Below are 114626 nucleotides of genomic sequence, written 5' to 3'. Positions count from 1 at the left end.
GCCAGCCGGTCGCAGAGGAAGGAGACGACTGGCAGGTTGTGCGTCACCATCAAAAAGGTCAGGTTCTGCTCGCGGCGCAGGCGCTTCAGCAGGTTGAGGATTTCCGCCTGCACGGACACGTCGAGCGCCGAGGTCGGCTCGTCGAGCAGGAGAATCTTCGGCTCCAGCACCAGCGCCCGGGCGATCGCGACGCGCTGGCGCTGGCCACCGGAAAGCTGATGCGGAAAGCGGAAGCGGAACTTTCGGTCGAGCCCGACCGAGGCCATCACCGCCTCCACGCGGGCGTTCTGGTTGCCGATGCCGTGGATGCTCAGCGGCTCGCTCAGCGTCGCGTCGATGGTCTTGCGCGGATGCAGCGAGCCGTAAGGGTCCTGGAAGACCATCTGGCAAGCCCGAGCGAAATGGCCGTCAATGCTGTGGCTACGCGGTTTGCCGAAGGCGGTGATGGAACCGGTCCATTGCGGCGCCAGGCCCGCGATGGCCTTCAGCACGGTCGACTTGCCCGAGCCGCTTTCGCCGACAAGCGCGAAGCTCTCGCCTTCGGCGATGTCGAGGCTCACGCCGTGTGTGATGCGCGTTTCGCCATAAGAGATGTCGAGGTTTTTCAGCGAAAGCGCGGTCATTTGCTGGCCCATGCGCTGCGGTCGAGCACGGGAAGCTCGTCGCGGGTTTCATTGAGGCGCGGGATGGAGGCGATCAGCCCGCGCGTATAGGGGTGGGTGGCGTTCTGCAGCTCGCCCGCGCGGCATTCTTCCACCACCTCGCCCGTGTTCATGACCAGGATGCGGTCGCAATAGCTCGACACGAGGTTGAGGTCGTGGCTGATGAAGATCAGCCCCATGCCCTTGCGCTTGATCTGCTCGTCAATGATGTCGAGCACCTGCGACTGCACCGACACGTCGAGCGCGGAAGTCGGTTCGTCGGCGATCAGGAGGTCGGGTTCCGGGATCAGCATCATGGCGATCATCACGCGCTGACCCATGCCGCCCGAAACCTCGTGCGGATAAAGCTTCGCCACCCGTTCCGGGTCAGCGATGCGCACGGATTCCAGCATGGCCAGCACGCGCTCGCCCACCTCGCGGCGCGGCAGGCGCTTGTGGGTCAGCAACGCCTCGGCGATCTGCTCGCCTATGGTCATCACAGGGTTGAGCGAGAATTTCGGGTCCTGCATGACCATGGAGATGCGGGCGCCGCGAATGGCGCGCATCTGCCGTTCCGAGCGATTACGCAGGTCGATGCCGTCGAAGTTCAGCCTGTCGGCGCTGACACGTCCCGGCGCGCGGATGAGTTTCAGGATCGAGCGGCCGGTCATGGATTTGCCCGAGCCGCTTTCGCCGACGATGCCCAGCCGCTCGCGCCCGAGCGTGAAGGACACGCCCCGCACGACATCGATGTCGCCGCGCGGGGTTGGGAAGGTGACGCGCAGGTTTTCGATTTCCAGAAGCGGCGTGCTCAATGCTGTTCTCCGCTCTTGGGGTCGAGGACGTCGCGCAGGCCGTCGCCGAGGAAGCAGAAGCCAAGGCTGACGACGATGATGGCAAAGCCGGGCATGGTCGCCACCCACCACTGATCGAGGATGAAGCTGCGGCCGCGCGCGATCATGGCGCCCCATTCCGGCAGTGGCGGCTGCGCGCCGAGCCCGATGAAGCCGAGGCCGGCCGCCGTCAGGATGATGCCGGCCATGTCGAGGGTCACGCGCACGATCATCGAGGACGTGCAGAGCGGCAGCACATGGCCGAGCACGACCCTGAGCGACGACGCGCCCTGCAGCCGGATTGCCGCGATGAATTCGGAGTTCTTGAAGGTCAGCGTCTCGGCCCGCGCGATGCGTGCATAGCCCGGCCAAGTGGTGATGGCGATGGCGATGACCGCGTTCTCGATGCCGGGTCCGAGCGCAGCAACGAGGGCAAGCGCGAGGATCAGCTTGGGCAGCGACAGGAAGATGTCGGTGATGCCCATCAGGATGCGGTCGGGCCAGCCGCCGAAATAGCCGGCCAGCGCCCCGATGATCAGTCCCGCCGGGGCGGCGAGCACGGCGACCATCGTGACGATTACCAGCGTGATCCGCGCGCCGTAGACGACACGGGACCAGATGTCCCGGCCAAGCTCGTCGGTGCCCATCCAGTTGGCGGCGCTCGGCGCCAGAAGGCGCTGCGTCAGATCCTGCTTCAGCGGATCATGGGTGGCCAGCAGGGGTGCAAAGATCGCCGTAAGCACCAGTGCAAGGATGATCACCGTTCCCACCACGGCGAGCGGGTTGCGCGACAATGCGCCGGCGATGCGCCATGCGCGGCCGAGCCGGGCCTGCAGGCGGGAGGAGGGGCTGTCGTCTACCAGCCAGGCGCGAAGGGATGTGGCCATGAATTCCTCCTACCGCGCGCGCGGGTCGAGGACGCGGTAGAGCACGTCCGAAAGCTTGTTGATACCGATGAACACCGCGCCGATCACCAGCGTGGAACCGAGCACGGCGTTCATGTCGGCGTTGAGCAGGGCGGTGGTCAGGTAGTTGCCGATGCCCGGCCAGGAGAAGATCGTTTCGATCATCACCGAGCCTTCCAGGAGCCCGGCATAGGAGAGGCCGATCACGGTGATCAGCGGCACCAGGATCGGCCGGAAGGCATGGCGCCAGATCACCAGCCGCTCCGGCACGCCCTTGACCCGCGCAGTGGTGACATATTCCTGCGCCAGCTGGTCGAGCATGAAGGAGCGCGTCATGCGCGCGATGTAGGCGAGGCTGAAGAAGCCGAGCACGGAAGCGGGCAGCGCCAGGTGCCAGAGCGCGTTGAAGAAGATGTCGCGCTCGCCGGCAATCAGGCTGTCGATGAGGATCAGTCCGGTCACCGGCTGCACCAGCCCGTCATAGAAGATGTCGACGCGGCCGGGTCCGCCCACCCATTTCAGCCGGGCATAGAACACGGCGAGCCCGACCAGGCCGAGCCAGAAGGCGGGCACTGCATAGCCGAGCAGGCCGACGACGCGGATCGCCTGGTCGACGAGGTTGCCCTGGCGGCTCGCGGCATAGACGCCCATCGGCACGCCGAGCAGAACGCCGACGATGATGCCGATGGTGGCCATTTCGAGCGTGGCGGGGAACACGCGCTTCAGGTCATCGGCGACCAGCTTGCCGGTCGAAACCGATGTGCCAAGATCGCCTGAAAGCACCGAACCGATATAGTTGAAGAACTGCACGATGAGCGGCCTGTCGAGCCCCATCTCGATGCGCGCCGCCTCGTAGACCGCTTTCGGGGCGCGGTCGCCGACCACCGCCAGAACCGGATCGATCGGCACGATACGGCCGATGAAGAAGGTGATGGCCAGAAGCCCGAGAAAGGTGAAGGCCAGCGTCAGGACGAAACCGGCAAGCGCGAGCAGGAAGCGCTTGTGCTTGCCCGAGCCAACTGGTTTTGCCGTGCCGGCGACGACCGACGCGGCCGCGGTATCGGGTTCGAATGCCACGCTTGTCTTTCCGTCCCTTGCATTCCGCCCCCTCGCAGAGGCGAGTGACGGGTCCTCCAATGAAACTCGGCCACTCCCGATGTGGTGGATGGCCGAAAAATCCGCTTGGACTATACAAACATTTTTGCTTAGATCAAAAAAATTTTGATGGAGGGCGGGAGCAAAGTGTCTGGTGCGGCCGGCAAGTCTGCGGCATCTTCGCAGCCGAAGGTGGGAGCGCTGATCCGCGCCCGCCGCAGGCAGCTGCACATGACCTTGCAGGAGCTCTGCGACGCGGCAGGCATATCCGTCGGCTATCTCAGTCAGGTTGAGCGCGACCATGCGACGCCTTCGCTCGGCACGCTGGCGCAGATCGCCAGAAGCCTCGATGTCGGCGTCGATTATTTCATCTCCGCGCCCGGCGTCGATGAAGGGCTGACGCGCGCTGGCGAGCGCAACAAGTTTTCCGTCGACGGTTCCTCGATCGTCTATGAGCGGCTCGGCGCAGATTTCGCTGGCAATGTGCTCTCCTCCTTCCTCCTGACGATTCCGGCCGGCTACCGTTCCGAGACGGTCAGCCACGAGGGCGAGGAGATCGTCTACATGCTGGAAGGCGCCATCACTTTCCGGATCGACGGCGACGAGATCACGCTTTCGGCCGGCGACAGCTTTCATTTTCGCGGCAACAGCCCGCATGCCTGGGCCAACGAGACCGGGGAGGTCGCCCGGCTGTTGTGGACCGGCACCTTGCCGCTGTTCCGCTCATCGCATCCCGCGCGCCCGGCCTTGCGCAGTTCCAAGGCCGAGTCCGGCAAGAAGACAAGCAGGAGGACAACTGACATGAAGGAGAGAATGTCATGAAGCTTTTGAAGACTGCCTTACTGGCGGCAGCGCTGGCAATGCCGCTGGCGCCTGCGGCGACCTATGCCGCCACCCCCGCCGACGCGCTGGTGGTGGCGCAGAACATCGACGACATCGTCAGCATCGACCCCGCCGAGGCCTATGAGTTCTCGTCGGGCGAATATGTGACGCAGACCTACGACCGTCTGGTGCAGTACGATGCGCCCGACGTGAGGACCCTGGCAGCCGGCCTTGCCACCGAATGGGCGGCCGATGACGCCGCCAAGACCATCACGTTTACGCTGCGCGACGGCGTGAAGTTCACTTCCGGCAACCCGCTGCGCGCCGAGGACGTCGTCTACTCCTTCAAGCGCGTCGTGGTGCTCAACAAGGCACCGGCCTTCATCCTCACCCAGCTTGGCTGGACGCCCGAGAACATCGACGAGATGGTCAAGGCCGACGGCAACAAGGTTGTCGTGAAGTATGACGGCGACTTCTCGTCCGCCTTCGTGCTCAACGTGCTGGCCTCGCGTCCGGCCTCGGTGATCGATGCCGTGACCGTGCAGGCCAACGAGGCCCATGGCGACATGGGCAATGCCTGGCTGAAGGCCAATTCCGCCGGCACCGGCCCGTTCGTGCTCAAGGCGTTCCGCCCGGCCGAGATCATCAACCTCGCCGCCAATCCCGACTATTTCGGCGGCGCGCCGGCGATGAAGACTGTGATCATCCGCCACGTCGCGGAAGCGGCGACGCAGCAGCTCATGCTCGACTCGGGCGACGTCGACATGGCCAAGAACCTGACGCCGGACCAGATCGCCAGCCTTGCCGGCAAGGACTCGGTGAAGGTCGAGACCTACCCGCAGGCAGCCGTGCACTTCCTGAGCTTCAACCAGAAGGACGAGGCGCTGCAGCCGGAAGCGATCTGGGAGGCCTCGCGCTATCTGGTCAACTACCAGGGCATGGCCGACAGCTTCCTCAAGGGGCAGATGCAGGTGCACCAGGCCTTCTGGCCGAAGGGTTTTCCGGGCTCGCTCGACGACACGCCCTACAGCTATGATCCCGCCAAGGCCAAGCAGATCCTGGCCGACGCCGGCATCAAGACCCCGCTCAAGGTGACGCTGGACGTGATCAACTCCACGCCGTTCACCGACATGGCGCAGTCGCTGCAGGCCAGCTTCGCCGAGGCCGGCATCAACTTCGAGATCATCCCCGGCACGGGCTCGCAGGTCATCACCAAGTACCGTGCGCGCACGCATGAGGCGATGCTGCTCTATTGGGGCCCGGACTTCATGGATCCGGATTCCAACGCCAAGGCCTTCGCCTACAACGAGGACAATTCGGACGGCAATTATCAGTCGACCACCACCTGGCGTAACGGCTGGGCCGTGCCGGCCGAGATGAATGCCGAGACCAAGGCCGCGCGCGCCGAGGCCGACCCGGCCAAGCGCAACGAGATGTATGTCGACCTGCAGAAGAAGGTGCAGGAGAAGTCGCCCATCGTGGTGATGTTCCAGGCCGCTACCCAGGTTGCGCATGCCAAGAATGTCGAGGGCTACGTCAACGGCGCAACCTCGGACTTCGTCTACTACCGCCTCGTCACCAAGAACTGAGGCAGCATCGAAAGCTCGGGGGCTACCGCAAGGTAGCCCCTTTTCTTCGGCAGCTGCCGCGTCTGGCACGCATGCCTCAAAATTATTCAGGACAAGACCAATGCAGAACCGCGACTATCAGGATTTCATTCGCGCCATGGCCGCCGCCGGCAACCAGCCGGAAGCCGCCTGCGAGGCCCTTTACAAGCTCACGCGCGATCTGGTCGGCGTAAAGCTCTTCACCATCACGGTCAACGACCCGGTCAACGAGGTCGCGCGCCGCATCTATTCCAACATGCCCGACGCCTATCCGGTTTCCGGCACCAAGCCGGCCGACAAGACCGACTGGTCGCGGCAGGTGATCGACGAAAAGCGCACCTTCGTTGCCAACACCATCGACGATATCGCCGCGGTCTTCCCCGACCATGAGCTGATCAAGTCGCTCGGCTGCGAATCCGTCATCAACGTGCCGGTGGTGGTCGAAGGCGAGGTGCTTGCCACCGTCAACTGCCTGCATGAGGCCGGCTTCTATACGCCTGAACGGGTTGCCGCCTCCGAGGCGCTGAAACTGCCCGGCGCGATCTGCGTCATGCTCAACGACCGCAACGGCGGCGTCTGAGACGACAGCCCGCAGAAGCGTCCGTAACCGAACGAAGGAGAGCAGGAATGACCGTCGATACTGCCAAGCGGCTGGCCGCGCTGCGCGAACGCATGCGCGCCACCGACACCGATCTCGTGGCGATTGCGCCCGGCTCGCACATGGACTGGCTGCTGGGCTTCCACCCGCATCCCGACGAGCGGCCCTGTCTGCTTCTGGTGTCGGGCGAGAAGGAAACCTTCCTGATGCCGGTGCTGAACGCGGAAGGTACGCGCGAATGCACCGACATCAGTTTCCACAATTGGGCCGACGCTGACGGGCCCGACGCGGCGTTGACAGCTGCGCTCGCCGATATCGGCGCGGCGCAGGCGAAGAAGGTTGTGCTGGACGAGACGATGCGCGCCGACTTCGCGCTGCTTCTGCTCGGTGCATTGCCGGGCGCGCAGCATGCCTTCACCGCCGACACGATCGGCGCGCTCAGGATGCGCAAGGACGCCGGCGAGTTCGCCAAGCTGAAGATGAATGCCGGCATCGCCGACCGCGCCATGCAGAAGGCTTTCGCCTCGGTGCGCCCAGGCATGACCGAGCGCGAGCTGGCCGAAGTCATCCGCGGCCACTTTTCTTCCGAGGGCGCGGCTCCGGCTTTCTGGATCGTCGGCGCGGGCCAGAACGGCGCCTTCCCGCATCACCAGACCGGCGAGCGCAAGCTGGCCGAGGGTGACGCGGTGGTGATCGACATCGGCGGCCGCAAGAGCGGTTTTCCGAGCGACATCACCCGCATGGCGGTCGTCGGTCGCCCGCCGGAAGGCTACGGCCAGATCCACACCATAGTCGAGCGCGCCGTGCAGGCGGCCCTGAAGGCTGCCCGCCCGGGCGTGAAGGCCAAGGAAGTCGATGCGGCCGCGCGCCGCGTGATCGCCGATGCCGGTTACGGCGAATATTTCGTCCACCGCACCGGCCACGGCATGGGCATCGACGGCCACGAGCCCCCCTACATCACCGCGACGTCCGAAACGGTGCTCGAAGAGGGCATGGTGTTTTCGATCGAGCCCGGCATCTACCTGCCCGGCCGCTTCGGCATCCGCCTCGAGGAAATCGTCATACTTCGCGAAGACGGCCCGGAGATTCTCTCCGAGCTGCCCCGCGAGGTTCATGTGGCGCAGGTCTGAGCGTCGGATACTGATTGTGTCCCTATTTGAAATCGGCGCGGGTCTCCACGCCGATTTCAAATTTCCGCACGGAATGTGGCCGCGGCCCTGCCGACGAAGTTACATTTATTTTGTTCGGTCAGAGGGCGGAGCAGTATTTAAAGATGCGCTGGCGCTTGATCTGGACGGCCACAGGCTGGAAATTGCCGTAGCGATTCCAAAATTCGGGCCGGAGTAGCCATGACGATCCGTTCGCTGGTCTGGCTTCGCGACGACTTGCGACTGGCCGACAACCCGGCGCTCAACGCCGCCCTGGCGCAGGGCGGGCGCGTCGCGGCACTATATGTGCATGAGGATGACCAGACATTGCGGCCTCTCGGTGCCGCGGCGCGGTGGTGGCTCGGCAAAAGTCTGGCTTCACTGGAGCGGAGCCTTGACGGAGTCGGGATACCGATGCTGGTCGAAGCGGGTGACCCCAAGGAGGTCGTCCTCGCCGCAGCCAGGCGGCTCGGTGCTGCTTGTGTGTTCTGGAACCGCAGATATGCGCCGGCCGAACGCGAAATCGACGCTGCCATTAAGGCCGAACTGCGAGCCGGCGGGCGCGCAGTCACCTCCTACCCCGGCAATGTCCTTGTCGAGCCTTGGGAGATCCAGACCGGTGGCGGCGGCCCCTATCAGGTCTACACGCCCTTCGCCAAGGCGGTGCGGCAGCGACCGATCTCCTTTCCCCTGCCGCATCCCCTCGCCGACCAGGCCGCGCGATCGTTGCCAGCCGATGGAGCGGGCGAGCGGCCCGGCCAGCCGAGATGGGCGCTGAAGCTCGAAAGCCACTGGACCGTGGGCGAGACTGCCGCGCGCCAGGCGCTGGAGCGGTTTCTTGACGAAGCGCTGGGGAGCTATGTCCATGGTCGCGATCGCCCGGGCCTCCCGGCAACGTCGGCATTGTCCCCGCATCTGCGGTTCGGCGAGATCAGCGCGAGGCAGATATGGCATGCCGCGTCTGCGGCTTCGGCCGACGATGCGGCGAAGGCGGCAGGAGTGGAGAAATTCCTGTCCGAAATCACCTGGCGCGACTTCAACTATCACCAGCTTTTCCATCGCGATGACATCGCCAGCATTGCGATGCGCGACACGCTGGCCGGGGTGGAATGGCGCAATGATGCCGAGGCTCTTTTGGCCTGGAAGCAGGGGCGCACGGGTTTCCCGATCGTCGATGCCGGCATGCGCCAGCTATGGGAAACCGGATGGATGCATAACCGCGTGCGAATGCTGGTGGCATCGTTGCTGGTCAAGAACCTGCTCATCGACTGGCAGCTGGGCGAACAATGGTTCTGGGATACGCTGGTCGATGCCGATGCGGCGAGCAATCCCGGAAACTGGCAGTGGGTGGCCGGCTGCGGCATGGACGCCGCGCCCTATTTCCGTGTTTTCAATCCCGTGATCCAGGGTGAGCGTTTCGATCCCGATGGCGCCTATGTCCGGCGATGGGTTCCGGAACTGTCCGGCATGCCCAATGCCTGGATACATCGACCGTTTGAAGCGCCAGGCGGTGTCCTGGAGAGTGCGGGCGTAATCCTTGGCGAGACCTATCCGCGTCCGATTGTGGATCTGAAGGCTTCGCAGAAGAGCGCTCGGGAAAGGTTCGCCTCACTCAAGGCATAGCGGAACAGGATCCGGGCGGGGCGGAGATTGTCTATTCGGATGGTGCCCGCTTGAGGCTCTCGACCACGGCCCGCCAAAACTCGTCGACGATCGGGCGTGTCGCAGTTGCGTGACGATAGATGCGAATCTCGACTTCGATGTCCCAGGACGGATCGTCGGTCGCCCGCACGAGCGTGCCGGCGTCCAGTTCCTGCCTGATCAGGCCTTCCGGCAGCCAGGCCACTCCCCAACCGGCGATCGCCATGGTCTTCAGGCCAACCGAAATCGTGTTCTCATGCACCACCCGGCGTTCGAAACGCGGCTTGCTGGCAAACAGCTTCGACAGTGCGACACCGAAAAACGAGAAGTCGCCATAGCCGAGATAGGGCAGCGGAACGCCATTCCGGATGGCGTGATCCAGCATGACGCCCTCGGCTGTCGGGCTGGCGACCGGAAGCAGGCGTTCGGTTCCGAGAACCAGATGGGGAAAGCGCGAGCTGTCCATGAGGAACGGCACCGAGGCATGCGCGTAGGTGAGGAAAAAGTCAGCTTCGCCCTCGACCAACGTGCCGATGTTCTCCTCGATACCCCCCTTGTCCGGGCTCATGCGCGTCCGCAGCTCGCCGAACCTTGACCGCATCTGTTGCAGCCATTGCGGAAAGAACACTACGGTCAGCGTGTTGAGGCCGGAAAAGATCAGGGTCTGGTCGCTCTGCGCCCTGGGCGGCTGCAGGGCGTCGCGCGTGCTGTAGAAATTCTTGATGGCTTCCTGCGCCACCGGCAGGAATGCTTTGCCTTCCTTCGTCAGCTCGGCGGGGAAGGTTACCCGGCTCACGAGCGTCACGCCTAGCCAGGCCTCGAGCTGCTTGATGCGGCGGCTGAAGGCCGGCTGCGTGACGCGCCGTTCCTCGGCCGCGCGGGAAAAGCTCAGCGTATTCGCCAGGCATGCGAAATCCTCGAGCCATTTCAGTTCCATCAAGTCCCCCAGAGGTGCGGACGAGCGCTTTTGCCAAGCCGGCTATTGCGCGGTTCCCTTGACCAAAGACCCTATGCAGAAATTGCATAACTATTAGAAAACAATGCATTGGACGTGGCAAGGGGGAATGCCTAGCGTCCAATGTCTGGAGTTTTCGGGGTACGAATTGAGCAGGACCATCTACATAAACGGAGACTATGTCGCCGAGGCTGAGGCCAAAGTTTCGGTTTTCGACCGAGGCTTCCTCTTTGGCGATGGTATCTACGAAGTATCGGCCGTCATCGGCGGCAGGCTGATCGACAATGATCTTCACCTCAGCCGGCTGGAACGTTCGCTGAAGGAAATTTCAATTCCGCTGCCTCTTTCGAGGGAAGAAATCGTGGACGTGCAGCGCGAGCTGATCGCGCGCAATGCTCTCCAGGAAGGCGTCGTCTACCTGCAGGTTACCCGCGGCGCCGCCGATCGTGACTTCGGCTTTGCCGACGACATGAAGCCTTCCTTCGTCGCATTCAGCCAGGCGAAGAATCTGGTCAACGCCAATTCGGTCAAGAACGGCGTCGCGGTCGACATCGCGCCCGATACGCGCTGGGCCCGCCGCGACATCAAGACAGTGATGCTGCTGGCGCAGGTTCTGGCCAAGAGGGCCGCCAAGGCGAAGGGCTTCCACGAAGCCTGGCTGGTGGAAGACGGTTTTGTCACGGAGGGCGCCTCTTCCACCGCTTTCATCCTGACCAAGGACGACGTGATCGTCACCCGGCCGAACTCGCAGGCTATCCTGCCCGGCTGCACCAGGCGCGCGGTCATGAAGATGGCCGAGGGGCAGAAGCTTCGCATCGAGGAGCGGCTGTTCACGGTCGAGGAAGCACGGGAAGCCAAGGAAGCCTTTTTGACCAGCGCATCGAGCCTCGTCACACCCGTCATCCGGATCGGCGACCACGTCATCGGCGACGGCACGCCCGGCCCCGTCACGAAGCGCCTGCAAACGATCTATCTGGAGCTGGCCCGCAACTAGGCCTGCTTCAGTGGAGCACTGAAGCCACCCAACATTTTTTGAGGAGGGGAAACTATGACGATCTTGAATACCACGGCAAAGCTCGCGCGGCGCGCTTTGCTCGCGACGGCTCTGACCTTCGTCGCCGGGGGAGCAGCGATGGCCACGGAAGGCTACGGCGACTGTCCGCTGACCGGCGAAAAGGGCGCGGCCTCGATCACCCCGGCAGTGTCGGGCCAGTTCACCGTCATCATCAACCTCCCGGCGGTCGGCCAGTTCAACGGCGACACGCCCGAGACGGTCAAGGACGGCTATGAGTTCTGCATGGCGGTCAACATCGCCCACCGCCTCGGCCTCGACAAGGTAAAGCTGGTCAACGCCTCCTTCGACTCCATCGTTGCCGGCCAGAACAAGGACTTTGACATCGCGCTTGCGCTGATCTCGGTCACCGAGCCGCGCAAGAAGGTCGTTGACTTCTCGGCCCCGTATCTCGCCTCTGCCCACGGTGTTGCCGCCAAGGCCGGCTCGACCCTGAACGAGGAGACGATCAAGCAGGCTCACGTCGGCACGCAGGCCGGCACGACGCTGGTTTCCTTCGTGCAGGACACGCTGGGCGTCTCCAATGTTGACGTGTTCGACGACACCGCCTCCATGTTCACGGCCGCTGCCGCCGGCAAGGTCGACGCGGTGATGACCGATCTGGGCATCGTGCTCGGCCAGGTCGCCAATTCCGGCGGCAAGCTGCAGGCTATCGGCAAGTACCCCAGCGACGAACTGACCGCAGGCATCTACCAGAAGGGTTCGCCGAACGCCGAGACGATCGACAAGATCATCGAGGACCTGAAGGCCGACGGCACGCTCAAGAAGCTCGAGACGGCATATCTGCTCGAATCCTTCGGCGGCGTCTCGCCCGACGACGTTCCGACCTGGAAGCCCTGAGCCAAGGCTAGAGAAACCTCATGTCCACATCGGCTCTTGAAGCCAAGGACGAGCGCGCCAGGAGATGGCGCGCTCGCAACCAGGTCCGAACCTACGGCAAGCGCTCCTTCGGCGTTCTGCTCTTTGCTCTCGCCACTCTCGCAGCCGCGGCCTACACGGCCCACTACATCCGCTCCTTCGTGATCGCGGAAGGCTGGGCGGCAACGCCCGTCACGGTGGTCGCCGCTCTCGCCTGCCTGCTGCCTCTGGTCGTTCTGGCGCTGGCAGCGCGCGCCCTGTCCATGTCGTTGCAAGCCGCGAGGTCTTCAGACATCTATCTCGGGCGTGAACTCGGAGCGAAGGCATCCGACGCTTCGTGGAAGGCGCTCGCCTATTCGGCAGCCCTGCTCATCCTCTGCTCGCTCGCGTGGTTCCTCGTCGTCAACGACGCGGCCGTCAGCCGGACCTTCTTCGACCTCGCGCTGATCGTGAAATCAGCCGGCGCCGTGCTCAAGGCCTTCGGCACCAACATCTTCATCTTCACCGTTTCCGCCGTATTGATCCTCGTCTGGGCGCTCATTGTCGCCATGGCGCGCACCCTGCCCGGCGAGGCCGGCAAGCCGATCCGCACACTGGCAATTATCTATGGCGACCTTTTCCGCGGCCTTCCGGCGATCATCACCATCTACCTGATCGGCTTCGGCCTACCGCTGACCGGCCTGCCGATCCTGAAGGATCTGTCCTCCAACGCCTACGCCATCATCGCGCTGACGCTGACCTACGGTGCCTATACCTCCGAGGTCTACCGCGCCGGTATCGAAAGCGTGCATCCGAGCCAGATCGCAGCAGCGCGCTCGCTGGGCCTCTCCTATTTCAAGACCATGCGCTATGTGGTCATCCCGCTGGCAGTGCGCGGCATCGTTCCGCCGCTGATGAACAACTGCATCAGCCTGCAGAAGGACACTGCGCTGGTCGCGATCATCGGCACGATCGACGCCTTCAACCAGTCGAAGATCATTGCCAGCAACAATTTCAACCTCTCCGCCGTCACCACCGTCGCCATCCTCTTCATCGTGCTCACGATCCCGCAGGCCCGTTTCGTCGACAAGCTGATCGAACGCGACCGCAAGAAGATGCGCTCCTGACCCTCGAACGGATGGACTGAAAAGATGGCACTGGTCGAAATCGACAAGGCATACAAGCGCTACGGCGCGGTCGAGGTCCTTTCCGGCATCTCGCTCGACATCGAGGAGCATCAGGTGGTCTGCCTGATCGGCCCGTCGGGCTGCGGAAAGTCCACGCTGCTGCGCTGCATCAACCGGCTGGAGACGATCAACGAGGGCGAGATCCGTCTACATGGCGATCGCGTCACAGGTCCGGGCGTGGACCTGGACGCCCTGCGCCGCGAGATCGGCATCGTCTTCCAGGGCTACAACCTCTTCCCGCATATGAGCGTGATCGAAAACGTCACGCTGGCGCCCACCAAGGTGCTGAACATGTCCAAGGCGGAGGCCGTGGAAAAGGGCAAGGCGCTGCTTGCCCGTATCGGGCTGCAACACAAGGCGGATGAATACCCGGACCGCCTGTCGGGCGGCCAGCAGCAGCGCGTCGCCATTGTCCGCGCGCTGATGATGGATCCGACGCTTCTGCTACTGGACGAGATCACCTCGGCGCTCGACCCGGAGCTGGTTTCGGAAGTGCTGGACATCGTGCGCGATCTGGCCAAGAACGGCATGACGATGGTGCTCGCCACGCACGAAATGGGCTTTGCCCGCGAGGTCGCGGACAAGGTCTGCTTCCTGCAGGCCGGCAAGGTCTATGAGGAAGGCCCGCCGGAGCAGATCTTCGGAAAGCCGCAGGGCGAACGCACGCAGGCCTTCCTGAAGCGCATCGTGGAAGCGGGTCGCCTCTAGAGGCCGGAAAGACTGGAACGGATCGAGGTAGCATCGGTGAACGCACGGGATTTTGGCATCGTCTGCGGAATTCTTCCCACGGGCGAGAAGAACGCGATCACCGATGTGCCCGGCGTGCGCATCGGCCACCACACGATCCGCGACGGCGACATCAACACCGGCGTCACCGCCGTGCTGCCGCATTCCGGCAATCTCTATCGCAAGAAGGTGCTGGCCGCGAGCGACGTCATCAACGGCTTCGGCAAGAGCACGGGGCTGGTGCAGATCGACGAGCTTGGCACGCTGGAAACGCCGATCCTGCTCACCAACACGTTTGGGGTCGGCACCTGCGCCAACGCGCTGATCCGCGAGGCGATCGCCGCCAATCCCGATATCGGCCGCCAGACCGCGACGGTGAACCCGGTCGTCTGCGAATGCAACGACGGTCCGCTCAACGACATCCAGGCGATGGCGGTCACCGAGGAGCATGCACGCCTTGCCTTGGCCAACGCACATGAAGGTGCGGTCGAACAGGGCAATGTCGGCGCCGGCACGGGCATGACCTGCTTCGGCTTCAAGGGCGGCATCGGCACCTCGTCGCGCCGGTTCGAGCTCGATGGCCAGACCTTTCATGTCGGCACCCTGGTGCTCTCCAATTTCGGCCGCGCCGGCGATCTCACACTGCCGGACGGCCGCCAGCCTTCGCCCCGCACCGCCAAGGAGGCGGAAAAGGGTTCGGTCATCATCATCCTCGCCACCGATGTTCCGCTGGAACACCGCCAGCTCAAGCGCGTGACGCGCCGCTGCGGGGCCGGGCTTGCTCGCCTCGGCGCCTTTTGGGGCCATGGCAGCGGCGACATCTCAATCGGCTTCACCACGGCGACCATGATCGACCACGACGAGAAGAGCGAGCTCATCTCGATGCGCGCGCTGAACGAGAACCGCATCGACAAGCTCTTCCGCGCCGCCACCGAGGCCACGCAGGAAGCGGTGCTGAACTCCATGTGCGCGGCGCAGGCCATGACTGGCCGCGCCGGCAATTTCCGCCCCTCGCTGGCCGACTGGCTGCGCTGAGGCGGACGAATTGGCCCTGCACTACTCCAGCATTTCCGAGATCTCCCGGCTGCTCCGCAGCGGCGGGATCACCTCGACCGCGCTGACGCAATTGATGCTGGAGCGCATCGAACGGCTCAATCCGCTTCTCAACGCCTTCGTCACCGTTGCGGCCGAAGAAGCGCTTGCAGCGGCCTGCGAGGCGGATCGAAGGCTCGGGGCTGGAGAATGGCTCGGCCCGCTTCACGGCGTGCCCGTCGCGGTCAAGGACAACATGGCGACGAAGGGCATCCGCACGACATGCGGCTCGAAGCTTTATGCCGACTGGGTGCCCGACCATGACGCCAACGTCGTGGGAAAGCTCAAGGAAGCGGGTGCGATCATCCTCGGCAAGGCCGGGACCCACGAACTGGCCTATGGCACCACGAGCATCAACCCGTTCTTTGGCCGGATCGCCAATCCGTGGGACACGACCCGCGACCCCGGCGGCTCGAGCGGCGGCTCGGCAAGCGCAGTAGCCGCCGGCCTGGCCTTCGCAGCGCTCGGCACCGACACCGCCTGTTCAATCCGCTACCCGGCCCATTGCTGCGGCATCGTCGGCTTCAAGCCGAGCTTCGGCCTGGTCGGCACGACGGGCGTGCTGCCCCTGGTTCGGACGATGGATCATGTCGGCCCCCTCGCCCGCAACGTGGAAGACGCGGCGCTGATCATGCAGGCCATTTCCGGTCCCGATGCCCAGGACCCTTACTCTTCTGGACGGCAGTTCGTCCCTCTCCAAGGCGAAGTCGGAACGATCGCCGGCACGCGCATCGGCATTGCGCGGCAGTTTTTCTTCGACGGCGAGCCCGAAATCATCGAGTTCGTCGATCGCGCGATCGGCGAACTGGAAAAGCAAGGCGCCGTCATTGTCGAGATCGACAGCGGCGGCATTGATGTCAGTCTCGAAATGTCCGGACTGGTTTTTGCGGAAGCCTACGCGCTGCATGCGCAGGCCCTGGCTGCACACCCCGGCGATTTCAGTTCGGAACTCCAGGAAAAGCTCGGAAGAAAATCGCGCATCTCCGCTTCCGACTATATCCGCGCCCAGCACGAACGGCTGCGGCTCAGGGCTCTCATGGCCGAGATGATGCAGCAATGCGACGCCTTGGTGGCCCCGTCGGCGACGATCATGCCGGCGCCTTTCGACCAGCGGCCAGAAGGCTACGACCACCATGCCTCCAAGAACGCGACCGTGTTCAATCTGTCCGGCCAGCCTTCCATCAGCATCCCTTGCGGCTTGACCAAAGCCGGTCTGCCGGTGGGCATGATGATCAGCGGCCGCCTCGATCATGATGCGGAACTCCTGCGGATTGCGCATCTGGCCGAATGTGCATTGGCGCCTTTTGAAGCCTACCCTGCTCTCCACTGAGCCGCAGAAATGAGCCAGGCACCGCGCAGAGGAAGTGGCGCGTTGCGACGGCCGCTTGGCTCGCCTGCTGGGCGAACTATTGACGCAAGCAGCGGCATGAATCCAGGAGCCGATGGTCGATGAGGCCACGGTCATCCACGCCCAGCGACTGCAATCACGGCAAGTAAGTTTGCAGATCCGGAAGCGTCAATTCGTCTCCGTTGCAGGCTGCGTCTGATAATGCACTAATGCGCACACAGCGGCCTTGCAGGGCGGCTCAAACAAGCGGTAGGTTTCACCGAGCATATCCTAGACGTATGCCCGGAATCTTCCAATAATGAGGGGAATAACGTGAAACAAAGCAAGAAACTGGCCATTTTTGGCGGTGTCCTCGTTGCGGCGGCGAGCCTTGCAGGCTCTTCCGCCTTTGCAAGGGACCTGACCGTCGTCTCGTGGGGCGGAAACTACCAGGACGCGCAGCGCGAGATCTATTTCAAGCCCTATGCCGAAAAGACCGGCAAGTCGGTGCTCGACGAGGCCTGGGATGGTGGCTTCGGCGTTCTCCAGTCGAAGGTCAAGGCGGGGACGCCCAACTGGGATGTCGTCCAGGTGGAAGCCGAGGAACTGGCCCTTGGCTGCGCCGACGGCCTTTTTGAGAAGATCGATTGGGACAAGATGGGCGGCAAGGACAAGTTCCTGCCCGACGCAGTGAACGATTGCGGCGTCGGCGCCATCGTCTGGTCCACGGCGATTGCCTATGACGGTGCCAAGCTCGCGGAAGGGCCCACTTCCTGGGCCGACTTCTGGAACGTGGAAAAGTTCCCTGGCAAGCGCTCGCTGCGCAAGGGCGCCAAATATACGCTCGAATTCGCGCTGCTCGCCGACGGCGTGAAGAAGGACGAGGTCTACCAGGTTCTGTCGACGCCGGAGGGTGTCGACCGCGCCTTCAAGAAGCTCGACGAGCTTCGCCCGAACATCGTCTGGTGGGAAGCGGGTGCCCAGCCGCTGCAGCTGCTCGCTTCCGGCGAGGTGGCGATGGCCTCGGCCTATAACGGCCGCATCACCGGCATCAACCGCACCGAGGGCAAGAAGTTCAAGGTCGTCTGGCCGGGCAGCGTCTATGCGATCGACAGCTGGGTCGTCTTGAAGGACGCCGAGAACAAGGATGCCGGGCAGGACTTCATCGCCTTCGCCAGCGAGCCCGACAATCAGGTCAAGCTGCCGGCCTATGTGGCTTACGGTCTTCCGAATCTCGATGCTGCCGGCAAGGTCTCGCCTGACTATGCGGCCGAGCTTCCGACCGACTCCAAGAACCTGGCCGAAGCCATCCCGCTCGACGTCAACTTCTGGATCGACAACTCCGAGGCACTGACGCAACGCTTCAACGCCTGGCTGGCCCAGTAGCCGAGCCACGCCGACCGGCGAGAAGCCAGGCGGGCCGCGGCCCGCTTGGCGCTTGGCCGTATCCAGGCGCCGGCCGGTCCAAGGCCGGCAGGCGCAATGCGTTGCAAGGAATTGACTTGTCGGCATCCGTCCGCCTCGCCGAGCGGACCGTTGCCGCGACCCGATCGTGGAGGGGACTTTTGACTGACATCCGCATCCGTTTCGACGGCATCAGCAAATGGTACGGGTCCTTGTGCGTCGTCGACAATCTCGACCTCGACATCGCCAAGGGCCAGTTCGTAAGCCTGCTCGGCCCGTCGGGCTCCGGCAAGACGACGCTCCTGATGATGCTGGCCGGCTTCGAGACGCCGACGAAGGGCAGGGTTCTGGTGGACGGCGAGCCGGTCGATCACTTGCCCACCTACAGGCGCGACATGGGCGTGGTGTTTCAGAGCTATGCGCTTTTTCCCCATATGAGCGTGGGCGAGAACATCGCCTTTCCGCTTCAGATGCGCGGGGTCGGCGCGGCCGAGATCGGTGAGCGCGTGGCGCGGGCGCTCGACATGGTGCAGCTTTCGGCGATGCGCGACAGGCGGCCGTCGCAACTTTCCGGCGGCCAGCAGCAGCGCGTGGCGCTGGCGCGCGCCCTGGTCTTCGAGCCGCGCGTTGTGCTGATGGACGAGCCGCTCGGCGCGCTCGACAAGCAGCTGCGCGAGCAGATGCAGCTGGACATCCGCGCGCTGCACAACCGGCTGGGCCTTACCATCGTCTTCGTTACCCACGACCAGTCGGAAGCGCTCACCATGTCCGACCGGATCGCCGTGCTCAACAAGGGCAAGATCGAGCAGATCGGCACGCCGCGCGAAATCTACGACGAACCGCATACCCGTTTTGTCGCCGAGTTCATCGGCGAGACCAACCTGGCCGAAGGAACGGTCGAGAGCGTGGCGGGCGCGGAAGCCCGCATCGCGCTGAAAAGAGGCGGCCATGTCATCGCCGGCCTTTCCGGGAAAGTAGCCGCTGGCCAGGATGTTCTTCTGTCGATCCGGCCGGAGCGCATCGAGCTGAAGGACGGCACGGTGGCAACCGGCAACAGCATTGCCGCACGGGTTGCCGATTGCGTCTACCAGGGCGACCATTTGCGCGTTCAACTCGACGGCAGCGCGCACGGCTTTATCGTCCGGCTCGACCGCAAGTCGCGGGAGTGGCAGCCCGGCGCCGAGGTGGTGGCCGAGTTCAGGCCCGCCGATTGCCGGGTGATCGCGCCATGAAAAGGCCGAGCCGCAGAAACGCCGGCGCACTGGCCCTCATCCTGCCGTTGTTCCTCTTCATCGCCCTCTTCTTCGTCTGGCCGCTGGTGACGATGATGTCCCAGGCCGTGTCGGACACGGCGGTGCTGCGCATCCTGCCGCAAACAGCCGGCGCCATGGCGGGCTGGGACCGGAAATCGCCGCCCACGCCGGAAATGAAGGAAGCCATCGTCGCCGACCTGAAGGCCGCGACCGATACGCAAGCCGTGGGCGACATGGTGCGGCGGCTGAACAGCGCCCAGTCCGGCTTCCGCACCCTGATGGCGAAGACCATCTCCGCCGTGCAGGGCTCAGAAACGCCACCGGACCTGGCCGTGGTTGATCCGCGCTGGGAAAAGCCGGAATTCTGGCTTGCGATCTCAGATGCGCTCTCGCCGACGACGGACCGGAACCTGCTGGCCGCGCTCGATCTCTCCCGAGACGCATCCGGAAACATCGTGGCCCTGCCGGCCGACGCCTCCGCCAACCGGGTCATCATGCTGCGCACCTTCCTGATCGCGGGGTTGGTCACGCTGGCCTGTGCCGCCATCGGCTTTCCCTATGCGATGCTGGTTGCCACGACCGACGGCTGGAAGCGCAACCTGCTGCTCGCCGCCGTGCTGTTGCCGCTCTGGACCTCGCTTCTGGTGCGTACCGCGGCGTGGTTCATCCTGCTTCAGGAAAAAGGGCTCATCAACGACGCGCTGCAGGCGCTGCATCTGACGAGCGGCCCCATTCCGCTCATCTTCAACAGGGTGGGCGTGGTCATCGCCATGACCCATGTGCTGCTGCCCTTCATGGTCCTGCCGGTCTACAGCGTTCTGGTCTCCATTCCGAAGAACCTGATGCCTGCGGCCGCTTCGCTCGGCGCCAACCCGGTGCGCGCCTTCCTGCGGGTGTTGCTGCCGCTCAGCTTCCGCGGGCTGGCCTCCGGCGCATTGCTCGTCTTCATGTCGGCTATCGGTTACTACATCACCCCGGCGCTGATCGGCGGCCCGAGCGACCAGATGATCAGTTCCGTGATCGCCTTCTACGCCACCGGCTCGGCCAACTGGGGCATGGCGGGCGCGCTCGGCCTCATCCTGCTCGTCGTCACCATCGCGCTTTACGCCGTATACGGCCGATTGTCGGCCGAGGATGCGAGGAGAGGCTGACCATGCTGAAAAGCGCGAAACTCGTCTTCGCCGTCGCGGTCGTGACCTTCCTGATCGCGCCGCTTCTTGCAATCCTGCCGCTCGCCTTCACGTCGAGCGCCTTCCTCACCTATCCCATCCCCGCCTTCTCGACGCGGTGGTTCCAGGAACTGGTGGCGGCCGACGCCTGGCGGCGCTCCATCGTCAACAGCCTGATCATCGGCCTTGGCACGACAGCGCTCTCCACCATTCTGGGCACGGCCGCGTCGCTCGGCCTTCGCGGGCACAACATCCCGTTTCCGGGTGCGGTAAAAACGCTGTTCCTGCTACCCATGGTGGTGCCGGCGGTGGTGCTCGGTGTCGGCATGCAGGTGCTGTTCGTGCGCTTCGGCATTGCCAACAGCTATCTCGGCGTGATCTTCGCCCACACGGTGGTGGCAATTCCCTTCGTGATCGTCAGCGTCACCGGGGCGCTTGCTGGGATCGACCGCCGTGTCGAACGCGCCGCCGAGAGCCTCGGGGCGGGCCCTTTCACGGTGTTTCGCCGGGTGACCTTGCCGCTTGCCATGCCGGGCGTGCTTTCCGGCGCCGTACTCGCATTTGCCACCTCGCTCGACGAGGTCGTGCTGACGCTCTTCGTCGCCGGGCCGAACCAGCGGACGCTTGCCCGCCAGATGTTTTCCACCATCCGAGAAAACATAAGCCCGGCGATCGCGGCGGCTGCGTTCATTTTCATCATCGGAACGATCCTGATCGCAGGGCTGGTCATGTGGCAACGGGACAGGTCGAGGGCGAGCAGACCCGGCGCAGCGGAGAGGTTGCCATCCGCCAGCATGAGAACGGCTTCCGGCCGCCGGTAGCCGACGCGCCGGCGCTCGCGCGCGACCGGTTTTCCATTTGTAACCGAGGCATCACTCACGCCATGCTTGCGGCCCAAATCCGCGACCGTGCGGGAGCTTGCCGACCTGTATCGTCGCGACTTTGCTGAAATCATCAGTTCGGAATACTTGCACCTCGTTCAGCCCGCCGACAGTGACATAGGCGAATTGGCCACCCGCATTGCGTACGAAATAGACGTGGTTGGAGATCGGGCCTGTGTCGAGCGTCTTGGGCAACGAGAATGGGGGCGAGGCGTCGAAGACCTGGGTCTTTTCCGTATCCTTCAGCGTAAACCAGACCTGCTTGCCATCTGGCGTTGCCGCGATGTTCGGACCATAAGGACTTTCCTGTTTGATGGGCCCGACGATTTTGTGGTCGGCAACGGTGATGGTCACGGTTTCTGGATTGAACGACGAGCAGACGTAACCGTATTTTCCGTCGGGGCGAGAAGATCGTCATTCCAGGTCCGTTGGGAACAGTTATCCGCGTCTTCTCCTCATAGGTCTTTCCATCCAGAACACTGACATAGTTTTCACCGCGGACGGTCACCCACACCTCCTTGCCATCTGGGGTGAAGAAGGCCTCGTGCCGCGCCCGGCCGACTAGGTGACGTGCTTGACGGCATTGGTCGCCGTGTCGATGAAGGTAACGGCGTTCGATCCGATCGCAACGACGGCTAGGTTGAGTACCATGTCGGCGGAGTGACAGGCGAGACGGTTGTCGTCGCCCGGGTCCGCGTCGGCTCCCCCGGGAAATTGGCTGTCGCCCGACGGCAATTCTACGGCGTTTCTGCCCCTTCCGATAAGCGGTCAGTGGGCCTGACGCTATATCCCTGAACTGTCGAGAATAGCTGCCACAAGCGCCGCGACCTTCGCATCCAATGCTTCCGCGGGGGTGCGCAGGGCTGAATTCTCTCGATCGATTGCGATCAGTGACGATGGCTGGACGTAGGACAGCGTTGTGCCGCCGTCCGGGGCGTCCAGCACAAGCATTTCCACCGGAACGAACAATCCGGCCGAGATGTCTTCGCGGATCATCGTTATGGCAATCAACGGATTGCCATAGATCAGCCGAATCGCGTGCCGCCGGATGCCAAAGCGTGCGATCCAACCGCCGTGATCGATCTCCGAAAACAGCATGAAGCCGCTCTTGCCGACAAACCGCGCCTCGATCTCCCTGGCGTAGGCTTGCTCGTCAGGCGTCTCTACCGCCAGGCGCGCCAGGGTAGGTATATCGGCGTGGCCGACCTGGGCGTGGAACCGCCTCAGGACTTCATCGAACGGCAAGTCGGCCCTGTATACAAGCTTGGTTCCGGTGAAGGTCGTGGCTTCCATCTGCGCCGACATTTTGACCGCCTGCTAGTTCTGTTGTCCCTGACGCGTGGTGTGACCCCGGGCTTACCCTTGCCGCTTCAACTCATTGGGGTCGATCGGCATCTTGCGCAGGCGCTTGCCGGTTGCCGCAAAGATCGCGTTTGCAACCGCCGGCACGATTGCCGATGTGCCGCACTCGCCCATGCCGCCCGGCGATTCCGTGTTCTGGACGATATGCACCTCGATCGCGGGCACCTGGTTCATCCGGAGCATCTGGTAAGTGTCGAAGTTGGCCTGTTCGACGCGGCCGTTCGCAAGGGTGATCTTGCCGTAGAGCGCCGCCGTGATGCCGAAGTTGATCGCGCTCTGGACCTGCGCCCGGACGGTGTCGGGGTTGACGACGGTGCCGCAATCGACGGCACAGACGACCCGCCGGACGCGCACCATGCCGTCGTCCGCAACTTCGACTTCGGCGACATGCGCCATATAGGTCGCGAAGACGAACTGGAGGGAGGAGCCGCGGCCGGTCCGTTCCGGCAGCTTCTGGCCCCAGCCGGCCTTTTCGGCGGCAAGCGCGAGAACAGCCTTGCCCCGCGGCTCGCGATCGAGCAGGGCCAGCCGATAGGCGACCGGATCCTGCTTTGCCGCCGCCGCCAATTCGTCCATAAAACTCTCGGTCACGAAGACATTGTGCGACGGCCCCACGCTGCGCCAGAAGGCCGTGGGAATGCCCGGCGGCTCCTTCCGGACATATTCGACATGAACGTTCGGCAGGGCGTAAAGCAGGTCGATCGCGCCTTCGGTCGTGTCGGGATCGAGCCCGTTCTGGAACAAGGGCGGCGCCCAGCGAGCGATGACCGACGAACCCGCAAAGCGATGGTTCCAGGCGACCGGCGCCCCTTTCTCATCGAGGCCCGCGGAAAGCCGATCGTACCAATACGGCCGGTACATGTCGTGCTGGATGTCTTCTTCTCGCGTCCATACGACCTTCACGGGGCCGTCGACGTGTTTGGCGATCTCGACGGCGCGCGCGACGCCGTCCGCCTCGAGCCGACGCCCAAATCCGCCGCCGATCAGATGATTGTGGACCACAACCTTGTCGAGCGGCAGACCGGCGGTCTTGGCTGCTGTCGCCTGCACTCGCGCCATGGCCTGGCTGCCGACCCATATCTCGCAGCCGTCCTTCCGCACATGAACGGTGCAGTTCATCGGCTCCATCGTGGCGTGCGCCAGGAACGGAACCTGATAGGTCGCCTCGACCTTGGTGGCGGCGCCTGCCATGGCCTTGTCGACATCGCCGATGTTCTGCGCCACCGCGCCGGGACTGCGCGTTGCTTCCTCAAGCTCGCCGACGATCTTCTGCATGTCGACCGTGGCGTGCGGCCCTTCGTCCCATTCGATCGCCAGGGCCGCCAGACCTTTCTTCGCGGCTCCCATGTGGTCGGCAACGACGGCCACGGCGTCCTCGAGCTGGACGATCTGGCGGACGCCGTTCACTGCCTTGGCTGCAGTATCGTCAACGCTTTTGACCTTGCCGCCGAAGACCGGCGACTGCGCCAGGGTCGCGATCTTGATGCCCGGTAGCCGGACGTCGATGCCATAGACAGCCGTTCCATTGACCTTTGCCGGGGCATCCAGGCGCTTGGCCGGCGTGCCGATCAGCGTGAACTGGTCCGGTCGCTTGAGCTCCACATGGTCGGGGACAGGCATATGCGCCGCATCGGCTACCAGTTCCCCATAGGGGATATGTCTTCCCGTCGCCTCGTGTAGCACTTCCCCGCCTTTCGCGCTGCACGAGGCAGGGGCGACGTTCCAGCGCTGCGCTGCCGCCGCGATCAGCATGGTTCTCGCGACTGCACCCGCTTGCCGAAGCGGTTTCCACGCCCCGCGGACGGCGTTCGAGTTACCGGTCGCCTGCACGCCACCCAACAAGGGATTGCCGTAGAGCTTTTCGTTTGGCGGCGCATGCTCCAGCCGAACCTGCGGCAGGCCGACTTCCAGTTCCTCGGCGATCAGCATGGGGATCGAGGTGTAGGTGCCCTGCCCCATCTCGACATAGGGCATGGTCAGGACAACATGCCCATCACTGCCGATGCGGATGAAGGCGTTCGGCACGAATTCATCCGCATCGGCTGCCGAGGCGGTGTCGTCGGCAGATGGTAGTCTCGGACTGAGCAGGAGGCCCCCGCCAACGACCGCTCCCACTTGCAGGAACTTCCGTCGTGAAAGACCCTCGGCAAAGGGCCGCCGATGCAGGGAGGTGGTTTCGGAAGTGAAGTGATCGATGGTCATGACCGGCACCTTCTCAGCTCGATTGCGCGGCTTGCTTGATGGCCTCGCGGATGCGGACATAGGTTCCGCAGCGGCAGATGTTGCCCGACATGGCGTCGTCGATGTCGGCGTCGGTGGGGTGCGGATTGCTCGCCAGGAGTGCCGCGGCAGACATGATCTGGCCCGACTGGCAGTAGCCGCACTGAACGACCTCCTGGTCGAGCCAGGCCTTCTGGATCTTCGCGCCCGCAGCCGTCGAGCCGATTGCCTCGATCGTCGTGATTTCGGAGGATCCAATGCTGTCGAGGCTGGTGACGCAGGATCGGGTGGCCGTGCCGTCGATATGCACGGTGCAAGCGCCGCAAAGCGCCATGCCGCAACCGAACTTCGTGCCCGTCATGCCCAGGATATCGCGCAGAACCCAGAGCAGCGGCGTGTCGCCGTCGGCGTCAATGGTGTGTTTTTCCCCGTTGATGCTTATCGTGGTCGCCATGGCCGACTCCCCTCGGTTCGTCATCCCTCGGTTGGTTCGAGGAACAAAGGTAGGGCGCTGGAGGGTGCGGTAAACGTCACGAAGGCCGCTTTTCTGAAGATTGTTCAGACTTGCGTGCGGGCCGTCGCCGGCGACCTCCTCGACACCGGCGCCCCCTCAGGCTTGTGGCTTGGGCGCAGCGCGCCCGACGCCAGGCGTGGCTCTTGCAAGAACTGCGTAATGGCGTCGATCGTGGCCGTCGGGTTTTCTTCCATCAGCCAGTGCCCGAACGGGGGATAACGACCTCGTGGACATTGCTGGCGGCAACGCGCATGATCACCGCCATCAATGGGCCGAATGACTTCTCCCCTCCGATCGCAAGGATCGGCATCCGCAGCGGACCCTTGGCCAGAAATGCCCGGTTGTCGACAGTGTCCTGATCAAACGCCCTGAACTGCTCGAAGCCGGAATGCATCGCCCCGGGCCTGGCATAGAGCGCGGCATAGTGCGCACGCGAAGCTTCGTCGAAGCTCTTCGGATCGGCCGAAAACTCATTCCAGAAGCGATCGAGATAGATGCGCTCGCGCCCCTCGATCAGCCGTTCCATGTCGGGGCCGCCGAAGCGGAAATGCCACAACAATGGGTTCTTCAGGATCTCCTCCCAGGGGCCGATGCCTGGAATTGGCGCATCCATGAGCACGAATTTTGTCACTCGGTCGGGCTGCTCGGCCGCGAAGGCATAGCCGACCATGTTGCCGATGTCGTGGGTGACCATCTCCACCGTGCCGATCTTCAGCGCGTCGAGCACGCCGGCGACATCCCCGCCTTGCGTCTTCTTGTCGTAGCCACCGGCCGGGTGCGAAGAGAGGCCCATGCCGCGCAGATCCGGCACGATCACGGTGTGGTCGCGCGCCAGCCGGGCGGCCAGCGGCGCCCACATGTCGCCGGTTTCGCCATAGCCATGCAAAAGCACCACCGCCGGCCCGTGGCCGCCGAACCGGACGAAGATCTGTGCCCCGTTGGTGGAGATCGTTTCGGCCCTGAAGCCGGGTGGGAAGGGCTGAACCTGGGCCAGGGCGGGCGTGGCGAAGAGCATGGCGCTCAAGATCGAGGTTCGGCGAGAGTGCTGCCGACAGCGTGGATGTCCTCATTCACTTTCGCTATCGACGCCTCCACAGTGGTGCGAGATTTCTCCCTGCGCGCGACGATTTTGTCGTGGGCTTCCTTTTGCGCCGCTGCAATATGGTCTTCGGCTTCTTTCGCGTGGGCAGATATCTCGGCCAAACTTTCGGAAAGCGGTTTGCCCATGGTCGTTCTCCCTGGTTGGTTTACAGTCCAAAGGAGCAGATGTGGCGCGCCGCGTTACCCCTGAAAGAGCCGGCACCGTTCAAAACCGTGTGCCGACCATTGGCGCGTGCGCCGATGCCGTCATCATTCATCCCCTAGGCGGCTGCCGCCCGAGCCTCGACGAGGAGTTGGCAGGGAACTGATCGGCTTGCGCTCACAAGTCGTCGACGTCGATCACAGCCTGGGCGAAGGCCTGTGGCGCTTCCTGAGGCAGGTTGTGCCCGATGCCACCGGTAATGGTCCGGTGGGCATACTTGCCCGTGAACTTGCTTGCGTAAGCGCTGGGCAGCGGGTGCGGCGCGCCATTGGCGTCGCCCTCCATGGTAATGGTCGGCAGGGTGATGACCGGGGCCTCGGCAAGCCTCGCTTCCAAAGCATCGTATTTTGGGTCACCAGCGGCCAGGCCGAGCCGCCAGCGGTAATTGTGGATGACGATGGCGACGTGATCCGGGTTCGTCAGGGATGCCGCGGTGCGGTCGAACGTGGCGTCGTCGAACTTCCATTGCGGCGAAGCGAGCTGCCAAATGAGTTTTGCGAAATCCCGCCGGTACTGATCGTAGCCGGCCTGGCCGCGGTCGGTGGCAAAATAGAATTGGTACCACCATTCGAGCTCGGTCTCGGGCGGCAACGGCTTCTTGCCGGCTTCCTGGCTGCCGATCAGATAACCGCTCACCGAAACCATGGCCTTGCACCGTTCCGGCCAAAGTGCCGCTATGATGTTGGCCGTTCGCGCGCCCCAGTCAAAACCGCCCAGCGTCGCCGTCTGGATATGGAGGCCGTCCATAAGGGCGATGGTGTCGACGGCAAACACGGACGGCTGACCGTTCCGGAATGTTTCACTTGAAAGAAACCGGGTCGGGCCGTAGCCGCGCAGATAGGGAACAATCACCCGATATCCGGCCGAGGCCAGCATGGGCGTTACATCCACAAAGCTGTAAATGTCGTAGGGCCAGCCGTGCAGGAGAACGACCGCGGGGCCGTCGGCCGGACCTGCCTCGGCATATCCGACGTTGAGTTCGCCGGCATCGATCTGCTTCAGCGAACCGAATGACGTATTCGCTCCCGGAGCCGGCGAACCCGACGAGCTTCCCCCGGCAGTCTGCGCTTCCGCTGGGCCGACTTTGAGGAGTTCGGCGGCAGCAACGGTCAGGGCCGCAGCGCTCAAGAAGCGGCGGCGATCTTGATCGATATTGTCCGAGGTCTTGATCCTAGCCATCGTGCAGTCTCCACTATTGGTCTTAGCTCAGCGAGGAACTGAGGTGGGTTGGACACGCTCACTGCAGCCGCTGCATACGCCCGCGCTTCACGCTTTGCCGTCAAGGTGCATAACGGTTGAAGACAAAGTCGCGAGACCGCAGGCGGCCGCGCAGGCAAAGGCACCAACTCCAAGCAGTGTGGAGATAATCCGTCTCACACCGTGCCTCCAACAATGCGAAATTGAAGTCACATGCGATCGAAATTCGGCAACGAGCGCGTTCGCTGTCCGTCGCGAGCAATCGAGTTGCCAGAACGCCGCCCGGCATTGAAGAGTTCCGGCCAGTGCCGCAATCACCGTAGTCGAAGGTCGGAAAAACATGAGCCTGGCCATTTGCACGGCCACCGTTCGACCGACCGGATCGCACCATTATCGACGGCGCCGCGCCGGAGTGGAGGGCGCCAAAATGGTCCAGTTCTAGGGAACCTTCTCGTTCGCGATACGTTCGCTCGCAACATCCGATTGAACAGGAGGATGACTATGCCATCAGTTCAAAATCCGACTCGACGAGAGGTTCTGGCCACTGCCGCGGCGATAGGCGCAGCCAGCGTGCTGCCTGGGCAAGCGGCTGCCGCTGCGGACAACAACGTCGTTCGGCCTTTCCAGATCTCCTTCCCAGACGAAGACCTGGCCGATCTTCGCCGCCGCGTGCAGGCGACCAAATGGCCCGACAGGGAGCAGGTGGCGGACACGACGCAAGGTGTTCAGCTCGCGACGATGCAACAGCTCGCACAGTACTGGGCGACGCAGCACGACTGGCGCAAGTGCGAAGCCAGGCTGAATGCCGTGCCGAATTTCATCACCGAGATAGACGGGCTCGACATCCACTTCATTCATGTGCGCTCCAAGAACGAAAACGCGCTGCCGATGATCGTCACGCATGGCTGGCCTGGCTCGATCATCGAGCAGATGAAGATCATTGCGCCGCTGACCGATCCTACGGCGCATGGCGCGAGTGCCGCGGATGCCTTCGACCTCGTCATTCCCTCGCTGCCCGGCTATGGCTTTTCCGGCAAGCCGACGGCTGTCGGCTGGAATCCTCCGCGTATCGCGAAAGCCTGGGCCGAGCTGATGCAGCGCCTCGGCTACGCGAAATACGTGGCGCAGGGCGGCGATTGGGGCAATGCCGTTACCGAGGACATAGCCTTGCAGCAGCCGCCCGGGCTGCTCGGCATCCATACCAACATGCCGGCCACGGTTTCGCCCGAGATCAACCAATCGCTGGCTGCTGGCACGCCACCCGCCGGCCTCACGCCGGACGAGCTCAACGCCTGGGACCAGCTCGACTTCTTCAACAAGAATGGCGTGGGCTATGCTATCGAGATGAACAACCGCCCGCAGACCCTTTACGGGCTCGCCGATTCCCCCGTTGGCCTGGCGGCATGGATGATCGATCACGACGACCGAAGCCAGAAGATGATCGCCCGCGTCTTCGCCGGCCAGAGCGAGGGCTTGTCGAAGGACGACGTGCTCGACAATGTCACGCTCTACTGGCTGACGAACACCGCGGTCTCATCGGCGCGGCTCTACTGGGACAACGCGCACCATCCAACGGGCGGTTTCTTTGACATCAGGGGCATCACGATCCCTGTGGCCGTGACTGCCTTCCCGGACGAGATCTACACCGCTCCGCGAAGCTGGGCCGAGAAGGCGTATCCGAACCTGATCCACTACAACAAGGCACCGAAGGGCGGCCACTTCGCGGCCTGGGAGCAGCCCGAGTTCTTCGTGTCAGAAATGCGCGACTCGTTCAGGCCGCTGCGCCAGTCGAATTGAAATGGAACGGCGCGTGTCAAATGGGGCGCGCCGTGCTCGTTCCCCCAGACCACAAGGATGACGCGCCCGGATGCGGCCGCGCTCGTTAGCGAGCGGTGGGGTTTTCATTGATCGAAGGAGGAGTTGAGATGAAAATACTCACGGCTGTCCTCGCATTGGCTGGCTTGTTGCTGACAGGTTTTGTGGCAATGGCGCAGCCGCCCAAGCCGACCATCGTGCTTGTGCACGGCGCCTTCGCCGACTCTTCCAGCTGGTACGGTGTCATCGGCATACTGGAGAAGGCCGGCTACCCCGTCGTCGCCGTCGCAAATCCGCTGCGCAGCGTGAAGGGCGACGCCGACACCGTCCGTAGTCTGCTTGCCACCATCAAGACGCCTGTCGTGCTCGTCGGACATTCCTACGGCGGCATGGTGATCAGCGCGGCGGCGAACGGTGAGGCGAACGTGAAAGCGCTAGTCTATGTCGCGGCCTTCGCGCCGGATGCGGGAGAGAGCGCCGGCGGCCTCAATGTCAAGTTTCCCGGCAGCCTGATCGGCCCCGACACGCTGGCACCGCCGGTGCCCTTGGCAGGCGGCGGCAACGATCTCTATGTCCGACAGGATAAGTTCCACGAAGCCTTCGCGCCCGACCTGCCGATGGCCGCTACGAAATTGGCGGCGGCGGCGCAACGACCGGTCACCGACATTGCCTTCGGCGAAGCGGCAGGCGAGCCCGCCTGGAAGACCATCCCGTCATGGTTCGTCTACGGTGACCACGACACTGCGATTCCGCCACAGCTGCATGCCTGGATGGCCGACCGAGCCCATCCGCGCGAAACCGTTGTCGTCAAGGGCGCCTCGCATGTCGTTATGATTTCGCAGCCCAAGGCTGTGGCGAAAGTCATCGAAGACGCGGCAAACGCACCTTGAAGCAACAGAACGGTTGCAAGGAGACGGACAAAAGGGCGCATCGATGATCGCTATCACCGCGAAGCTGCTATGAAGGTCATTTCCATGATTCTCCATGCTGCCGCCGATGACCGCCACCGCCCTCGAAATCCTCAAGACCGCCTACGGCTATGATGCGTTCAGGGGACCGCAGGAGCGCATCGTCGAGCATGTCATTGCCGGCAACAATGCCTTCGTGCTGATGCCGACGGGCGGCGGCAAGTCGCTCTGCTACCAGATTCCTGCGATCGTCCGTCTCGGCATGGGGCTCGTCGTTTCGCCGCTGCTGGCGCTGATGGCCGATCAAGTGACAGCGCTGCGGCAGGCTGGGGTGCGGGCGGCCGCGCTCAACTCCGACCTTTCGCCCGACGAGCGCCGCATCCTCTGGCGCGATATCCGCGCCGGCGCGCTCGACCTTCTCTATGTCGCCCCCGAAACACTTTTGCGGGCGGACGTGCTGGAACTGCTGGACGGTGTGAAACTGTCGCTGTTCGCCCTCGACGAGGCGCACTGCCTTTCGCAGTGGGGGCATGATTTCCGTCCTTCCTATCGTCAGCTCGACGCGGTCGTGGCGCGCTTTGCCGGCACCCCGCGCATGGCGCTGACGGCCACGGCGGACGAGCCGACGCGCGCGGAAATCCTGTCGCATCTCACTATTGCCGAAACCGACGCCTTCATCGCCGGATTCGACCGGCCCAACATTCGCTATGCCATCGAGGAAAAGGACAATCCGCGGGCACAGCTCAAGGAATTCCTCAAGCGGTACGAGGGCGAGAGCGGCATCGTCTACTGCCTGTCGAAACGCAGGACCGAGGAAACCGCCGCCTGGCTTCAGGGCCTCGGCTACGATGCGCTCGCCTATCACGCCGGCATGGACAAGGCGGCGCGCGAGGCCAACCAGATGCGGTTCCAGCATGGCGAGGCGGTCATCATGGTCGCCACCGTCGCCTTCGGCATGGGCATCGACAAGCCGGACGTGCGCTTCGTCGCCCATATCGACCTTCCGGGCAGCATCGAGGCCTATTATCAGGAAACCGGTCGCGCTGGGCGCGACGGCCTGCCGTCCGACACGCTGATGCTCTACGGCTACGAGGACATCGCGCTGCGCAGTCGCTTCATCGAGGAGTCGGAGGCGCCCGACCAGCGCAAGCGCATGGAGCGGCACAAACTCGATGCGCTGCTGGGACTGGCCGAGACGGCGGGCTGCCGCCGACAGGTTCTGCTGTCCTATTTCGGCGACCATAGTGAACCATGCGGCAATTGCGACACCTGCGCGGAGCCGCCAAAATTGTTCGACGGCGCCATTGCGGCGCAAAAGGCACTGTCGTGCATCTACCGCACCGGCGAGCGTTTCGGGCAAGCCTATATTGTCGACGTGCTGCTGGGCGTGGAAAACGAGCGCGTCGCCCAGTTCGGCCATGACCGCCTCTCCACCTTTGGCATCGGCACCGAGCACGACAACCGCACATGGCGGGCGATCCTGCGCCAGCTGATCGCGCTACGCCTCATCGACGTCGACCTCGCCGGCCATGGCGGCCTGTCGATCGCACCCGCCGGCCGCGACTTCCTGCGCGACAAGCCCACGCTGATGCTGCGCGTACCGGCGCCAACGCGCGCCAAGCGTGGCAAGGTCGCGCGCAGCACGGCCCAGTCTGCTGCCCCCGACGCGGACCATGACCTGTTTCAGGCACTGCGGCGCAAGCGCATGGAAATTGCGCGCCTGCAGAACGTGCCGCCCTATGTGATCTTCCACGACAAGACCCTGATCGAGCTGGCGGCGGCGCGACCCGCCTCGCGCGCCGAGATGGCGAACGTACCCGGTGTCGGCGAAGCCAAGCTCGACCGCTACGGCCCCGCCTTCCTCTCGGTGATCGCCGAGCACGCATGACGAGGGGGCACGATAGCGATGCTGGCCGTTACAGGCGCCGGGGCCGTGGTTGGTTGGCGTCATCGGCCCCGTTTGCGAGAACATGGATCGAGAACCAGCCATCGCTATCTGTCCAGACTTTGATGGGCCGCCAACCAGCCTCACGGGCGAGCGCCTGGAAGGCCTCCACGGTATATTTATAGCTGTTCTCCGTGTGGATCGTCTCGCCTTCCGCGAAATCAAACGAATGGCCGTCGATCGACACGCGCTGAGCTGTACGGCTTACGAGATGCATCTCGATGCGCGAGTGCCGGCGGTCGAAAAACGCCCGATGCTCGAATGAACCGAGATCGAAATTGCCGTCGAGCTCTCGGTTGATACGGGCAAGCAGGTTGAGGTTGAAACGGGCGGTCACGCCGGCAGCGTCGTTATAGGCGGCGTGGAGGACGGCCTCATTCTTTACGAGGTCGACGCCGACGACCATCACCGCGTCCGTGCCGAGGCTCAGGCCGGCATGATGAAGGAACCCGGCGGCGTCCGGTGGATCGAAATTGCCGATCGTGGAGCCTGGAAAGAAGCCGACCCGCGGCATCTTCCGAACACTCGCCGGCAGGTCGAAGGCTCTCGTGAAATCGGCGGCGACGGGCAGCACATTCAGGGACGGAAATTCGAGCCGCAAGGCTTCGGCCTGTTCCTGCAGAAACTCGGCGGCGATATCGACGGGCACATAGGCGGAGAGCTCTCTTGCCGCACGCAGAACGATGCGCGTCTTGGCACTCGAACCATTGCCGAATTCGACGAGGGCCCTGCCTGCCGGCAACAGCTTGGCGATTGCCTCGGCGTTCTCGGCGAGGATGCCGCGCTCTACCCGGGTCGGGTAATACTCCGGGAGCTGCGTGATCTCCTCGAAAAGACGCGAGCCGGCCATGTCATAGAAATATTTCGAGGGGATGCGCTTCGGCCTTGCCTGGAGGCCCGCCACGACATCGGCCGCGAAATCGAAGGTCGCCCCGCCCTCCATTTCGGCCGGGCGGACTTTTCGTGCGGGAGCAGCTGTCATTGCCGCATTGTCGGGATGATCGACGAGGCGCAGTCCGGTGAATTGCCAGCGCGCCTGGGGGCAGAAGAAGTTGCGATAGCTATATCGGGCGTGACCTTCCGGCGTGGCGAGCGAACTGCCGCGCAGCACCATCTGATTGACCATGAACTTGCCGTTATACTCACCGAGTGCACCGGGCGCCGCACGATAGCCGGGATAGGGCAGATAGGCGCTGCGCGTCCACTGCCACACCTGGCCGAAGGCATCGTCGAGCAGGCCGCTCCGCGCCGCCACTTCCCATTCCGCTTCGCTCGGCAGATGCTTGCCGGCCCAGCGGGCAAACGCGTCCGCTTCATAATAGCTGATGTGGCAGACCGGCAGGTCGAGATCGACGGGCTCGAGACCGGCGAATGTCAATCTGAACCAGGCGCCGTCGACCTCGCGCCAGTAGCCAGGCGCTTTCCACCCTTCCGCCTGGACCGCCGTCCAGCCGTCCGAGAGCCAGAGCGTCGGCGTCTCATAGCCGCCATCGGCCATGAAGCGCATCCACTCACCATTCGTGACAAGCCGACGCGCGATCCGCACCGGACCGACCAGCACCCGATGCGCAGGACCTTCATTGTCGTAGTAAAAGCCGGCGCCATCATATCCGATTGTGTAGACACCTTCCGCGAGTTCGGCGAATGCGCGGGCCTTGCCCGCAGTCACCGGCCAGCGCCAGGCGGAATCATATGTCGGCAGCACCGGATTTTGTGCGAAGGCATGCAGGATGTCGGTCAGCATCAGTTCCTGATGCTGCTGCTCATGATGAAGCCCTATCTCCAGAATCGGACGTATCGTTGCAAACAGCTCATCGTCGGCCGCGGTGATGAGGGCGCGGACAGCCGCGTCGACGTGCTGTCGGTAAGCGGTGACTGTCTCGACATCCGGGCGGGTGATCAGTCCCCGTCTCGGCCGCTCGTGACGCGGCCCGGCGCTGACGTAATAGGAATTGAACAGGAAGGGGAAGCGCCCATCGAAAACGCGGTAGTTTGCCGAATATGGCACTAGCAGAAACTGCTCGAAGAACCAGGTGACATGGGCGCAATGCCATTTGATGGGGCTTGCATCGGGCATGGACTGAACGACCTGGTCCTCGGCGGAAAGCGGCGCGGTGCGCCGCTCGGTCTCGGCCCGAACTGCCTCATAGGCTCCTAGCCAGGCGGCGCGCGACGCTGACGCTGATAGCTGCAGGATGGGCGCCGATGTGCTCGGCGGATCGGATCGCTTCCGTACGCGAGACCTCGCGGCAGGCATCAACACCTCCGGCTCGGGTGAACGCTTCGGGGGTCAGCACGATTGCAATGGCTCCCGACAACATCCTGTCAGGAGATGGGCCGGCGGCGGTGCACGTGGCTCCGCCAGCGGGATTGCGATAGGGCAGCCGGGCAATCTGTCAGCAATGTGGCCGTTCTCCTCACGAGAGCGTGAGAGGTTTGAATAGCCCCTAGATTTGTGGACGCCTTCTTCCCTAATCTTGAGGCAAGGAGGCCATGATGGGGACCGGAAATTTCAGTGATGATTTCAAACGCGATGCTGTGGCTCAGATCACCGAGCGGGGCTATCCGGTAGCGGAGGTTCCGCAGCGTCTGGGCGTGAGCCAGCATTCGCTCTATGCGTGGAAGAAGAAGTTCTCGAGGCCTTCAGGCTCGGGCGACGCGGATCAGGCAGCCGAGATCCGGCGGCTGAAGACGGAGCTGGCACGCGTCACCGAGGAGCGCGACATCTTAAAAACGCCACCGCGTATTTCGCCAAGGATGCAAAGTGAGATACGCGTTTGTTGCCGAGCATCGCCCGCTGTTTTCGGTGCGGGCGATGTGTCGTTGCCTGCGCATCCAACCCAGCGGCTTCTATGCCTGGCTGAACAGCCCGTTGCGCAAACGCGCCCGGGAAGACGCGCGCCAGACCGGACTCATCGAGACGGCGTGGAAGGACAGCGGCCGGGTCTACGGCTACCGCAAGCTGCACGATGACCTTCTGGAGCAGGGCGAGATGAGTTGCCCAAACCGTATTGCTCGCCTTGCAAGGCTTGCCGGCATCAAGGCCCAGATCGGCTGCCAGCGTCGGCCCGGCTCCCATGGCGGCAAGCCATCGGTGGTCGTCGACAACACGCTGGCCCGGCAGTTCGATGTCGAAGCCCCGGACAGGGCGTGGGTGACGGACATCACCTACATCCGGACCATGGAAGGCTTTGCCTATCTGGCGGTCGTGATCGATCTGTTCTCTCGCCGGGTCGTCGGCTGGTCCATGCAGAGCCGCCAGACCACAGACGTCGTGGTGCAGGCTTTGCTCATGGCGGTGTGGAGGAGAAAGCCGACGTCCAGGGTGCTCATCCAGTCCGACCAAGGCTCCCGGTTCAGCAGCATGGACTGGTCGTCTTTCTGAAGCACCACAATCTGGAACACTTGATGAGCCGACGTGGAAACTGTCACGACAACGCCGTGGCCGAAAGCTTCTTCAACCTGCTCAAGCGTGAGCGGATACGCCGCAAGACCTACAGGACCCGCGACGAGGCCAGACAGGATGTGTTCGACTACATCGAGATGTTCTACAACCCAAAGCGCAAACATGTGAGAAACGGGATGCTGTCACCCGTCGACTTCGAATGGCAGCGGAAAATGTAACCCGAGGGCGTCTACAAAACGCGGGGCTTTTCACCCCAAGCCCCGCGGCCCGTGAGGCAGGAAGTGGTTTTCCGGCCACGGCGAGTCCTTCCGCCCGCTATCTTGGGCTATTGGCTCGCCGTCTGCGCCAGGCTGTCCGGCGGGATTGACCCGGCTCCTTGCGCGCGGCTATTCCAAGCCGGCCCTCTTAATGTCGACTGTTACCTAAAGATGCAGAGGATGGAGCCAGCCCTATGAATACCTACTACGGTCTAATTGGCGCAGGCGGACATGGCCGGGAAGTCATGCCGATGGTGCGTTGGGCGCTCCAGGATGAACTGGCTAGCGGGAACGTCGAAATCCTATTCGTGGTAGAGGGGCAGGAGAATGAGACTGAGGTCAACGGGTACCGGCTGATCGGGCTGGAGGCCTTTCTCGCGCTAAGCGGCCACAAGCGCTTCAATGTAGCTATTGGTGATTCCAAGGCTCGCCAGAGATTCGCAGACGTCTGTCGCGCGAGGAATGTGGAACCATTTTCGATCTTTGCGCGAAGCGCGATTCTGCTCGACAAGAATGAAATCGGCGAAGGTTGTATGGTTTCAGAGCAGACGATCATCACCTCCAATGTGAAGATCGGTCGATTCTTCCAGGCGAATTGCCAATGCAACATCTCCCACGACTGCGTTATCGGGGACTACGTGACTTTCGCGCCGGGTGTGAAATGCAATGGAAACGTGACGATTGGCAACCACGCCTATATCGGTGCTGGCGCGCTGATCAAACAGGGGCGATACGACAAGCCGTTGATGATCGGCGAGGGAGCAGTCGTAGGGATGGGGGCAGTCGTCATCCGCGACGTCGAGGCCTACACGGTTGTAGTGGGCAACCCGGCACGGCCGAAGGTGAAACGATGAGGATTCCGGAGCAGGATCGAAGTTATCTGTCCTGCTGGTTACCTATAACCATGAGGGTTGCGTCGGCCGAGCGGTCGAGTCGCTTTTCAAACAGGACTATCTTGGCACGATCGAACTGGTGATCGCCGATGATGCGTCAACGGATGCGACATTGGAGCTGATCAGGGCCTATGAAGGGCGGGATCCCCGGTTCGTCTTCAAGTATCTCCTCCACCCTCCCCGCGATGGCTGGCGAGTTGCTGGGCCATGAACTTGAACTTGCGAATCGTCGCAGGAGGCAGGGCCTTCGCGTCTCGGCCCTTGACCCGTCGCTCCTCCTCGGCATTGATGATCTGGTCGAAGCTGATGGCCGTCACCGCCTCAGCCGGAGGTGCGGCTAAGGGGGCCTCAAAGACCGGGAAGCGGGCTGCGTTCTGGTCTGGTCCATAGTCACCACCGCCACGTTGTTCCAGCAGCAACGCAAGGTCTCGCGCTGCCTTTTCGAATTGCTCCAAGAGCATCTGGCGTGACGCGGCATCAACGACAAGGTGGTGTTCCGATAGCGCACCGTCCACCCATGTTCCCAAGCGGTCCTCAGGGCTCCGTCGGCCGATCATGAGGGCACCATAGGGGCTAGCCCGCTTCCGTTCCTCAATGGCGTCCCACTCGCGGGCGGACTGCGCCCACATGGCTGATTCGCCGGGGTCGTCCTCCAGCGCCTTGCGCATGACATGGTAGAACTCGCCCGCCAGTGCCACCGCTTGGCGCAACGTCAAGGATACAGGCCGCTCCTCAAAGGAAAGCCAGATGCGGTCGAACTCGGCTTGTGCCTCATTCGCTCGGCGCTTGGCTTCGGCAACGTCCTTGGTGTCCAGGGAGACCGTCAGCTCGTTGCCGATCTTGGGTGTGGAAATCCGACCGTCAATCGTCACGGTCACGCGCTTGCCCTTCGCCACCGTGATCAGGAAAACCGGCACACGCTGCCGATACCAGTAGACGCCCGTTCTCGGGTGCTTGAAGGGACGGGGCATAAAAAGAACCATGTGGAGCACATGTGTGTAGCACAAGCGGCACCAGAAAGCCTTGCAAATCCAGATACTTCTGGGAAATCAACGGGGTGGAATGGTGCTGCCAGAGAGGATTGAAAATTAGATTTTCCCAATAAAAACAACATCTTAAAAATCGTTTTGTAACATTGTGACGGGCGGCATTTCGGACGCTTGAATGCATTGGATTTCCATTTGCCGCCGCTGCCGAACCCCCTGCGACACAAATAGGCTTCTCGCCATCTGTGGAACACAAAGCGAACATGTAGAACACGATCAACGGTGATGGTAGCTTAACCGCTCAACGTGAAGGTTTAGCGGGGTCAACTGACATGAACTACATCCCTTCTGTGAGCATATTCCCACCGCACGACATTGAAACGATGAATGAAGACGATGTTGCCGGGGAAATCGTTCGGCCGTTTTGTCGTGCCCTTGGATACACACAAGGCAATCCAGAAGCGAACCTTCGAAGCCAATTCTCACTCCAATATGACAAGGCTTTTCTCGGCCACCAAGACGGCAAGAAAGACCCCGTTCTCCGAGGAAGACCGGATTTCATATGCGAAGTCATTTCATACACTCGATGGGTGATTGAGGCGAAAGCTCCTTCGGTTTCACTTTCGATAGCCGATAGCTTTCAGGCCCACACCTACGCAACACACCCTGAGATTGCAGCGGAATACTATCTTCTTACAAATGGTCGAGAGTTTCAGCTTTTCCGCGTCGGCAAACCAGATGAGGCGGTATGGTCATGGAGAAAGGAAGATGTTGATGAGCTTCTTCCCGCCCTCAAAGGTTTTCTCGGCCCAGAAGCCATGAAGAAACGCGCAAATGTAATAATCGACAAAGGAAAGCCGCTGGCCTCCGGGTTCGGCTCATCAATGGAGATTATTGGCGGACATATCGTATATATAAACAATAAGGCTAGCTTTACCGATGTATCAAGCACTAATGGATTAGTTAATACAATAAGTGGGAACAGAATATTTAGAACAGATGATGGATTAGTTTCGGGAGAAGTTAGTATCAATTCCGCATTTGCGGAAATGGATGCTATTTTTGAGGCGTTTAATTTTTTTCCGTTACGTTTTCACACATCCGAAGAATATCTTTCAACGGACCGGAATACTCCCACCTTAATGCAAAATCTCATCACGGTGCGAATGATGCCGGGCATGGAGTTTCCCAAGACACTCCTATCTCCCGGAGGGGTTCTGCCATTTGAGGTGAAGGCGACTGCATACACGGAAATTCTAGGCTTCGTTGATGGAAGTGACCTGAAAGGGACTTTCGTCATGGACTGCGCTTACGAAATTCCTGCGGGAAGCAGGCTTGGCTTCCCAACAGATTTAAGCCTTCTAACCGAAGGAACTTTTGAAGCTAAAGTTCGATAGAGGTCTGCGCCGCCCTCACATGCATCAACTTGCATCTTCGTGCATCTGTGCCGGCCTTTATCTTATATCCGGCACTCACCACCTATAGCTTGCCGAAGCCACGCATAGGAAAATTTGATGTCTGAAATTATTACCTGTTTGCACTGCAAAGCAAAATATGAAGTGACTTACGCCAGCATCATGTTTCGGGATCGGGACAGTGAAGACTGCGATTGTTGCGGCAAGCACCTGATGAGTTGGAATGGCTCAAGCATTCCCCGCTTCCGGCTTGTAAGCCGGCCGGAGGATGGCAAAAGTCCGCCGAGGTGAGCGGCGGGCTTCTGGTCGGGAACTTAAACCAGCAACCAGCCGAACGCGCCAAGCGCGAGGATCGCGACAAGCGTCAGCAACACCAGTCGGCCCGACCAGCCTATATTTGGGGTGTGTTCGGGCCACTTGTCGCCGGGCATCTACGTTCCCCGTATCAGGTCGTGGTCATCAGGCGCTACGCTTGTATCGCCGATCCGACGATGCAGAGCGTCGACAGGATGCCCGTCAGCTATGCTCAAGCCGTTTGTCCCATTGATCCGGCCTGCGGTGCTTTCGATGTTTGAGGAAATATCTGTAATCCTCCAAACGCTCCCTTGTGTCAGCCTCGAGGAGGTTCACCGATTTCAAGAACACCTCCAACTCATCCGGCTTCGGCTCATATCCAATCCCCTTTCGCTTATCCGCCGAAAAAAAGTCGTTCCACTTCTGGCGTTCTTCGTCTTGTAGATTCCCACCAAGTGACCTTGTCACATACGTGGCGTAGTCGAAGTCAATATAGGGATACTCGACGGAAACGACTTCCGAAATTTTTTCTTCTCTGACGCCAAGATTCCTAAGGGTAGAAATAACATTCCCCCTCATGTTGTTTTGATTTTCTGGACTTGTTCCACCCCATCGCCCATGGGATTGCATTGACCAGAGAATATTCTTCGAAAATTCCTCAGCGAGAAAATGCAGCTGAGAGACGGTTGCTCTCGCCTCTTGCAAAATTTCCCTCATTTCGCCTTCTAATCCGCTGCCGGAAAGCTTGAACTTTACTACGTCATTAAACCTAGAAGCCAAAAGACATACAAATGCTGCTACAAGGGTAATAACTTGTCCATCCCTTCCGCTTATCACTAGATAGGCGAAAATAATCAGGAACACAGCAGAGAATAAATAGAATATATTTCGCCATCTGGCGTCAGTCATTGAAATCTCCCCCCCCCCCTAAGCACCGACTCAAGGGAATACTAAGCGCGCTTCCAACCGCCAGCAATTGCGGCTCACTCACCACGGCGGGACATTGGGAAAGAAATACCCCGCCGCAATGAGCGGCGGGCTTCCGTTCGGCCGGCGAAGATCGGGACGGCTATTCCGTCGCCATCTATGCGGCCTCTTTCATGTCTTCTGCCCTGGCGCGACCTTCAGCAATTAGCCCGTCAATCTCTGCCTCATGAATGGTCCGGCGAGCCTGTAGGTGCCATGCCACAAACATGATTTCGATCCAGTGCGCAGCGACAAACCGGCCCGTCTCCCGCCGGATCATGTTGAAGAACTTCTTACGCTCGCCTTCGGAGCGGAGAACGATGGCAAGCAAGCTTCCGATCTGCTCCCTGTCACCGCCCGCCGTGCGGATGTCATACGTGGCGGGGTCAAACACTTCTTCCGCAATCGGCCCGGCAAGCACCTGAACGCCGAAGCCAAGCACGAACTCCTTTTCGGCCTTCGTGATCAACCGCCGCTGGGCAATGATCGGGCCCAGCACATGGGAGGCAATCGCCATGCAGACGGGATCACCGGCGTTGCAACCTGCATCGGCCGCAATGGGATCGTTGCGGATGAAATCAGGGTCAATGGAAACCCACTTCACCGGAAGACCATTCTTCCGCGCCGCAACGGTATGTGCGGCCTCATGGACGCACGTCTTAAAGCGCTCGCGCCTTTCCACGTCGAGCGAAGCAAGCTTAATCATGATGATTTGTCCTTTCAGGATGGTTGGAAGGACCACCCATGTTTCACACAAAATGTTGGTTTTCCATAGGTGAATGGAGGAAAATATACCTATTTACGCCGTCACCAAGATTGACGGCCCGGTATCCTCGCCGGTGTAGGCGGATGCCGGCCAGACGTTGCCGATCTCGCCAAGCGCCTCGATCATGAGCGACCGCAAATCGTGCGGCGAGCCCGGCGCGTGGTCTTCAGCAATGCTCACCAGCTGGTCGAGCATGGCGTGATAGGTATGCGAATGAAGGTAGGCCTGCGGGATCATGTCATTCCTAACGTGTGGTGTTGCCAGTGCCGCCGAAGCAGCACGCAAAGACTCGCACGCCGGAATCATCAGACGCAAGCCAGAAAATGCGCTAAGTCATTGATTTTATTGTAAGTAAGCACTTACTTACGACAGCGTTGCTGCCCTAATAAGCGGCCCCTCATGGAGTATGCCGAACCATGAGGGGCCTACCGGGTCGGCATGCTTAAAACCGCCCGACAATTCGATTATAGCGGTCACGCAACTGGACTGCGGTCGATTGTTCTAGAAGATCGCGTTTTCCTTCAGTGCCGCCGCGATCCTTTCTTTTGCCCGCTGGCGACGCTCTTTGCGCTTCCGGCTTTCGTCCTTTTTCTGCTCGATGGTCATGGCCGCGCGAAGATCGGCTTGTCGCTCGGCGTTTGACTTGGCGTCCGGCGAGGTCTGGCCGCGAGGGGCGCGCGGTCGGAACGGCCGGCCTTCGGCTATAGCCTTCGCTTGGCGCTCTGCCTTGCGCTTGGCGTTGTAAGCCGCCTTTCCTTCGCCGGCCCGGTGCGCGTCCCACTCATCAAAGACCTGCGCAGTGTGCCCCTTTTCCTTGTTCTGCTGCTTGTCCTTGGCGTGAGCTTCCTGCCACGCATCGACCACGGCGCGACGGCTATCGGCCGGCGTCTGTCCGTAACGCTTATGGTCGTCTCCGGTAAGGTCGAAGTCGGAAAGACCTTCAATCAATTCCTCAACCGTGGCTGGCTTCGGCTTCTCGGGATCGATCAACTTCTGTTGACTATCGTCTGCCATCGATCTATTCTGTTTATGGTTGAAAGAACTTGCGCCCCGGTTGGATTCCTGCCTGCCGGGGCGTTTCTTTATGCCGCGCGCTCGATCAGGCTGGCGAGGTCATGCGTGAGGTCCGCCGAGAAAGACGGGGCATCCGCCAGCTTCTTCGCGGTCGGGCCGTGATAGGGAATCTGGACCTTAATGCCGGTGCCCTGCTTCGTTACCGCGAAACTCTTGCTGGCGTCGAAGGGCTGCAACTCCACGATGCCGGTGCCGCCGTTCGCCACGCTCCGAAGCGTCTCAACGATCTTGCGGGCGGTGTCCACGGCGACGGTCGCCGGCTCATTGTCATCGATCTGAATGCTCACCGCATCACCAACGCGACGGACGATCACGCCGGGAATGGCGTCGGGGATCACGCCGGCCGCAATCTTCTCACGGATCATGTGCGAAACCGCTTCGGCAACGGAAAGGTCGAGCGCGGCGGCGATAGCCTTCAGCTGCTCAAGGCGGCGAGGCTGAAGGCGGACGGTGATAGGCTGCGAGGTCATAACTGCTCCTGTGAAATGTCAGATACACATACACGCGTGTATGTGTATTGTCAATAGCACTCACTACAGTGTCCGTAACGCTTCTGGCATCCGGTGAGGTGAGGTGTCCGTAACGCTTATTGCCCGTCTATGTGCTACATACCTGTAGAAATACAGATAAACAGATACAGATAAAAAGACGCGGATTCGCCATAAACGTTACGGACACATGAAGCCAGAGGCGGCACTACTCGGGGCCTGCGGCCCCTCGCCTGCGCGGCCCCTGCGGGGCCTTGCCGCTCGCTAACGCGAGCGACCAGTGAAACCGCTTCGCGGGTTAGCCGGAGGATGGTTAGGGTTCTGGTCTTTCTGTCTCGGTCCCCTTCCGGGGTCCGGCGCAACAGAAAGCCCTCATCAAGAAAGGGAGGGCTCCGGTCGGGTCGCTTCGCTCCCGGCCGTCGCCTATCCCGGTATTGAACGGGGCCGGGTTCCGCCCGCAAACCTACAGGGAGACTCACCAGCACGCGCTACGGGTGCCGAAGGTGTTCGGGAACTCCCGGCGCGCTGAAGCCCCTCCACGGCCTTCCCAGAGTCAAACAGCGAGGGCAAAGCTCTCGGACAATTCGGCCGTTACCACACATACGCCATTGTCGGCCGTGCTCGACCAGTCCTTGCACGTCCACTTGCGGGCGCATTCCTCGCCGTAGGGCTGGAAATAGAACGGCCGATTGCCGCCCATGCGCTCGAAGAATTCCACGATCTCGCGCATCTGGCCGTAGGTGAGCGCCGCCCACTTCAAGGACGTGGCGCGGCGAATATGGTTCAAGCCCTTCGGCGTCGGCTGGCTGTAGCCGTCGCCGAAATCAGCCTCCCAAAGGTTCACGGTCGGCTTGTGCGAGGTGCCCGGCGACGGGCCGACAGGCGGGGCAAAGGTCGGGATCGGCATGTCAGCGGCTCCGGGAATTGAGGAAGTTGCCGGGCCTGCTCTGCCGGCGGATTTCGTCGGCCACCGCGCCGCGCATGGTCTGTTCCATCTGCTTCGCCATCTTCGCGGCAAGGTCGGCGTTCTGTTCGGGCGTGCCCGCGCTGCCGTTGATGGTGATCGGCGCATTGATGGAAATCGCCTGCACGGCCGGGGCGTTGCTGTTCGCCGGCATATGGGTGCGACGGATGGCTGGCGAGTTGCCGACATAGCCGCCCGCCGCGAAGCCGCGAAGCGCGCCCCGGTGAAGCGCCTCAAGATTCGCAACGCCGATCCGGCTGGTTGCCTCCTTGCTCATAACGAATTCGCCCTTGTGGACGACGCCGGCCGGCTCATACTTGCCACCCGCCCCGGTGAAGCCGCCACTTGCAAAGCCGAACAACGATCCGAGCAAGCCGCCCCCGCCGCCAAACAAGCCGGCCAATGGCCCCTGCCCAAGCAATGCAGCTTGCGCAACAGCTTGAATCAACGTGTTTAAGAGGTTGTCGAGCGCCTTGTTACCCGTTTCGATGGCGGGGATTAGGTCCATAAACGCCCCGGCCGCCGTTTGCCGGAAGAAATCCGCCGCCTCGGCCGCTTGCTCGTGCGCCATTGTCTGGGTGTGGATCGCCGTTACAAGCTGTTCAATCTGCGCGCGCTGTTCCGCCGTTGCCGCCGCGCCTGCCCTGCGCAGGGCATTGGATTTCGCCTTTTCGAGGTCGGAAGCGCCGACAAGCCGAAGTTCTTCCGACAGGTTCTCAATGAGCCTTTGAACGGCTTCGGCTTCCCGTAGAGCCATTTCGGCCGCTGCATTTCGCGAACCCCGGCCGGGCCTTTCAGGCTTTTCAGGCTTTCCGGGGATGATCGTCGTCTCGGCCTTTTTCGCGACCCCGCCATACCTCTTTTGCAATTCAGCGATTAGCGCCGCATCTGCCTCGTTCAGGGCGGTTTCGGCACCCGTCTTGAAGGCATCGCGGATGCGCGCGTCAGGACCAAATTCCCGCCCTGCGGCACGGGCAAGGTCAGGATCATGAATGGTCAAGTCGCTATCGAGCAAGCCGAGCCCGGCCATGCCTTCCGTTATGCCACGAAACAGGCCGGAATTGCCGATCTCTTGCGACTTCTCATAGAGACGATCCAACCATGTGATGGCCGTGAGGATTGCGGATTTCGCATTGACGTCGAAACGGTGCCACGCGCGGTCCCATTGGTCATCGAAATCGTCGGCCTTCTTGAGCAAATCCTTGTCGATCGTGCCGCCGGCATCTTCGGCGGCCTGTGCCATGTCGTCGAGTCCCTCTTTGCCGTTCTTCAGGGCATTGACGAAGTTCGCGTCACCCCGGCCGAATGCCTCGGTAACAAGCAGTAGCCGTTCCTGTTCGGAGCCAGCATTCTTTACGAGTTCGGCATAGTCGCGAAGCAGGCTTTCGCTCGACCGGATGTTGCCGTTCTGGTCACGGATCGCCACGCCGTTGGCCTTGAGAATATCGGCCAGCTTGCCGCCCTGGGTGGCGGCGACAGCGATATTCTTGTTGAATTTGTCCATTCCATCGGCGAAGGCCCCGGTCTCGACGCCCGCCAATTGGAAGCCGAATTGCAGTTCCTGAAAAACCTTCGCATCCATACCGATGCGCTCAATGGTTTTGTGCAGGGTCGCCAACTCGGAAACCGTGCTTTTGACACCGCGCGCAAAGCCTTCCAGCCCGCCGACAAACATGCCGCCTACCAGCCCGCCAGCGAATGCCTTGCCGAAGGAACCGATCTTCGTGCCGATCCCGGCTAGATGGTGATTAATGCGAGTGGCCGAGCGCGCCATATTGGCTTCCATGCGCTCGCCGGCCTGTTTGGCACGCTGTTCGATGGACCTAAAACGGCGGTCGGTCTGTTGCTGCGCGCGTTCGAAATTGCGCAGATAGCGTTCAAACTGCGCCTCAAAAGTAAGCTTAAGCTGCTGGCCGTCATCCATCTGAAAATTCCTATGCTGCTTCGGCCATGAGCCGGTCGAGTTCGTCGGGGTCCATGTCGAGGAAGGACTTGCGGTTATCGTTCGCGGCGGCGCGCGCCACGGCCATGACGGCAGCAACAGCACCGTCGATACGGTCGGTCTTCTTGCCCTTGTGCATCCGCACAAGGCCGGTGTCGTTACGGGATGCCACGACGCTATCGAAGTGATGGCGAAGGACGGGGTGCCCGTTGTGGCGAAGTGCCCGGCCGTTCACGACGCGCTCAAGGGTGCCGATTGCCGGCCCCATGGTAAGCGGCCCCTGTCTGAATTCGATGGCCGGCAAGCCGTCATCATGAAGGCGCTGCATCGTCATGCGGGCTAGGTGCGGGTCAAAGGCGATCTCGCGCACGTCATAGGTGGCGCAAAGCTCGCGGATATGGACCTCGACGGCTTCGGGCTGGATCACCGGCCCTTCGATCACCGTAATCAGGCCATCGTCGCGCCACTGCTCATAGGGCACGCCGTCGCGGGTCGCGCGCCCCTTCAAGTCGTTATCGTTGGCAGCGGGAACGTAAAACCACGGATGCACGGCGATGGTGCCATCCGGGTTGCGCCACGCCGCGACAACGGCGGTCAGGTCGCCGTTAACCGACATATCGACACCGATAAAGCACGGCAGGTTTTCCATGTCGGAGAGGTCGAGCGGGATCTTGCCGGCGTCATAGGTCGCCATGTCGAAAAGCGGGTCGCGGCTGTTCCCAAACCAGCGGTTAAGGTGGAACTGCTGAAACTCGAATGCCTTCGCCGGGTTCGCCTGTGCTTCGGCCGCGTCCGAACGCAACTTTTTGATGTCGTGGAAACCGTGCTTCAGGCCGGGGTTATAACGATGCCAAACGGCTTCATCCCGCCAATCCTCATCGCTGCCGATCTCGAACATTATCGGCAGGAACGCCGGGTTGTCGATCTCGCCAAGGGCAACGGCGCGCGCATAGTTATAGCGTTCGGCCGCAAGGCTTTCGTTGCCACGGCCGGCCGTGGTGGCGACAACGGTCAAGCCGCCCTTCCGCTTCGCCATGCCGGACTGAAGCGCTTCCCAAAGGTCACGGCCCTTCCAAATGTGGATTTCATCGGCGAGAACAAAGGTCGGCGTGGTGCCGTGCTGGGCCTTGCCGTCCGACGACACGGCACGAAGAGTCGAGCCGTCGAGCTTGCTCTTGATGGTCCGAATACCGGCGTGAGGGTCATAGATGCGGGTCGCGGCGACAAGGCGCTTGTCCATCTCGACCATGCCGGCCGCTTCCCTGAAGCCGATGCCGGCCTGCTCGCGGTCGGAAGCCGCAAAGATAATCTGCCCGTTCGGAACCTTCTCCGGGCCAAGCAGGTGAAGCAGCGACAACGCCGCGGTGAGGCTGGTCTTCCTGTTCCCGCGGGGAATGTAGAAAAATACCTCGCGCACGACGCGCTCGCCGTCTTCATCGCGCGGGCCGTAAATGCGGCGGATAATCCGTTCCTGCCACTCGATAAGCTGCAAGGCGTGCTTCGGCGCGGTGCTCGCGGAATGCTTCAGAAGGCGAAGGAAGCGCACCGCCCGCTCGCCGTGCTTAAGCGGGTCGTCAATCGGACTGCCGTCAAACAGCCATGCGGGATAGGTGCTCGCCATCACGTCACCGCGAGCGGGTTATCGTCGTCATCGTCATCGGTGCCGGCAGCACCGACGCGAGCCCGCGACGTAGGCGTAAGGCCGTATTCGGCGGCAAGCTGCCGGGCCGTCTGCATGTAGCGGATTTGCAGGCCGGCAAGCTTCAGGTCGGGCAAGGGCAAGGTCTTTTGATGCTCGCCGATCTGGAAAGCAGCGCCAAAGGCCGCACAATAAGCTTCGACGCCGGCAAGATCGGCCTTCGTAACGATGCGCCGGGCGATCAGCTGCGGCACGACGCGCTTCCATTCCGCGCGCGCATGGTCGGTGAACCACTTCGGCGCGGGCGGTGCCTTGGTGAGCGCTTCACGATCCGGGGACAGTGCCGGCTTGACGCCGCGAAGGTGGGTCACGATACGCCCACCGCGCGAAGCTCAAGGCCGCGCCGCCGGCCGATTTCGGTGATTTCCTTCAGGTCATAGACCTTGCCGGCATAGGACACGCGGTCGGCCGTGGTGATACCGGCGAGGTAGCGGGTGCGGAAGACGATGGTGCCGTTTTCGGCCTCGCCGAAGCCGGTGAGAAATTCAGCCGTGGATTGCGTCACGATCTCCGCGCGCACCGTGGCAATATTCAGCCAGGCCGAGACAACCGCGCCCGTTTCCGAAACGGTTTCGGTTTTGCGTTCAATGACAATGGAGCGGTCGAGCTTGCCGGCGCGGATCATACCAGCCACCTAATCAGGGCTTCGACCGACAAGACGCCATGCCCATAGGCCGGGTCGGGGTCGCGCGGATATATGGCGTTGGTGACGCGGAAATGATCGCAATAGCCGCCCTCTACCCTCAAGCGCTTGTCGAGGGCATTGGACACGGCGAAGGCGATTTCCTTCGCGGCATCCTCCCCGGCGTCGAGGGTCCAGATATGAAGGTCGAGGTTTACCCATGCGGCCCGCTGGGCGGTGTAGTCGTGGCCGTGCAAGGCCGTGGTGCCGTTCGCCATGATGATGCAAGGCGTATCACCCGGCCGCGTCGAGCCGGCCCGGATGTTGGCAGGCTCTACAAGCGCGGCCACGGCCGGCGTGGCAATGAGCGCGGCGCGGATAGCAGTCTGAAGGGCAAGGGTCGGTTCAATCATTGCCGGTTCCACTCCCTTCGGGCGGTGCGGCCGAAGGCGCTGGCGGTGCTGCGCGTCACCTTGCCCTTAAGCAGGCGATAGCCGGTGAAAAAGAACGGCTGAGCTTCCGTCTCCGAAGTGCCATGCTCGACTAGGTGCGGATACCGCACCTCACTGTTGCCAACCGTGACGATCACCTGATTTTCACCGGCCACGGTCGAGCCGCCCGGCTGGGAGTAAGGCGAGGTCGTCTGGCCGGGTTCGGTGACGGCGATGCTATCGGCAAGTGCGCCGGTATCCTTCGGCGCAAGCTGCTTCTGGACGGCGGCAACCTCATGCGCGCCCTTGATAAGCTGCTTCATGGCGGCTTCCTTGGCCGCCTGCTTCACACGCTCCATGGCCGCGAGCGTTTCCTTCAGGCCGTTAGACGCCATCGGTTACGGCCTCCCCAAACCAGCTTTCCCGGTAGGCGTCGGCGATGCTCATCACGCTGTAAGGCGCAAGCTGCATGGTCACGCCGAAGCCAACGGCCTCGCGCTGCTCATAGTGGAAGGCGACCAGCTTCAGCACCGCGAGCTTCAGGTCGCCGGGCAGCGGATCGATGTCGGCAAGCGGCTTGCCGATGTGATTGGAAAGCTGGGCTTCGGCCGCATCGATATAGAGCGAAATAAGCTCATCGTCGGCCGTTCCATCGATATTGAGGTGAGCTTTGGCGAGCGAAAGGCTAACGATGCTCATGCGTTTTCGGCCTGTTCTGAAAAAGTTATTTCGGGAATCTCTTGCGCGGCCCTCCCCGCGCCGGTCCCCTCGAAGGGCGGGAAATTGAAGACCACCCCCGCCCTGCGCTGCTTCACGGTCGGGATGCAAAGCGCCTGCTCAAGGGTCCAGCCATCATCAAGGCGCGCGCGGATCACGTTGCGCTCGACGCCGGACAGTTCGGAAAGCTCGCGAAGCAGGTAGCGGGTGCCACGGAATTCATAGAGGCGGGTCACTGGTCGCATCCTCCTAAACGGCGGATCACAACGGCCTCGACGCTCCCGAAGCGGTGAACCATCTGATTGATGGCGTTGTAGGTGATGCCGAGTTCTTCCGCCCATTGACGGCGCGTGAGGGAGCGGCCGGCAACGGTGTGAGGCTGTCCGACACGCTTAGGCATGTGGGGCGGCGTCGGTGCTGCCGGCTTGGCTTCGGCAGGCCGCTTGACGAATGCGGGCTCGACAGGGATTGCCATGGTGCCCTGCACATGGGCGCGGTCTGCCGTGCGCTTGGCGTCGAGCCGGGCATAGACACGCTCGCGGACGGCGCGGCATTCGGCCTCGAATTCCTGCTTATCGATAAGGCGGGCACGTTCGGCGGGCGTCATGGGCGCGGCCTCCGGGTGCGTTCGCGCGCACGTTCCTGCCGCTGGATAGGTCCATCGTGGCAGGGCTGGCATACCGGCATCCAGTTGCTACGGTTCCAGAACAGCGAGCGGTCGCCACGGTGCGCAATGATATGGTGGACGATGGTTGCCGGGTTGCCGCAACGCCGGCAAGTAGGATGCGCGGCGAGGTAGGCGGTGCGCTCGCACTCCCAACGGTGATCGTAACCACGTTCGCGAGCAGACGGCCGGCGCGCATCATGGCGACGGTTACGCTCGCGAGTTGCCGTGATCTGGCACACGCAACGCGCGCCGTAGGCGACGATAAGGCCACAGGAACACAAATGCGGCGGACGGGACATTAGCGCTTCCCTCCTGCAATCTTGGCCTTGAGGGCGCGAAGGCCGGCCCGGTCAAATTCAGGGTCAAGACCTTCCGCAATGTTGCGGGCGGCCTGTTCGGGGTCCGGCTGCTTGTCGTTGGCTTCCTTATCGGACGTGCCGTGAAGGGCCTTCAGCTTCTCGAATAGGCCCGCGACGGCTTCCATGATTTCGGTCGGCGTGGCGTTCCACGCTGCTTCCGGCGTCCAGCCAAGCCAGCCGGTCGCCTTGCGGTAAAGCTCGCGGTAGACCTTCGGCCACGGCATCGGCTTGCCGCTATGGTCGGCCTTGGCGTCGTCATCGGGTGCCGGGGCGAAACCAGTGACAAGGGCGGCAATCTGCGGGCCGACGGTTTCGGCGACGATCTTCAGGGGCGTGCGGCCGATCTGGTCTAGGAAAGCGGTCGCCTGCTGCCGGTCAATGGCCGCGACGGTGATCAACTCGCGGATGGTGCCGAGATGGAATTCGGCAAGGCGCTGCGCGAGATTGGCAAAACCATCTTCTCGCGCGAAATGGGACGCGGCCCGCAAAGACGGGCGCAAGCGCACGGACCAGGAACCGAGCGCAAGCGTGATCTCGTCATATGCGGGCCGCAAAGTCATGGCGATTAGGCCGCCATCTTCAGCTTGATCAGGGCTTCGCCCATCACAACCTTGCCACCGACGCGGCGCCGGCCACCGAAGACCACAATGTCCTCGCCGAACCGGGTGTTGTAGTCGGCGAAAGGTTCGAAGGCCACGCGATCGGTGATCAGATAGCCACGATTGAAATCGCCGAAGATGATCGGCGTGGCGTCGTCTTCGGCGTCGGGCATGTAATCGCATTCATAGACCGGCTTGCCGAGCAACAGGCCGGGCTGGCCTGCCTGAAGGCCGGGCTGCCAAAGCAGGTTGCCGTCGCTATCGCGAAGGCCGCGCACCACGCGCATGGTCCTGCGGTTCATGAGCCAAGCGCCATTCAGCGCATAGGCCGACTTCACGCCATAGAACACGTCAAGCAGGGCATCCGTGTCGATTGCCGCCGCCTCGATGTCCTCGACTTCCGTCGAGGTCAGCACGCCTTCCGCCTGCGTGGTGCCATTGCCGGTCACAAACCACTGGTTTTCAAGCGTGCCGAATTCGGCGGCGATATGGGCCTGAAGGAACGCGCCGAGATTGACGGCGCTATCCTCAAGGGCGGTGCGCGAAACAGGCGTCATCACGCCCATGGCGAAATTCTTCACGTCGATCTGCTCGAACGACGGTTCGCTTTCCGGCTTCGCCTGCACTTCCGTCACGCTGCCGGGCTGGACGCGGTTGACCAGACGCGGAATCTGAAACAGCGCGCTGCCGACAGTAACCACGCTCGCAAGCTGCCGAACCGGGGAAACGGGCCGAAGCTTCTCAAGGATCGTGGTCGAGAAGTCGTCCCAAACCAGATTGCCAGCGGTGCCGGGCGCGGCGACGGTGAGCGTCTTCTTCTCCAGAAGCGCCTGCCGGACTTCGGTTTCAAATGCCTTCAGGTTGTCATTGTCGGCGGACGGGTGATTGTTGTTCGCGGCGACGGGACGATTGGCCTTCGCTTCCAGCTTGTCCATTCGCGCCTTCAGGGCGTCGAAATCCTTCTTTTCGATCACCGGATCGGCGTTGCCGGCCGGCGCATTCTCAAGTTCATCTTCCATGTGGTTTTCCTTTTGGGTTGCCGTGCCATCGGCGGCTTTGATCGAAGTGATTTGCGCGCCCGGATGGCACGGGACCGCGACAACTGAGATTTCGTGAAGGTCGAGCGCCGTAATGGTCCGGCCGCCGCGATGGGGCTTGGCGTTCTTGGTGACAAAGCCGATGGAAAGGCCGGTGACGGCCTTTGCGCGGATCATGGCGCGGACTTCGCGGGCGCGCTCAACGTCCTCGACCAGCAAGCGACCCTTGACGGTCAATCCTTCGGCCGTTTCGGTGATGGTGTCCCAAACGCCGATGGTCTGCGATTGGTCATGCGCGAACAGCATGGGTATGGTAGCGGGCGCGGTGATCGCACCCTTTTCGATCACGTCGCCGACACGATCCGGGGAACCGAACGGCCATGCGATGCCGGAAATCTCACCGGTATCATCGACGGTGAGCGCGGCCTTGATTTCAAGGAAGTCGGTCATTCCGCGTCCTTCGCATAGGCTTCGGCGATACGGGCGCGAAGGATTGCCGAGGCCTCGCCGGTCGCTGCCGCCTGTCGGAAATCGTCCTGGGCGTCGGGTTCGGGCTCGCCGAGCCAGACAAGACGAAGGAGCGCGACTGCAATCGGGAAGGACTCAGCAAGCGGGCGCTTGGCGGCATAGGCGTCGGCGAGGTCGGCGGCTTCCTTCGGCGAGCTGCCGCCGCCGATCAGCGCAAGGCGGATAATCTCGACAACCTCCTCAAGCCGGAAATGGCCTTCGGGGATACGCTGGCAAAGGGAACCGATGCCCGCGCCGGTCTTTCGCTGAAGCTCAAGAATCTGTTCGAGAGGGAGGGCGAACGTCTTTTCGCCGTCCCCGAAAAAGGCGGTGTGCTTCATGCCAACACCGCAAACGTGATGCCGAGCAAGATCAGCGAAGCCAGCCAAGCGGCTTCGATAGCAACATAGGTCTTCATGCTTCCTTCCTCGCCGGAACCGTGGCAGGCCCTGTCGTCGTGGTCGTGGTGTAGGGATTGGCGAGCTCGTCACCGCCTTCGATGGCCGGCAGGTTCATGGCGGCGCGGACTTCGTTCGGGGTCATGGCGCGCATGGCGACCAGCTTGCCGAAGATTTCCGCCCGGCCCGCCGCGTCGGCGCGCTGAAGGTCGTCAATGACGAATTCGAAATAGAGGTCGTCCTGTTCGTCTTCGGTCAGAAGAACGGTCGCATAGGCGTCCTGCCAGCGGTCGAGCCAAGGCCGAAGGCAAAGCTGAAGGAAGCTCGCCGCCATCTGTTCGGCGTTGCTCCAAGTCGCGCGCTCAAGCTGATAGAGCATGTGCGGCGGCACGCCGAAGATGCGGGCAATTTCGTTGATCTGCTCAAGGCGGTTCTCGATGAACTGCGCATCGGTGCTAGGCATCGTCTGCGCGTCATACTTCCAACCATCGGGCAGAATGAGCGGTTCGCCGCTGGCATCGGACTGCCAGCGAAGCCAAGACTTGCGCAGGTTGGCAGCGGTGTTCGCGCCCGTCTCGCCGGCCTGCGGCTTGTCATTGGTCAGCGTGCCGGACGGGCGCGCGCCGGAACCGAAGAACTTGGACGCATGGCGCTCAAGCACCATGGCAACGCCGATAGCATCCTTGCCGAGCGTGACCGGCGAGGTTGCGCCGAAGGCCGGCACATAGAGCACGTCGCGGTAGGACAGGCGCACTTGCCGGCCCTTCGAAGGCTGCACAAGGTAATAGGGTTCGCCGTCATCCTCGAAACGCGGCTGGACAGTGCCGGGTGCGAGCCGGTGAAGTTCTGCCGGCTGGTCGCTACCGACGCGCACAACCTGCGCATATCCCGCACCGTGCATAAGGGCGTCGGCCGTGAGGTCAACGCGAAGCTGCCCGGCGCTGGTCCAAGGGTTCGCCCAGTTATGCACAAGGCGATTGCCTGGGCGATCCTTGGCCGCTTCCTTACTGTCCCCTGCCTCGCGATAGAGCTTGCACGGCAAGGAACCGATGGTTTCGGAAATCAGGCGCACGGCCTGAAAGACGGCCGGAACGCGCAAGGCCGTGGTCGCCGAGACGGTGACTCCGGACGCGGACGGCACGACGCCGAACAAATCGAAGATGGCAGGATCGGACAGAGAAATGGACTTCTGTTCCGATCCGAAGCCGAGGGCCTTAACTACGCGGCCGAACCCATTACGCAACGTAAACAACCTGTGAGAACAAAACTTGAATAGATTCTCTCACAGGTTGATTCTGGTGTGAATCCCTAAAATAAGTAAAATTGATGGTTTATTGAAAAATGATCATTTTTTGTGATCTAATTTGTAGCGCGGAAGGCGGTCTATCGCCGCCTTTTTCGCTTTAATCGTCACATCGCCGTAGTTGTCGCCGGCCGTCTTCGATGCATGGCCTTGGATGGCGTCTAAGGTGCGGTCTGAAATCCCCTGCTCGCGGCCTACGGTCTTGAAGCGGTGCCGCCAGCCATGGTTAGGGCTCACGCCTTCGGGGATCACTTCGAGCGTCTGAAGCCATTTGCTAACGCGCCCGGCGATGGTTTGCGCGGCCGTAAGAGCGTCTTTCCCTTTCTTCTGCGGATAGAAAAGTGGCCCGTCCGCTGCGGCCTCGACAAACTTCACAAAGCCGAGGTCGATCAATTGCGGATGCAAGGGGACATCGCGATAGCCGCCGGCCTTCACCGTCCCCGCTGCCGGCGTAATGCGCATAACGTGGGTGTCGCCCTCTTTGCGGAAGTCCTGCTTGCGCAATTGGGTGATCTCCGCGATGCGCGCGCCAGTGAAGGCGCATAGGATCGGTGCCCATTGCTTCGCTGCCGTGGTCTGTGGTGCTTCCCGGTTCGCTGGATTGTCAGGGACGGCCGGAAGATAGCTGCGAGATGCGCGAAGGATCGCAAGGGCCTCGCTATCGGTAAAACCTTGCTCGCGCTCCAGCTGCTTCTTCGGGGCTTCCTGCCGGACCTTTTCGGCGACATTGATTGGCAAGCGGTCGTTCTCGACTGCCCATTTCAGAACCGTGCGCAACGATGCGAGATGCACCTTGCTTACGGTGCTCGCCGAATGGGTCTTTAGCCGCGCGTCTCGCCAATCGAGGATATCTTGTTTCGTGAGACGGCGGGCATCTTGGTGGCCGACGAAATCAATGAGGTCGAGCAAGACGGGTTGCCAACGCTTATCGGCTCCCCTGCCCTTGCCGATAGCTACGCGGCTCTTGATGTAGTCATTTAGCAGGACCTTAAGTGGCACGGGCGGCAACTCATCGGCCACCGGCTGGGCCTCCGCAATGAGCGGGTGCGACGGCTTGCCGGTAAAGTCGCCCTCGTCGCGTTCGGCAACGCGGGATAGGGCCTCGTATTCGGAAATGCACATGGCGCGCGCCAAGGTGCGCCATTCCTCGGAACCAATTTCCGCCGTGGTGTTGCCGAGTCGGCGAAAGCGCTCGATTCGGCCACCGACGACTTCGGCCAATTCCGAATCGCTCAAGCGGCCGGCCATGCCGTCGCGAAGCTTTGCGACCAGCAAGTCATCTATCAGACCGAGGCGAGCATAGCGTGGATCGGTGTTGCGCAGTTCCTCGTCAAAGGCGAGCCGGGATTGATAGTTGCGAAGTGCGATTTGATCCGGCGCTAGGGGATAGCGGCCCATCGTTACCTCACGCGCACCGGCTTCGGCGGCCCGGCGTTCGCCAAGGCTGATTTCATGCTGAAGCAGCGCAACCGCGCCCGGCAGCTTCTTCAAAGCCTCGCGATAGTCAGGGCCGAGTGGGGTTCGGAGTTCGGTTTTGCCGTTCATGAACGGCCGAAGCTCCTTCGGAATCACCAGCCGGGCGAAATATCGCCCATCGCGATTGAGCAGATTCCGAACTTTGCCGGCCATCGATTTCCACCTGATTTGTTACGTGTTTTGTAACATCAGAATGGACGGAAAGCCTTGTGGGTCAAGGGTTCTAATGATTTCAAGGGGATGAAATGGTGCTGCCAGAGAGGATTGAACTCTCGACCTCTCCCTTACCAAGGGAGTGCTCTACCACTGAGCTACGGCAGCGCCCCGAGTGCGGCGGACTTCTGCCACAGGAATTCCGATAGTGCAAGTTATGTCTGACGCTTCTTTGCGATCTTTTTTCCCGGACACGGCTCGGCCACAATGATATGTATGTCGTTCGCTCTTCACGATCGAACAAGGGGACACGTTCGGGCCGGCCGCCATGACTGCGAAAGACACCAAATCGCCTTCCACGGCTCATGAACAGCGGAAGGCACGTCTGGCGGAAGAGTTACGCGCGAATCTCCTGAAACGAAAAGCGCAGGCCCGCTCACGCCGCACCGGAAACCCCGACGACAGGCCGGAGGGAATATCGGCGGCGGGCAAGGACGAACGAAAATGACGAATCTTCGTTAGCCGGACGGCAACTTTCGGTCGAATGAGCCGTTCTTGAACGGCATTTCAGCATGGTCTAGACGGACCGCAACGATAAATCAGACAAAGCCGGGCATTTCCCCGGAGAAATGATTCGCATGGATCGCATCAGAATTGTCGGCGGCAACCATCTCGAAGGCCGCATTCCCATTTCGGGCGCCAAGAACGCAGCTCTCCCTCTCATGATCGCGTCGCTGCTGACCGACGACACGCTGACGCTGGAGAACGTGCCGCATCTGGCCGACGTTGAGCAGCTCATCCGCATCCTCGGCAATCATGGCGTCGACTATTCGGTCAACGGCCGACGCGAGCGCCAGCACGAAGGCTATTCGCGGACCATCAATTTCACCGCCCGCCAGATCGTCGACACCACCGCCCCCTACGAGCTGGTGTCCAAGATGCGGGCGAGCTTCTGGGTGATCGGGCCGCTGCTGGCGCGCATGGGCGAGGCCCGGGTGTCGCTGCCCGGCGGCTGCGCCATCGGCACGCGCCCGGTCGACCTGTTCATCGATGGCCTGCAGGCGCTGGGCGCCGACATCGACGTCGACAATGGCTACGTCATCGCCAAAGCCAAGACCAACAACCGGCTTCAGGGCAACCGCTACGTCTTCCCCAAGGTCTCGGTCGGCGCCACCCATGTGCTGATGATGGCCGCCTCCCTCGCCCGCGGCGAGACGGTGCTGGAAAACGCAGCGCGCGAGCCCGAGGTGGTGAACCTCGCCGAATGCCTGATCGCGATGGGCGCCAAGATCTACGGCGCTGGCACCTCGACCATCACCATCCAGGGCGTGGAGGCGCTGTCGGGCGCGCGCCATCAGGTTATCCCCGACCGCATCGAGACCGGCACCTATGCCATGGCCGTGGCCATGGCCGGCGGCGACGTGGTGCTCGAGGGCGGGCGGATCGACCTGCTCGAAAATGCGCTCAACGTGCTTGGCCAGACCGGCACCGAGATCACCTCGGTGGAAAACGGCATCCGCGTGCGCCGCAACGGCGTCGGCATCGATCCCGTCGACGTGGTGACCGAACCCTTCCCCGGCTTCCCGACCGACCTGCAGGCGCAGTTCATGGGGCTGATGACCATGGCCAAGGGCAAGTCGAAGATCACCGAGACGATTTTCGAGAACCGCTTCATGCATGTGCAGGAGCTGGCCCGACTCGGCGCGCGAATCACGCTCGCCGGCCAGACGGCGATCGTCGACGGCGTCACCAAGCTCAAGGGCGCTCCGGTGATGGCGACCGACCTGCGCGCCTCGGTGTCGCTGGTGATCGCAGGCCTGGCGGCCGAAGGCGAGACCGTCGTCAACCGTGTCTACCACCTCGACCGCGGCTTCGAGCGGCTGGAGGAAAAGCTGTCCGGCTGCGGCGCAATCATCGAGCGCATTTCGTCCTAGACGCGCATCCACATCCGTCGAATGGCGTTTCGGTTGCGCGGGCGGCAAAGACCGCATAACACAAGATCGACGCCCTTCGCTCGGACGCTGACGCGGAATGGACCAGCTAAAACTCGTCGCACTCGACGAACAGGATCTGAATGTCGTTTCGGCGCACGTCCAGGACGCCGTGCTGAAGATTGGCGACCTCGAATATTCGACAGTGGCCAAGCACTTCATGCTGACCATGAACCGTTTCGCCTGGGAAACCAGGAGCGGCTTCTTCAAGCCGCGTTACCAGCGACGCAAGAGCGTGCTGGACTTCAACCGCGTACTCGCCGTTAAATCCATTGGAATTCCGCGCGAAAAGCCGGATGAAGTGCTGTCGCTTCTGGCGATACGCTTCCATGCAAAGGGATCGCCGGCCGGCACCATCGAGCTCGACTTTTCGGGAGGCGGCACGATCGCCCTCAAAGTCGAGTGCATCGAGGCGCGCCTGGCCGACCTGGCGGGCGCCTGGGAAGCCAGTTCCCGCCCCATTCACAAAGTCTGACGAGTTTTCGATTTCCCCATGGCCATCACGCTCCGCACATCCGACACCGATTTCGAGACCCGTTTCGCGGCGTTTCTGACCACCAAGCGCGAAACCTCGCCCGATGTGGAGGCCGTGGTGCGCGACATCATCGCCACCGTCCGCGAACATGGCGACAAGGCGCTTGTCGACTACACGCGCAAATTCGACCGCGCCGACCTCGACGCTCTGGGCATTGCGGTTTCCCGTGAAGACATCGAGCAGGCCTACCGCGACGCCGATCCCGCCACCGTCGAGGCGCTGACCTTCGCCCGCGACCGTATCCGCTCGCACCACGAGCGCCAGCGCCCCAGCGACGACCGCTATGTCGACGCGATCGGCGTCGAGCTCGGCTCGCGCTGGACAGCCGTTGAGGCGGTCGGTCTCTACGTGCCCGGCGGCACCGCCAGCTATCCAAGCTCCGTGCTGATGAATGCCATGCCGGCGCGCGTTGCCGGCGTCGAACGCATCGTCATGGTGGTGCCTGCCTCGGGCGGCGTCATCAACCCGCTGGTGCTGGTTGCGGCCGATCTTGCCGGCATCACCGAGATCTATCGCGTCGGCGGCGCCCAGGCCGTCGCGGCGCTGGCCTACGGCACCGAGACGATTCGCCCCGTGGCCAAGATCGTCGGCCCCGGCAACGCCTATGTCGCTGCCGCCAAGCGGCAGGTATTCGGCACCGTCGGCATAGACATGATCGCCGGCCCTTCCGAGGTGCTCGTCATCGCCGACGGCGACAACGATCCCGACTGGATCGCCGCCGATCTTCTGGCGCAGGCCGAACACGACGCCTCCGCCCAGTCCATCCTCGTCACCGACGACGCGGTCTTCGCCGTGGCGGTGGAGGAGGCCGTGCAGCGCCAGCTCGAATCGCTGCCGCGCGGCGAAACCGCTGCCGCGAGCTGGCGCGATTTCGGCGCCGTGATCCTCGTCGAGAATCTGAACGAGGCGATCCCGCTGGCCAATCGCATCGCCGCCGAGCACCTGGAGCTTGCGGTCGCCGATCCGGAGGCCATGCTGCCGCAGATCCGCAACGCCGGCTCGATCTTCCTTGGCCGCCACACGCCGGAGGTGATCGGCGACTATGTCGGCGGCCCGAACCACGTTTTACCGACCGCGCGCTCGGCCCGCTTCTCGTCGGGCCTGAACGTGCTCGACTTCATGAAGCGCAGCTCGATTCTGAAGCTGGGGCCGGAGCAGCTCCGGGCGCTGGCGCCGGCCGCGATTGCGCTTGCCAAGGCGGAGGGGCTGGACGCGCATGGGCGCTCCGTCGCCATCCGCCTGAACCTGTAGAGCGAGGGATGCACCATCTCGACCGCTATCGCTCAAGACTGATCGACGTCGAGCTCGACGAATCGATTGGCCGCTCGACGCCCGACATCGAGCATGAGCGGGCGGTGGCGATCTTCGACCTGATCGAGGAGAACAGTTTCCAGCCGGCAAACGACGAGGGCAACGGCCCCTACCGGCTCAAATTGTCGCTGATCGATTCGAAACTGGTCTTCGCGGTTACGCGCGAGAACGGCGAGCAGGTGGTGACGCACATACTGTCGCTGACGCCGTTCCGGCGGATCGTGAAGGACTACTTCATGATCTGCGAAAGCTATTACGAGGCTATCCGCACCGCCAGCCCAAGCCAGATCGAGGCGATCGACATGGGCCGCAGGGGGCTGCACAACGAGGGTTCACAGACACTGCAGGACCGCCTCTCCGGGAAGATCGACATCGATTTCAACACGGCACGCCGCGTTTTCACGCTGGTCTGCGTGCTGCACTGGCGGGGTTAGCCCTGACTACCCTGCCCCGCTCCATCCTGTTCGTGTGCGGCATGAATGTCGTGCGCTCTCCCATGGCCGAGATTCTGGCCCGTCGGATGCTGCCGCCCAAGACTTTCATCGCCTCGGCCGGCGTGCGCGTGGGCGAGCGCGATCCGTTCGTCGACGCGGTCCTCGCCGAAGAAGGCCTGTCGCTGAACGACCGCCAGCCGCGCACGATGGAAGACTTGGAAGACGACTATTTCGACCTGATCGTGACGCTTGCCCCGGAGGCCCACCACGCGGCGCTGGAACTTACCCGCTCCATGGCCGTTGAGGTGGAATATTGGCCGACTGCCGATCCTACCACCGTAAGTGGAACCCGCGACCAGATCATGGCCGCCTACCGGGACATGCGTGAGCGGTTGAAAGCGCGGATCGCCACGCGGTTCGCGCCAGAAATGACGCCGAAAGGTGTATGATTAAGCGTGTTCACAAAGTGGCGATAATCATATAGGTTCCGCCGAAATTCCGGCCCGATGTCGGAAATGCAATCCTAACCAAAGGTAGAGAATGCCGAAGGAAGAAGTCCTCGAGTTTCCAGGCACCGTGACGGAACTGCTGCCGAATGCGATGTTCCGCGTAAAGCTCGAAAACGAACACGAGATCATCGCTCATACGGCCGGCCGCATGCGCAAGAACCGCATCCGCGTGCTGACCGGCGACAAGGTTCTTGTGGAGATGACCCCGTACGACCTGAGCAAGGGCCGTATCACCTATCGCTTCAAATAGGCCGGCTCGCCGTTGCTTCAGCCGACAGGTTTCCGATGACCGCACTTCAGAAGCTTGTGCTTGCCTCGGCTTCGCCGCGCCGGATCGAACTTCTCCAGCAGGCGGGCGTCGAGGCGGATCGTCTGCTGCCTGCCGATGTCGACGAAACTCCGCTGCGCGCCGAACATCCTCGCTCGCTGGCCAAGAGATTGTCCAAGGCCAAGGCCGAGAAGGCGCACGCCTCGCTGAAGACGGAGTCGGATTTTTCCGGCAGCTTTGTGCTGGCCGCCGACACGGTGGTCGCGGTCGGCCGTCGTATCCTGCCGAAGGCAGAATTCGTCGACGAAGCTTCGAACTGCCTCCGGCTCCTTTCGGGCCGCTCGCACCGCGTCTATTCCGGCGTCTGCCTGATCACGCCTGACGGCAAGGTCCGGCAGCGGCTGGTGGAGACGCGCGTGCGCTTCAAGCGGCTGGGCCGCGAGGAACTGGAAAGCTATCTCGCCTCGGGCGAGTGGCGAGGCAAGGCCGGCGGCTATGCCGTACAGGGGCTTGCCGGAAGTTTTGTCGTCAAGCTTGTCGGCTCGTACACCAATGTCGTTGGCCTGCCGCTGTACGAGACCATCGGCCTTCTGACCGCAGAAGGCTTTCAGGTGCATTTCGGCTGGCTGTCAGGGCCCCGCGCATGAGCACCAAGGACACGGGCAAGGTCACGCCGTTGCGGCCGAAGCGCGCCTGCCCCGAATGCGGCAAGCCGTCGGCACGCGACACCTATCCGTTCTGCTCGTTGCGCTGCAAGGAAGTCGACCTCAACCGCTGGCTCTCGGGTCGCTATGTCATTCCCGTGCGCGACGACGAGGAAGACGACGACAAGCCGGAATGACGCCTGGCCTCTGGCACAAGCGCGCTTTATTTCGAGACCATCAACCTCCTTCACCCGACGCCTGCTTCCGATAGCGCTTTCGGGAGCCACGGCCCGCGCCTGACAAGAAACAAGGCGCCAGGCGCGCGATTCTCCGTCTCGATCGAATCCGACCACGAGATTCGGGTGGCCTGCACCGCCCGACGAGAGATTTTTTGCCCAAGTCGCCCCTTCCCTGCCCGGATCAACGCCGGATCAAGGCCTTCTCGACGTCGCAGTTGGAGCGTCAATTTCTTGTTTTCGCCCGATTTTTTGTGCTGACGCCCCGGTCTTCGCCAGATTGCGCCCGCGCTGCGAACGTCAATCTCGATTTCTTTCAACAATCGACGCTCAAGTGCTGGACAGGCGAAAATCTCATGCTATAACCCACCCGTTTTCAGGGGTTGCCAAGCTTCTGACGACGCAGAAAACGAGGATTATTCCTTGTTCTCGCAACAGGCCCAGATAGCTCAGTTGGTAGAGCAGCGGATTGAAAATCCGCGTGTCGGTGGTTCGAATCCGCCTCTGGGCACCATTTATTTCCTGAAAGTTATTTGTTTTCAGTTAGATGCTAGAATTCGTCAGATCAGCATCCACCTTCTGATCCACCCAAGGCGCTTGGTTGGGTGCGCTTGTCTCACTGCATCTCAACGCGGTGATGTTTCCTCGAGGCAGGTCCGCAGGTTGTCGAATGGCCATCCTTGGTCCTAGCGCAAATATTCTGGATAGCTTTTGTTTCGAAGAAATCGCGAAAATGAAATCCGGATAGACATTGACTCGCTTCCAACCCTGCAAACCGTATTGGTGGCGGACGACGATGCAGTGTACCATTTCAGGGATTCTTCGCTATTTAGATAAACAGCTACAGCCTGCTCGTCCTTGTTCAGCTTGTTCTAATGCACGGGCACAATCAGACTTTGCCGACAAGACGCCGTTCTCCTACGAGCGCGAGCGGCAACCGAAGCCCAAGAGCGGGCCATGGCAGGTTCAACTCGACGGATTTCTGGATGGCAATCGCGGCAAGGCGGCGCGCGAGCAGCTGACGCTGATCCAGCGGCCCGTTGTAGTAGCGGCGCAGCAGCCCTGTAATATGGGCCGGTGAAGTGTGCCGAATGTCCTCGCCCCGGTGAGGCGGGTTCACCCAATCGGCGTCGCCAAGCACCTTGACTACATGATGCGCAACTCGCCTCGCACGGTATGCTGTGTCGTCCATTTGGCGGGCTGTCCATGACGCTGTTTTCCGCTTGTCCGCCCGCTTCGGTCTCTGCCCGGTCTCCGGGCTGAACAAATAGCCAAGGCGCTCAAAGTCTACTTCCTCAAGGAATATTTGGCGTTTGAAGAATGCTGGCAGGTTCGCATTGATCAAGTCATCGAGCTGATCGCCGCCCAAATGCAATCTTACGGATCGGTTCCTCGCCAAGGTGAACTCGATGTGGCAGCCAATGTCACCGTGCCGCTCGTTGGCCAGCTTCTCGCGACGAAGGTATACCTTCAGGCCAAGGTCAGCGCCGTCGTCCTCGAAATAGATGGTGAAATCGTTGTCTATGAGGCCACGGCGTTCTAGCTGAGTTGGCGTGCGCTGGTTGCCGTTCTTGTCGCGGTCGATGGCTGTGAGGTAGCCCTGTTGTTGATTGCGCTTCCCCATGACCTTGAACAGCGCCGCGCGCTTTGCCCTCGCTCGGCTCAGGTCGTTGCCGCAATTGTAGTCGTCGGTAGCAATCTCGGCGCTCGTAACCCAGTAGTTGCCAAGGTGGCGCTCATACCGTTTCAACAGCTTCAGCGGCTGCTTGTCGGGCAAACAGATCAACCTAATACGGGTGCTGCGCTTGCGCTTGACCTTTTCATGGTTGAAAGCTTAGCCGCACGCTTTCAGTTCCTCGATCGGCAGGGCCCTCTCCAGTCCAGCCTTGTCCACGTGCGCGGAAATTATGATCTGGTCAAACGTCGTCCTGAACACGCCAACGCCGGGTACGGTGAAGCCGGGTCTCACGGCCACGCGCGCGGCCTTCTCGCTGTTGCTCATGCTGGTCATGGCGCACCAAACGTCGTCTAGCCGCACGCGGGCGCGCTTCTCGGCCGGTGCTGTTCGTTGGCGGGGTGCAGTCTTGGTGCGGGTAGCCTTTTCCCGCTCAATCACGGCTCGGATTTCGGCCTCAACCCATCTGGTGCGGCCACCAAGCCTCATTGGCTTTGGCAATACGCCCTGCGTCACCCACCTCCAGATTGATGACGTGGCCACGCCAAAGATTGCGGCCACCTGATTGACGGCAGGAGTATCTCAATAGATCGCATTACAATTCCCGCGCCATAACCAAACACCTCGAGATATTGGAGTGCATCGAATGAGCAAGGGCGAGGAATTTCCCGGCTGCTTTGGGAGGGATGCCCCTCGCCTACTGCCTTGTCCGATACATGATCGGGATGCGTCGGTGGCGCGACTGATCCGTCTTTCGAATCCCCTGGCCCTCGTGAAGAGTTTCAGATCGGATTTTGGACATGCCGGCTCGATTCAGCAGATCAGCGATGTCGCGATGCTTGTCGCCCCGGGGGTCAACCGGATTCGGCGAAGGCGATCGGCGCATGGCTGCTGCGCAGCCTTCCCGCTAGCTATCACTGCTGTCACAGACACCTGGTTTTAGCCAAGGGTGACAGAAGGAACTTCTCGGGAATGGTCAAGATCCGGGAATGGTCGCATCGGCGCCACGGCAACACGAGTGATGATCCGGTTAGTCGTGGAGGTGGGCCATGTTTCGTTTGATGGCGCTGCGGTGGCGTCGATGGGCGGTGAGTCCCAAAGGCAGTCTCTAGGCGACGGCCGGCGATGCGAATGTGGAGGCCAACGAACGGGGCAAGGGCATCGACAGGGCGGACAAAGGGCGTCAAGCGGGATGAGCGTGTCGGAAGGGCAAGCCCGTCTTGCTTGGTTCTGAAATGGCCAGGCGGTGGAAACCGGCGTGGCGACGAGGGAGGTGCGCCGCGTCGAGACGGCACTGCTCGCGTTCTCAGGATGGGTGAGGCCTGGGCCGAGACAGCCACGATGGTGAGGTGTGAGGATCGAGCGACGCTAGGAACGAACCTTGTCTCCGAGAGCAGGATGAAACCCGCGATCATACCCTCTCTCGAAGCGGGGCAATGCATTTGAAATCCAGCAAACGGTAGGGAAACGTTTGCGACGCGGCCGCGTTGCACCTACTTCCACCCCGGCTGACGTGACAAGGAAATCGTCCCCCTCCGCCTGGCTGGAGGGCGGGACTTTTTTTTGGGGGGGATATACGGTCGGTCAAGTTCTCATCAGAGCACGCAAGCGACAACGAAGCCTTGATAACCCGAGGGGCCGAGAGGGGTTGGTTCATGCCGTGCGCTGCCGCAATGACCTTTCTCGAATTTTTCGCTGCGCTCGGATGCGAGCATTGTGGAGATGGCACCGCTCGTCGCAGCACTTGCCTCGCGACCTTCGGGCCGCTTACCTCCCTTTACGTATGCCTGGGACTGCGCTTGGATCCAAGCCCTTCTGCCGATGGAGGGCGGGTTCTGAAGAACTGGTTCCCAGCAGGGAACTCGGCAGGGTGGCTGACAGGAAGTTCCCAGCTGGGAACTCTTATCCCCGGCCTCATTTGCCCAAGCATCCCGAATCGGATTAGCAAAATAGCTACGGAAAAAAATCGAAATATCGCGATTTTGCGTAGTCAGGGCATCGTTAGCAAGCTGTTAACCAATCCGATGCTTTCTCAAAAGGGTGTTGGGGCACGGAGAGAATCGGGTGACTAGAAATCTAAGCAGTCTGCAGTTCATGCAGACATTCTCGAACAAGCTCGAGACGGCGCTGAACAATCTGGCGCTTGCACAATATCCGCCGGATGCAAAGCGGACGATGCGGAAGTTCGCCTCGTCGGAAGTCGCCGCCCTCCTAGGCGTGACGGAGGCCTATATCCGTCAGGTGTCGTTGAAGGGGCAGGGGCCCGAGCCCGAGGTCACCCCGAATGGCAGGCGGCTCTATACGCTCGACCAGATACTCGACCTCAGGATCCACCTTGCCGAAAAGGGCCGGAAGAAGTCGATCAATCCCCGCCGCGTTCCGGGCGAGGAGTGCCAGATCATTGCGGTCACCAATTTCAAGGGCGGATCCTCGAAGACGTCGACGACGATCCATCTCGGACATTGGCTTGCCTTGCGCGGCTATCGCGTGCTTGCGGTGGACATGGATCCCCAGGCGTCGCTGACCGGCCTTCATGGCGCGCTGCCCGGCTTCGACTACAGGGAAGGGGACACGCTCTATTCGTCGATCCGCTTTGATGAGCCGATCCCGACCCGGGAGATTATCCATCAGACGCACATCGCGGGTTTCGATGTGATCTGCGCGGGGCTCGAGCTGACCGAATTCGAAACCGCCGTTGCCATCGAAATGAGGAAGACAGGCGGAACGGGCTTCCTGTTGCGGGTGTCCCAGGCGCTTGAACAGATCGCCGATGACTATGATGTCATTCTGCTCGACTGCGCGCCGTCGCTTAACTTCCTGACGCTTTCCTCGCTCACCGCGGCGACAGGCGTCCTGATTCCGGTTCCCGCGCATATGCTGGACGTGGACTCGACGGGCAAGTTTCTCGAGTTGGCCGCCTCCTACATGCAGATCCTGGACGAGGCGGGTGCGGGCGCCCAATGGGACTTCGCCAAGTTCCTGATCACCAAGTTTGAGCCGAACGACCACCCGCAAGCCAATATGCAGGCGCTCATGCGTCAGGTTTTCGGCACGGACCTGCTGCTGAACGCGGTCATCAAGTCCACGGCCGTTGCCGACGCGCTGACCTGGAAGCAAAGCCTGTACGAAGTGCAGAGAGCGCGTTTCTCGGCGCCTAAGACATATGATCGGGCGATTGAATCGATCAACGCGGCCAACGCCGAGATCGAAGCCCTCATCACTGCAGCTTGGGGGCGTGAACAATGAGCCGCAAGGATTCGAAGGGCATGTTCGCCGCGGTTCTGGGGCAACTCGGGACCGACGAAACGCTTCCGACCCCGGCACCGAAGAGCTCGTCGCCGCATTTGTTGAAGGTCGCTGCCGGCGTCCGCCAGATGCAGGAACGGAGCGAGCTGGCCGAAAGGCTGCTCAAGGATGGCGAGCAGATCGTGGAGCTCGATCCCGATCAGATCCTTCCGTCCGTCATCCATGACCGCTTCGAAGGCGCCTATGACGACGCGGTCATCGCCGAGCTTACGGACTCCATGCGGGAGAGGGGGCAGATCGTTCCCGGCCTGGTGCGACCGGTGCCCGGTCGGGCCGGCACGTTCCAGATCGTTTACGGCCGCCGCAGGCTGGCCGCGGCGAAGAAGTTGGGCCTGAAATTCAAGGCCGCCGTTCGCGAACTCACCGACGAACAAGCCGTCATATTCCAGGGCGAGGAGAACTCTGCCCGCGAAGACCTCTCCTTCATCGAGAAGTGCTCCTTCGCGCTTGCTCAGGAGGCGGCCGGATATCGGCGGGAAACCATCTGCGCTTCGCTGTCGACCGGAAAGTCGCACGTATCGGAGATGATCAAGATCGCGTCGTCCGTGCCGAAGGAAATACTCCTGGCGATCGGCGCCGCACCTGGCATCGGGCGAGGCCGCTGGGAGGATTTCGTCCGGCGATACATGCTTGATGGCAATGCCTCCCGCGCAGCGGATCTTGTCCGGGAGGACAGGTTCCGCAGGGCGGGCTCGGATGAGCGTTTCAATCTTCTGCTGTCGGAACTGGCAGCGGAGTCGGACGGAGCTGTGAAGCAGAAGGCGGTAAAGCCTGCCTCCAAGACCTGGGCTCCGGTGGACAAGTCAGTAAGCGTAACCGTCAAGCAGACGGGGAAAGCGGTGACGCTCGCGGTAAGCGAATCGCACGGGAACCGCTTCGGTACATGGATTTCCGAGAATCTGGACGACCTCTACGAGGCATTCAGAAAGTCTGGGAGAACACCAATAGGAGACTAGAAGCCGCAAAAGAAAAAGGCCCCCGAACGGCACGCCGTGGAAGCCTCTCTCTAACCTTAAGCAAGTTGAGAATCGCATTTCCACGAATCACTGTCAAGAGTCGCAGCGTCGGTTCGGCGAGTGGATTTCTTTTGCCTCATTGAAAGGCGAAGAAAATGAATGTGGGGACTGCTGTAACCACGCCCTTCGGGGCGAGGCCGATGTCGCTCGCCATGCTGGCAAATCAGATCGATTCACGCCAGATCGAGCCTGGCAAGGCCGTGGACAAGTGGCAACTTTATCGTTGGCTGTGCGAGGCCAAGACAATCATCGGCATCGGCGATCGCTCGCTGGCCGTTCTGAGCGGGCTGTTGTCCTTTTATCCCGACAGCGAACTGTCGGAGGAAAACGGCCTGATCGTTTTCCCGTCGAACACGCAGCTCTCACTGCGCGCCCATGGGATGGCCGATGCAACCCTTCGCCGTCATCTGGCCGCGCTGGTGGACTGTGGCCTGATCACGCGACGCGACAGCCCGAATGGCAAGCGATACGCCCGCAAGGGCAGGGGAGGGGACATCGAGGAGGCTTTCGGCTTCTCCCTTGCCCCATTGCTTGCCCGTGCCGACGAGTTCGCTGCAGCGGCGGAACAGACCCGTGCGGACAGCGCGGCTCTCAGGCTTATGAGAGAACGGATCACGCTTCACAGACGCGATATCGGCAAGCTGATCGATTTGGCCCTAGAAGAGAGGATTCCGGGGGATTGGGGAACACTTTGGAGCCGTTTCCGTGCGATCGTGGAAGCCATTCCCCGCCGCGCCCCGCTCGCCGAACTGGAGGCCGTCGTCGGCGAGCTGGCCACACTTCGTGAAGAAGTGGATATGCTGTTGGAAAACCATAAGAATTCTGCATACCCGAGCGGCAATGAATCCCGAAATGAGCGGCAGCATTCTAATTCAAATACCGACTCCATTTTTGAACTTGAACCTGCTTCGAAAAGAAGCGGGGCGACGCTTGCACCCAGAAACAAAACGGCAGAGCCGCCGAAAGGGTATCCTCTGGCATTGGTGCTGAAAGCCTGTCCGGAAATTGCTGATTATGCGGTCGACGGAATTGGGGACTGGCGCGACCTGATGGCAACTGCAGCCCAAGTGCGCGGCTATCTGGGGATCAGCCCATCGGCCTACGCGGATGCGCTGGAGGCCATGGGTCAGGAAACCACGGCGATCGTCATTTCCTGCATCTTGCAACGGGCGCAGCATATCAACTCGGCCGGCGGCTATCTGCGCGTTCTCACCGATAAGGCCAGGGCAGGCGAGTTTTCCGTCGGGCCTATGTTGATGGCGGCGTTGAAGGCTGCCGGCAGCTCAGTGAGGATGGCGGGATGACACTGCAAACCGGGTCGGCGCGGGCGGAACGCGGGACACGACAAGGGATTGTGGTGCGAAGCGGTTCGCCATATACTTTGCACAGAAAGCACGTCGATAAATATGACAGGTGAATGCAAATGGCCCACGCGTTGAAGCTGCCGCCGTCCAACGAGCCGCTTGTGTTGTCCTATATGGATCAGGCCGGCAAGATCGCCATTGATCGGGTGGCGACCGGGTTCGGCATGTCGAAAAGCCAGGTGGCCGAAACAGCTGGGCTGGCCCGGGAGGCGTTGTATCGTTCAGAACGCAGTCGTGCCGCCAAGACGCAGAGCCGCCTTCGCGAGATGCTCGAGATCATCAGCCGGATAACCGTCTGGGCAGGTGGCAAGGAGCAGGCGATGGCCTGGTATCGGGCTCAACCTTTGCCGGCCTTTGGCGGTCGCACTGCGGAGGCGCTTGTGAAGGACGGCAAGGCTGCTGCCGTGCGAGACTACCTTGATCACATGGCCCTCGGGGGCTTCGCTTGAGGTTTGTCGGCACCTGCTATCGTGCGCATGATCCAAAATGGTCGTTCAAGCCGATATCCGGTGAGGGCGCCGCGATTAGGGGGGCCCGTTTCAACCCCAAGGGTGTGCCGGCATTGTATCTCGGATTGAGCATCATGACGGCGATCAAGGAGGTCACTCAGGGATTGGCGCACCGCATGGATCCGTGCGTCCTGTGCTCCTACGAAGTCGATTGCGAGAACATCGTCGATCTCACGACGGAACAGGGCAGGGCGGAAGCCAAGATCTCCATCGACGAGATGGAATGTGCCTGGATGTTCGATCTGGCAGAGGGCGAGCGACCGCGTTCCTGGTCGATCCACGACCGGTTGATCGCTCAAAACATGGCCGGCATTCTGGTGCCCAGCTTTGCGCCGGGCGCGGAAGCGGCGGACAACAACCTCGTTCTCTGGAAATGGGGGGCCGACCTGCCACATCGCGTGACAGTCATCGATCCAAGCGGGCGGTTGCCGAAAGATCAGCTGTCCTGGCGTTAAGGCCGGCCATGGAAATTCATAGGCCCGCCGCTTTGGTGAGATTGACGCGAAAGCGGTCGCGGCGGCGCTGATATTTGCGTGTCATTTCGGCGCTCGCATGGCCGAGCTGCTTTTGCACGTAGCGCTCGTCGACTTCGGCCGAGGAGGCGAGGCCGGCCCGCAGCGAGTGACCGGCAAATTTTTGTACCCGCTCGCCCTCCGCCAGGTCTCCGCGAACGCCGGCCGCCAATGCGGTCTTCTTGACCAGACGGGCGACCTGCTGATCGGTCAGCCGATCTGGCCTGACGGCCTTGCCCTGACCGGTTACCCGCCGGAACAGTGGACCGTGGCCGATTTTCGCCAGCTTGAGCCAGGTTTGCAGGGCGACGACAGGGCAGGTGGCGTCGGAAGAGCCGCGGCCAATCTCGACCTCGCGCCAGCCGGTCTTGCCGCGCAGCGTGACGAGAAGGCCCTTGTCGAGGATCTCGACCCAGCCGCGGCCGTCTTCGGTCTGGTCACGGCCGCAGTCGAGGCCGATGATCTCGGAGCGGCGCAATGCCCCGGCAAAGCCGAGAAGCAGCATGGCGCGGTCGCGCAGGCCGCGCAACTCGCCCCGGGGAAGCGTTTCCAGCATGGCGATCAGATCTTCCGGCAGGATCGCTTCCTTCTGCCGGGGCGGGGCGGCGTGGGTGTTGCGGATGCCCGCCATGACCGTGGCGACGTGGCGGTCCTTGCGGTCGAGCGGTTGCCCGCGCTGGGCAAAATTCCAGGTTAGCGACGACAGCCGGCGCTCGATGGTTGAGACCGAATTCGGCTTTTTGTCGCCGGTGGCGGTGCCGGAGGCGCAAGCGGTGATGTAGAGGCCGACAAGCTGCGGGTCCGGGGGCAGTGGCGCGAGACCCTGCCGGCGGCACCAGCTCGAAAAATGTTTCCAGTCGGAGGCATAGGCGCGGCGCGTATTGGCCGAGCTTGCCGCCTCAACATAGCCACGCGCGCGGTTCGCCAATTGGTCGAGATGGCCGGGCAGGCGGCCGGATGCCGGCTCCCCGACAACTGGGAGGGCAGGGGTGGAAGCAAGCTCGGCAGGATCGACCGATTGATCCGGTCGCCTCCTCCCCTCGCCGTCGGTTGCCCAGCCGGCGCCGTGCATAGGCCGACCGCCAGCGCTTTTGTCGCGTTCCCTATCGCCAAGGTCACCATCGGCGCTGCCGTTGCCACCAAGCTCAGCCGTCGCGCCGGTCCGGCTCGCCAAGGCTCCATCGGCTTCAATAGACCGCCCCATCGCCGTGACGATGTCGATGATGTCCGGCAGATCATCGGAACTGGTAGCCTCGGCCTCGAACGGGTGGTCGGGGGACATCTGGTAACGCTTCCTGTGCTCGAGCTGATCGATGGGGCGGCGGTTTTTAGCGATTTGGGCACCGAGAATGGCGATTTGCGAGGATGTTGGCAAGAGGAATGATAAGCCGGCATTATCGCTCATTGTGTTAGCAAGACAAGCTGTGCGTTTTGGTGGACAGCAACTGGTGATTTCCGCACGACGCATTTAAAATGCCCACGCATGAGGGGATCCGATCCGGCACTTGCCACCACTCTGCAGCCGCCCGCCGTGCCTGGCTGGGCGCGCCCGCGCGGGCCGGTCACCGACGCCGCCGAGGCCGCGTTTGCCGCCGGGGCGGCGCTGCATGAGCTGGACAATCTGGTGCGCGCAAACCCGGCCTGGGCTGGCGCCTGGCGCCGACGCTTGGCTTTGAAATGGGTACTGTAAACTTAATTCGTGTTGGTCGAGAACTGAGCGGCCGGCTGGTGTTCAAGCGGCTTGGAGGCGAGCGACGTGATTCCACATGCGCATCGCTGTTTCCCGCAGCTCGGGATGGTGCTGAGATGCCATGTCATGGCGGGAAGGTGGAAGAGGTTGGCGATTGGATCGTGGATGGAGACGAAGCGCTGAAGCCGACTTGCTGACTTGAAACGTTTCATGATCCGTTCTCTTCGGCGGATCGGCGGATCGGAATTCTCCGCCCCGAAACTGACCCAATTCATCCAAAGCTGACAGCCTTGGTTTCCTCGCTGCATGTTCAGTTGCCAACATTGATGACGGTTCTCCGAACTGGCCATTCGAGGCTGTACCGGAGAGCATCGACCGCGTTGCGTTGGAACTGGCCAGCCTATCCGGCGTTTCGGAGAATTCGATGGAACGACGGCAGTCTCGACATTGTCGAATGACGCGCCTCGTCGCAGACCCTTCCTAGCCTGAACATCTGAATTGGCCTCGAGAAGCATGACAGGTCGCACATCATCACGTCAGAAGCAGTTCCCACCAATCAAAGGAGACGACAGTGGCTAAACCAAGTATCGTTTTCGCTCATGGCTTGTGGGCCGACGGCTCGTGCTTCAGCAAATTGATCCCAACGCTGCAGGCCGAGGGTCACGAAGTGATGGCATCACAGCACGGCCTCGACTCGCTTGCGAGCGACGTCGCCGCCGTGAAGGCTTGCCTAGACCGGGTCAGCAGCCCGGTAATCCTGGTCGGGCATTCCTATGGCGGTACACTCATCACGCACGCCGGGACTGATCCGCGCGTCGTCGGGCTGGTCTATATCGCGGCCTTGGCCCCAGATGACGACGAGACTTCGCAAAGCCAGCAGGCAAAATTCCCGGTGACGGATGTGTTTGCGCATATCGAGGTGACTGACGGACGCATTTGGCTCAAGGCCAGCGGAGTTCCTTACTTCGCGGGAGACCTGCCCGAGGCGGAGCAGAAGCTCGTCTATGCGACGCAGGGTGTGCCAGTGCCGGACCTGTTCACCCAGAAGGCCGAAGGCACGGCATGGAAGACAAAGCCGAGCTGGTTCATCGTGGCCGCCAACGACCATACCGTCCATCCCGATCTGGAACGCTTCGCGGCAAAGCGAATGGGAGCCGCCACTTTCGAAACCGAGAGCAGCCACGTTCCAATGCTTTCCAACCCCAGCTTCGTCCTTGACGTGATCCGTAAGGCCGCAAACGCGGTTCAGTAGAGCTGCCCGCGGCTGTTGATCGGGGGGCTGAATGGACATGGGAGAGACCGTCGCGATGCGGTCCCTCTACCTCCGCAAGCCGCTAACAGAACCTTTGGGGAAGGAAGCGCGGCAGTCCTGCGGCCGCGCTCTCATGGTTTTTTGCTGTCAGCCGGCCTTGGCAGCCGCGATGCCGTCGAGTTCGTCCATCGCGTCGGGCGGCAGTTCGATATCGGCCGCGGCCAGATTTTCCCGCAGATGGACACGCGAGGAAGTGCCGGGGATCAACAGGACATTGGGTGCGCGTCTGAGGAGCCAGGCAAGGGCCACTTGCAGCGGCGTTGCCTTCTACTATTTCGTGCAGGTTGTGGATCGCGGCGGTTTCACCGCGGCCGGCCGGGTGCCCCGGGTTCCCAAATCGACGCTGAGCCATCGTATGCAGGAGCTCGAGGCCAATCTCGGCGTCCACCTCCTCAACCGAACGTCGCGCCACTTCAGCATGACGGACGCCGGCCAAGATTTCTATCGGCATGCGGTGTCGATGTTGCATGCGTTGAGGTCAATCACAGGCCACCTCACCATCCAAATGATTGGACGCTGAGTTCGTATAGTGCCGGCTTTCCGCCCCACCGGCCAGACGATACTTTGATAGTGTTGGCGCCACTTCAGACCTGAAAGCCCAATGATAACTGCTTCGGCAATGCAAGGTGGTTTCATGGAATGTCGACAGTTCTTGCAGGCAACCGTAGTCAGGGCCGCAGCAATCATGTTTGGCGCCGCTCCCTCGCCAGCCGCCGAAATCCAGATGTCCGAACCTCAGGAGGATGAAATGTCTGGTCAAAACCGTCCATATGAGCCCCTCACCTCGGAAAACGCCGCGCTTGTCCTGGTCGATCATCAGGTTGGCCTCATGACGGGCGTGCGCGACATCTCGACGGGCGAGCTCAAGCACAACGTCGTCGCGCTGGCCAAAGCGGCCAAGGCGCTCAAGCTCCCGATCGTCGTGACGACCACGGCGCGGGACAGTATGGGGGGGCCGACCTTCCCTGAGTTGGTCGAGGCGTTGCCGGGGGTCACGATCATCGATCGGTCGTCGGTCAACGCATGCGACGATGCCCACGTGGCTCGCGCAATCGAAGCCACTGGTCGCAAGAAGCTGATCTTCGCCGGCATATCGCTCGAAGTGTGCGCCGCGCTGCCGGCGATTACCGCCATCGGTAAGGGACTGGACGCCTATGTGGCTGTCGATGCTTCCGGCACCTTCAGCGAGACGAAGCGTCAGGCGGGTCTTCTTCGCATGGCTCAGGCCGGCGTCGTTCTGTCGGATTACGCCACCCTCATGGTCGAGATACTGAAGGACAACGCGCGGCCGGAAGCCGGCGAAGTCTACGGCGCGATGGATATGCCGTGGGCCAAGCTTGTCGGTCAGATCGCTCACGCCTACGGCAAATGATCAGCCGCGACTCGCCCGCGCTTGCTATAGCGGCGGGTTTCGAAACGCTTACGGCGAATAGCGGGGGAGGCATGCTTCGAACGCATTCACTCTCCTGGTGGAGACGCTGCGATTTCGGGGGTGACAGAGTGAGCGGATGCTTGATGCGATCGCGCCTGTGACCTGCTAACGAGCGCCGGAGAGGCCCAAGGGCTTCGTCAAAGCACCTTACCGCCGCTGAAAGGCCGCGACCGGATGAGATCAATCAGCGCGCGGAGCCGTGACGGTATGTGCCGACGTCCCGCGAAGTAGAGGCATGGCCCAGGATAGGGCGGCGTCCAGTCCTCCAGCAGCGCCATCAGCCGGCCCGCAGCAATATGCTCTGCGACGACCGGCTCGGCGAGATAGGTCAGTCCGACCCCGGCCAGTGCTGCCTCCACCATCAGGCTGCTTTCGTCGAGCGTCAGTGCGCCGGGCACGTCGATCAGCATGGTCTCTCCCCGGCGCTCGAATTCCCAGCGATAGAGCTTGCCACTCGCCATACGCGCGCGGATGCAGCGGTGGCGGTTGAGGTCGGTCGGCACCTTGGGCACGCCCCACGCCTCGAAGTAGGCGGGTGCGCCGACCACCAGCGAGCGGATCTCCGGCAGGATCGGCACCGCGATCATATCCGGCGGCACGGCCTCGGCTAGCCTTATGCCCGCGTCGAAGCCTTGGCCGATCACATCGACCAGTGCGCCCTCGGTGACGATTTCCAGCTCCACGCGCGGATAGCGGCGGGCATATTCGAGAAACAGCGGCGTCAACAACATCCGCGCCGCGCCGAGCGAGGTGTTGATGCGCAGCGTGCCGGAAGGCTCCGCGCCGTGCTCGCCGGCATGTTCGATCGCGCCATCAATCGCTGCGAGCGCCGGCGCGATCTCCGCCACGAAGCGCTCGCCTTCGGGCGAGAGAGCGACGCTGCGTGTTGTCCGGTTGAACAGGCGCACGCCGAGCCTTTCCTCGAGCGCCGCTATTGCGTGGCTGAGTGCGGAGGAGGACATGCCAAGCTCCCGCGCTGCCGCCCGGAACCCGCCAGCCCGCGCGACAGCCATGGCCGCTTCCAGTTCAATCAGGCTTGCCTTCGCCATTGCGCGATATTTCTCATCAGATTGTCCAAGTTTGACCTTCTTATCAGATCAATTGACGTGCGTCATATGACACTCCGTTGATCTTCAAATACGGAGCCTCCCATGCGCAATATCGATACGATCTATGTCGACGGCGCTTTCGTCACGCCGCTGGGCGACGAACGCTCGCCCTTGTTCAACCCCGCGACCGAGGAGCAGATCGGCGCCGTCCGCCTCGGCGATGCGCGAGACGTGGATGCCGCCGTCATTGCTGCCAGGCGCGCTTTCCCGGCCATGTCGCGCACGTCGAAGGCCGAACGCATCGCCATGCTGAAAAGGCTTTCCGCCGCCGTCGCCGCGCGCGCGGCCGATCTCGTCGCGACGATGGCCGAGGAATATGGCGCGCCGGGCTATTTCACTGGTTTCGCCGTGCAACATGCGGCGTCGGTGTTCCTCGACATGGCGGAGACGCTCGAAAGCTACGAATTCCGCCGCACCATCGGCCGCGCCGAGGTGGAGATGCGTCCGTCCGGCGTCGCCGCCGCGATCACGCCATGGAACAGCAATTATGGCTTCATCTGCTCCAAGCTCGCCACCGCGATCGCCGCCGGCACCACGATCGTCATCAAGCCCTCGGAGATGAGTGCGCTCCAGACGCAGCTTCTCGCCGAATGTCTTCACGAGGCCGAGCTGCCGCGCGGCGTGCTCAACATTGTCAACGGCACCGGCGCGGTGGCCGGCTCGGCGCTCAGCGCGCACCCGGACATCGCCAAGATCAGCTTTACCGGCTCCACTGCCACCGGCCGGGCGATCCTCGCGGCGGGGGCACGGACGATCAAGCGCGTGACGCTGGAACTGGGCGGTAAGAGCCCGACCATCATCCTTAGCGACGCCGATCTGGATCACGCGATCCCGCAGGTGTTGATGACGGGTTTTGGCAACAGCGGGCAAGCGTGCATCGACGGCACCCGCATCCTCGCTCCCGAAGACCGACTCGACGAAATTCTTGGGCGGCTGAAGGCGGGGGCGGAGGCGCTCAAGGTCGGCCCGGCCACTGATCCGGCTGTCCAGATCGGCCCGATGGTGAGCCTGAAACAATGGGAGCGCGTCCAGTCGTATATTCGCCTTGGACTGGAGGAGGGGGCCACCTTGCTTACCGGCGGGGAAGGGCGGCCGGATCATCTCGATCGGGGCTGGTTCGTCCGCCCGACCATTTTCACCGGTGTCACCAACGACATGCGGATTGCGCGCGAGGAAATATTCGGTCCGGTGCTCTGCGTGATCCCCTATCGCGACGAAGCCGAGGCGATCGCGATCGCCAACGATACGGATTATGGGCTGGCCGCCTATGTCCAGTCGTCCGATCCGGAAAGCGCGCGGCGGGTTGCCGGGCAGATCGAAGCAGGCCGCGTCACAATCAACGGTGCGCCGCACGAACCGCTCGCGCCCTTCGGCGGGTTCAAGCAATCGGGCGTCGGCCGTGAGTTCGGCCCGTTCGGGCTGGAAGCCTTCCTCGAACCCCACGCAATCATCGCGTGATTGCCTTGCGCTCCCCGTGCCGCACGGGGAGCGCAACCGCGTGGATCTTTGTGGCTGTTACCGCCGCGCATATGGAGCAGGAAATCCCTGATCGTTCCGCCCGGGTAGTATTCCCCTCGCGGTGAAATATTGATCCAGGGCCTCGGGATCACCTGCTTTATGTGCGAGAGCTACGTATGTATCGGGTCTAAGCAAATACATTGCATCGCGAGCCAAGCCGGCCTCTTCGTATGTTGATTGCCATTCGAAGGTGTGCAGTGGCACGTTGCGTTGCGCGCACCATGATGTGAGGTCGTTGCTGGCGGCCCCGTAAACGTGGACCTGCCAGCTCATTGCGGACAGCGGCCGATAATTGTCGACGCCGCCTATCGAAACCCAGGGTAGGCGATCCCCACCATGCACCTCACCAATCGCTCCGCTGCTGATGGGGCTGCCGCGATAATTGATCATGACCTGCGATACTGTACGGAACATCCATTCGCGCCAGGCCTCAAACTTCGCCGCAGCGGGAAACACCACAGGGACGACGCGTGTACGCACGAAATCGGCGAACTTGCCTTCCGCAGTCACAAGCGTGAATGCACGGTCGGTGGTATTGACCAGCCTCCTGGCAAAAGGCTGGCGCTCTGCCTCGTAACTGTTCAAGAGAGCGTCGTTTGCACGGCCCTCCAGCACCGTTTTTAGCTTCCAGGCCAAATTGATTGCATCGCCAATGCCGGTGTTCATTCCCTGACCGCCGACGGGGCTATGAATATGCGCGGCGTCCCCGAGCAGAAAAGCGCGACCCTTGCGAAAATGCTCGGTCACGCGGTGATGCACACGATAGGTCGAGAACCAGTTCACCTTCTCGACATTGAGCTTGAGCTTTTGAATGGCACGGTCGCTGATGTCATCGAACTTAAGCGTATCGGCATGTTCGGCACGCTCGTCTCTGACCGTGCCGACAAGCCGGACACGCTTTTCGACCGCCAGCGGAAAGACGGCCAGGAAATCGGCTTCATCGAGATCGACGGCAAGATCGCCATTGATCGCCTGGCCCGAAGCTTCGACATCGGCGACGTAAAAGACCTGCTTGTAGGTTCCCCCGGGAAATCCTGTGCCCATGACCTGGCGCACCAGAGAGTGCGCGCCATCGGCGCCAGCGATGTAGGCTGCTTCGCAGCGTGTTTCCAGGCCGCTGGGTCCGCGCAGCCGCGCTACGATACCGGAACCGTTATCGCTGTAGTCCATCAGCTCCGTTCGCCGCTCAACAGAAACGCCCAGTGCTTCCAGTCGCGTGATCAGGAGCCGCTCATGTTCGTCCTGTGGGAAGATGTGCAAGAAAGGATAGGGCGTAACATCGGCCCCCACATCCTCAAATGACACGCGTGCTTTCCTTTTACCCTCTACCCAAAGGCCTACCGCGGGTACTTTGTGACCTTTCTCGATGACGGCGTCCGCCAGGTCGAGCTGGCGGTAAAGTTCCAACGTGCGCGCATGAACGGCAAGGGCGCGCGAAGTGGTCCCCGGCTCGGCGGCCTTGTCGATGATGCGGACCGTGGCGCCGAGCTTGGTTAGCCACAGTGCCAGCACCAGACCTGTAGGCCCGGCGCCGACAATCAAAACGTCGCTATGTGTCATGGTGCTCCCGGTCAGGTTTGGTTTCCGACTTCAGCGGGCGCGGATCGCCACCATTTCGCCGATGGCATCGCCGCCGGCAAACAGGGTTATGCCGTGGCCTAGGTCCGACAAGCCCCTTACGTCAGGTGGGAAGCGATGCGCTCGATGCCGTCGTAAAGCAGGGGTGGAACCGATCCGTGGAGCGGCGCTATGTGGGCAGCCTCATTAGCCAGCATTCCCTCAATCAAGCGGCGGTGCTGTTTGGAAATGCGTCAGCCGGCGAGTCGTTCCTGGACTTCGATAGCCTCTGAAGCTGTTCGTCACCGCAACGAGTGTCGCCGAAAACGCAATTTGCCATGCATCAGGCAGAGATCGTCGAAGGCGGCAGGACCGGCGAGCTTTTCGATGCGCCCACGAAAACCTACTCGCAAGAGCTTTTGGCATCCTGGCCGCATTCCCGGCCGCTCAGCCAATCGCTGAGAGATCCCTTGCTCGTTGCCGTCTCCTTCAGCTCTTGACGTCGAAGGCCGGATCGACGGGGATTTGCAGGGCCGTCACGATGTGGTTGGTCTGGGCGGCGAGCCCCATGACGGAACCCAGCTCGGCCTGCTGCGCGTCGGTCATGCCCTTGGCGCGTGCCGAAGCCGTGTGCGAATGGATGCAATACTGGCAGCCATTGGCGGTCGAGACCGCTATGTAGATCATCTCGCGCACCAGGGGGTCGAGCGCGCGCCCAGTCCCAGTAGAGGGCGCGCGCGCGTTTGGCGATCGGCCCGAATTCCAGCTTCCTGTCGTCGAAGGCGAAGATCGGCAACACCTTGCTCATGTTGCCGGTGCAGAAGATCTCGTCGGCCTCGCGGAAATCGTCCACCGACAGGGTGATCTCGTGCACCGTCACGCTGGCCTCGCGCGTGGAGCCGTCATCGTATTTCCTTTCAATTCCGTCGTATTCGTCTGCCAGCCGGGGTCAGTGCACGGCGGCATACATGATCTTTTCCTCGGTCGCTTCGGCGGGCGAGAACTCCTCCACGATGCGACCTTGCCGGCACACCAGTATGCGGTCGGAGAGATTCATGATCTCGGGCAGGTAGGAGGAGATGACCACGACGGCGAGACCGTCATCGGCCAGCTTGCGAATGGTCTGGTGGATTTCTGCGATGGCGCCCACATCCACGCCGCGCGTAGGTTCGTCGAAGATGACGAGCCGCGGCTGCTGAACCAGCCCCTTTCCGATCACCACCTTCTGCTGGTTGCCGCCGGAAAGCTCCACCACCCGCGCATTGTCGTTGATGGCGCGGATGTTCAACCTGCTCGTCCAATCGGCTGAAAGAGCCTGCATCTCCTTCATGCTGATGATCGCCGACTTTTCCTTGCCACCGGCCAGCAGGCCGCCGAACAGGTTCTTTGAGATCGACATGGTCTCGAAGAAGCCCTCGCTCTTGCGATCCTCGGAGATGTAGACGATGCCGTCCTTCACCGCTTCGCGGGGCACGTAGTAGCGCACCGGCTCGCCGTCGAGTTCGATGGCGCCACCGCGGAGGAAGTCGCGTTTGTAGATGCCCGAGACGATCTTGAAGGTTTCGGTGCGGCCCGAGCCTATCAGGCCGAACACGCCCATGATCTGGCCGTCGAAGATCGAGAACGAGTTGTTGCGCACGATCTTGCTCATCGACACATCCTGCACCGACAGCATCTTGCGGCCGGGCTTGCGCAGGGCGGTTTCGTCGCGGTGCTGGTACAACTCGCCCGAAAGCGTGCGGCCGACCATGGCGGCGATGATCGAATCCCGGTCGAAATTCGCCACCGGCCCGCTCGCCACGAGTTCGCCGTCGCGCAATACCGTGATGCGGTCGGAGAGCATCAGCGCCTCTTCCAACGCATGGCTGATGAAAACGATGGAGGTCCCTGCGGCCTTGAGCCGGCGCACGAGCGCGAAGAAGTGGCGCTTTTCCTCGGGCGTTAGGGTAGCGGTGGGCTCGTCGAAGATGATGACTTCGGCGTTGTGGTGGACAGCACGTGCGATCTCCACCATCTGCCGCTTGGCCGCACCCAGCGTTTCCACCATCGCGGCGGGGTCGACCGGGAAGTTCAGCGATTGGAGGAACTGCTGCGCCGAGATGTAGATGCCGCGCAGCCGGTTCAGGAACTTTTCCGAGCCGAGATAGAGATTCTGCGCGACCGTCATTGACGGCACCAGGCTCGTCTCCTGGAACACCATGGCGATGCCGGCGCCGAGCGCGTCGTTTGGCGAGGCGAAGTGCGCTTCCTTGCCCTTGTGGAAGATGCGGCCGGATGTCGGCTCGACCACCCCAGCGATCATCTTGGTAAGGGTGGACTTTCCGGCGCCGTTCTCGCCCAGCAGCGCATGGATCTCGCCGCGCCGCAATTCGAAATCGACTTTGCTGACGGCAGGCACGCCACGATAGGCTTTCGTGACAGCTTCCAGCCGCACGATTACGTCGGCAGCGAGCGCATCAGACATGGGAGCTTCCATTCAGCGTGCCTCCCTCGCAAGTTCCGTGAGGTCGATGTCGAGGACGCAATCGCCGCCTTTGGAGGCGACCCAGAGGCGCCCGCCCTGCTCGACGGCGCTGCATACGCCGTGCCGGTTTCCGTTGGCGCGGCTGTGCAGGCTGAACAGCGGCTGCATCTTCGCGTCCAGCCGCACGACCAGCCCGTAGGAGCGGCTGGGCGACCAGGGCTTGTGCACGCCCATGGTCTTGATGCCACCGCACTGGAGCGGCTCCATGAAGCTGCGCCCCGAGGAGAGCGCCGGCGCGATCCAGTAGGGAGCCGGCACCTGTTCCAGCATGTCGGCGCGATAGTGCTGTTCCTGCAGCACGAATTCGATCAACCGATTGCGCGGGGCGAACAGGCTGAGCCATGCGCCGCCGCCCGGCGCCGGCGCGAGGCGAGCCGGATAGCCGGGAAGCTTGTCCAGCAATACGGCGCGCTCGGCGCCCGCGACGCGTACCAGTCTGTGCCGCCAGCTTTCCGAGAGCACGATGCCGCCGTCGACGGGCAGCAGGCCGTAGGGAAAGGCCAGTCCTTGTGCTACGCGCTCGAAACCGCCTGCGCCGGCTGGCCGTTTCCAGACCGAGCCGGATGCTCCGTGCCGCAACAGGTCTTCCGACCACTGCGACGGTGCGCGCTCGGCCGAGCCGTTCGCGAGCCAGAGCGTTCCGTCTGGCGCATAGGCAAGCGCGGTGACGCAGCGCAAATCCGGCCCGGCCTGTTCCTCATGGCCCCCGATGTGGAGCCTGCCCGTCTCGAGCGCGACCGCAAGCTCGCCGAGCGGCGAGGCGGCAGCGGCGGTGATCGGCGCGTCGAAGCTGCGCAGAGGCGCGGGGGCCTTTCCTGCCTCGATCCGGTAGAGCGTATTGCCGCTGCTGGCCATCAGTCCGTCAGGCGATGCGGCCAGGTTGTCGGCCTCCGCAAGCGGCGTTGCCGAAGGCGTATCGTCCAGCCGCGTATTGGGCCTGAAGGCGCCGTCCAGCGGCGGAATGGTGACGGCCTTGCCGCGGAAGAGGTCGAGGACGGGATCGAGGATCATTTCGCGCCTCCCCAATAGGAGGTCATGCCGGTCCAGCTCTCGTCAGTGTCGGGTATGCGATAGCGGCCGATGCGGTTATTGAGGATACCGCCCACGAACAGATAGCCCTTGTGCTCGCGCATCGATGTCACCATCGGATGGGACGCGCCGGAAAGGTCGCCGAGCGTGTCGAGGATGCGCCCGTTCTCGTCGAACTTGACGACGCCGCCGGTGTTGATGTTGGGAAACAGCCAATCGTCCTGCGGCAGGCGGCGCGTCATGCGCTTGCGCATGTCGGGATGGCGCAGCGACAGGTCGAAGCTCGGTGTGCGCATGCCCAGCCACGCCATCCAGTAACCGCCGTCCGATGCGCGGTTGATGTTATCGGGATAGCCCGGCATGTCCTTGATGACGCATTCGGCCGTGCCGGCCTTCGGCCCTTCCAGCCAGTAGCGATGCACGCGGCAGGCCCAGCTCTCGGCGAAGAACAGCGACTTGCCGTCATGCGCCATGCACACGCCGTTGGTGTAGCGGTAGCCGTCGAGTAGCGTCTTCGTCGAGCCGTCCTTCGGGTCGTAGACCAGAAGGCGGCCGGTCGGCCGGTTCTCGATGGAATCGAGCGCCCAGTCGTGCGCGTCGTAGCGCTTGGTCGAATCCGTGAAATAGATGCGGCCGTCCGGCGCGATGTCGCAGTCGTTGGGGTCGCGCAGGCGCGCGTCGTCCACCACGGAGCTCCAGGAGCGCGCCGTTTCGGCCGAGAGCTTGGTGACCTTGCGGTCGGGCGAGATGGAGTAGAGCCCCATGGCGCCGACGCAGGAGATCAGGTTGCTCTCGCGGTCGAAGGCCAGCCCGAGCGGGAAGCCGCCGACGTGGGCGAACACTTCCGAGCGCTTGTAGTCAGGCGCCAGGAAGCGCACGATCTCGCCGTGGCGCGTGCCGCAATAAAGATGGTCGTCGCGGTCGAGGATGACGTCCTCGGGGCCTTCCAGCTCGCCGATGCCGATGTGGTCGGTCTCCGAAAGGCGATTGTCCAGCTCGTAGGGGGTCTTGGAGCCCGGTGCAGCCGACTGGGCCCCGCCCATCTTGAGATAGACCGGAGCGACATAGACCTCGTTCAGCACCTTGTGGCGGTTCTTGAGCCAGCGGATGTCGACGGTGACGGCGACCGCCAGCAGCAGGCCGAGAACCATCTGCGTGGTGCCGGTGCCGTAGCCCAGCCGGATCAGGCCGTTGGTCATCACCAGCACGATGATGGCGCCCATGATGCCCTTGACCACCGAGCCGCGCCCGCCGCCGAGGCTCACCCCGCCGACCACGGCCGCTGTCAGCGCCATGATCTCCAGGTTCTGGCCCGTGCCCGGTCCCGCGGCGGAGAGCCGGCAGGCGACGAAGAAGCCGCCCACCGCGGCGCAGAATCCGGAAAACACATAGGTGAAGAACACGGTCCGGCGCACCCGGATGCCGGCATTGTGCGCCGAGCGGCGGGAGCCGCCGACGGCTAGCACGTGCCAGCCCGGCCGCGAGCGCGTCAATGCGATATGGACGACCGCGGCGAAGATGACGGCCACCCAGACCGAGATCGCCAGGCCGAGGAAGGTGCCGTCGCCGATATAGTCGAGCACCGGCGAGGCGGCGTCGGACAGTTGCACCCGTGCGGCATAGGCGGTCACCAATATGTCGAAGAGGGCGCGGCCGAAGATCAGGGTGACCAGCGTGGTAAGGAAGGCGCGCAATCTCAGATACCCGACCAGATAGCCGTTGACGGCGCCGAAGGCGAGCCCGGTGAGAAGCGACGCCGCCAGCGCCAGCCAGATCGACTGGTCGAGGATGAAAAACACGAAGACGGACGCGAAGCAGGACAGGCCGAAGATCGCCGCCACCGAAAGGTCGATGCCGCCGCCCAGCATCACCACGGTCACGCCGGTGACGACCAGCGAGAACTCGCCGAGCTGGCGGGTCGTCGCCTGCAAGGCCGCCGGCTTGAAGAAGCCGGGGATCGCCGATCCGAAGATCGCCAGCACCACCACCAGGGCCAGGAAGGGGATGGCATTGTCGGTCCAGCGCTTGGTCAGAATCTCGCCGACGATATGGTCGGGAATCCGGTTGTAGCGCCAGGCGTGCCAGCGTTCGCGAAAGGACATCGTTGCTGCTTGTTTCTGCTTTGGAATGGAGGGTGGCCGGTCAGCCCGGCCACCTGACGTTGCTTCTGACGCGGGCGCCTAGTTCGCGGCGGCTGCCTCCGCCTGCAAGGCCTTCAGGTCCCAGCAGGTGTCGGGTTTCAGGTCGGCCTTCGTGGTCGCCTTTTCCAGCGTATAGATATAGGTGTGGGAAGTGCCGGCCGGCTGACCACTCTGCAGCAGGAACTTGATGATGGCGTTGATGTCCGCCGACTGGCGGGCGAGATCGGTCATCACCACCGCGCCGTAGGTGCCGTCCTCGAGCTTGTCGCAATCGGCCGCCTTTTCGCCGCCGCCGGTGGTCACCAGGAATACCTTGCCGTCGAGCTTGGCATCGCGGATGGCGGCCGAAGCGCCGGTGGCGTCGCCGTCCCAGAAGTCGATGATGCCGCAGATGTCGGGATGCTGCTGCAGCATCGTCGTGGTCACGTTGCGCGAAGTGGTGGCGTCCCAGTTGGAGTCCGGCTTGGCCACGACCTGGAAATCGGGATTCTTTTCCAGCACCTTCATGATGCCGGCATACTGATAGAGGCTCGACGCATTGGCCTGGTCCCCCTGCACCAGCCCGATCTTCTTGGACGAGTTCTCGCCGCAGCCCTTGATGACGGCTTCCGCTTCAAGCTGGCCGAGGCGGTCCCAGTCGGAGCCAACGAAGGCATCGGCGGGGAAGTTCGCCGGATTGTCGATCAGGATCACGTAGGTGCCGGCGGCCTGAGCCTTCTTCATCAGCTTGGAATAGGAGTTGAGATCCGGCGAATGGATGATCAGCACATCTGGCCGGGCATCGGAGGTGATTGCATCTGTGATCGCTTGGGCGCCCGCATCGACGACCCAATTCGGATCGCGCGTCTCGAAAGTGCCGCCCCAGGCTTCAACCTCCTTCTTGAGATAATGCGCCCAGCCCTGCGCCAGGTCGAATCCCATGGCCAGTGGCACCAGCATCACCCGCTTGCCATTCATGGAGTTGGCATAAGCGGCAGGGCCCGGGTCCTCGGCCACACCCTCGGCGAAGGAGGTTGCGGCGAATGCGGAAACAGCAAGCGCAGTGGCCGCCGTCAACAGGGCTTTCACGATCTTCATGTCACATTCTCCGGTTTGACGTCCTTATTGTTGCGTTGCGCCCGTGGAATTGGCCGCTGTCGTTGGGCATCAGATGTCACCCTGCTGGGCCGTCTGCTCGTCGCGCGGGTTGATGATGCCGTCCATGACGATCGCGCTGAGCAGGATCGCTGCCTTGATCAGGTTCTGGTAGAGCGTCGGGATATCGATTATGGTCATCGCGTTGAGCAGGATGCCTATCAGCGCGGCGCCGACCAGCACGTTGCGCACTCCGCCGCGCCCGCCCGACAGGCCGATGCCACCGATGACGGCAACCAGGACGATGTCGTAGAGCAGCGTCGAATTAACGACGCGGGTATTGATCGAATGCAGGCTCGCTGCCGTCAGCAGCCCGGCCACGAAGGCGATCAGCGCTGACAGCACATAGCGCAGCACCAGCATCGGTCGCACCGGCATGCCGAGATTGCGTGCCGCCAACGGATTGTCACCCGCAAAATAGACGTAGTGTCCCCATTTCGTGTAGCGCAGGAACAGGGATGTCAGGATGGCGAGCGCCGCGAAGATGAACACCTCGACGGGGATGTCGAAGTAGCGTACGCCGCCAAACAGTTCCACCCAGTGTCCCGGCGGAACCGCCACGGCATCCTGGGTGATGAGCTGGGAACGCACGTAGCCGAAAACGAATGAGCCGGTGGCCAGGGTCACGAAAATTGCTGGCACGTCCGCATAGGCGACCAACACGCCGTTCAGCAGGCCGATGGTGATGACGCCAGCCAGGGCGAAGGCGAATGCAGATCCGCCGCCAATGCCACCATTGATCATCTGCAGGTACCACGCGACCGACATCGCCATGATGGCGACCATCGACAGATCGATGCCGCGCCCGATGATTACGATAGCCATGCCGAATGCCAGGATGCCGAGGACCGACACAGATCGCACGATGGCGATCAGGTTGTCAGGCGCCAGAAAGCCGGGAAGGGAGACGGCGGCGGCCGCAAACAGGACCGCCGCGAGGATGAGAACGATACGTTCCTGGCTAAGGCCGTTCCAGCCAATTCTGTGCATGCCTTCCAATCCGTTTGACGAGCACGCCATCATCGGCATTCGAGACAAGAATGGAAGGTAGATGCCGCCAAACCCATCCGTCCAATGAATAATACTTCTCCAAATCTATGCGAGAATGGAATGTATTGTCAGACTGCCTCTAGACGCTTACGAGCCTCTTCCGGCTGTTTGGCCTGCTCGCGTTCGTTTTCGGTCTGGATGTGGGCGCGCAGTTCGTCGATGAAGCGCCGGCCATAGGCTGGAAGCGGCTCGGAATTGCCCCACATGGCGCAGATATCGAATTCGAGCAGCTCCCCACGCAGCGTTACCGGCTTGCGGATCAGCCCCTCAGGGAACGAGCGCGCCGAGGAGGGTACGATGGCGACGCCGTTGCCGCCTGCCGCCATCGCAAACAATGTATGCGGCGAGTAGCTTTCCAGGACAATGGAGGGCACGGCGCCCACGAGCCTGCAAGCTGCGTCGAAGACCTCCCGCGAGGCATGGCGTTTGTGCTGCGTAAGCACTGGATATTGCAGTACGTCGGCGATCTCGATCGGCGCGCCGGGGCCTTCCAGGAATTCGTCGGTCGCCAGCGCCATGAAGCCGAGCTTGCCCAGGAATAACGTTTCGAACGGATCGATCGGTGCCGAAGGGCGCGCGCTAATGGTCAGATGTACCGCGCCGCTACGTAGCCGGCCGGCGAGTTCTGCGCCGCCACCATCCTCGATCCGCACGTCGATGCCGGGGTGGCGTTGGCGCCAGGATTTCAGGAAGCCTGGAAAATAGCGCTCGATCAACTGCGAACACGCCCCGACCTTGAGCATTCCCGATTCGCCGCGCCCGAGGTCACCGGCCAGCATGCGCAGGCTGCGGTCGGCGAGCAGCACGTCATTGACCTTGGCAAACAGGGCCTCGCCACGCGATGTCAGCCGGACGTTGCGTCCCACCTTCTCGAACAGAGGCACGCCGAGATAGGCTTCGAGCGCCTGTATCTGGCGTGAAAGAGCTGATTGAGTGATGTTGAGACGTCTGGCCGCAAGGGTCAGGTTCATGAATTCCGCCGCTGCAACGAAGCCGGCAAAATTGCGGATATCCACCTGTTCGCCCCCCACGCCGTTGTCGATGGTGCTGGCTTGTTCCCCACCGACAGCACCAATCTGAATGTTAGTGCATCGAGGAGCACCAAACCAGCACGGATGGTGTCATTGGCTCGGTCGCAAATGGTTCGCTCCCGAGGCTGCCACAAATGACAGGTCGGTAGTCAGGACGGCCCGCAGCCGCGGGCCGAGCTTGGTGCGGTAGAGCACGAAGCCGGCCACCGGGACCAGCAGCATGACCCCGTAGAGTAGCGCCGTGTGATTGAACAGGATCGACCCGAGCAAGGGGATGGCCGAGAGATAGGGCAAGGCAATCGGCTCGAACATGCGATCTTCTGCGGGCCTGTGACCCCGCCCATGGCGAGGCGGTAGAAGTGCGAGAACCCGCGCGCGGCCAGCATCAGCGTGTCGCGCATGCGCTATGTCGGAGTCCTCATGATGCCCGGCCGTCCGTCAGCAGCTTGGCGCCGGCCGCGATGGAGCGCTCGGCCAGAGACACGTCACGGTCGCGCTGGCGCCTCGTGGCGAGTGGGCCGACCTCGGGTACCAGGTCCAGAGGTCCGCCAACGCGAACGGCCTCCGGCTTCGCCTTGAGCATGTCGAGGAACTGTCGTCCATGAGGCAAACAGCGTCGAGGATCGCCAGAGGGCCGGCGGGAAGTATGCTCAAGAAGTCAAATCGCAAAAGTCATCCGAAACTCTCAAGGCTTAGGATGAGCAGCGGCGAAGGCCCCAAACCTGCCAAAGACGAGATAGCTAGATAGCAAAAAACCTATCACTTTCGACCACCCCCATCCGATTGCTTTCATGGGTGGCTGGTTTTCTATAGATCGTACGCGACTGTCGGCCCTTCTCGAAGTGGGCCCGACGGTCTTTCGCATACGGCGCTACGGGAGACCGACTTTTGAACAAGGGCAATCTGGGCGGATGCTTGAGTGTCGCCGTCGATATTGGTGGAACCTTTACAGATCTGGTGGCCTTTGATCCCCGGACAAGCAAGGTCTTTCAGTCCAAGTCATTGACGACACATCACGAGCTTTCCCAGGGCGTGTGGGACTGCCTGCACAAGGCCAGTATCGAACATCCCGATATCGAGACGCTCGTTCATGGCTCCACGATCGCCATCAATATCGCGATCGAGGAAAAGGGCGCCAAGACCGCTCTCGTCGTCAGCAAGGGCACGCGCGACGTCTACAAGATCGGGCGGCAGAACCGTCCGGAAGCCTACAACTTCTCGTTCCGGCGCCCCGAGCCGCTGGCCGCCCGGTCCTCGACGTTCGAGGTCAACGAACGCCTATCGGCTTCCGGAGAGGTGCTGTCGCCGCTCGATCCGGCCGAGGTCGAGGCCGTAGCGGAGAAGATCCGCGAGACCGGCGCCGAATCCGTCGCCGTCTGCTTCCTGCATTCCTACGTCGATCCGAGACACGAGATCGAGGCCGGCAACATCCTGCGCCGCCTGCTTCCGGGTGTCTACGTCTCGCTGTCGCACGAGATCGTGCGCGAATATCGCGAATACGAGCGCACGTCGACGACGGTGATGAACGCCTATGTTGGCCCCAAGACCAGCGAATATGTTGCGCGCATCGAGCAGCGCCTCGATGAGGACGGCTTTGGAGGTCGCTTCCTGGTGATGCAGTCGAGCGGCGGCGTGATGTCGCCGGGCCAGGCCAAGAAGCTGCCCGTCGCGATGATGGAGTCCGGGCCGGTGGGTGGCGTGATCGCCGCCGCCGAGATCGGGCGCAGGCTCGGCATCGACGACCTGATCACCTTCGACATGGGCGGCACAACCGCCAAGACCAGCCTGATCCAGAAGGGCGTGGTCTCCGTTGCGCAAGGCTATCACATCGGCAGCTATGCCAGCGGCCACCCGGTGATGTTCCCGGTTGTCGACATCGTCGAGGTCGGCGCCGGCGGAGGCAGCATCGCGTGGATCGACGAGGTCGGCGCGCTGAAGCTCGGCCCCCAGAGCGCCGGGTCGGCGCCGGGCCCAATCTCCTATGGCCGCGGCGGCACCGAACCCACCGTCACAGATGCGAATGTGGTGCTCGGGCGCATTGGCGCGAAAAGCTTCCTGGGCGGTGACATGCCGCTGGACGAGGAGGCAGCGCGCCGGGGCATTGCCGAACGCCTGTGCCTGTCGCTCGGAATGGGTGTCACGGAGGTCGCGCACGGCATCATCAGGATCGCGGTCGCCAAGATGGCGCTGGCGGTCCGTGGCGTGTCGGTCCAGCGTGGATACGACCCGCGTGATTTCGCGCTCGTCGCCATGGGCGGCGGCGGACCTCCGCATGTCATCGAGATCGCCCGCGACCTCGGCATTCCGAAGGTGATCATCCCCAATCTGCCGGCGCATTTCTCCGCGCTCGGCATGCTCATGAGCGATGTCCGCCACGACTTCGTGCGCACCTACTATCGGCCTCTTGCCGACTCCGATTTCGCGGCCATCCGCGCAATCTACACGGAGCTTGGCGAAGCCGGCGCCGTTGCGCTCGCCGAAGCCGGCGTCGAGCCTGCCCAGCGCAGCTTCGAATATTTCATGGACCTTCGTTATACGGGCCAGGAATTCCACCTGCAGATCCCCGTGTTCGAAGAGGAGCTGACGAGCGGTGACGGCGCGGCCATTGCCGACCGGTTCAACGAAACCCACCAGCGGCGTTTCGGACATTCGGCGCCAGAAGAAGGGATCGAACTCGTCAACCTGCGTCTGACCAGCCGCGGCGAACGCGCCAAGATCGGCTTCCCGCGACTGGGCCGGACCGTGTCCGACGCACAGATCGGCACGCGGCCCATCTTCCTTGCCGACGCCTCGCGACCAGTCGACTGCCCGGTCTACCGGCGCGACCTGCTCGAGCCGGGCATGACGCTGCGCGGGCCTTGCGTGATCGAGGAATATGCCTCGACGACGCTGCTGTTCGAAGGCGACCGGGTGACGATCGCCGATACGGGAGAAATCATTGTGGACGTGATGCAGCCATGAACGCACCAGCCAATAGCGTGAAGCTCGACCCCGTCACGCTCGAAGTCCTCCGCAATGCGTTGCCGGCCATCTCCGACGAGATGAGCTACGATCTGCAGCGCACTTCCTACAACATGATGATCTACGAGATCCGCGACTATTGCACGGCGCTGCTCGACGTGGACGGGGCGCTCATCTCGCAGAACATCGGCGGCGTCTCGCATTTCGTCGCAGACCTTGGCGTGGTCGTCCGGGACGGCGTCGAGCGCTTCGGGCGCGACGGGTTCTTTCCCGGCGATGTGATCATGCACAACCACCAGGCGGTGGCCGGACAGCATCTCAACAACGTCGTGATCTACACGCCCGTCTTCCACGAAGATACCCTGGTCGCCTTCGCGGTCGTCCGTGCTCATTGGGCGGATGTCGGCGGGCTCTCCACCGGTTTCGGCGGCACCGGCGCCTACGACCCGTGGAGCGAGGGCCTGCAGGTCGACCAGCTCAAGATCTACGAAAAGGGCGAGCCCGACGCCAAGTGCCTGAAACTTATCCGGGACAACATCCGCTATCCGGAGGCGGCAATGGGCGATTTGCGCGCGCAGCTTGCCGCCTGCCGTCTCGGCGGATCGCGCTTCTGCGAGCTGCTCGATCGCTATGGCGTCGAGACGGTGCTCGGTGCGATCCGCACCATCTATGCCGAAACGGAAGCGAAATGCCGTGCCGCGGTCGCCGAGATTCCCGATGGCGTCTACGAGGCGGAGGCAACCGTTGACGCCGCCCGCGGGACGCCACCCTACCAGATCAAGGTCAAGGTGACCGTCTCGGGCTCCGACATGGAGATCGACCTGTCCGGCTGCTCGCCGCAGCGCGAGAACGCCGGCATCAACAGCCGTACCTATGCCGGGGCCTACATCGCCTACAAGGCGCTGACGGCGCCGATGGAGCCGCTGAACGAGGGGGCCTTCGGCGCGCTGAAGGTGGTGCTGCCGGAAGGCAACATGATGATGGCGAAGTTCCCCGCCTTCATGGCGAGCTGGGGCTCGTCGCTGCCCACGGTGGTCGATACGGTCTGGCGGGCCTTCGCCGAAGCACTGCCGGGCCGCATTCCGGCCGCGCACAGCGGCTCGCTCGGTGCGCCCTTCGCGCTCTCCGGCTTCGATCCCGGCCGCAAGACGGGCTTTGTCGCACAGAGCATCGAGGCCGGCGGCTGGGGCGGCTGGCCGGACCGCGACGGCGAGGACGTCTCGATGTCGGTCTGTCAGGGCGACGTGCGCAACACGCCGATCGAAACCATGGAGCTGAAGGCACCGCTCGTCGTGCTGGAACGCGCGATCTGGCAGGACTCGGCCGGCTCCGGCAAGTTCCGCGGCGGCCTCGGCGCGCAGACCACGATCAAGTCGCTGGTCGACAGCCGCTGGAACGCCGGCCCTCCGGGCCACCGTTCAAGCTGCGCCCCGTGGGGGCTGCGCGGAGGCAAGCCTGGCGTGCTCGGCCATACGCTCATCCGCACGCCTGGCCAGGACGGCGAAGAACTCTCCCTGGTGCCACGCGTGTTCGGCGTGGCCGGAACCGAGGTCGTCTACCGCACGTCAGGCGGCGGCGGTTGGGGCAACCCTCTGGAGCGCGATGTCGAGCGCGTGCTGTATGACGTCGTCGAGGGCTACATCTCTGTCGGCAAGGCGCGCGACGACTATGGCGTCGTCCTGACGTACAACGGCAAGGCCGTCGACATGGCCGCCACCGCCGCGCTGCGCGCGGAGATGGGACTGCAGAAGGCATCCTGATGGTCGATCAGCTTCCGCCTCTTCCTCTTGCGCTCAAGGCCGAATGCCTGGACAGGCGGCGGCGGGCCGTCCAGGAAACCCTGAGAGCGAAGGGGCTGGACGGGCTCGTCGCCTACGGCAACGGCCGCCACTCATTCCTGGCTTCGAATCCTGCCTGGTACCTCGCGGGCTTTCGGCAACTCGGGCCGCACATGGCCGTGCTGCTGCCGGCGGAGGGCGATCCGGCGGTCATCGTCGCCCCGACCTGGGATGCGGGCCGGGCGCAGGAGCAGATCGGGCTCCCGGATCTTGTGGCGGTGGAGCCGGCAGATTTCCTGCCGGCAGTACAGGCCGCGCTCGACCGGCTCGGCATGCGCCGCGGGCGCATTGCCGTCGCCGGCGGCGTCCAGCCGCGCCTGATCAGCGAGGCCTGGCCCGTCATGCTGCGCAATCCGGAGCTGGGCGATAAGCTGGTCAGCGATCTTTCCCGCATCCGCGATGAATGGTCGCTCGCCTGCGTCAGGAAAGGCGCAGCCATCGCCGAAGCGGGCTATCGCTTCATCCTGGAGACGGCACGTCCCGGCATGCCCGAATATGTGCTGGCTGCGGAGTCCGAGGCATATATGCGCGGCCTTGGCGCCGAAGACAATTTCCAGCTCCTCTCCGCTTCGCAGCACAATCGGGCCGCGCACCGGACCAGCGAGCGGCTGCTCGCCGCCGGCGACGTCCTGCTCGGGGAGATCACGCCCTCCGTCGATGGTGAATATGTGCAGATCTGCCGCACCGCCGTGATCGGCGACCCTACGCAGACGCAGCTTGCAGCCTTCGATCTGCTCGACGGCGCCCTGCGCAGCGCGATGGCGGCGGCCAAGCCGGGCGTCGCGGCGCGCGACATTGTCGAGGTGATGAACGCGCCCATCGTCGCCGCCGGCTACGAGCCCTACACCAAGCCGCCCTACATGCGCACCCGCGGCCACAGCATGGCTCTCGGCTCGATGGATCCGGAGATCGCCATCGACAGCGACGAAGTTCTCCTGAAGGGAATGGTCTTCGTGCTGCACCCGAACCAGTACCTGCCCGAGACGGGCTACATCATGTGCGGCGAACCTGTGATCATCACCGACGATGGCGCCGTCCCGCTGACCAGCCGCATGGGTCGGCTCGAAACCATCCCTGCGTGAGGCCTGGCAATGCTGTCAATGGAACCCTCCATCAAGCGCGGTCTCACCTTCTGGGATCGCGCGCTGTTGCCCTGGGACGAGTTCCACGAGCGCATCGGCACCATCCGCACGGCGATGCGGGCGGCGGGCCTCGAGGCGCTCGTCGTGTCAGGCAACATGTACGAGGACGCGGCACTGCTCTACCTGGTCGGCGGCAATGTCGACGGCACGATGGTGCTGACGCTCGAAGGCGAACCGTCGATCTTCACCGTCAGCGGCAGCCGCGAGAGCTTTTTCCTGCGCGAACTGACTTGGATGCAGGACGTCTCCTACCGCGGCGCGCTCGTCGGCGAGGCGGTGCGCAAGGCTCTGCATGAGCGCGGCGTGACCGGCGGCCGCGTGGGGACGGCTGGGCTGCAGGTTCTGGCCGCACGGCCCTATCACGATCTGATCGAGGCGCTCGCCCGTTACGAGTTGCATGACTTCAACGCAAAGCTGGCCGACATCAGGCGTCGTATGCGGCCGCGCGAGCGCACCGCGATGGCGCGCGCCCGCAGCATCACGGCCAAGGCAGTCGCCGCTGCCGAACGCGTTTTTGCCGAAGGCGCATCGAACGCCGCGGCCGTGATCGAAGCCGAGCGCGTGGCGCGGCTCGAAGGTGCCTGGGATTATCGCGCGCTCGCCAATATCGGCGCCGACGAGTTGCGGCCGCTGGAGCAACCCTCAGACGAACGCCGCGAGCCACTCCTGCTCTGGGTGGCCACCCGCTATCAAGGCTACTGGGCGGATCAGGCTGCCGGCCTCTCGTCCGCCGAGGGAGACAATTCCCGCAAGGCGGTCGCCGCGATGACAGCGGTTGCGCAGCCGGGTGTGACGGCCGGCGCCGTGGCCGAGGCTGGCCTGGACGCTTTGCCGGAAGAGGCTAGGCGATGCGCGCTTGCCTATGGCTTGGGCAGGGGGATCGGCATCGAGCTGAACGGCTGGCCGGTCATCGCTCACTCGTCGGATGACGTGCTGACGGAGGGGACACTGCTGTCCTTCCACGTCTTCGCCGGCGGGCCAGGCAGGCCGAGCCTCGCCTCGGCGCTGGTCGAGGTTCGTGCTGGCGGCGCCGTTCCGTTCGGATGAGCCTGTTGTGACGGAGGTTCGTATGATCCTGAAGCAATGGGCGGAAGAACTTACCGTCGACGCCGCTCTCCCCGACGCGACTCTTCGAGCAGTCGACCTCCACGTCGCCGATGCGGCGGTCGCCTTCTTCGCAGGGCTCCGGACTCTCGAAGGTGCCGCGCTCGCGCGGTTCTTTGCCGGAGATGATCCTGGGCGGCAGGCAGCCGCCATTGCCTCGATCATACGTCACACGGAGAGCGACGACATCCATGTCGCGTCCTGCATCACGCCGGCGGCAGCCGTCGTGCCGGTCGCGCTCGCCCTTGCCGGCGACGCGGATCGCGGCGCGCGCGCGATTGCGGCCGGCTACGGCGTCGGTATCAGATTGGGGCTGGCGATTGGCGGCGCCGCCGCGCTTGCGACGGGCATCTGGCCGACCTATTTCGCAGCCCCGCTGATGGCCGCCGCAACTGCATCCGCCTGCCTTGGGCTCGACGCTGAAAAGACGGCGTCCGCGCTGTCGCTGGCAGCGGCGGGCATCAGCGGCCGCATCGGGCGCGTGACTGCTGCGCCCTCTGGCCGCTGGCTGGTGTTCGGCGAGGCGGTGGCACGGGGCTGCAACGCGGCAACCGCGGCGGCCGCCGGCTTTCGCGGCGATCCGGGCCTGGTGTCGGAGGACTGGCTTGCCGCGGTCGCGCCGAGGGTCGCCGTTCGGCCGGAGGCGATCACGGCCGGCTCCTTGCCGGATGCGATCCAGACGGCCGGTTTCAAGCCATTCGTCGCCGCCCGGCAGACGGTCAACGCGCTTCACGCTCTCCGGGTGGTGCTCCAGCGCGACGGCATTGCGCCTGAGGCAATCGACCGCGTCGAGGTCGGCGTGCCGACGATCAATGCGGCGATGGTCGCGCGGCCAGTGCCGGAGGGCGACCGGCTCGGTACGATTGCCAATATGGGCATTCAGATCGCGGCCGCCGCCATCAGGCCCGGATTGCTCTACGACGTCGCCCGGCTCGGCGTTCCCGATCCGGAAATCGCCGCCTTCGCCAGCCGCGTCACGGTCGCCGCTGCCCCGGATCTTGACGCACTGTTGCCCGACGTCTGGGCCGCCAGGGTGCGCGTGACATCACGTGGCCGGACGATCGAGGAGACGTGCCTGTTTACGCCGGGAGACGATCCCGACATGGCCGAGCCGATCATTAGGGAGAAGCTGGCCCGGATGGTGCCCCAGGCTCACCAGGAGATTTGCCGCGCGCAGTTGGCGCCCGCGGCTCCCGACCGGCATGCTCGTCGCACCGCGCTGTGGCAGGCCATGGTCGGTTCGCTGCGCGAGGCGTAGGCGGCCTTTCACGCAGCTGACGTGGTGGGATCTGCCAGCCCAAAGAGCTTTGCCGCGTTGCCATAGAACAGCTTGTCCTTGTCGGCCTGCGACAGGCCGAGTTCCTCGAGAAGCCCGAGGGCGGCGGACGGGTCCCAGCAGGGATAGTCGGTGCCGTACATCACGTGGTCGATCCCGTAATATTCGATCGCGAATTTCATCCCGAGCGCGTGCGGTGAAACCGTGTCGGTATACATGCTCTTGATGTAGGTGCTCGGCGGCTTCGGCAGGCCGGCGCGCTTACCGTTCTTGTCGATGCGTCCCGCCTGATAAGGCAAGGCGCCACCGGTGTGTGACATGATGACCTTGAGGCTGGGATGCCGTTCGAGGACGCCCGAGAAGACCAGGCGCATGGCCGCGGCGCTGACCTCCATCACCCGTCCCAGCGTCAGGTGCAGCGCCCCGTTGTAGCCCTCGAGCATGTCGTGAAAGATAGCATCCGTCGGGTGGATGAACATCGGAACGCCAAGCTTGGCGACGCGGGCATAGAAGGGCTCGAGCCGTTCGGCGTCGATATGCGGATCGCTGCCGATGCTGCCTGGTACATTGACACCCACAAGGCCGAGTTCGCCGATCGCATGATCGAGGGTTTCGATCGCGGCCCCGGTGTCCGTCAGCGGAACCGCGGCCGTCCCCCAGAAGCGCCCGGCATGACTGCGCTGCGCGGCGGCCATCGCCTCGTTCCATTGCCTGGCATCCGCGATGCCCTGCTCCGGCGGGACGTCCGAAAAATGGATTGACAGCGGCCCGATCGAGCCGATGACGTCGACCTGATGGCCGAGCGAATCCATATAGGCCAGTTCCCGGTCGAGATCGAACCACTCCGGCTCGAGATTGAGAAGGCCGATCGCGCCCTCCTTGCGCCGGTAGTCGTAGCCGCCGTCCTCGTTGCGGAAAGCTCGCGGATAGCTCTCACGGGCGCAGAGCGTCTCAAAGAAGGACTTCGGCCAGTAGTGGAAATGCGAATCCAGAATGCGCATGGGATGCTGTCCTTCGGCTAGAACTCTGTCGGGACGGGCGTCTGAAGTTTCATTGCCGTCCCACGTCCAACTTGCGTTCGATCCGGGCGCTGTATCGGGACAGGCCGAAGCAGACGACGAAGAACACGACGCCGGCGAAGAAGTAGGCCGTCTCGCGAACCTGGTCGCCGATGATCCAGGCGGGGTCTATCAGACCGCTGTGCAGAACGCCCAGGAAGTCGAACATTCCCGCGATGAGGACAATCGTGGTTTCCTTGATGATGGCGACGCTGACATTGACGATGCCGGGCATCGCCGCCCGAACCGCCTGCGGGATGATTGTCAGCGCCATGGCCTGCCAGTGGCGGAGACCGAGCGCCATGGCCGCCTCGTACTGTCCCCTCGGCACGGCCTGGATGCCGCCGCGGATGACCTCGGCCATGTTGGCGGCGTTGAAGAGGGCGAAGGCGATCAGGGTGCGCACGAGCGCGTCGATGTCCATCCCCGGCGGAACGAACAGCGGGAACAGCACGATCGCAATGAACAGGATGCCGACGAGCGGGAGGCCCCGCATGAGGTCGATGTAGCATGCGGCGAAGGCCGCCACGACCGGCAGCTTCGAGCGTCGCGCAAGCGCCACCGCAAGGCCGAGCGGCAGCGTGGTGGCGATCGTCCAGGCTGCGATCACGACCGTGAGGAGCATGCCGCCCCACCGCGTCGTCGGCACGACGGTCAGGCCGAAGATGCCGCCGCGAAGCATGATGCCCGCAAAGACCGGGAAGACAATCAGGGTCGCCAGTACTGCAAGCAGCTTGCCCCGCCGCCACGGCAGCGAAAAGACGACGAGAAGTCCGAGGCCCGCAATACCGCACAGGACGACGCGCCAGAGTTCCTCGCGCGGGTAGGTGCCATAGAGGATCTGTCCGAAGCGTTCCTTGATAAACAGCCAGCACGCAGCATCCACGCCGGCGCAAGCTTGCGGCGAAGCACCGGACCAGACTGCATCGATGATGGCCCAGCGAGTCAGTTCGGCCAGGTTCAGACCCAGCCACAGGCAGATGGCCAGCGAGATTGCGATGTTGAGCGGCGTCGAGACGCACTGTCGTAGAAAGGAAATGAGCCCGCGCATGCCTACCGCTCCACCAGTTGCATGCGCTTGTTGACGACATTGCCGCCGAGCGAGATCAGCACGTTGAGCAGGAGGTAACTCGCCATGGCGATGGCCATCACCTCCACGGGCTGGCCGGTCTGGTTCAGCGTCGTGCCCGCGACGATGAGCATGAGATCGGGATAGCCGATCGCAGCGGCAAGCGACGAGTTTTTGAGCAGCGTGATGTACTGGCCGGTCAGCGGGGGAACGATCGCGCGAAAGACCTGCGGGATGATGATCTTGCTGTAGATCCTGGCGCGTGAAAGACCGAGCGCCATGCCGGCCTCGGTCTGGCCCTTGCCGACCGTCATCACGCCGCCCCTGATCAGCTCGGCGATGAAGGCCGAGCCATAGACGGTCATGCCGATGGCCATTGCGACGAATTCGGGAATGACCACCACCCCGCCGGCGAGATTGAGGCCGCGCAGTTCCGGGATCTCCCAGGAAACGGGACTGCCGAGCAGAACATGAAGCAGCGGCACGGCAATGCAGGCGATCGCCGTCGCCAGCAGGGCGATCGACGACCTGCCGCTGCGGATTCGATTGAGCCTCGCGCGCCGGAAAAGGAACCACGCAGCCAGCAGGGCCGCTGCGGCGACGAAAAGGAAGACCGAAAACCCGGGCCCGGCGACCGGAGCCGGCAATGACAGGCCGCGCTTGTTGAGAAAGACCAGTCCGAACAGGTCGAAGCTCTGGCGCGGCAGGGGCAACGGCCCGAGCACGGAGAAATACCAGAAGAAGAGCTGCAGCAGCAGCGGGATGTTGCGAACCGCCTCGATGTAGCCGAGCGCCACCAGCGACAGCAGCGGGTTGGTCGACATCCGCGCAAGCGCGATAAACAGGCCGAGCACCGTCGCAGCCGAGATGGAAACGACCGCAAGCAGCACGGTATTCGCGAAAGCGGCCAGGAACGCGCGCAAATAGGTGGCTGACGGGGGATAGGGAATGAGGCTCTGCGCGATGTCGAAGCCGGCCGTCCGCTGAAGGAAGCCAAATCCGACCGCTATGTTGAGCCGTTCGAGATTTGCGCTCAAGTTGGCGACGATGAAGGCGACGAAGATCGCCACCGCCGCAATGAGGCCTACCTGCACAAGAAAAGAATGCGGCTCCGTGAGCCGCATTCTGGTCAGTAGAGAGGGGGGTGGCGGAGGCTTCAACGCGACGTCTTCCTTGCCAGGGCCATGCCCGGTGTCAACGGAAGGGCGGCGCCATCATCACCCCGCCATTCGTCCACAGTGCATTCAGGCCACGCTCCAGCCCCAGCGGCGTCTCGGTGCCCAGGTTGCGTTCGAAAATCTCGCCGTAGTTGCCGACCTGCTTGATGACGTTGTAGGCCCATTCCGGCGACAGGCCGATCTTCTGGCCGAGATCATCTCCGACTCCGAGCAGCCGCTTGATCTCTGGATCAGTCGACGCCGCCCGGATCTCGTCCACGTTCGCCGAGTTAATGCCCCGCTCCTCGGCTGCAATGGTCGAGAAGACCACCCATTTCACCAGATGCGACCATTGCGGATCATTGTCGCGCACGATCGGGCTGATCGCTTCCTTCGAAATATTCTCCGGAAGGATGATGTGGTCCGTCGGATTCTTGAGGCCCTGGCCGCGAGAAGCCAACGAGCCGCGGTCGTTCGTCCAGGCGTCGCAGCGGCCTTCGTCATAGGCAAGCCGCGTTGCGTCCGTGCCGTCGAACGTAGCGATTTTGTACGTCAGCCCGTGCTCCCGGAAATAGTCCGCGACGTTGAGTTCGGTCGTCGTGCCCTGGGCTGCGCAGATGGTGCCGCCGTCGAGTTCCTTCACGCTCTTGATGCCGTCGGCCTTTCGCACCATGAAGGCCTGGCCGTCGAAGAAGACGGGCTGCGTGAATTCGATGCCGCCGCCGTTGTCGCGATTGAAGGTCCAGCTGAAGCGATGGGTGAGAACGTCCACGCCTCCGGTCGTCAGGGTGGTGAAGGCATCGCGCGGCTGCACGACCTTGAGCGTGACCTTGGCCGGATCGCCGAAGATCGCCGCACCGAGCGCCTTGCAGAAATCGACGTCGAAGCCGCGATTCTCGCCATCGGCGCTGGCGAAGGAAAAGCCCGGATTGTTCGGAGCTACGCCGCAGACTACCGAACCTCGCTGTTTGACGTCGTCAAGTGTACCGGCCTGCGCGCCAAGCGAGCCGGCGACGACCAGTGCAGCACCCAAAGCAAAGATTCCCGCACGCATTTTGACCCCCCCCCGTCAATGATGCTGCGACGGCCGTTCCCAGGAATGCCGACGCAGTCTATTTGCTGATGCGGCTATCAAGCCATGTGCGCTTCGGCAATAGCAACGGCCCTGCACACTATTCAGATGATAGGCGATATGCTATCAATCCTGCCCTGCCATGAGCACACATAAGCATCGAAGGATAACGCTGAGGCGTCTCGAGGTCTTTGTTGAGATCGTCAACAGCGGCGGCTTCCGTGCGGCCGCCGACCGCTTGGGGCTGGCGCAGCCGTCCGTCAGCAACCATGTCCAGGCCCTGGAGGTAGAGGCGGGCGGCATGCTCTTCCGGCGCCGCCGCGGCAGCGGCGTGGAACTGACGGACCTCGGCAAGACCTTTCTTACACACGCCAAGCAGCTTCTCGCGGAAGTGGACAGCATGGCGGACAATCTCGACCAGTCGAGAGCCGAGGCCGAGCGCCGCGTCATCTTCGCATGCCAGCGGTCGCTTGCGGACTTCATGCCGCCGCTTGTGGCGGAGTTCGCACGAGACCATCGCGACATCGAGTTGATGACGCGCGTCGGACGCCAGGAAGAGATCGTCGACATGATCAAGGACGGCGCCGCCAATATCGGGCTCTATCTGAGCAACCGGGACATTCCCGGTTTGAGTTCAACGGTCATCGGACACGAGGAGATTGCCGTCGTGGCCTCCCGCAATCATCCGCTGGCCGGACGCCGCAAGATACCGCCGGCCGAACTCGACCATCATCCGTTCGTCGGCGCGCCGGCAGGCTCGCTCTTTGGCGAGAGCATTTTGCAGATGCTGGCGGGCATCGGGGTCCGTGAGATGAAGGTTGTGTCGACGGCAACCGAATATGAGTTCCTACGCGCGCTGGTGCTCGCGGACGTGGGGCTCTACTGCTGCCTGCGTAAGCGCGCTCGCCCGGAGATCGACAGTGGTGCACTCGTGATGCTCGATCTCGATGCGCCGCCGCTCATGATGGAGGTCAGGCAGATGTTTTCCATCAAGAGGCAAGTCTCGCCCTCGGTCGTCACTTTCGCGGAATTTCTTCGCCGACGACAGCAACACTATCTGCAGCCGCTTCTGTAACTGGACGCTAATGAACGGATCGCCTCCGCCATCGAATTGCCCTGCGGCTCAGTGACATGTGTGAGTTCTTGCCGAACTGCGACTTTGCGCCGGCAAACTTTCCACTCCGCGCGTTGTCCACAAATGTCGTCTCCCCGTCATCTGACCGAGACGTGAGCGTCATCCAGCCTCTCTAGAGGAAGCTCAGCGGGCGTCGTGCTCGCGAGATGTTCTTTTGGAGATCACGATGAAAAGATTGGCTCTTCTCGCGATGGCCGCCACGGCTTTCGCAACCGGCGCTTCGGCCGCCGAACGCACGAAGTTCGAGTTCTGGTACGGTCTGACGGGCGACCTCGGCGAGGTCGTGGCCAACCATTGCAAGCTCTTCAATGAGTCGCAGGACAAGTACGAGGCGATCTGCACCGGGCAGGGCGGCTACGACAAGGCCGAACAGAACACCATCGCCGCCTTCCGCGCCAAGCAGCATCCGACCGTCGTCCAGATCTACGACGCCGGCACCGTGAACTTCATGCTGTCGGGCGCGATCTACCCGGCCAACAAGTTCGCCAAGGACTACAACCTCGAGATCGACTGGAGCAAGTATTTCCCGGGCATCGCCAACTACTACGCCACCTCGAAGGGCGAGATGTGGTCGTTCCCCTACAACTCCTCGACCGCCGTCCTCTATTGGAACAAGGACGCCTGGGCCAAGATCGGCAAGGACAAGGCTCCGGCCACCTGGGCCGAGTTCAGTGAAGACCTCAAGGCGCTCAAGGCTGCCGGCGTGGATTGCGGCTTTGCCTTCGACTTCGACAGCTGGATGAACCTCGAGCAGTTCTCTGCCATCAACGGCATCCCGCTCGCCACGCTCGAGAACGGCTACGGCGGCCTCGGCGCCGAAATCGCCTTCAACAAGACAGCCTTCGTCGACCATATGAAGGACTTCAAGGCTTGGATGGACGCCGGCTATGCCCGCATTCAGACCAACCAGACCGGCAAGAACCTGATCCAGTCCTTCGCCGACGGCACCTGCGCCTCCACCACCTCGTCGATTGCCAACCACGGCACCGTGCACAACACGCAGGTCGCCGGCCTGAACTGGGATGTGGCGATGCTTCCGGCCATCGACGCTTCCAAGCGCACCAACTCCATCGTCGGCGGCGCTTCGCTGTGGGTTATGGAAGGCAAGTCCAAGGAAGAATACGAGGCCGCTGCCGCCTTCCTGAAGTATGTGACCGCTCCGGACACCGGCGAAAAGTATATCGCCGAGAACACCGGTTACATCCCGGTCACCACCGCCGGCTTCGAACTCCTCAAGTCCGAAGGCTTCTACAACGACCCGAAGCGTAGCGGCCGCGAGACCGCGATCGAGTCGCTCACCGCTTCCGACGTCACCCCGCTGAGCCGCGGCATCCGCCTTGGCAACTTCACCTCGATCCGCGCTGAAGTCCGCTCCGAGCTGGAAGCTGCCTTCGCCGGTCAGAAGACCGTCGAGGAAGCCATCGACGCCGCTGCCGACCGCAGCAACCAGATCCTGCGTCGCTACGAGCAGACCTTCAAGGGCAAGACCCTGCCCTGAGCCGGGTCTGACATCCGGTTCCTCGGAACGATTGGCGCCGCCTGAAAGGGCGGCGCCGCATTTGAGGCTGCAGATATCGGAGGCTTTCGCCCGTGGAAAAACGCGCCACCTTTTCAAATCTCTGGCTGGCGGCTGCATTCATCGCGCCGCAGATGCTGCTGATTTTCACTTTCTTCTATTGGCCTACAGGCGAGGCGCTCTATTGGGCGGTTTCGCTGGAGGCGCCTTTCGGCGGATCCAACGAATGGGTCGGCTGGCTCAATTTCCAGACGGTCTTTTCCGACCCGAAATACTGGGATTCCGTACGCGTTTCGCTGCTTTTCGCCCTGTCGTCCACTGCGCTGTCGCTGGGGATAGCGGTGCTACTGGCGCTGTTCGTGGACCGCAGGCTGGCGGGGCATCAGGTCTACAAGTTCACGTTCTTCCTGCCCTATGCGCTGGCAGCACCCGCGGTCGGCCTTGCCTTCCGCTTCATCTTCTCGCCCGACGCTGGTTTCGTGTCGGCCGTCAATCGCATCTGGCCCGGCCTCTGGAACCCGGCATTCAACGGCAATGACGCCTTCATCATGATCGTGCTGGCGCAGGCCTGGATGATGGTCGGCTACAACTTCATCTTTTTCCTTGCCGCGCTGCAGTCGATCCCGCGCACCGTCTCGGAAGCGGGAGCCATGGATGGCGCCGGTGTGCTGCGCCGCATGTGGGACATTCAGCTGCCGCTGATCACGCCGACGCTGTTTTTCCTCATCGTGATCAACATCACGGACAGCTTCGTCAATTCCTTCGGCATCGTCGACATCACGACCGGCGGCGGTCCCGCCCGGGCAACGGAAGTGATGGTCTACAAGATCTATTTCGATGGCTTCCGGGGCAAGGACTACTCGCTCGCGGCCGCCCAATCCATCGTGCTGATGCTGCTGATCATCGCGCTGACCTTCATCCAGTTCCGCTTCATCGAGCGGCGCGTGCACTATTCGTGAGGAGGCGCTGTCATGGTCGAACGCAATCCCATCCTCGACACTTTCACGCATGCCCTGCTGATCATCAGCCTCATCGCGCTCCTGATACCGTTCTGGATCGTCTTTGTGGCTGCCTCGCATGACTTCCACACGGTCAACCAGGTGCCGATGCCGCTTTTGCCAGGCTCCCATTTCTTCGAGAACATTTCGACTGCCTGGGAGCAGGGCAATTTCAGCCGCGTGATGCTGAACTCCATGATCGTGGCTGTCGGCGTCACCGGCGGCAAGATCCTGATCGCATCGCTGTCCGCCTTCTCGATCGTCTATTTCAACTATCGGCTGCGGACGCTGATGTTCTGGCTGATCTTCATCACGCTGATGCTGCCGCTGGAAGTCCGCATCGTGCCGACCTACGCGGTCGCCGCCGACGTGCTGCGGCCCTACCGCGAGATATTGAATCTCTTCGGCCTGTCGATCGGATTGCCGGAGTGGAACATGCTGAATTCCTATTCGGGCCTCATCCTGCCGCTCATCGCCACCGCGACCGGCACTTTCCTCTACCGGCAGTTCTTCCTGACCGTTCCGGACGAACTGACGGAAGCGGCCAAGATGGACGGTTCAGGCCCGATACGCTTCTTCCTGGAAGTGCTTTTGCCGCTTTCCAAGACCAATATGGCAGCACTCGCGACCATCATGTTCGTCTGGTCATGGAACCAGTATCTGTGGCCGCTGCTCATCATCACCGACCAGGCCCACTACGCCACGGCGACCATGCAGCTTCAGAAGGTCGTGCCTGGTCCGGTGTTCGGCGACCCGCCGATCTGGAACATCGCTATGGCGTCGAACCTCATCGTGCTCACGCCGCCGGTGCTCGTCACCATCCTGCTGCAGCGCTGGTTCGTGCGCGGCCTCATCTCAACTGACAAATAGGAGCGACAACGATGGCTGAAATCGTGTTGCGAGATGTTCGCAAATCCTACGCCAAGAACGAAGTCGTCCATGGCGTGAACCTCGACATCGCTACCGGCGAGTTCATCGTCATCCTCGGCCCTTCGGGTTGCGGCAAGTCGACCCTGCTGCGCATGGTTGCGGGCCTGGAAACGATCACCGCCGGCGAGATCGAGATCGGCGGCAAGGTGGTGAACCAGATGGAGCCGCGCGAGCGCGGCTGCGCCATGGTGTTCCAGAACTACGCCCTTTACCCGCATATGACGGTGGCCGAGAACATCGGCTACTCGCTGAAGATCGCGGGCGTTTCCAAGGCAAAGCGCCGCGCCCGCGTCGAAGAGGTCGCCGGCCCGCTCGGCCTTTCGGAATTCCTGGATCGCAAGCCGGGCCAGCTTTCGGGCGGCCAGCGTCAGCGCGTTGCCATGGGCCGCGCGATGATCCGCGAGCCGCGCGTGTTCCTCTATGACGAGCCGCTCTCCAATCTCGACGCGCGGCTGCGCGTTGCTATGCGCGTCGAGATCCGCAAACTGCACCAGCGGCTGGGCACCACCACGCTCTTCGTCACCCACGACCAGGTCGAGGCCATGACGCTGGCCGACCGTATCGTGGTGATGAACAAGGGCGTGGTCGAACAGGTCGGCGCCCCGAGCGAGATCTACAATCGTCCGCAGTCCACCTATGTGGCGGGCTTCATCGGCTCGCCGGGCCTGAACATGGTGTCGGGCACGGTCGATCCGGCTGCCGGCGTCGTGCGTCTGACGGATGGCCAGGAGCTTGCCTATGACCGCGAGCGCTGGCCGGTGGTGACGCCGGGACCCATCACGGCCGGTTTCCGGGCCGAGCATGTCGCGCTTTCGAATGTCGGCCTGAGAGGGTCGTTCGATTTTGCCGAGGAGCTCGGCTCGGCGCGACTCGTACATGGCACTGTCGGCGACCAGATGGTCGTGGCCCATGTCGGGGGCGAACTCCATTTTGAGCCTGGCGATCCAGTACAGTTCTCGATGGATCCGTCGGAGGTTCATCTGTTCGATGCAGCTTCGGGCCGCCGGCTGGCCGGTGAGAGCAGTCCGATGCCTGCTCGCAACGAGGCTGCCCGCGGCTTGGTCAAGGCCTGAGCCACCTACGGGGGCAGGGGCGCTGGGGCGCCCTTGCTCGCTCCCTCGCTTGCTCCACTTGTCAGCAAAGCTTCATACGCATGTCGGCTGGCTGACATGAGAATCAAACATTGTCCGGTCGATCGGCCGCCGTCATGCGGCCACTAGTTTAAGGATACATCCATGCTCCCCAACGGCGTCTTCGGCACCGGCATTTCGGCCCATAAGCGACAGGCAGACCTTTCCGACTTTGCCGATGAGCTCGACATGATCGAGGGGCTCGGCGTCGAGTCCATCGAGCTGCCGACCTACTGCATGGATATTGTCGTCGGGGGACGCATCCGCCGCCCGCAGCTGGAGGCCTTGAAGCGCGCCTGCGCAGGACGCGATGTCGGCTATTCGGTTCACGGGCCGCTGGGTATCAACTTCATGGACGATGCGTACCGTCTGCCGCGCCACATGGACGTGCTCCAGGCATCGCTGGAAGTGGCCGCCGAGGTTGGCGCAGAGCACTATGTGATCCATTCGGGATTGGCGCCGGTTCAGCAGTCCGCCGGTCTCGAGGCCGCCTATGGCCGCCAGCGCGAATATCTTGCCAAGGCTGGTGACATCGCCAGGCAGCTCAATCTCGTCCTGTGCGTCGAAACTCTGTTTGGCGGCTACGAAGGCAAAGTCCGTGCATCGTGGCCCTCGCGCCTTGCGGCCGAGCTCGAAGCGATCGCCCATCCGAATGTGATGGCGACGCTTGATTTCAGCCACGCCTATCTGCAGCTCGACTTCGACGGTGGGCGTGATCGCTTCGTTGAGGAGATCGCGGTGCTCGCACCTTATGCCCGTCACCTGCACATCCATGACAGCTTCGGGCGGCAGGACGACATCTGGATGTACGACGATGGCGAGCGTCTCGCTTATGGTCACGGCGACCTGCATCTGCCGGTCGGCTGGGGCGATATCCCTTGGGAGACGCTGATGGCCGAATGCCGCTTCCCCGAAGGCGTGCTGTTCAACATCGAGTTGAAGAATCGCTACTGGTACGCGGCCCAGGAAGCGGTCGACGCCACCAAGGCGCTTGCCGCCAAGGCGCAGGTTTATCGGACAGACGCCGCCGACTGACCCCTTCGATTTCGGCAGCCGAAGCTGAACGGTTGTGTTGCAAATTTGGGTGGAGACGCGGAAAACTCCACCCTTCCCCGGCATTGCCACGATTCTGGACGGTCAGAGCATCGGGCAGGTTTGCCGCCGCCTCGGCATCCGTATAGGCGACAACAACCCATCCTGACTGCCCGAAGGCTTCCCCATTTTTTGACCCCGGTCGCGTGCGCGCCGGCTTTCTAAGAGGACTACGTGCACGGTACCCCTCTGCAGGCCGTGGCAATGGGTTCAGGCTTTGTGTGTATGTGCACATTATTCTGGCTCCAGAATGTGGAAATCAACAATAGACACGCGTTGAAGACACTGACTACGTTGCTCGCCATCCAGCGAGGAAATGATCGTGCTTCAATCACGCCCTGCCAGACCAGACGGTTCGCTTTCGGTTTCCCGTCCGGCCCCCCTGTCGGATGACGATTGCGTAGCCCTCCTGCAATGGATGTTGCGTCATGACACGACTGCTTTGCAGGCTAGGGAAGAAGGATTCGTCGCCGAACTCGCCAAGTATCTGGCAGAACGAGGAATTGCGTCCAGGATAATCCAGGGGGACGAAGGGCGCGCGAATCTGGTGGCGAGTCTCGAAAGCGGCCGCCCCGGCCCCCACCTGGTCTTTTGCGGGCATTGCGACACCGTGCCTCTTGGCGACCGTGTTTGGCAAAAGTCGCCATTCGGCGCAGAGATCGAGGGTGGACGGATACATGGGCGCGGTAGCTCGGATATGAAAGGCGGCCTGGCTGCCCTCATCGCAAGCTTTCTCGATTTCTCCGCATCGAACGACTGGTCAGGGCGGCTTTCTCTGGCCGTGACCTATGGCGAGGAAACCGGTTCTGAAGGCGCCAAGCTGATGGCTGGTGACCGCAGTCTCGATCCGTTTGACGCGATGATTATCGCCGAGCCGACCTCGAACCGGGTGGTGCGTAGCCATAAAGGGGCGTTGTGGCTCGCCTTCACGGCCATGGGCCGCACCGGGCACGGATCCATGCCGCAGATGGGGCTCAACGCTCTAGAGATGGTTATCAGGTTCAGGGAGGGGCTGCTCAAGCTCGATGCGCTTACCGCATCCGACCCGTTACTGGGCCGGCCGACCATCTGTCTCACCCGCCTGCATGGCGGCACACAGGTGAACGTGATTCCGGACCGAGCCGTCGCAGAATTCGACATGCGTACGCTACCGGGGCAAAGCCACGAAGATGTCCTTGCCGAGGTTCGGGCTATCGCACGCGAAATCGAAGCTGATTACGCAGGTGGGAAAATCGTCGTGGAGGCGCTCAATTCCTTGCCAGCGCTCGCAACCCCCGTGGAAAGTCCGCTCATTCACGCGGCGCTGGAAACCAGGCGCGAACTGGGGATGCCGGCAAGCGAAGCCGGTGGTGCAAGCTACTTTACCGACGGTTCGGTGCTTCAGGCGCCCGGCACCGACATATTGATACTCGGGCCCGGCGATCCCGGTGAGGCGCATCAGACGGATGAGAGTCTCGACCTTTCGGATTTCCTTGCTGCCCGTCTCATCTATACGGGCATTGCCCGACGCTTTCTGTGTTCTCCCGAATGACAAGGGAGAAGGTTTCGCGCCGCTCCTGAGAGTCAGGGCTGCGTTCTGTTCCAAGTCCCCGTTAAGAGGGACCAACAAACTTCCAAGAGGTGTTCTATTGTCACTTGACCGTCGTCAATTCCTACAGATTTCTGCTGCTGCAGTCGGCGCCGGGGCGCTGAGCGGCATTCCCCTTATGGCTCAGGCGCAAGCCAAGGGCGGTGTACTCAACGTCGTGGTTCAGCCGGAGCCACCCGGCATCATGATCGGCATCTATCAGAACGTGCCTTCGCAAATGGTCGGCGGCAACATCTTTGAAGGATTGCTGCGTTTCGATGCCGATCTCAACCCTCATCCACTGCTTGCCGAAAGCTGGGAGGCAGCGCCGGACGGCATGTTCTATTCCTTCAAGCTGAAGGAAAACGTGCTCTGGCATGACGGCAAACCGTTCACGTCGGAAGACGTGGTTTTCAGCGTCGACAAGATGCTTCGCGAGACCCACCCGCGCGTTCGCAACTTCCTCAAGGCAGTCGAAAGCATCACCGCCGACGGGCCGTACAAGGTGAACTTCAAGATGAAGACCACCTTCGCACCCTTCATACAGTCCTTCGAGGTCGGCTCCATGCCGATGCTTCCGAAGCATCTCTATGAAGGCACAGACTACAACACCAACCCGGTCAACAACGCTCCGATCGGCACCGGGCCGCTGAAGTTCGACGAATGGCAGCGGGGGTCGTACCTGAAGCTGGTCGCCAACGAGAATTATCACGAGGAAGGCGTGCCCTCGATCGACGCGGTCTATTTCCACGTCATTCCCGATGGTGCGAGCCGTGCAACCGCCTATGAGACCGGCAAGGTCGATGTGCTGCCGGGCGGTGCGGTCGAATACTTCGACGTCCAGCGCCTCGCTGAATTGCCCAACTCCGAGCTCACGACCAAGGGCTGGGAGTTCCAGGGATCGCAGTGCTTCCTCTGGCTCAATAACGGTTCCAAGTGGATCGAGGACAAGCGGATCCGTCAAGCGATCATGTTTGCGCTCGACCGCGAGAGCATGCGCGACATCGCCTTCTTCGGCTATGCCAAGGTCGCGCCGAGCCCGTGGAACAGCTCGACCAAGTTCTATTCGGAAAACATAAAGCAGTATCCGCGTGATGTTGAGAAAGCCAAGGCACTTCTGGCAGAGGCTGGATATGATGGCAGCCCGATCCGCCTGCTGCCGCTGCCTTACGGTGAAACCTGGCAGCGCCTTGCTGAAATTGCACGCGAGAATCTCACCGAGGCAGGGATCCAGGTCGAGCTGACCGCCACCGACGTTGCCGGCTGGAACCAGCGTCTCGGAGAGAAGGATTACGATATCGCCTTCTCCTACATGTCGCAGTATGGCGACCCGGCTCTGGGCGTTGCGCGCCTCTACACAACGTCCAACATCATCGCCGGATCACCCTGGAACAACGTTTCGGCCTTTTCCAATGCCGATCTCGACGCCCTGTTTGATGCGGGAGCGACCGAGATCGATCCGGAGAAGCGGGCAAAGATCTATCAGGATGCACAGGCGCTCATAGCTGAAGAGGTTCCACTCGCCTGGCTGTTCGAGATGATCTGGCCGACGATCTATAGGTCGAACATCAAGAACCTGATTTCGTCGGCGGTTGGCCTGAACGACAGCCTCGGGCGCGCTCGGATCGAGTAAAGCGCTCAGCGGCGCTAACGAGCAGCCCGGCTTTCTGGGCTGCTCATGATTCATCCAGTCAGAGGCGAAGAGTGTGAACCGTCTGAGATTTCTGTTGGGACGCTTCGTGCAGGGAGTGATCGCACTCTTTGTCATAGCCACCCTGAATTTCCTGCTCATACGCGCAGCGCCGGGTGACCCTGTTGCCGTGATGGCGGGCGAGGCAGGCGCGGTCGACAAACGGTTCCTGGAAACATTGCGCATCCAGTACGGGCTGGATCAGCCGCTCATCGTGCAGTGGTGGACCTACATCTCCCGTATCGCCACACTGGATTTGGGCTTTTCCTATCGCCAGCAGGAGACGGTGGCGCAGCTCATTGCCGACCGGCTTTCCGCGACGCTGCTTCTGACGCTCTGCGCCTTCGTGTTCTCGCTGGTTGTGGGCGTAGGACTGGGCGTGCTTGCCAGCCGGCGGCCAGGCGGCTGGGCGGACAGGGTGATCGGCTTTGCTGCGCTGATATTCTATGCCGCACCCATGTACTGGCTGGCATTGATGGCCGTGCTGGTCTTTTCAATCCAGCTCGGCTGGCTGCCTGCCTTCGGCTACAGTTCCGTCGGCGCCAACCTGACCGGCATAGCCGCCGCAATGGACATTGCAAGGCACTTGATCCTGCCGACGCTGGCACTCTCCTTCTTCTACATTGCGGTCTACGCCCGAATGACCCGAGCTAACATGATGGCGATGGCGCAGATGGCCTTCGTCAAGACCGCGCGTGCAAAGGGCGCAAGCGAGTCGCGGGTCCAGTTCCGCCATGTGCTGCGCAACGCGCTTCTGCCCGTGGTGACGCTGGCCGGGTTGCAGGCCGGCAACATGGTCGGCGGTGCGATCATGACCGAGACCGTCTTCGCCTGGCCTGGTATCGGAAGGCTGATGTTCGACGCGCTGCTGCAGCGCGACTACAACCTGCTGCTCGGTGCCTTTCTGGTCGCGGCGGCGCTGGCCATCGCCTTCAACATCATCACGGACCTCATCTACACCGTGATTGATCCGAGGATTGCGCTGTGAACGGAATGTCTGTCTTTCGCCGCATGTTTGCCCGCACGGAAGTGTGGGTGGGCCTGATCGTCATTCTCGGCATAGTTGCCATTTCGCTGATGGCGCCGCTGCTGTTCCCGCGCGGGCCGTGGGCAATGGGCGGTCGCCCCTTCCTGCCGCCCGTGACCGACATGCGCTTCCCCCTTGGAACCGATACGACCGGCCGGGACATTCTCGCGGGGCTGGTGTCGGGCGGACGCGTCTCGCTTCTGATCGGTCTCGTTTCCACTGTGGTCTCGGTCGTCATAGGCATCGTCATCGGGGCGGTCGCCGGTTATGGCGGAGGCCAGATCGACGGCGCGCTGATGCGCTTTACCGAGATATTCCAGGTCGTTCCGAGTTTCGCACTGGCGCTGGTTCTGGTCGCTGTCTTGCAGCCTTCCGTGGGCTCGATCGTAATGGCGATCGGCGTCGTGTCATGGCCGCCGGTGGCGCGCCTCGTGCGGGCGGAGTTTCTTTCGCTGCGTGGCCGCGACTTCGTGCTGGCGGCAAAGCTTCAGGGGCAAAGCGCGCTCGCGATCATGTTCCGGCAGATTCTGCCGAATGTCGCCTCTCCCATCATCGTCATGGGCTCGCTGATGGTGGCGACCGCCATCCTGCTGGAATCCAGTCTGAGCTTCCTAGGGCTCGGCGACCCCAACCAGATGAGCTGGGGCTTCATGATCGGGGCCTCGCGCACCGTGCTGCGGCAGGCGTGGTGGATGGCAACCTTCCCGGGGCTGGCCATCGCCATAACCGTGCTGGCGCTGAACGTATTGGGCGAAGCGCTCAACGACGCGCTCAACATCCATTCGCGTAACAGGTGAAGGCCATGTCGACCGACGCCACTCCATTGCTCAAGGTTCAGGGGCTCGACATCTCGCTGCCGAAGGGCGCAGACCGTGAGCTTGCGGTTTCGAACGCATCCTTCAGCCTGATGCCCGGCCGCACGGTCTGCATCGTAGGTGAATCCGGGTCAGGCAAATCCACCATAGCGGACGCGATAATGGGATTGTTGCCGCGCCCGCATCTCGAGCCCAAGGCTGGATCGATCCTGTTCGGCGGCGCCGACCTTCTCCGTCTCGATGAGGCGGGGATGCGCTCCCTGCGCGGACGCGAGATCGGCATGATCTTTCAGGAGCCCATGGCTGCGTTGAACCCGTTGATGAAGATCGGCGCGCAGCTTGAGGAAGTGCTGGAAATCCACCTGTCTCTGCCCGCTGCCGAGCGCCGTCGCCGTGCGATTTCGGCTCTGAGCGATGTGGGCCTGCCGCGGGTCGAGGAACTCTACGAGACCTATCCATTCCGTCTTTCGGGCGGTCAGCGCCAGCGCGTGGTGATTGCATGCGCGATGATGCTTGAGCCACGGCTGCTCATCTGCGACGAGCCAACGACTGCGCTCGACGTCACCACGCAGGCGCAGATCCTCAAGCTGGTCGCCTCCCTGCGGGAGCGGCGTGGCACGGGGGTACTCTTCATTACCCACGATTTCGGCGTGGTCTCGGAGATCGCGGACGATGTTATCGTCATGCGCAATGGGCTGATCGAGGAACAGGGGCCCGCCCGGGACGTTCTGAGCAAGCCGAGTTCCGCTTACACCCGCCAGCTCATCGGGGCCATTCCCACCGGTACGGCATCGCCGCGAGCGGCAAATGTCGCCACTCCGCTGCTCGAGGTAAGAGATCTCAAGCGAACCTATTTCCTGTCTTCAGGGCTGTTCAAACCGCAGCGCAAGCTGGAGGCGCTGAAGGGCGTGAGCTTCACGTTGGAACGGGGCTCGACGCTCGGAATCGTCGGGGAATCCGGCTCTGGCAAATCCACCTTGGGCAGATGTGTCGTCGGGCTCGAAGCGCCTGACGAAGGCAGCCTGCTTTTTGCCGACGAGGAGCTGAACCGCCAGCGAACGATCAAGGGCCATCGCGGCGGACGCGTGCAGATGATCTTTCAGGATCCGTTCTCCTCGCTCAACCCGAAGATGAGCATCGGTCAGTCCATCGCCACCGGCCCGATGACACAGGGCATGCCGCGTGAGGCCGCATGGCGGCGTACATGCGAATTGCTGGAACTGGTTGGTATCAAGCCTGAGGCGGCCACCCGTTATCCGCATGAGTTCTCCGGCGGACAACGCCAGCGCGTCGGAATCGCCAGAGCGCTTGCGATGGATCCGGTTCTCATCGTCGCGGACGAGCCTGTTTCGGCACTGGATGTCTCGGTGCAGGCGCAGGTGCTCGATTTGTTCGAGGAGCTTCAGAAAAAGCTCGACTTCGCCATGCTCTTCATCACCCACGACCTCAGGGTCGCCGCGCGGATGTGTGACCGTATCGCCGTGATGCAGCATGGCGAGATCGTCGAAACGGGAACCGGAGCCGAGGTGCTTTCCGCGCCGCGTCACGATTACACAAAGCAGCTTCTGGCCGCGATCCCGACGCTGTTCAATGAATCTTCCATGGAGATGTCCTGACATGCCCGTAACGGCCATTTTGATCCGCGCGCAGGATCATGTCGCAACGCTGACCGGGCCGGTGACGGCGGGCGAAACGGTGCTGATTACCGGACAGGGCAAGACCCGCGAGATCGTTGCACGCAACGACATGCCAGCCGGTCACAAGCTCGCGGTGCGACCGATCGAGCAATTTGAGCAAATTCTGAAATATGGCGAGGTGATCGGTGAGGCCACTGAGGTCATACCCGAAGGCGGGCACGTCCATGTCCACAATTGCTGGGGCGTGAAGGCCCGGCGCCATTCTCAGGGCTGAGAGGAGCGAAGTTCATGAAGTTCCAGGGCTATCGCCGGCCTGACGGCCGGATCGGCATCCGCAATCACGTTCTGGTCATACCCACAGTAGCCTGCGTCAACCGCGTGGCGATGGAGATTTCCAACCGCACGGGTGCCGCTACATTCATGCATCCCTATGGCTGCACATTCGACGCCGAGGAAAACCGCACCACCGAGGAAGCCTTCATAGGTCACGGCCTGCACCCGAATGTGGGTGCGGTGCTGGTCGTGAGCCTTGGCTGCGAAACCGCCTCCGGATCGAAGGTATTCGATGCGATAAAGGCGTCCGGGCGGTCGGTCGAGCGACTGGTGGTGCAAAAGGCGGGCGGCTCGCGCACGACGTCTGAAGCCGGTGTCGAGATCGTTGAACGGATGAAGGCCGAGCTGGCGGCGCAGCCCACAGAC

General features: G+C 62.5%; 106 protein-coding genes, 2 tRNA genes and 9 pseudogenes (2 of these 117 cut by a window edge). 59 read left to right on the top strand and 58 right to left on the bottom strand.

The window, feature by feature from the left end:
• The 4 genes in view from ABLE85_RS15990 to ABLE85_RS15975 are tightly spaced (at most 9 nt apart) and all read right to left on the bottom strand, a layout consistent with a single transcriptional unit that may run on beyond the window.
• Nucleotides 1–623 carry the 5' portion of an ABC transporter ATP-binding protein gene (locus ABLE85_RS15990; RefSeq protein ID WP_348793691.1) on the bottom strand. 118 nt of this gene lie to the left of the window's left edge, so 623 of the gene's 741 nt are visible here — the first part of the coding sequence; its start codon is at nt 621–623; the stop codon falls past the left edge of the window.
• Nucleotides 620–1456, bottom strand: a complete 837-nt coding sequence (locus ABLE85_RS15985) for an ABC transporter ATP-binding protein (RefSeq protein ID WP_348793690.1) — start codon at nt 1454–1456, stop codon at nt 620–622. Before ABLE85_RS15985 ends, ABLE85_RS15990 begins: the two co-directional genes overlap by 4 nt.
• Nucleotides 1453–2361: an ABC transporter permease gene (locus tag ABLE85_RS15980; protein ID WP_348793689.1), complete on the bottom strand. Its 909-nt coding sequence runs from the start codon at nt 2359–2361 to the stop codon at nt 1453–1455. Before ABLE85_RS15980 ends, ABLE85_RS15985 begins: the two co-directional genes overlap by 4 nt.
• 9 nt (nt 2362–2370) lie before the next feature.
• On the bottom strand, nt 2371–3372 hold the full coding sequence (locus ABLE85_RS15975; RefSeq protein ID WP_348793746.1) for an ABC transporter permease: 1002 nt from the start codon (nt 3370–3372) through the stop codon (nt 2371–2373).
• Between the two features lie 249 nt (nt 3373–3621).
• On the opposite strand from ABLE85_RS15975, the gene ABLE85_RS15970 reads away from it, so the two are divergent.
• The 5 genes from ABLE85_RS15970 (at nt 3622) to ABLE85_RS15950 (ending at nt 9272) form a co-directional block, all read left to right on the top strand.
• Nucleotides 3622–4296 carry an XRE family transcriptional regulator gene (locus ABLE85_RS15970; RefSeq protein WP_348793688.1) on the top strand — a complete coding sequence of 225 codons (675 nt, stop codon included), beginning with the start codon at nt 3622–3624 and terminating at the stop codon, nt 4294–4296.
• Nucleotides 4293–5885, top strand: coding sequence for an ABC transporter substrate-binding protein (locus tag ABLE85_RS15965; RefSeq protein ID WP_348793687.1), 1593 nt, complete (start codon nt 4293–4295; stop codon nt 5883–5885). Before ABLE85_RS15970 ends, ABLE85_RS15965 begins: the two co-directional genes overlap by 4 nt.
• A gap of 100 nt (nt 5886–5985) precedes the next feature.
• On the top strand, nt 5986–6483 hold the full coding sequence (locus ABLE85_RS15960) for a GAF domain-containing protein (protein WP_348793686.1): 498 nt from the start codon (nt 5986–5988) through the stop codon (nt 6481–6483).
• Nucleotides 6484–6530: 47 nt separating this feature from the next.
• Nucleotides 6531–7631, top strand: coding sequence for an aminopeptidase P family protein (locus ABLE85_RS15955; protein ID WP_348793685.1), 1101 nt, complete (start codon nt 6531–6533; stop codon nt 7629–7631).
• 219 nt (nt 7632–7850) lie between these two features.
• Nucleotides 7851–9272, top strand: coding sequence for a deoxyribodipyrimidine photo-lyase (locus ABLE85_RS15950; RefSeq protein WP_348793684.1), 1422 nt, complete (start codon nt 7851–7853; stop codon nt 9270–9272).
• Between the two features lie 31 nt (nt 9273–9303).
• Here the strand turns inward: ABLE85_RS15950 and ABLE85_RS15945 are convergent, their stop codons facing one another.
• Entirely contained in the window at nt 9304–10227 is a 924-nt protein-coding gene (locus tag ABLE85_RS15945; protein ID WP_348793683.1) for a LysR family transcriptional regulator, read from the bottom strand.
• Between the two features lie 166 nt (nt 10228–10393).
• On the opposite strand from ABLE85_RS15945, the gene ABLE85_RS15940 reads away from it, so the two are divergent.
• From ABLE85_RS15940 to ABLE85_RS15895, 10 genes are all read left to right on the top strand, one after another.
• Nucleotides 10394–11239: a D-amino-acid transaminase gene (locus tag ABLE85_RS15940; protein WP_348793682.1), complete on the top strand. Its 846-nt coding sequence runs from the start codon at nt 10394–10396 to the stop codon at nt 11237–11239.
• A gap of 54 nt (nt 11240–11293) precedes the next feature.
• Nucleotides 11294–12157: an ABC transporter substrate-binding protein gene (locus tag ABLE85_RS15935; protein WP_348793681.1), complete on the top strand. Its 864-nt coding sequence runs from the start codon at nt 11294–11296 to the stop codon at nt 12155–12157.
• 20 nt (nt 12158–12177) lie between these two features.
• Nucleotides 12178–13281, top strand: a complete 1104-nt coding sequence (locus tag ABLE85_RS15930) for an amino acid ABC transporter permease (RefSeq protein ID WP_348793680.1) — start codon at nt 12178–12180, stop codon at nt 13279–13281.
• Between the two features lie 24 nt (nt 13282–13305).
• Nucleotides 13306–14049 (top strand): amino acid ABC transporter ATP-binding protein, encoded by a 744-nt coding sequence (locus ABLE85_RS15925; RefSeq protein WP_348780566.1) that lies wholly within the window; start codon nt 13306–13308, stop codon nt 14047–14049.
• Between the two features lie 36 nt (nt 14050–14085).
• Nucleotides 14086–15102, top strand: a complete 1017-nt coding sequence (locus ABLE85_RS15920; RefSeq protein WP_348793679.1) for a P1 family peptidase — start codon at nt 14086–14088, stop codon at nt 15100–15102.
• 10 nt (nt 15103–15112) lie between these two features.
• Nucleotides 15113–16489, top strand: a complete 1377-nt coding sequence (locus ABLE85_RS15915; protein WP_348793678.1) for an amidase — start codon at nt 15113–15115, stop codon at nt 16487–16489.
• A gap of 348 nt (nt 16490–16837) precedes the next feature.
• On the top strand, nt 16838–17872 hold the full coding sequence (locus tag ABLE85_RS15910; RefSeq protein WP_348793745.1) for an ABC transporter substrate-binding protein: 1035 nt from the start codon (nt 16838–16840) through the stop codon (nt 17870–17872).
• A 179-nt stretch (nt 17873–18051) separates the two neighbouring features.
• Nucleotides 18052–19122: an ABC transporter ATP-binding protein gene (locus ABLE85_RS15905; RefSeq protein WP_348793677.1), complete on the top strand. Its 1071-nt coding sequence runs from the start codon at nt 18052–18054 to the stop codon at nt 19120–19122.
• The gene (locus tag ABLE85_RS15900; protein WP_348793676.1) at nt 19119–20294 is read left to right on the top strand and encodes an ABC transporter permease; all 1176 of its coding nucleotides are present in this window, start codon (nt 19119–19121) and stop codon (nt 20292–20294) included. Before ABLE85_RS15905 ends, ABLE85_RS15900 begins: the two co-directional genes overlap by 4 nt.
• 2 nt (nt 20295–20296) lie before the next feature.
• A complete protein-coding gene (locus tag ABLE85_RS15895; RefSeq protein WP_348793675.1) occupies nt 20297–21133 on the top strand; it encodes an ABC transporter permease in 837 nt (278 codons plus the stop codon).
• An 84-nt stretch (nt 21134–21217) separates the two neighbouring features.
• Here the strand turns inward: ABLE85_RS15895 and ABLE85_RS15890 are convergent.
• The 7 genes and pseudogenes from ABLE85_RS15890 to ABLE85_RS15860 form a co-directional block, all read right to left on the bottom strand.
• Nucleotides 21218–21844 (bottom strand): annotated as a pseudogene (locus ABLE85_RS15890) (YncE family protein); the annotation flags it as partial.
• Nucleotides 21845–21976: 132 nt separating this feature from the next.
• Nucleotides 21977–22498: a DUF302 domain-containing protein gene (locus ABLE85_RS15885; RefSeq protein ID WP_348793674.1), complete on the bottom strand. Its 522-nt coding sequence runs from the start codon at nt 22496–22498 to the stop codon at nt 21977–21979.
• Between the two features lie 51 nt (nt 22499–22549).
• Complete coding sequence (locus tag ABLE85_RS15880; RefSeq protein ID WP_348793673.1) at nt 22550–24757, bottom strand: xanthine dehydrogenase family protein molybdopterin-binding subunit; 2208 nt, start codon at nt 24755–24757, stop codon at nt 22550–22552.
• Nucleotides 24758–24770: 13 nt separating this feature from the next.
• Nucleotides 24771–25229 carry a (2Fe-2S)-binding protein gene (locus ABLE85_RS15875; protein WP_348793672.1) on the bottom strand — a complete coding sequence of 153 codons (459 nt, stop codon included), beginning with the start codon at nt 25227–25229 and terminating at the stop codon, nt 24771–24773.
• A gap of 206 nt (nt 25230–25435) precedes the next feature.
• Nucleotides 25436–26304: pseudogene (locus tag ABLE85_RS15870) on the bottom strand (alpha/beta hydrolase); the annotation flags it as partial.
• 5 nt (nt 26305–26309) lie between these two features.
• Nucleotides 26310–26516 (bottom strand): hypothetical protein, encoded by a 207-nt coding sequence (locus tag ABLE85_RS15865; protein WP_348793671.1) that lies wholly within the window; start codon nt 26514–26516, stop codon nt 26310–26312.
• Nucleotides 26517–26709: 193 nt separating this feature from the next.
• Nucleotides 26710–27771: an alpha/beta hydrolase gene (locus ABLE85_RS15860; protein ID WP_348793670.1), complete on the bottom strand. Its 1062-nt coding sequence runs from the start codon at nt 27769–27771 to the stop codon at nt 26710–26712.
• A gap of 513 nt (nt 27772–28284) precedes the next feature.
• Between ABLE85_RS15860 and ABLE85_RS15855 the strand changes: the two genes are divergently transcribed.
• The 3 genes from ABLE85_RS15855 (at nt 28285) to recQ (ending at nt 32400) form a co-directional block, all read left to right on the top strand.
• A complete protein-coding gene (locus ABLE85_RS15855) occupies nt 28285–29586 on the top strand; it encodes an epoxide hydrolase family protein (RefSeq protein ID WP_348793669.1) in 1302 nt (433 codons plus the stop codon).
• A gap of 128 nt (nt 29587–29714) precedes the next feature.
• The gene (locus ABLE85_RS15850; RefSeq protein ID WP_348793668.1) at nt 29715–30494 is read left to right on the top strand and encodes an alpha/beta hydrolase; all 780 of its coding nucleotides are present in this window, start codon (nt 29715–29717) and stop codon (nt 30492–30494) included.
• A gap of 106 nt (nt 30495–30600) precedes the next feature.
• Nucleotides 30601–32400 (top strand): DNA helicase RecQ, encoded by a 1800-nt coding sequence (gene recQ, locus ABLE85_RS15845; protein WP_348793744.1) that lies wholly within the window; start codon nt 30601–30603, stop codon nt 32398–32400.
• Nucleotides 32401–32428: 28 nt separating this feature from the next.
• On the opposite strand, the gene egtD is transcribed toward recQ, so the two are convergent.
• Nucleotides 32429–33400, bottom strand: a complete 972-nt coding sequence (gene egtD / locus ABLE85_RS15840; protein ID WP_348793743.1) for an L-histidine N(alpha)-methyltransferase — start codon at nt 33398–33400, stop codon at nt 32429–32431.
• A 54-nt stretch (nt 33401–33454) separates the two neighbouring features.
• Nucleotides 33455–34714, bottom strand: a pseudogene (egtB, locus tag ABLE85_RS15835) (ergothioneine biosynthesis protein EgtB); the annotation flags it as partial.
• Nucleotides 34715–34953: 239 nt separating this feature from the next.
• On the opposite strand from egtB, the pseudogene ABLE85_RS15830 reads away from it, so the two are divergent.
• A pseudogene (locus tag ABLE85_RS15830) lies at nt 34954–36081 on the top strand (IS3 family transposase).
• A 233-nt stretch (nt 36082–36314) separates the two neighbouring features.
• Nucleotides 36315–36974, top strand: a complete 660-nt coding sequence (locus tag ABLE85_RS15825) for an acetyltransferase (RefSeq protein WP_348793667.1) — start codon at nt 36315–36317, stop codon at nt 36972–36974.
• A gap of 197 nt (nt 36975–37171) precedes the next feature.
• On the opposite strand, the gene ABLE85_RS15820 is transcribed toward ABLE85_RS15825, so the two are convergent.
• The gene (locus tag ABLE85_RS15820) at nt 37172–37984 is read right to left on the bottom strand and encodes a DUF6538 domain-containing protein (RefSeq protein WP_348793742.1); all 813 of its coding nucleotides are present in this window, start codon (nt 37982–37984) and stop codon (nt 37172–37174) included.
• A 347-nt stretch (nt 37985–38331) separates the two neighbouring features.
• Between ABLE85_RS15820 and ABLE85_RS15815 the strand changes: the two genes are divergently transcribed.
• Nucleotides 38332–39396, top strand: coding sequence for a type I restriction endonuclease subunit R (locus ABLE85_RS15815; RefSeq protein ID WP_348793666.1), 1065 nt, complete (start codon nt 38332–38334; stop codon nt 39394–39396).
• A gap of 534 nt (nt 39397–39930) precedes the next feature.
• On the opposite strand, the gene ABLE85_RS15810 is transcribed toward ABLE85_RS15815, so the two are convergent.
• The 22 genes from ABLE85_RS15810 to ABLE85_RS15705 all read right to left on the bottom strand — a co-directional run bounded on the left by ABLE85_RS15810 (nt 39931) and on the right by ABLE85_RS15705 (nt 56044).
• Entirely contained in the window at nt 39931–40617 is a 687-nt protein-coding gene (locus ABLE85_RS15810; protein WP_348793665.1) for a hypothetical protein, read from the bottom strand.
• 175 nt (nt 40618–40792) lie between these two features.
• Entirely contained in the window at nt 40793–41380 is a 588-nt protein-coding gene (locus ABLE85_RS15805; protein WP_348793664.1) for a hypothetical protein, read from the bottom strand.
• Between the two features lie 93 nt (nt 41381–41473).
• The gene (locus ABLE85_RS15800) at nt 41474–41677 is read right to left on the bottom strand and encodes a hypothetical protein (RefSeq protein ID WP_348793663.1); all 204 of its coding nucleotides are present in this window, start codon (nt 41675–41677) and stop codon (nt 41474–41476) included.
• Nucleotides 41678–41941: 264 nt separating this feature from the next.
• Nucleotides 41942–42430 carry a hypothetical protein gene (locus ABLE85_RS15795; protein ID WP_348793662.1) on the bottom strand — a complete coding sequence of 163 codons (489 nt, stop codon included), beginning with the start codon at nt 42428–42430 and terminating at the stop codon, nt 41942–41944.
• 92 nt (nt 42431–42522) lie between these two features.
• On the bottom strand, nt 42523–42984 hold the full coding sequence (locus ABLE85_RS15790) for a hypothetical protein (protein WP_348793661.1): 462 nt from the start codon (nt 42982–42984) through the stop codon (nt 42523–42525).
• 571 nt (nt 42985–43555) lie between these two features.
• The gene (locus tag ABLE85_RS15785; protein ID WP_348793660.1) at nt 43556–43909 is read right to left on the bottom strand and encodes a phage tail protein; all 354 of its coding nucleotides are present in this window, start codon (nt 43907–43909) and stop codon (nt 43556–43558) included.
• A gap of 1 nt (nt 43910) precedes the next feature.
• Nucleotides 43911–45890, bottom strand: a complete 1980-nt coding sequence (locus ABLE85_RS15780; protein ID WP_348793659.1) for a hypothetical protein — start codon at nt 45888–45890, stop codon at nt 43911–43913.
• Nucleotides 45891–45900: 10 nt separating this feature from the next.
• Entirely contained in the window at nt 45901–47529 is a 1629-nt protein-coding gene (locus ABLE85_RS15775) for a terminase TerL endonuclease subunit (protein ID WP_348793658.1), read from the bottom strand.
• Complete coding sequence (locus tag ABLE85_RS15770) at nt 47529–47918, bottom strand: P27 family phage terminase small subunit (RefSeq protein WP_348793657.1); 390 nt, start codon at nt 47916–47918, stop codon at nt 47529–47531. The genes ABLE85_RS15775 and ABLE85_RS15770 overlap by 1 nt, the downstream gene beginning before the upstream one ends.
• Nucleotides 47915–48232, bottom strand: a complete 318-nt coding sequence (locus tag ABLE85_RS15765) for a phage head closure protein (protein ID WP_348793741.1) — start codon at nt 48230–48232, stop codon at nt 47915–47917. Before ABLE85_RS15765 ends, ABLE85_RS15770 begins: the two co-directional genes overlap by 4 nt.
• The gene (locus tag ABLE85_RS15760) at nt 48229–48642 is read right to left on the bottom strand and encodes a DUF3168 domain-containing protein (RefSeq protein ID WP_348793656.1); all 414 of its coding nucleotides are present in this window, start codon (nt 48640–48642) and stop codon (nt 48229–48231) included. The genes ABLE85_RS15765 and ABLE85_RS15760 overlap by 4 nt, the downstream gene beginning before the upstream one ends.
• On the bottom strand, nt 48639–49055 hold the full coding sequence (locus ABLE85_RS15755) for an HK97-gp10 family putative phage morphogenesis protein (RefSeq protein ID WP_348793655.1): 417 nt from the start codon (nt 49053–49055) through the stop codon (nt 48639–48641). The genes ABLE85_RS15760 and ABLE85_RS15755 overlap by 4 nt, the downstream gene beginning before the upstream one ends.
• Nucleotides 49045–49359 carry a head-tail connector protein gene (locus tag ABLE85_RS15750; RefSeq protein WP_348793654.1) on the bottom strand — a complete coding sequence of 105 codons (315 nt, stop codon included), beginning with the start codon at nt 49357–49359 and terminating at the stop codon, nt 49045–49047. The genes ABLE85_RS15755 and ABLE85_RS15750 overlap by 11 nt, the downstream gene beginning before the upstream one ends.
• The gene (locus ABLE85_RS15745; RefSeq protein WP_348793653.1) at nt 49356–49613 is read right to left on the bottom strand and encodes a hypothetical protein; all 258 of its coding nucleotides are present in this window, start codon (nt 49611–49613) and stop codon (nt 49356–49358) included. The genes ABLE85_RS15750 and ABLE85_RS15745 overlap by 4 nt, the downstream gene beginning before the upstream one ends.
• Nucleotides 49610–49984, bottom strand: coding sequence for a hypothetical protein (locus tag ABLE85_RS15740; protein WP_348793652.1), 375 nt, complete (start codon nt 49982–49984; stop codon nt 49610–49612). The genes ABLE85_RS15745 and ABLE85_RS15740 overlap by 4 nt, the downstream gene beginning before the upstream one ends.
• Complete coding sequence (locus ABLE85_RS15735; RefSeq protein ID WP_348793651.1) at nt 49981–50343, bottom strand: HNH endonuclease; 363 nt, start codon at nt 50341–50343, stop codon at nt 49981–49983. The genes ABLE85_RS15740 and ABLE85_RS15735 overlap by 4 nt, the downstream gene beginning before the upstream one ends.
• On the bottom strand, nt 50343–50963 hold the full coding sequence (locus ABLE85_RS15730; RefSeq protein WP_348793650.1) for a hypothetical protein: 621 nt from the start codon (nt 50961–50963) through the stop codon (nt 50343–50345). Before ABLE85_RS15730 ends, ABLE85_RS15735 begins: the two co-directional genes overlap by 1 nt.
• 5 nt (nt 50964–50968) lie before the next feature.
• Nucleotides 50969–52489 carry a phage major capsid protein gene (locus ABLE85_RS15725; protein ID WP_348793649.1) on the bottom strand — a complete coding sequence of 507 codons (1521 nt, stop codon included), beginning with the start codon at nt 52487–52489 and terminating at the stop codon, nt 50969–50971.
• Entirely contained in the window at nt 52486–52887 is a 402-nt protein-coding gene (locus ABLE85_RS15720; protein WP_348793648.1) for a gene transfer agent family protein, read from the bottom strand. Before ABLE85_RS15720 ends, ABLE85_RS15725 begins: the two co-directional genes overlap by 4 nt.
• A gap of 73 nt (nt 52888–52960) precedes the next feature.
• The gene (locus ABLE85_RS15715) at nt 52961–54187 is read right to left on the bottom strand and encodes a phage portal protein (protein WP_348793647.1); all 1227 of its coding nucleotides are present in this window, start codon (nt 54185–54187) and stop codon (nt 52961–52963) included.
• A gap of 102 nt (nt 54188–54289) precedes the next feature.
• The gene (locus ABLE85_RS15710) at nt 54290–55876 is read right to left on the bottom strand and encodes a hypothetical protein (RefSeq protein ID WP_348793646.1); all 1587 of its coding nucleotides are present in this window, start codon (nt 55874–55876) and stop codon (nt 54290–54292) included.
• Between the two features lie 93 nt (nt 55877–55969).
• A tRNA-Thr gene (locus tag ABLE85_RS15705) sits at nt 55970–56044 on the bottom strand.
• Nucleotides 56045–56204: 160 nt separating this feature from the next.
• Between ABLE85_RS15705 and ABLE85_RS15700 the strand changes: the two genes are divergently transcribed.
• The 10 genes from ABLE85_RS15700 to ABLE85_RS15655 all read left to right on the top strand — a co-directional run bounded on the left by ABLE85_RS15700 (nt 56205) and on the right by ABLE85_RS15655 (nt 62318).
• A complete protein-coding gene (locus tag ABLE85_RS15700; protein WP_348793645.1) occupies nt 56205–56384 on the top strand; it encodes a hypothetical protein in 180 nt (59 codons plus the stop codon).
• A gap of 130 nt (nt 56385–56514) precedes the next feature.
• On the top strand, nt 56515–57810 hold the full coding sequence (murA, locus tag ABLE85_RS15695; protein WP_348793644.1) for a UDP-N-acetylglucosamine 1-carboxyvinyltransferase: 1296 nt from the start codon (nt 56515–56517) through the stop codon (nt 57808–57810).
• A gap of 97 nt (nt 57811–57907) precedes the next feature.
• Nucleotides 57908–58342 carry a DUF2948 family protein gene (locus tag ABLE85_RS15690; protein WP_348793643.1) on the top strand — a complete coding sequence of 145 codons (435 nt, stop codon included), beginning with the start codon at nt 57908–57910 and terminating at the stop codon, nt 58340–58342.
• An 18-nt stretch (nt 58343–58360) separates the two neighbouring features.
• Nucleotides 58361–59653, top strand: coding sequence for a histidinol dehydrogenase (hisD, locus tag ABLE85_RS15685; protein WP_348793642.1), 1293 nt, complete (start codon nt 58361–58363; stop codon nt 59651–59653).
• Between the two features lie 8 nt (nt 59654–59661).
• Nucleotides 59662–60147, top strand: coding sequence for a UPF0262 family protein (locus ABLE85_RS15680; protein ID WP_348793641.1), 486 nt, complete (start codon nt 59662–59664; stop codon nt 60145–60147).
• On the top strand, nt 60135–60596 hold the full coding sequence (locus ABLE85_RS15675) for a low molecular weight phosphatase family protein (RefSeq protein WP_348793740.1): 462 nt from the start codon (nt 60135–60137) through the stop codon (nt 60594–60596). The genes ABLE85_RS15680 and ABLE85_RS15675 overlap by 13 nt, the downstream gene beginning before the upstream one ends.
• A gap of 91 nt (nt 60597–60687) precedes the next feature.
• Nucleotides 60688–60906 (top strand): translation initiation factor IF-1, encoded by a 219-nt coding sequence (infA, locus tag ABLE85_RS15670; protein WP_008838549.1) that lies wholly within the window; start codon nt 60688–60690, stop codon nt 60904–60906.
• A gap of 35 nt (nt 60907–60941) precedes the next feature.
• Complete coding sequence (locus ABLE85_RS15665; RefSeq protein ID WP_348793640.1) at nt 60942–61571, top strand: Maf-like protein; 630 nt, start codon at nt 60942–60944, stop codon at nt 61569–61571.
• Nucleotides 61568–61765, top strand: a complete 198-nt coding sequence (gene yacG / locus ABLE85_RS15660; RefSeq protein ID WP_348793639.1) for a DNA gyrase inhibitor YacG — start codon at nt 61568–61570, stop codon at nt 61763–61765. Before ABLE85_RS15665 ends, yacG begins: the two co-directional genes overlap by 4 nt.
• 477 nt (nt 61766–62242) lie before the next feature.
• A tRNA-Phe gene (locus tag ABLE85_RS15655) sits at nt 62243–62318 on the top strand.
• A 375-nt stretch (nt 62319–62693) separates the two neighbouring features.
• Here the strand turns inward: ABLE85_RS15655 and ABLE85_RS15650 are convergent.
• Complete coding sequence (locus tag ABLE85_RS15650) at nt 62694–63581, bottom strand: hypothetical protein (protein ID WP_348793638.1); 888 nt, start codon at nt 63579–63581, stop codon at nt 62694–62696.
• A gap of 57 nt (nt 63582–63638) precedes the next feature.
• Nucleotides 63639–64040, bottom strand: coding sequence for an AlpA family phage regulatory protein (locus tag ABLE85_RS15645; protein WP_348793637.1), 402 nt, complete (start codon nt 64038–64040; stop codon nt 63639–63641).
• 1503 nt (nt 64041–65543) lie between these two features.
• On the opposite strand from ABLE85_RS15645, the gene repA reads away from it, so the two are divergent.
• The 5 genes from repA to ABLE85_RS15620 all read left to right on the top strand — a co-directional run bounded on the left by repA (nt 65544) and on the right by ABLE85_RS15620 (nt 70129).
• Nucleotides 65544–66725, top strand: coding sequence for a plasmid partitioning protein RepA (gene repA / locus ABLE85_RS15640; RefSeq protein ID WP_348793636.1), 1182 nt, complete (start codon nt 65544–65546; stop codon nt 66723–66725).
• Nucleotides 66722–67741, top strand: coding sequence for a plasmid partitioning protein RepB (repB, locus tag ABLE85_RS15635; protein ID WP_348793635.1), 1020 nt, complete (start codon nt 66722–66724; stop codon nt 67739–67741). The genes repA and repB overlap by 4 nt, the downstream gene beginning before the upstream one ends.
• A gap of 155 nt (nt 67742–67896) precedes the next feature.
• Nucleotides 67897–69105: a plasmid replication protein RepC gene (repC, locus tag ABLE85_RS15630; protein WP_348793634.1), complete on the top strand. Its 1209-nt coding sequence runs from the start codon at nt 67897–67899 to the stop codon at nt 69103–69105.
• Between the two features lie 119 nt (nt 69106–69224).
• Nucleotides 69225–69614, top strand: coding sequence for an MbcA/ParS/Xre antitoxin family protein (locus tag ABLE85_RS15625; protein WP_348793633.1), 390 nt, complete (start codon nt 69225–69227; stop codon nt 69612–69614).
• Nucleotides 69611–70129 carry an RES family NAD+ phosphorylase gene (locus ABLE85_RS15620; RefSeq protein WP_348793632.1) on the top strand — a complete coding sequence of 173 codons (519 nt, stop codon included), beginning with the start codon at nt 69611–69613 and terminating at the stop codon, nt 70127–70129. The genes ABLE85_RS15625 and ABLE85_RS15620 overlap by 4 nt, the downstream gene beginning before the upstream one ends.
• A gap of 16 nt (nt 70130–70145) precedes the next feature.
• Here ABLE85_RS15620 and ABLE85_RS15615 read toward each other — a convergent pair whose 3' ends face one another.
• Entirely contained in the window at nt 70146–71468 is a 1323-nt protein-coding gene (locus tag ABLE85_RS15615) for a site-specific integrase (RefSeq protein WP_348793631.1), read from the bottom strand.
• Nucleotides 71469–71669: 201 nt separating this feature from the next.
• Between ABLE85_RS15615 and ABLE85_RS15610 the strand changes: the two genes are divergently transcribed.
• A complete protein-coding gene (locus tag ABLE85_RS15610) occupies nt 71670–71876 on the top strand; it encodes a DUF1403 family protein (RefSeq protein ID WP_348793630.1) in 207 nt (68 codons plus the stop codon).
• Between the two features lie 131 nt (nt 71877–72007).
• On the opposite strand, the pseudogene ABLE85_RS15605 reads toward ABLE85_RS15610, so the two are convergent.
• Nucleotides 72008–72130: pseudogene (locus ABLE85_RS15605) on the bottom strand (IS6 family transposase); the annotation flags it as partial.
• A gap of 317 nt (nt 72131–72447) precedes the next feature.
• On the opposite strand from ABLE85_RS15605, the gene ABLE85_RS15600 reads away from it, so the two are divergent.
• Complete coding sequence (locus ABLE85_RS15600; RefSeq protein WP_348793629.1) at nt 72448–73128, top strand: alpha/beta hydrolase; 681 nt, start codon at nt 72448–72450, stop codon at nt 73126–73128.
• A gap of 147 nt (nt 73129–73275) precedes the next feature.
• Here the strand turns inward: ABLE85_RS15600 and ABLE85_RS15595 are convergent.
• Nucleotides 73276–73452, bottom strand: a pseudogene (locus tag ABLE85_RS15595) (aldo/keto reductase); the annotation flags it as partial.
• Between ABLE85_RS15595 and ABLE85_RS15590 the strand changes: the two are divergent.
• Both ABLE85_RS15590 and ABLE85_RS15585 read left to right on the top strand, forming a co-directional pair.
• Nucleotides 73415–73654, top strand: a pseudogene (locus ABLE85_RS15590) (LysR family transcriptional regulator); the annotation flags it as partial. The pseudogenes ABLE85_RS15595 and ABLE85_RS15590 sit on opposite strands and share 38 nt — an antisense overlap.
• 135 nt (nt 73655–73789) lie before the next feature.
• The gene (locus ABLE85_RS15585; RefSeq protein WP_348793628.1) at nt 73790–74560 is read left to right on the top strand and encodes an isochorismatase family protein; all 771 of its coding nucleotides are present in this window, start codon (nt 73790–73792) and stop codon (nt 74558–74560) included.
• A gap of 197 nt (nt 74561–74757) precedes the next feature.
• Here the strand turns inward: ABLE85_RS15585 and ABLE85_RS15580 are convergent, their stop codons facing one another.
• Nucleotides 74758–75669 (bottom strand): LysR family transcriptional regulator, encoded by a 912-nt coding sequence (locus ABLE85_RS15580; RefSeq protein WP_348793627.1) that lies wholly within the window; start codon nt 75667–75669, stop codon nt 74758–74760.
• Between the two features lie 102 nt (nt 75670–75771).
• On the opposite strand from ABLE85_RS15580, the gene ABLE85_RS15575 reads away from it, so the two are divergent.
• Entirely contained in the window at nt 75772–77187 is a 1416-nt protein-coding gene (locus ABLE85_RS15575) for an aldehyde dehydrogenase family protein (RefSeq protein WP_348793626.1), read from the top strand.
• 57 nt (nt 77188–77244) lie between these two features.
• Here the strand turns inward: ABLE85_RS15575 and ABLE85_RS15570 are convergent, their stop codons facing one another.
• The 11 genes and pseudogenes from ABLE85_RS15570 to ABLE85_RS15520 form a co-directional block, all read right to left on the bottom strand.
• Nucleotides 77245–78807 (bottom strand): FAD-dependent monooxygenase, encoded by a 1563-nt coding sequence (locus ABLE85_RS15570; protein ID WP_348793625.1) that lies wholly within the window; start codon nt 78805–78807, stop codon nt 77245–77247.
• Between the two features lie 486 nt (nt 78808–79293).
• Nucleotides 79294–79515 (bottom strand): annotated as a pseudogene (locus tag ABLE85_RS15565) (carboxymuconolactone decarboxylase family protein); the annotation flags it as partial.
• A pseudogene (locus ABLE85_RS15560) lies at nt 79511–79696 on the bottom strand (branched chain amino acid aminotransferase); the annotation flags it as partial. The pseudogenes ABLE85_RS15560 and ABLE85_RS15565, both read right to left, overlap by 5 nt.
• Before the next feature lie 57 nt (nt 79697–79753).
• A complete protein-coding gene (locus ABLE85_RS15555) occupies nt 79754–81268 on the bottom strand; it encodes a sugar ABC transporter ATP-binding protein (protein WP_348793624.1) in 1515 nt (504 codons plus the stop codon).
• Between the two features lie 12 nt (nt 81269–81280).
• A complete protein-coding gene (locus ABLE85_RS15550; RefSeq protein ID WP_348793623.1) occupies nt 81281–82339 on the bottom strand; it encodes a hypothetical protein in 1059 nt (352 codons plus the stop codon).
• Complete coding sequence (locus ABLE85_RS15545; protein ID WP_348793622.1) at nt 82336–84459, bottom strand: SMP-30/gluconolactonase/LRE family protein; 2124 nt, start codon at nt 84457–84459, stop codon at nt 82336–82338. Before ABLE85_RS15545 ends, ABLE85_RS15550 begins: the two co-directional genes overlap by 4 nt.
• 78 nt (nt 84460–84537) lie before the next feature.
• Nucleotides 84538–85575 (bottom strand): sugar ABC transporter substrate-binding protein, encoded by a 1038-nt coding sequence (locus ABLE85_RS15540; RefSeq protein ID WP_348793621.1) that lies wholly within the window; start codon nt 85573–85575, stop codon nt 84538–84540.
• A gap of 69 nt (nt 85576–85644) precedes the next feature.
• Complete coding sequence (locus tag ABLE85_RS15535; RefSeq protein WP_348793620.1) at nt 85645–86622, bottom strand: ABC transporter permease; 978 nt, start codon at nt 86620–86622, stop codon at nt 85645–85647.
• A gap of 128 nt (nt 86623–86750) precedes the next feature.
• Nucleotides 86751–87698: a LysR family transcriptional regulator gene (locus ABLE85_RS15530; RefSeq protein ID WP_348793619.1), complete on the bottom strand. Its 948-nt coding sequence runs from the start codon at nt 87696–87698 to the stop codon at nt 86751–86753.
• Nucleotides 87699–87803: 105 nt separating this feature from the next.
• Complete coding sequence (locus ABLE85_RS15525; protein ID WP_348793618.1) at nt 87804–88025, bottom strand: hypothetical protein; 222 nt, start codon at nt 88023–88025, stop codon at nt 87804–87806.
• A 106-nt stretch (nt 88026–88131) separates the two neighbouring features.
• Nucleotides 88132–88296, bottom strand: coding sequence for an aldehyde dehydrogenase family protein (locus ABLE85_RS15520; RefSeq protein ID WP_348793617.1), 165 nt, complete (start codon nt 88294–88296; stop codon nt 88132–88134).
• 305 nt (nt 88297–88601) lie between these two features.
• Here ABLE85_RS15520 and ABLE85_RS15515 point away from each other — a divergent pair, with 305 nt between their 5' ends.
• Genes ABLE85_RS15515 through ABLE85_RS15495 form a run of 5 tightly spaced genes read left to right on the top strand, consistent with a single transcriptional unit; the run spans nt 88602 to nt 96016 of the window.
• Nucleotides 88602–90674: a hydantoinase/oxoprolinase family protein gene (locus ABLE85_RS15515; protein WP_348793616.1), complete on the top strand. Its 2073-nt coding sequence runs from the start codon at nt 88602–88604 to the stop codon at nt 90672–90674.
• Nucleotides 90671–92434, top strand: coding sequence for a hydantoinase B/oxoprolinase family protein (locus ABLE85_RS15510; RefSeq protein ID WP_348793615.1), 1764 nt, complete (start codon nt 90671–90673; stop codon nt 92432–92434). Before ABLE85_RS15515 ends, ABLE85_RS15510 begins: the two co-directional genes overlap by 4 nt.
• Nucleotides 92434–93594: a Xaa-Pro peptidase family protein gene (locus ABLE85_RS15505; protein ID WP_348793614.1), complete on the top strand. Its 1161-nt coding sequence runs from the start codon at nt 92434–92436 to the stop codon at nt 93592–93594. Before ABLE85_RS15510 ends, ABLE85_RS15505 begins: the two co-directional genes overlap by 1 nt.
• A gap of 9 nt (nt 93595–93603) precedes the next feature.
• On the top strand, nt 93604–94701 hold the full coding sequence (locus ABLE85_RS15500) for a M24 family metallopeptidase (protein ID WP_348793613.1): 1098 nt from the start codon (nt 93604–93606) through the stop codon (nt 94699–94701).
• Between the two features lie 22 nt (nt 94702–94723).
• A complete protein-coding gene (locus ABLE85_RS15495; protein ID WP_348793612.1) occupies nt 94724–96016 on the top strand; it encodes an MmgE/PrpD family protein in 1293 nt (430 codons plus the stop codon).
• Between the two features lie 8 nt (nt 96017–96024).
• Here the strand turns inward: ABLE85_RS15495 and ABLE85_RS15490 are convergent, their stop codons facing one another.
• The 4 genes from ABLE85_RS15490 to ABLE85_RS15475 all read right to left on the bottom strand — a co-directional run bounded on the left by ABLE85_RS15490 (nt 96025) and on the right by ABLE85_RS15475 (nt 100372).
• Nucleotides 96025–97035, bottom strand: coding sequence for an amidohydrolase family protein (locus ABLE85_RS15490; protein WP_348793611.1), 1011 nt, complete (start codon nt 97033–97035; stop codon nt 96025–96027).
• Between the two features lie 49 nt (nt 97036–97084).
• Complete coding sequence (locus tag ABLE85_RS15485) at nt 97085–98143, bottom strand: amino acid ABC transporter permease (RefSeq protein ID WP_348793610.1); 1059 nt, start codon at nt 98141–98143, stop codon at nt 97085–97087.
• Nucleotides 98144–98145: 2 nt separating this feature from the next.
• A complete protein-coding gene (locus tag ABLE85_RS15480; RefSeq protein WP_348793609.1) occupies nt 98146–99255 on the bottom strand; it encodes an ABC transporter permease subunit in 1110 nt (369 codons plus the stop codon).
• A 100-nt stretch (nt 99256–99355) separates the two neighbouring features.
• Nucleotides 99356–100372 carry an amino acid ABC transporter substrate-binding protein gene (locus tag ABLE85_RS15475; RefSeq protein WP_348793608.1) on the bottom strand — a complete coding sequence of 339 codons (1017 nt, stop codon included), beginning with the start codon at nt 100370–100372 and terminating at the stop codon, nt 99356–99358.
• A gap of 160 nt (nt 100373–100532) precedes the next feature.
• On the opposite strand from ABLE85_RS15475, the gene ABLE85_RS15470 reads away from it, so the two are divergent.
• The 13 genes from ABLE85_RS15470 to ABLE85_RS15410 all read left to right on the top strand — a co-directional run.
• Nucleotides 100533–101465 (top strand): LysR family transcriptional regulator, encoded by a 933-nt coding sequence (locus ABLE85_RS15470; protein ID WP_348793607.1) that lies wholly within the window; start codon nt 100533–100535, stop codon nt 101463–101465.
• A gap of 226 nt (nt 101466–101691) precedes the next feature.
• Nucleotides 101692–103023, top strand: a complete 1332-nt coding sequence (locus tag ABLE85_RS15465) for an extracellular solute-binding protein (RefSeq protein ID WP_348793606.1) — start codon at nt 101692–101694, stop codon at nt 103021–103023.
• A gap of 92 nt (nt 103024–103115) precedes the next feature.
• The gene (locus ABLE85_RS15460; RefSeq protein WP_106722395.1) at nt 103116–104000 is read left to right on the top strand and encodes an ABC transporter permease subunit; all 885 of its coding nucleotides are present in this window, start codon (nt 103116–103118) and stop codon (nt 103998–104000) included.
• 12 nt (nt 104001–104012) lie between these two features.
• Complete coding sequence (gene ugpE, locus ABLE85_RS15455; protein ID WP_348793605.1) at nt 104013–104909, top strand: sn-glycerol-3-phosphate ABC transporter permease UgpE; 897 nt, start codon at nt 104013–104015, stop codon at nt 104907–104909.
• A gap of 11 nt (nt 104910–104920) precedes the next feature.
• Nucleotides 104921–106042, top strand: a complete 1122-nt coding sequence (gene ugpC / locus ABLE85_RS15450) for a sn-glycerol-3-phosphate ABC transporter ATP-binding protein UgpC (protein WP_348793604.1) — start codon at nt 104921–104923, stop codon at nt 106040–106042.
• 162 nt (nt 106043–106204) lie between these two features.
• A complete protein-coding gene (locus ABLE85_RS15445) occupies nt 106205–107134 on the top strand; it encodes a sugar phosphate isomerase/epimerase (RefSeq protein ID WP_348793603.1) in 930 nt (309 codons plus the stop codon).
• Between the two features lie 379 nt (nt 107135–107513).
• The gene (locus ABLE85_RS15440; RefSeq protein ID WP_348793602.1) at nt 107514–108722 is read left to right on the top strand and encodes a M20 family metallopeptidase; all 1209 of its coding nucleotides are present in this window, start codon (nt 107514–107516) and stop codon (nt 108720–108722) included.
• A gap of 175 nt (nt 108723–108897) precedes the next feature.
• On the top strand, nt 108898–110391 hold the full coding sequence (locus ABLE85_RS15435) for an ABC transporter substrate-binding protein (RefSeq protein WP_348793601.1): 1494 nt from the start codon (nt 108898–108900) through the stop codon (nt 110389–110391).
• Between the two features lie 82 nt (nt 110392–110473).
• The gene (locus ABLE85_RS15430; RefSeq protein WP_348793739.1) at nt 110474–111436 is read left to right on the top strand and encodes an ABC transporter permease; all 963 of its coding nucleotides are present in this window, start codon (nt 110474–110476) and stop codon (nt 111434–111436) included.
• A 5-nt stretch (nt 111437–111441) separates the two neighbouring features.
• Nucleotides 111442–112272 (top strand): ABC transporter permease, encoded by an 831-nt coding sequence (locus tag ABLE85_RS15425; protein ID WP_348793600.1) that lies wholly within the window; start codon nt 111442–111444, stop codon nt 112270–112272.
• A 5-nt stretch (nt 112273–112277) separates the two neighbouring features.
• Nucleotides 112278–113906, top strand: a complete 1629-nt coding sequence (locus ABLE85_RS15420; protein ID WP_348793599.1) for an ABC transporter ATP-binding protein — start codon at nt 112278–112280, stop codon at nt 113904–113906.
• 1 nt (nt 113907) lies between these two features.
• Nucleotides 113908–114201: a UxaA family hydrolase gene (locus tag ABLE85_RS15415; protein WP_348793598.1), complete on the top strand. Its 294-nt coding sequence runs from the start codon at nt 113908–113910 to the stop codon at nt 114199–114201.
• Nucleotides 114202–114215: 14 nt separating this feature from the next.
• Nucleotides 114216–114626, top strand: the beginning of a protein-coding gene (locus ABLE85_RS15410) for a UxaA family hydrolase (protein WP_348793597.1). It continues 798 nt past the right edge of the window; the window shows 411 of its 1209 coding nt (coding positions 1–411); the start codon lies at nt 114216–114218; its stop codon lies off the right edge, out of view.

It is taken from the genome of Mesorhizobium sp. KR1-2 (genome assembly GCF_040045035.1).
GTDB lineage: Bacteria > Pseudomonadota > Alphaproteobacteria > Rhizobiales > Rhizobiaceae > Pseudaminobacter.
The sequence above is the reverse complement of the archived record's forward strand: the minus strand, read 5'-3'. Positions and strand labels throughout refer to the sequence as shown.

Coding starts and splice junctions, on each gene's coding strand:
- ABLE85_RS15520 (WP_348793617.1), bottom strand. CDS start 88,296: ATGCTCAAGGCGAAGCCGGAGGCCGTTCGCGTTGGCGGACCTCTGGAC.
- ABLE85_RS15700 (WP_348793645.1), top strand. CDS start 56,205: ATGACTGCGAAAGACACCAAATCGCCTTCCACGGCTCATGAACAGCGG.
- ABLE85_RS15775 (WP_348793658.1), bottom strand. CDS start 47,529: ATGGCGAGCACCTATCCCGCATGGCTGTTTGACGGCAGTCCGATTGAC.
- ABLE85_RS15765 (WP_348793741.1), bottom strand. CDS start 48,232: ATGATCCGCGCCGGCAAGCTCGACCGCTCCATTGTCATTGAACGCAAA.
- ABLE85_RS15885 (WP_348793674.1), bottom strand. CDS start 22,498: ATGTCGGCGCAGATGGAAGCCACGACCTTCACCGGAACCAAGCTTGTA.
- ABLE85_RS15545 (WP_348793622.1), bottom strand. CDS start 84,459: ATGTCCTTTCGCGAACGCTGGCACGCCTGGCGCTACAACCGGATTCCC.
- ABLE85_RS15735 (WP_348793651.1), bottom strand. CDS start 50,343: ATGTCCCGTCCGCCGCATTTGTGTTCCTGTGGCCTTATCGTCGCCTAC.
- ABLE85_RS15785 (WP_348793660.1), bottom strand. CDS start 43,909: ATGCCGATCCCGACCTTTGCCCCGCCTGTCGGCCCGTCGCCGGGCACC.
- ABLE85_RS15495 (WP_348793612.1), top strand. CDS start 94,724: ATGATCCTGAAGCAATGGGCGGAAGAACTTACCGTCGACGCCGCTCTC.
- repC (WP_348793634.1), top strand. CDS start 67,897: ATGAATGTGGGGACTGCTGTAACCACGCCCTTCGGGGCGAGGCCGATG.
- ABLE85_RS15575 (WP_348793626.1), top strand. CDS start 75,772: ATGCGCAATATCGATACGATCTATGTCGACGGCGCTTTCGTCACGCCG.
- ABLE85_RS15720 (WP_348793648.1), bottom strand. CDS start 52,887: ATGAAGCACACCGCCTTTTTCGGGGACGGCGAAAAGACGTTCGCCCTC.
- ABLE85_RS15665 (WP_348793640.1), top strand. CDS start 60,942: ATGACCGCACTTCAGAAGCTTGTGCTTGCCTCGGCTTCGCCGCGCCGG.
- ABLE85_RS15755 (WP_348793655.1), bottom strand. CDS start 49,055: ATGGCGTCTAACGGCCTGAAGGAAACGCTCGCGGCCATGGAGCGTGTG.
- ABLE85_RS15420 (WP_348793599.1), top strand. CDS start 112,278: ATGTCGACCGACGCCACTCCATTGCTCAAGGTTCAGGGGCTCGACATC.
- ABLE85_RS15610 (WP_348793630.1), top strand. CDS start 71,670: ATGAGGGGATCCGATCCGGCACTTGCCACCACTCTGCAGCCGCCCGCC.
- ABLE85_RS15625 (WP_348793633.1), top strand. CDS start 69,225: ATGGCCCACGCGTTGAAGCTGCCGCCGTCCAACGAGCCGCTTGTGTTG.
- ABLE85_RS15875 (WP_348793672.1), bottom strand. CDS start 25,229: ATGGCGACCACGATAAGCATCAACGGGGAAAAACACACCATTGACGCC.
- ABLE85_RS15760 (WP_348793656.1), bottom strand. CDS start 48,642: ATGATTGAACCGACCCTTGCCCTTCAGACTGCTATCCGCGCCGCGCTC.
- ABLE85_RS15895 (WP_348793675.1), top strand. CDS start 20,297: ATGCTGAAAAGCGCGAAACTCGTCTTCGCCGTCGCGGTCGTGACCTTC.
- repB (WP_348793635.1), top strand. CDS start 66,722: ATGAGCCGCAAGGATTCGAAGGGCATGTTCGCCGCGGTTCTGGGGCAA.
- ABLE85_RS15950 (WP_348793684.1), top strand. CDS start 7,851: ATGACGATCCGTTCGCTGGTCTGGCTTCGCGACGACTTGCGACTGGCC.
- ABLE85_RS15505 (WP_348793614.1), top strand. CDS start 92,434: ATGGTCGATCAGCTTCCGCCTCTTCCTCTTGCGCTCAAGGCCGAATGC.
- hisD (WP_348793642.1), top strand. CDS start 58,361: ATGGCCATCACGCTCCGCACATCCGACACCGATTTCGAGACCCGTTTC.
- ABLE85_RS15965 (WP_348793687.1), top strand. CDS start 4,293: ATGAAGCTTTTGAAGACTGCCTTACTGGCGGCAGCGCTGGCAATGCCG.
- egtD (WP_348793743.1), bottom strand. CDS start 33,400: ATGGAGGGCGGGGCGACCTTCGATTTCGCGGCCGATGTCGTGGCGGGC.
- ugpE (WP_348793605.1), top strand. CDS start 104,013: ATGGTCGAACGCAATCCCATCCTCGACACTTTCACGCATGCCCTGCTG.
- ABLE85_RS15570 (WP_348793625.1), bottom strand. CDS start 78,807: ATGACACATAGCGACGTTTTGATTGTCGGCGCCGGGCCTACAGGTCTG.
- ABLE85_RS15805 (WP_348793664.1), bottom strand. CDS start 41,380: ATGATTAAGCTTGCTTCGCTCGACGTGGAAAGGCGCGAGCGCTTTAAG.
- ABLE85_RS15550 (WP_348793623.1), bottom strand. CDS start 82,339: ATGATCCTCGATCCCGTCCTCGACCTCTTCCGCGGCAAGGCCGTCACC.
- ABLE85_RS15945 (WP_348793683.1), bottom strand. CDS start 10,227: ATGGAACTGAAATGGCTCGAGGATTTCGCATGCCTGGCGAATACGCTG.
- recQ (WP_348793744.1), top strand. CDS start 30,601: ATGACCGCCACCGCCCTCGAAATCCTCAAGACCGCCTACGGCTATGAT.
- ABLE85_RS15465 (WP_348793606.1), top strand. CDS start 101,692: ATGAAAAGATTGGCTCTTCTCGCGATGGCCGCCACGGCTTTCGCAACC.
- ABLE85_RS15935 (WP_348793681.1), top strand. CDS start 11,294: ATGACGATCTTGAATACCACGGCAAAGCTCGCGCGGCGCGCTTTGCTC.
- ugpC (WP_348793604.1), top strand. CDS start 104,921: ATGGCTGAAATCGTGTTGCGAGATGTTCGCAAATCCTACGCCAAGAAC.
- ABLE85_RS15435 (WP_348793601.1), top strand. CDS start 108,898: ATGGCTCAGGCGCAAGCCAAGGGCGGTGTACTCAACGTCGTGGTTCAG.
- ABLE85_RS15585 (WP_348793628.1), top strand. CDS start 73,790: ATGATAACTGCTTCGGCAATGCAAGGTGGTTTCATGGAATGTCGACAG.
- ABLE85_RS15825 (WP_348793667.1), top strand. CDS start 36,315: ATGAATACCTACTACGGTCTAATTGGCGCAGGCGGACATGGCCGGGAA.
- ABLE85_RS15815 (WP_348793666.1), top strand. CDS start 38,332: ATGAACTACATCCCTTCTGTGAGCATATTCCCACCGCACGACATTGAA.
- ABLE85_RS15800 (WP_348793663.1), bottom strand. CDS start 41,677: ATGATCCCGCAGGCCTACCTTCATTCGCATACCTATCACGCCATGCTC.
- ABLE85_RS15540 (WP_348793621.1), bottom strand. CDS start 85,575: ATGAAGATCGTGAAAGCCCTGTTGACGGCGGCCACTGCGCTTGCTGTT.
- murA (WP_348793644.1), top strand. CDS start 56,515: ATGGATCGCATCAGAATTGTCGGCGGCAACCATCTCGAAGGCCGCATT.
- ABLE85_RS15485 (WP_348793610.1), bottom strand. CDS start 98,143: ATGCGCGGGCTCATTTCCTTTCTACGACAGTGCGTCTCGACGCCGCTC.
- ABLE85_RS15865 (WP_348793671.1), bottom strand. CDS start 26,516: ATGGGCAAACCGCTTTCCGAAAGTTTGGCCGAGATATCTGCCCACGCG.
- ABLE85_RS15490 (WP_348793611.1), bottom strand. CDS start 97,035: ATGCGCATTCTGGATTCGCATTTCCACTACTGGCCGAAGTCCTTCTTT.
- ABLE85_RS15750 (WP_348793654.1), bottom strand. CDS start 49,359: ATGAGCATCGTTAGCCTTTCGCTCGCCAAAGCTCACCTCAATATCGAT.
- ABLE85_RS15790 (WP_348793661.1), bottom strand. CDS start 42,984: ATGACCTCGCAGCCTATCACCGTCCGCCTTCAGCCTCGCCGCCTTGAG.
- ABLE85_RS15850 (WP_348793668.1), top strand. CDS start 29,715: ATGAAAATACTCACGGCTGTCCTCGCATTGGCTGGCTTGTTGCTGACA.
- ABLE85_RS15690 (WP_348793643.1), top strand. CDS start 57,908: ATGGACCAGCTAAAACTCGTCGCACTCGACGAACAGGATCTGAATGTC.
- ABLE85_RS15730 (WP_348793650.1), bottom strand. CDS start 50,963: ATGACTTTGCGGCCCGCATATGACGAGATCACGCTTGCGCTCGGTTCC.
- ABLE85_RS15810 (WP_348793665.1), bottom strand. CDS start 40,617: ATGACTGACGCCAGATGGCGAAATATATTCTATTTATTCTCTGCTGTG.
- ABLE85_RS15415 (WP_348793598.1), top strand. CDS start 113,908: ATGCCCGTAACGGCCATTTTGATCCGCGCGCAGGATCATGTCGCAACG.
- ABLE85_RS15860 (WP_348793670.1), bottom strand. CDS start 27,771: ATGGCTAGGATCAAGACCTCGGACAATATCGATCAAGATCGCCGCCGC.
- ABLE85_RS15510 (WP_348793615.1), top strand. CDS start 90,671: ATGAACGCACCAGCCAATAGCGTGAAGCTCGACCCCGTCACGCTCGAA.
- yacG (WP_348793639.1), top strand. CDS start 61,568: ATGAGCACCAAGGACACGGGCAAGGTCACGCCGTTGCGGCCGAAGCGC.
- ABLE85_RS15880 (WP_348793673.1), bottom strand. CDS start 24,757: ATGACCATCGATCACTTCACTTCCGAAACCACCTCCCTGCATCGGCGG.
- ABLE85_RS15500 (WP_348793613.1), top strand. CDS start 93,604: ATGCTGTCAATGGAACCCTCCATCAAGCGCGGTCTCACCTTCTGGGAT.
- ABLE85_RS15855 (WP_348793669.1), top strand. CDS start 28,285: ATGACTATGCCATCAGTTCAAAATCCGACTCGACGAGAGGTTCTGGCC.
- ABLE85_RS15900 (WP_348793676.1), top strand. CDS start 19,119: ATGAAAAGGCCGAGCCGCAGAAACGCCGGCGCACTGGCCCTCATCCTG.
- infA (WP_008838549.1), top strand. CDS start 60,688: ATGCCGAAGGAAGAAGTCCTCGAGTTTCCAGGCACCGTGACGGAACTG.
- ABLE85_RS15740 (WP_348793652.1), bottom strand. CDS start 49,984: ATGACGCCCGCCGAACGTGCCCGCCTTATCGATAAGCAGGAATTCGAG.
- ABLE85_RS15535 (WP_348793620.1), bottom strand. CDS start 86,622: ATGCACAGAATTGGCTGGAACGGCCTTAGCCAGGAACGTATCGTTCTC.
- ABLE85_RS15445 (WP_348793603.1), top strand. CDS start 106,205: ATGCTCCCCAACGGCGTCTTCGGCACCGGCATTTCGGCCCATAAGCGA.
- ABLE85_RS15525 (WP_348793618.1), bottom strand. CDS start 88,025: ATGTTCGAGCCGATTGCCTTGCCCTATCTCTCGGCCATCCCCTTGCTC.
- ABLE85_RS15955 (WP_348793685.1), top strand. CDS start 6,531: ATGACCGTCGATACTGCCAAGCGGCTGGCCGCGCTGCGCGAACGCATG.
- ABLE85_RS15615 (WP_348793631.1), bottom strand. CDS start 71,468: ATGTCCCCCGACCACCCGTTCGAGGCCGAGGCTACCAGTTCCGATGAT.
- ABLE85_RS15555 (WP_348793624.1), bottom strand. CDS start 81,268: ATGTCTGATGCGCTCGCTGCCGACGTAATCGTGCGGCTGGAAGCTGTC.
- ABLE85_RS15725 (WP_348793649.1), bottom strand. CDS start 52,489: ATGACCGACTTCCTTGAAATCAAGGCCGCGCTCACCGTCGATGATACC.
- ABLE85_RS15925 (WP_348780566.1), top strand. CDS start 13,306: ATGGCACTGGTCGAAATCGACAAGGCATACAAGCGCTACGGCGCGGTC.
- ABLE85_RS15930 (WP_348793680.1), top strand. CDS start 12,178: ATGTCCACATCGGCTCTTGAAGCCAAGGACGAGCGCGCCAGGAGATGG.
- ABLE85_RS15580 (WP_348793627.1), bottom strand. CDS start 75,669: ATGGCGAAGGCAAGCCTGATTGAACTGGAAGCGGCCATGGCTGTCGCG.
- ABLE85_RS15470 (WP_348793607.1), top strand. CDS start 100,533: ATGAGCACACATAAGCATCGAAGGATAACGCTGAGGCGTCTCGAGGTC.
- ABLE85_RS15820 (WP_348793742.1), bottom strand. CDS start 37,984: ATGCCCCGTCCCTTCAAGCACCCGAGAACGGGCGTCTACTGGTATCGG.
- ABLE85_RS15680 (WP_348793641.1), top strand. CDS start 59,662: ATGCACCATCTCGACCGCTATCGCTCAAGACTGATCGACGTCGAGCTC.
- ABLE85_RS15780 (WP_348793659.1), bottom strand. CDS start 45,890: ATGGATGACGGCCAGCAGCTTAAGCTTACTTTTGAGGCGCAGTTTGAA.
- ABLE85_RS15710 (WP_348793646.1), bottom strand. CDS start 55,876: ATGGCCGGCAAAGTTCGGAATCTGCTCAATCGCGATGGGCGATATTTC.
- ABLE85_RS15980 (WP_348793689.1), bottom strand. CDS start 2,361: ATGGCCACATCCCTTCGCGCCTGGCTGGTAGACGACAGCCCCTCCTCC.
- ABLE85_RS15475 (WP_348793608.1), bottom strand. CDS start 100,372: ATGCGTGCGGGAATCTTTGCTTTGGGTGCTGCACTGGTCGTCGCCGGC.
- ABLE85_RS15960 (WP_348793686.1), top strand. CDS start 5,986: ATGCAGAACCGCGACTATCAGGATTTCATTCGCGCCATGGCCGCCGCC.
- ABLE85_RS15425 (WP_348793600.1), top strand. CDS start 111,442: ATGTCTGTCTTTCGCCGCATGTTTGCCCGCACGGAAGTGTGGGTGGGC.